The sequence below is a fragment of the Streptomyces sp. NPDC026500 genome (assembly GCF_055567635.1).
The window spans coordinates 1-115,343 of sequence record NZ_JBVHQB010000002.1 but is presented as its reverse complement, the minus strand read 5'-3'; the positions used below and the strand labels follow the sequence as shown (position 1 = coordinate 115,343).

General features: G+C 70.7%; 98 protein-coding genes and 3 pseudogenes (1 of these 101 running past the window's edge). 47 read left to right on the top strand and 54 right to left on the bottom strand.

The window, feature by feature from the left end; all coding sequences use genetic code 11:
• From ACZ4N5_RS03615 to ACZ4N5_RS03605, 3 genes are all read left to right on the top strand, one after another.
• On the top strand, positions 1-228 hold the end of the coding sequence (locus ACZ4N5_RS03615; protein WP_467755486.1) for a MarR family winged helix-turn-helix transcriptional regulator. The gene continues 279 nt to the left of window position 1, outside the view; only the last 228 of its 507 coding nucleotides appear in the window; its start codon lies beyond the left edge, outside the window; the stop codon is at positions 226-228.
• Between the two features lie 197 nt (positions 229-425).
• The gene (locus ACZ4N5_RS03610; protein ID WP_467755868.1) at positions 426-923 is read left to right on the top strand and encodes a sigma factor-like helix-turn-helix DNA-binding protein; all 498 of its coding nucleotides are present in this window, start codon (positions 426-428) and stop codon (positions 921-923) included.
• On the top strand, positions 920-1,168 hold the full coding sequence (locus tag ACZ4N5_RS03605) for a hypothetical protein (RefSeq protein ID WP_467755485.1): 249 nt from the start codon (positions 920-922) through the stop codon (positions 1,166-1,168). The genes ACZ4N5_RS03610 and ACZ4N5_RS03605 overlap by 4 nt, the downstream gene beginning before the upstream one ends.
• 248 nt (positions 1,169-1,416) lie before the next feature.
• On the opposite strand, the gene ACZ4N5_RS03600 is transcribed toward ACZ4N5_RS03605, so the two are convergent.
• Complete coding sequence (locus tag ACZ4N5_RS03600; RefSeq protein WP_467755484.1) at positions 1,417-2,571, bottom strand: cystathionine gamma-synthase; 1,155 nt, start codon at positions 2,569-2,571, stop codon at positions 1,417-1,419.
• A 131-nt stretch (positions 2,572-2,702) separates the two neighbouring features.
• On the opposite strand from ACZ4N5_RS03600, the gene ACZ4N5_RS03595 reads away from it, so the two are divergent.
• From ACZ4N5_RS03595 to ACZ4N5_RS03580, 4 genes and pseudogenes are all read left to right on the top strand, one after another.
• Positions 2,703-3,821, top strand: coding sequence for a hypothetical protein (locus ACZ4N5_RS03595; RefSeq protein ID WP_467755483.1), 1,119 nt, complete (start codon positions 2,703-2,705; stop codon positions 3,819-3,821).
• Between the two features lie 94 nt (positions 3,822-3,915).
• Positions 3,916-5,022 (top strand): serine hydrolase domain-containing protein, encoded by a 1,107-nt coding sequence (locus ACZ4N5_RS03590; protein ID WP_467755482.1) that lies wholly within the window; start codon positions 3,916-3,918, stop codon positions 5,020-5,022.
• Positions 5,023-5,148: 126 nt separating this feature from the next.
• Positions 5,149-5,295, top strand: a pseudogene (locus ACZ4N5_RS03585) (DUF4291 family protein); the annotation flags it as partial.
• A 245-nt stretch (positions 5,296-5,540) separates the two neighbouring features.
• Positions 5,541-5,825 (top strand): hypothetical protein, encoded by a 285-nt coding sequence (locus tag ACZ4N5_RS03580; RefSeq protein WP_266756748.1) that lies wholly within the window; start codon positions 5,541-5,543, stop codon positions 5,823-5,825.
• Positions 5,826-6,214: 389 nt separating this feature from the next.
• Here ACZ4N5_RS03580 and ACZ4N5_RS03575 read toward each other — a convergent pair whose 3' ends face one another.
• The 3 genes from ACZ4N5_RS03575 to ACZ4N5_RS03565 all read right to left on the bottom strand — a co-directional run bounded on the left by ACZ4N5_RS03575 (position 6,215) and on the right by ACZ4N5_RS03565 (position 9,452).
• Positions 6,215-6,610 (bottom strand): VOC family protein, encoded by a 396-nt coding sequence (locus ACZ4N5_RS03575; RefSeq protein ID WP_467755481.1) that lies wholly within the window; start codon positions 6,608-6,610, stop codon positions 6,215-6,217.
• 796 nt (positions 6,611-7,406) lie between these two features.
• Complete coding sequence (locus ACZ4N5_RS03570; RefSeq protein WP_467755480.1) at positions 7,407-8,372, bottom strand: SMP-30/gluconolactonase/LRE family protein; 966 nt, start codon at positions 8,370-8,372, stop codon at positions 7,407-7,409.
• A 180-nt stretch (positions 8,373-8,552) separates the two neighbouring features.
• Positions 8,553-9,452, bottom strand: a complete 900-nt coding sequence (locus tag ACZ4N5_RS03565) for a helix-turn-helix domain-containing protein (protein WP_467755479.1) — start codon at positions 9,450-9,452, stop codon at positions 8,553-8,555.
• Positions 9,453-9,594: 142 nt separating this feature from the next.
• Between ACZ4N5_RS03565 and ACZ4N5_RS03560 the strand changes: the two genes are divergently transcribed.
• The gene (locus ACZ4N5_RS03560) at positions 9,595-10,095 is read left to right on the top strand and encodes an SRPBCC family protein (protein WP_467755478.1); all 501 of its coding nucleotides are present in this window, start codon (positions 9,595-9,597) and stop codon (positions 10,093-10,095) included.
• Positions 10,096-10,240: 145 nt separating this feature from the next.
• Positions 10,241-10,558 (top strand): hypothetical protein, encoded by a 318-nt coding sequence (locus ACZ4N5_RS03555; protein WP_467755477.1) that lies wholly within the window; start codon positions 10,241-10,243, stop codon positions 10,556-10,558.
• Between the two features lie 240 nt (positions 10,559-10,798).
• Here the strand turns inward: ACZ4N5_RS03555 and ACZ4N5_RS03550 are convergent, their stop codons facing one another.
• The gene (locus ACZ4N5_RS03550) at positions 10,799-11,755 is read right to left on the bottom strand and encodes an MvdC/MvdD family ATP grasp protein (RefSeq protein ID WP_467755476.1); all 957 of its coding nucleotides are present in this window, start codon (positions 11,753-11,755) and stop codon (positions 10,799-10,801) included.
• A 14-nt stretch (positions 11,756-11,769) separates the two neighbouring features.
• Positions 11,770-11,961 carry a putative ATP-grasp-modified RiPP gene (gene tgmA, locus ACZ4N5_RS03545; RefSeq protein ID WP_467755475.1) on the bottom strand — a complete coding sequence of 64 codons (192 nt, stop codon included), beginning with the start codon at positions 11,959-11,961 and terminating at the stop codon, positions 11,770-11,772.
• 494 nt (positions 11,962-12,455) lie between these two features.
• Here tgmA and ACZ4N5_RS03540 point away from each other — a divergent pair, with 494 nt between their 5' ends.
• Complete coding sequence (locus ACZ4N5_RS03540) at positions 12,456-14,066, top strand: M48 family metallopeptidase (protein WP_467755474.1); 1,611 nt, start codon at positions 12,456-12,458, stop codon at positions 14,064-14,066.
• Between the two features lie 176 nt (positions 14,067-14,242).
• Here ACZ4N5_RS03540 and ACZ4N5_RS03535 read toward each other — a convergent pair whose 3' ends face one another.
• Together ACZ4N5_RS03535 and ACZ4N5_RS03530 are read right to left on the bottom strand one after the other, a co-directional pair.
• A complete protein-coding gene (locus ACZ4N5_RS03535; RefSeq protein ID WP_467755473.1) occupies positions 14,243-14,836 on the bottom strand; it encodes a DUF4291 domain-containing protein in 594 nt (197 codons plus the stop codon).
• Between the two features lie 408 nt (positions 14,837-15,244).
• Positions 15,245-16,231, bottom strand: coding sequence for a phosphotransferase (locus ACZ4N5_RS03530; RefSeq protein WP_467755472.1), 987 nt, complete (start codon positions 16,229-16,231; stop codon positions 15,245-15,247).
• Between the two features lie 206 nt (positions 16,232-16,437).
• Between ACZ4N5_RS03530 and ACZ4N5_RS03525 the strand changes: the two genes are divergently transcribed.
• The 5 genes from ACZ4N5_RS03525 to ACZ4N5_RS03505 all read left to right on the top strand — a co-directional run bounded on the left by ACZ4N5_RS03525 (position 16,438) and on the right by ACZ4N5_RS03505 (position 21,942).
• Positions 16,438-16,803 (top strand): hypothetical protein, encoded by a 366-nt coding sequence (locus ACZ4N5_RS03525; protein ID WP_467755471.1) that lies wholly within the window; start codon positions 16,438-16,440, stop codon positions 16,801-16,803.
• Between the two features lie 289 nt (positions 16,804-17,092).
• Positions 17,093-17,590, top strand: coding sequence for a hypothetical protein (locus ACZ4N5_RS03520; RefSeq protein WP_467755470.1), 498 nt, complete (start codon positions 17,093-17,095; stop codon positions 17,588-17,590).
• A 385-nt stretch (positions 17,591-17,975) separates the two neighbouring features.
• Positions 17,976-18,125, top strand: coding sequence for a hypothetical protein (locus ACZ4N5_RS03515; protein WP_467755469.1), 150 nt, complete (start codon positions 17,976-17,978; stop codon positions 18,123-18,125).
• Positions 18,126-18,715: 590 nt separating this feature from the next.
• Entirely contained in the window at positions 18,716-21,136 is a 2,421-nt protein-coding gene (locus ACZ4N5_RS03510; RefSeq protein WP_467755468.1) for a SpoIIE family protein phosphatase, read from the top strand.
• A 41-nt stretch (positions 21,137-21,177) separates the two neighbouring features.
• The gene (locus ACZ4N5_RS03505; RefSeq protein WP_467755467.1) at positions 21,178-21,942 is read left to right on the top strand and encodes a hypothetical protein; all 765 of its coding nucleotides are present in this window, start codon (positions 21,178-21,180) and stop codon (positions 21,940-21,942) included.
• Positions 21,943-22,070: 128 nt separating this feature from the next.
• Here ACZ4N5_RS03505 and ACZ4N5_RS03500 read toward each other — a convergent pair whose 3' ends face one another.
• Positions 22,071-22,535 carry a hypothetical protein gene (locus ACZ4N5_RS03500; protein WP_467755466.1) on the bottom strand — a complete coding sequence of 155 codons (465 nt, stop codon included), beginning with the start codon at positions 22,533-22,535 and terminating at the stop codon, positions 22,071-22,073.
• Between the two features lie 434 nt (positions 22,536-22,969).
• Here ACZ4N5_RS03500 and ACZ4N5_RS03495 point away from each other — a divergent pair, with 434 nt between their 5' ends.
• Complete coding sequence (locus ACZ4N5_RS03495) at positions 22,970-24,199, top strand: serine hydrolase domain-containing protein (protein ID WP_467755465.1); 1,230 nt, start codon at positions 22,970-22,972, stop codon at positions 24,197-24,199.
• A 91-nt stretch (positions 24,200-24,290) separates the two neighbouring features.
• Here the strand turns inward: ACZ4N5_RS03495 and ACZ4N5_RS03490 are convergent, their stop codons facing one another.
• Together ACZ4N5_RS03490 and ACZ4N5_RS03485 are read right to left on the bottom strand one after the other, a co-directional pair.
• Positions 24,291-26,450: a restriction endonuclease gene (locus tag ACZ4N5_RS03490; protein ID WP_467755464.1), complete on the bottom strand. Its 2,160-nt coding sequence runs from the start codon at positions 26,448-26,450 to the stop codon at positions 24,291-24,293.
• 256 nt (positions 26,451-26,706) lie between these two features.
• Positions 26,707-27,747: an NAD(P)-dependent alcohol dehydrogenase gene (locus tag ACZ4N5_RS03485; RefSeq protein WP_467755463.1), complete on the bottom strand. Its 1,041-nt coding sequence runs from the start codon at positions 27,745-27,747 to the stop codon at positions 26,707-26,709.
• Between the two features lie 174 nt (positions 27,748-27,921).
• On the opposite strand from ACZ4N5_RS03485, the gene ACZ4N5_RS03480 reads away from it, so the two are divergent.
• Positions 27,922-28,836 carry a helix-turn-helix domain-containing protein gene (locus ACZ4N5_RS03480; RefSeq protein WP_467755462.1) on the top strand — a complete coding sequence of 305 codons (915 nt, stop codon included), beginning with the start codon at positions 27,922-27,924 and terminating at the stop codon, positions 28,834-28,836.
• 53 nt (positions 28,837-28,889) lie between these two features.
• Here ACZ4N5_RS03480 and ACZ4N5_RS03475 read toward each other — a convergent pair whose 3' ends face one another.
• From ACZ4N5_RS03475 to ACZ4N5_RS03455, 5 genes are all read right to left on the bottom strand, one after another.
• On the bottom strand, positions 28,890-29,660 hold the full coding sequence (locus ACZ4N5_RS03475; protein ID WP_467755461.1) for a globin domain-containing protein: 771 nt from the start codon (positions 29,658-29,660) through the stop codon (positions 28,890-28,892).
• 153 nt (positions 29,661-29,813) lie between these two features.
• On the bottom strand, positions 29,814-30,497 hold the full coding sequence (locus ACZ4N5_RS03470) for an ABC transporter ATP-binding protein (protein WP_467755460.1): 684 nt from the start codon (positions 30,495-30,497) through the stop codon (positions 29,814-29,816).
• 42 nt (positions 30,498-30,539) lie between these two features.
• Positions 30,540-32,030: an ABC transporter permease gene (locus ACZ4N5_RS03465; RefSeq protein ID WP_467755459.1), complete on the bottom strand. Its 1,491-nt coding sequence runs from the start codon at positions 32,028-32,030 to the stop codon at positions 30,540-30,542.
• Between the two features lie 156 nt (positions 32,031-32,186).
• The gene (locus ACZ4N5_RS03460; protein WP_467755458.1) at positions 32,187-33,440 is read right to left on the bottom strand and encodes a L,D-transpeptidase; all 1,254 of its coding nucleotides are present in this window, start codon (positions 33,438-33,440) and stop codon (positions 32,187-32,189) included.
• A 253-nt stretch (positions 33,441-33,693) separates the two neighbouring features.
• The gene (locus ACZ4N5_RS03455; RefSeq protein ID WP_467755457.1) at positions 33,694-34,038 is read right to left on the bottom strand and encodes a hypothetical protein; all 345 of its coding nucleotides are present in this window, start codon (positions 34,036-34,038) and stop codon (positions 33,694-33,696) included.
• Positions 34,039-34,148: 110 nt separating this feature from the next.
• On the opposite strand from ACZ4N5_RS03455, the gene ACZ4N5_RS03450 reads away from it, so the two are divergent.
• Positions 34,149-34,481 carry a hypothetical protein gene (locus ACZ4N5_RS03450; RefSeq protein WP_467755456.1) on the top strand — a complete coding sequence of 111 codons (333 nt, stop codon included), beginning with the start codon at positions 34,149-34,151 and terminating at the stop codon, positions 34,479-34,481.
• 38 nt (positions 34,482-34,519) lie between these two features.
• The gene (locus tag ACZ4N5_RS03445; protein ID WP_467755455.1) at positions 34,520-35,272 is read left to right on the top strand and encodes a DUF2625 family protein; all 753 of its coding nucleotides are present in this window, start codon (positions 34,520-34,522) and stop codon (positions 35,270-35,272) included.
• Between the two features lie 214 nt (positions 35,273-35,486).
• Here ACZ4N5_RS03445 and ACZ4N5_RS03440 read toward each other — a convergent pair whose 3' ends face one another.
• The 5 genes from ACZ4N5_RS03440 to ACZ4N5_RS03420 form a co-directional block, all read right to left on the bottom strand.
• Positions 35,487-37,238, bottom strand: coding sequence for a DEAD/DEAH box helicase (locus tag ACZ4N5_RS03440; protein ID WP_467755454.1), 1,752 nt, complete (start codon positions 37,236-37,238; stop codon positions 35,487-35,489).
• Between the two features lie 135 nt (positions 37,239-37,373).
• Positions 37,374-37,577, bottom strand: coding sequence for a cold-shock protein (locus ACZ4N5_RS03435; protein ID WP_261702157.1), 204 nt, complete (start codon positions 37,575-37,577; stop codon positions 37,374-37,376).
• Positions 37,578-37,823: 246 nt separating this feature from the next.
• A complete protein-coding gene (hutH, locus tag ACZ4N5_RS03430; protein ID WP_467755867.1) occupies positions 37,824-39,362 on the bottom strand; it encodes a histidine ammonia-lyase in 1,539 nt (512 codons plus the stop codon).
• A gap of 170 nt (positions 39,363-39,532) precedes the next feature.
• Positions 39,533-40,690, bottom strand: a complete 1,158-nt coding sequence (locus ACZ4N5_RS03425) for a GGDEF domain-containing protein (protein WP_467755453.1) — start codon at positions 40,688-40,690, stop codon at positions 39,533-39,535.
• 183 nt (positions 40,691-40,873) lie between these two features.
• Positions 40,874-41,701: an enoyl-CoA hydratase/isomerase family protein gene (locus ACZ4N5_RS03420; protein ID WP_467755452.1), complete on the bottom strand. Its 828-nt coding sequence runs from the start codon at positions 41,699-41,701 to the stop codon at positions 40,874-40,876.
• A gap of 1,369 nt (positions 41,702-43,070) precedes the next feature.
• On the opposite strand from ACZ4N5_RS03420, the gene ACZ4N5_RS03415 reads away from it, so the two are divergent.
• Positions 43,071-43,616, top strand: a complete 546-nt coding sequence (locus tag ACZ4N5_RS03415) for a hypothetical protein (protein ID WP_467755451.1) — start codon at positions 43,071-43,073, stop codon at positions 43,614-43,616.
• 202 nt (positions 43,617-43,818) lie between these two features.
• Here ACZ4N5_RS03415 and ACZ4N5_RS03410 read toward each other — a convergent pair whose 3' ends face one another.
• Together ACZ4N5_RS03410 and ACZ4N5_RS03405 are read right to left on the bottom strand one after the other, a co-directional pair.
• Positions 43,819-44,901, bottom strand: coding sequence for an adenylate/guanylate cyclase domain-containing protein (locus ACZ4N5_RS03410; RefSeq protein WP_467755866.1), 1,083 nt, complete (start codon positions 44,899-44,901; stop codon positions 43,819-43,821).
• Positions 44,902-45,474: 573 nt separating this feature from the next.
• Positions 45,475-46,341: a biotin--[acetyl-CoA-carboxylase] ligase gene (locus ACZ4N5_RS03405; RefSeq protein WP_467755450.1), complete on the bottom strand. Its 867-nt coding sequence runs from the start codon at positions 46,339-46,341 to the stop codon at positions 45,475-45,477.
• Positions 46,342-46,493: 152 nt separating this feature from the next.
• Here ACZ4N5_RS03405 and ACZ4N5_RS03400 point away from each other — a divergent pair, with 152 nt between their 5' ends.
• The 4 genes from ACZ4N5_RS03400 (at position 46,494) to ACZ4N5_RS03385 (ending at position 49,437) form a co-directional block, all read left to right on the top strand.
• Positions 46,494-48,086: an acyl-CoA carboxylase subunit beta gene (locus ACZ4N5_RS03400; RefSeq protein WP_467755449.1), complete on the top strand. Its 1,593-nt coding sequence runs from the start codon at positions 46,494-46,496 to the stop codon at positions 48,084-48,086.
• 31 nt (positions 48,087-48,117) lie between these two features.
• A complete protein-coding gene (locus tag ACZ4N5_RS03395; protein WP_467755448.1) occupies positions 48,118-48,327 on the top strand; it encodes an acyl-CoA carboxylase epsilon subunit in 210 nt (69 codons plus the stop codon).
• A gap of 241 nt (positions 48,328-48,568) precedes the next feature.
• Complete coding sequence (gene mmpB / locus ACZ4N5_RS03390) at positions 48,569-48,697, top strand: morphogenic membrane protein MmpB (RefSeq protein WP_261710116.1); 129 nt, start codon at positions 48,569-48,571, stop codon at positions 48,695-48,697.
• Between the two features lie 119 nt (positions 48,698-48,816).
• Positions 48,817-49,437, top strand: a complete 621-nt coding sequence (locus tag ACZ4N5_RS03385; RefSeq protein ID WP_467755447.1) for a Maf family protein — start codon at positions 48,817-48,819, stop codon at positions 49,435-49,437.
• A gap of 477 nt (positions 49,438-49,914) precedes the next feature.
• On the opposite strand, the gene ACZ4N5_RS03380 is transcribed toward ACZ4N5_RS03385, so the two are convergent.
• Positions 49,915-50,502, bottom strand: coding sequence for a hypothetical protein (locus ACZ4N5_RS03380; protein WP_467755446.1), 588 nt, complete (start codon positions 50,500-50,502; stop codon positions 49,915-49,917).
• 355 nt (positions 50,503-50,857) lie between these two features.
• Here ACZ4N5_RS03380 and ACZ4N5_RS03375 point away from each other — a divergent pair, with 355 nt between their 5' ends.
• On the top strand, positions 50,858-52,630 hold the full coding sequence (locus ACZ4N5_RS03375) for an acetyl/propionyl/methylcrotonyl-CoA carboxylase subunit alpha (RefSeq protein WP_467755445.1): 1,773 nt from the start codon (positions 50,858-50,860) through the stop codon (positions 52,628-52,630).
• 474 nt (positions 52,631-53,104) lie between these two features.
• Positions 53,105-53,650, top strand: coding sequence for a TetR/AcrR family transcriptional regulator (locus ACZ4N5_RS03370; protein WP_467755444.1), 546 nt, complete (start codon positions 53,105-53,107; stop codon positions 53,648-53,650).
• 124 nt (positions 53,651-53,774) lie between these two features.
• On the opposite strand, the gene ACZ4N5_RS03365 is transcribed toward ACZ4N5_RS03370, so the two are convergent.
• Both ACZ4N5_RS03365 and ACZ4N5_RS03360 read right to left on the bottom strand, forming a co-directional pair.
• A complete protein-coding gene (locus ACZ4N5_RS03365; RefSeq protein WP_467755443.1) occupies positions 53,775-54,707 on the bottom strand; it encodes a DeoR/GlpR family DNA-binding transcription regulator in 933 nt (310 codons plus the stop codon).
• 203 nt (positions 54,708-54,910) lie between these two features.
• Positions 54,911-56,359 (bottom strand): NAD(P)H-quinone dehydrogenase, encoded by a 1,449-nt coding sequence (locus ACZ4N5_RS03360; RefSeq protein WP_467755442.1) that lies wholly within the window; start codon positions 56,357-56,359, stop codon positions 54,911-54,913.
• Between the two features lie 106 nt (positions 56,360-56,465).
• Between ACZ4N5_RS03360 and ACZ4N5_RS03355 the strand changes: the two genes are divergently transcribed.
• The 4 genes from ACZ4N5_RS03355 to ACZ4N5_RS03340 all read left to right on the top strand — a co-directional run bounded on the left by ACZ4N5_RS03355 (position 56,466) and on the right by ACZ4N5_RS03340 (position 61,125).
• Positions 56,466-56,903 carry a gamma-glutamylcyclotransferase family protein gene (locus tag ACZ4N5_RS03355; protein ID WP_328553784.1) on the top strand — a complete coding sequence of 146 codons (438 nt, stop codon included), beginning with the start codon at positions 56,466-56,468 and terminating at the stop codon, positions 56,901-56,903.
• Positions 56,904-57,189: 286 nt separating this feature from the next.
• A complete protein-coding gene (locus ACZ4N5_RS03350) occupies positions 57,190-58,014 on the top strand; it encodes a purine-nucleoside phosphorylase (protein WP_355851850.1) in 825 nt (274 codons plus the stop codon).
• Between the two features lie 84 nt (positions 58,015-58,098).
• Complete coding sequence (locus ACZ4N5_RS03345; protein WP_467755441.1) at positions 58,099-59,730, top strand: phospho-sugar mutase; 1,632 nt, start codon at positions 58,099-58,101, stop codon at positions 59,728-59,730.
• A 174-nt stretch (positions 59,731-59,904) separates the two neighbouring features.
• Positions 59,905-61,125 (top strand): hypothetical protein, encoded by a 1,221-nt coding sequence (locus tag ACZ4N5_RS03340; protein WP_467755440.1) that lies wholly within the window; start codon positions 59,905-59,907, stop codon positions 61,123-61,125.
• A gap of 419 nt (positions 61,126-61,544) precedes the next feature.
• Here ACZ4N5_RS03340 and ACZ4N5_RS03335 read toward each other — a convergent pair whose 3' ends face one another.
• The 3 genes from ACZ4N5_RS03335 to ACZ4N5_RS03325 form a co-directional block, all read right to left on the bottom strand.
• Complete coding sequence (locus tag ACZ4N5_RS03335; RefSeq protein ID WP_467755439.1) at positions 61,545-62,216, bottom strand: PH domain-containing protein; 672 nt, start codon at positions 62,214-62,216, stop codon at positions 61,545-61,547.
• A 52-nt stretch (positions 62,217-62,268) separates the two neighbouring features.
• Positions 62,269-62,577, bottom strand: coding sequence for a MerR family DNA-binding protein (locus ACZ4N5_RS03330; RefSeq protein ID WP_467755438.1), 309 nt, complete (start codon positions 62,575-62,577; stop codon positions 62,269-62,271).
• 101 nt (positions 62,578-62,678) lie between these two features.
• Entirely contained in the window at positions 62,679-63,959 is a 1,281-nt protein-coding gene (locus ACZ4N5_RS03325; RefSeq protein WP_467755437.1) for an RNA-guided endonuclease InsQ/TnpB family protein, read from the bottom strand.
• Between the two features lie 23 nt (positions 63,960-63,982).
• On the opposite strand from ACZ4N5_RS03325, the pseudogene tnpA reads away from it, so the two are divergent.
• The 5 genes and pseudogenes from tnpA (at position 63,983) to ACZ4N5_RS03300 (ending at position 69,537) form a co-directional block, all read left to right on the top strand.
• Positions 63,983-64,411, top strand: a pseudogene (gene tnpA, locus ACZ4N5_RS03320) (IS200/IS605 family transposase).
• 244 nt (positions 64,412-64,655) lie between these two features.
• On the top strand, positions 64,656-65,573 hold the full coding sequence (locus ACZ4N5_RS03315) for a class I SAM-dependent methyltransferase (RefSeq protein WP_467755436.1): 918 nt from the start codon (positions 64,656-64,658) through the stop codon (positions 65,571-65,573).
• Between the two features lie 598 nt (positions 65,574-66,171).
• Positions 66,172-67,167, top strand: a complete 996-nt coding sequence (gene deoC / locus ACZ4N5_RS03310) for a deoxyribose-phosphate aldolase (RefSeq protein WP_467755865.1) — start codon at positions 66,172-66,174, stop codon at positions 67,165-67,167.
• A 6-nt stretch (positions 67,168-67,173) separates the two neighbouring features.
• A complete protein-coding gene (locus ACZ4N5_RS03305; protein WP_467755435.1) occupies positions 67,174-68,631 on the top strand; it encodes an aldehyde dehydrogenase family protein in 1,458 nt (485 codons plus the stop codon).
• Complete coding sequence (locus ACZ4N5_RS03300) at positions 68,632-69,537, top strand: aldehyde dehydrogenase family protein (protein ID WP_467755434.1); 906 nt, start codon at positions 68,632-68,634, stop codon at positions 69,535-69,537. It begins immediately after the preceding gene.
• Positions 69,538-69,673: 136 nt separating this feature from the next.
• Here the strand turns inward: ACZ4N5_RS03300 and ACZ4N5_RS03295 are convergent, their stop codons facing one another.
• Positions 69,674-70,081 (bottom strand): hypothetical protein, encoded by a 408-nt coding sequence (locus ACZ4N5_RS03295; protein WP_467755433.1) that lies wholly within the window; start codon positions 70,079-70,081, stop codon positions 69,674-69,676.
• Positions 70,082-70,308: 227 nt separating this feature from the next.
• Here ACZ4N5_RS03295 and ACZ4N5_RS03290 point away from each other — a divergent pair, with 227 nt between their 5' ends.
• On the top strand, positions 70,309-70,947 hold the full coding sequence (locus ACZ4N5_RS03290; RefSeq protein WP_467755432.1) for a uridine kinase family protein: 639 nt from the start codon (positions 70,309-70,311) through the stop codon (positions 70,945-70,947).
• A gap of 329 nt (positions 70,948-71,276) precedes the next feature.
• Here ACZ4N5_RS03290 and ACZ4N5_RS03285 read toward each other — a convergent pair whose 3' ends face one another.
• Positions 71,277-72,071, bottom strand: coding sequence for a SigE family RNA polymerase sigma factor (locus ACZ4N5_RS03285; RefSeq protein ID WP_467755431.1), 795 nt, complete (start codon positions 72,069-72,071; stop codon positions 71,277-71,279).
• Positions 72,072-72,367: 296 nt separating this feature from the next.
• On the opposite strand from ACZ4N5_RS03285, the gene afsQ1 reads away from it, so the two are divergent.
• From afsQ1 to ACZ4N5_RS03260, 5 genes are all read left to right on the top strand, one after another.
• Positions 72,368-73,045 (top strand): two-component system response regulator AfsQ1, encoded by a 678-nt coding sequence (gene afsQ1, locus ACZ4N5_RS03280; protein ID WP_355851816.1) that lies wholly within the window; start codon positions 72,368-72,370, stop codon positions 73,043-73,045.
• The gene (locus ACZ4N5_RS03275; RefSeq protein ID WP_467755430.1) at positions 73,042-74,625 is read left to right on the top strand and encodes an ATP-binding protein; all 1,584 of its coding nucleotides are present in this window, start codon (positions 73,042-73,044) and stop codon (positions 74,623-74,625) included. Before afsQ1 ends, ACZ4N5_RS03275 begins: the two co-directional genes overlap by 4 nt.
• A gap of 437 nt (positions 74,626-75,062) precedes the next feature.
• The gene (locus ACZ4N5_RS03270) at positions 75,063-75,668 is read left to right on the top strand and encodes a hypothetical protein (protein WP_467755864.1); all 606 of its coding nucleotides are present in this window, start codon (positions 75,063-75,065) and stop codon (positions 75,666-75,668) included.
• Positions 75,669-75,731: 63 nt separating this feature from the next.
• Positions 75,732-76,283 (top strand): VanZ family protein, encoded by a 552-nt coding sequence (locus ACZ4N5_RS03265; RefSeq protein WP_467755429.1) that lies wholly within the window; start codon positions 75,732-75,734, stop codon positions 76,281-76,283.
• Positions 76,284-76,396: 113 nt separating this feature from the next.
• Entirely contained in the window at positions 76,397-76,600 is a 204-nt protein-coding gene (locus ACZ4N5_RS03260) for a PspC domain-containing protein (RefSeq protein WP_467755428.1), read from the top strand.
• 182 nt (positions 76,601-76,782) lie between these two features.
• Here ACZ4N5_RS03260 and ACZ4N5_RS03255 read toward each other — a convergent pair whose 3' ends face one another.
• Positions 76,783-77,136, bottom strand: a complete 354-nt coding sequence (locus tag ACZ4N5_RS03255; RefSeq protein WP_467755427.1) for an ATP-binding protein — start codon at positions 77,134-77,136, stop codon at positions 76,783-76,785.
• 143 nt (positions 77,137-77,279) lie between these two features.
• Positions 77,280-78,434 (bottom strand): adenosine deaminase, encoded by a 1,155-nt coding sequence (locus ACZ4N5_RS03250; RefSeq protein ID WP_467755426.1) that lies wholly within the window; start codon positions 78,432-78,434, stop codon positions 77,280-77,282.
• Positions 78,435-78,547: 113 nt separating this feature from the next.
• Between ACZ4N5_RS03250 and ACZ4N5_RS03245 the strand changes: the two genes are divergently transcribed.
• A complete protein-coding gene (locus tag ACZ4N5_RS03245; RefSeq protein WP_467755425.1) occupies positions 78,548-79,309 on the top strand; it encodes an alpha/beta hydrolase in 762 nt (253 codons plus the stop codon).
• Between the two features lie 214 nt (positions 79,310-79,523).
• Here ACZ4N5_RS03245 and ACZ4N5_RS03240 read toward each other — a convergent pair whose 3' ends face one another.
• Entirely contained in the window at positions 79,524-80,486 is a 963-nt protein-coding gene (locus ACZ4N5_RS03240; RefSeq protein ID WP_467755424.1) for a LysR family transcriptional regulator, read from the bottom strand.
• A 62-nt stretch (positions 80,487-80,548) separates the two neighbouring features.
• On the opposite strand from ACZ4N5_RS03240, the gene ACZ4N5_RS03235 reads away from it, so the two are divergent.
• Both ACZ4N5_RS03235 and ACZ4N5_RS03230 read left to right on the top strand, forming a co-directional pair.
• Entirely contained in the window at positions 80,549-81,874 is a 1,326-nt protein-coding gene (locus tag ACZ4N5_RS03235) for an MFS transporter (protein WP_467755423.1), read from the top strand.
• Positions 81,875-82,017: 143 nt separating this feature from the next.
• Positions 82,018-83,094: a sigma-70 family RNA polymerase sigma factor gene (locus tag ACZ4N5_RS03230; RefSeq protein WP_467755422.1), complete on the top strand. Its 1,077-nt coding sequence runs from the start codon at positions 82,018-82,020 to the stop codon at positions 83,092-83,094.
• Between the two features lie 39 nt (positions 83,095-83,133).
• Here the strand turns inward: ACZ4N5_RS03230 and ACZ4N5_RS03225 are convergent.
• A pseudogene (locus ACZ4N5_RS03225) lies at positions 83,134-83,373 on the bottom strand (STAS domain-containing protein); the annotation flags it as partial.
• A gap of 122 nt (positions 83,374-83,495) precedes the next feature.
• On the opposite strand from ACZ4N5_RS03225, the gene ACZ4N5_RS03220 reads away from it, so the two are divergent.
• Positions 83,496-84,416: an AEC family transporter gene (locus ACZ4N5_RS03220; RefSeq protein ID WP_355851789.1), complete on the top strand. Its 921-nt coding sequence runs from the start codon at positions 83,496-83,498 to the stop codon at positions 84,414-84,416.
• 53 nt (positions 84,417-84,469) lie between these two features.
• Here ACZ4N5_RS03220 and ACZ4N5_RS03215 read toward each other — a convergent pair whose 3' ends face one another.
• From ACZ4N5_RS03215 to ACZ4N5_RS03125, 19 genes are all read right to left on the bottom strand, one after another.
• Entirely contained in the window at positions 84,470-85,753 is a 1,284-nt protein-coding gene (locus tag ACZ4N5_RS03215; protein WP_467755421.1) for a thymidine phosphorylase, read from the bottom strand.
• 67 nt (positions 85,754-85,820) lie between these two features.
• Positions 85,821-86,234: a cytidine deaminase gene (locus ACZ4N5_RS03210; protein ID WP_467755420.1), complete on the bottom strand. Its 414-nt coding sequence runs from the start codon at positions 86,232-86,234 to the stop codon at positions 85,821-85,823.
• The gene (locus tag ACZ4N5_RS03205) at positions 86,231-87,496 is read right to left on the bottom strand and encodes an ABC transporter permease (protein WP_467755419.1); all 1,266 of its coding nucleotides are present in this window, start codon (positions 87,494-87,496) and stop codon (positions 86,231-86,233) included. Before ACZ4N5_RS03205 ends, ACZ4N5_RS03210 begins: the two co-directional genes overlap by 4 nt.
• Positions 87,493-88,617 (bottom strand): ABC transporter permease, encoded by a 1,125-nt coding sequence (locus ACZ4N5_RS03200; RefSeq protein ID WP_467755418.1) that lies wholly within the window; start codon positions 88,615-88,617, stop codon positions 87,493-87,495. Before ACZ4N5_RS03200 ends, ACZ4N5_RS03205 begins: the two co-directional genes overlap by 4 nt.
• Positions 88,617-90,308 carry an ABC transporter ATP-binding protein gene (locus ACZ4N5_RS03195; RefSeq protein WP_467755863.1) on the bottom strand — a complete coding sequence of 564 codons (1,692 nt, stop codon included), beginning with the start codon at positions 90,306-90,308 and terminating at the stop codon, positions 88,617-88,619. The genes ACZ4N5_RS03200 and ACZ4N5_RS03195 overlap by 1 nt, the downstream gene beginning before the upstream one ends.
• A 243-nt stretch (positions 90,309-90,551) precedes the next feature.
• Entirely contained in the window at positions 90,552-91,604 is a 1,053-nt protein-coding gene (locus tag ACZ4N5_RS03190; protein ID WP_467755417.1) for a BMP family lipoprotein, read from the bottom strand.
• A 314-nt stretch (positions 91,605-91,918) separates the two neighbouring features.
• Positions 91,919-92,974, bottom strand: coding sequence for a BMP family lipoprotein (locus tag ACZ4N5_RS03185; protein ID WP_467755416.1), 1,056 nt, complete (start codon positions 92,972-92,974; stop codon positions 91,919-91,921).
• Between the two features lie 364 nt (positions 92,975-93,338).
• Entirely contained in the window at positions 93,339-94,559 is a 1,221-nt protein-coding gene (locus ACZ4N5_RS03180; RefSeq protein WP_467755862.1) for a M20 family metallopeptidase, read from the bottom strand.
• Between the two features lie 1,171 nt (positions 94,560-95,730).
• On the bottom strand, positions 95,731-96,534 hold the full coding sequence (pstB, locus tag ACZ4N5_RS03175; RefSeq protein ID WP_467755861.1) for a phosphate ABC transporter ATP-binding protein PstB: 804 nt from the start codon (positions 96,532-96,534) through the stop codon (positions 95,731-95,733).
• A gap of 529 nt (positions 96,535-97,063) precedes the next feature.
• On the bottom strand, positions 97,064-97,972 hold the full coding sequence (locus ACZ4N5_RS03170) for a sortase (protein WP_467755415.1): 909 nt from the start codon (positions 97,970-97,972) through the stop codon (positions 97,064-97,066).
• A 120-nt stretch (positions 97,973-98,092) separates the two neighbouring features.
• The gene (locus tag ACZ4N5_RS03165; RefSeq protein ID WP_467755414.1) at positions 98,093-100,087 is read right to left on the bottom strand and encodes an Ig-like domain repeat protein; all 1,995 of its coding nucleotides are present in this window, start codon (positions 100,085-100,087) and stop codon (positions 98,093-98,095) included.
• Between the two features lie 138 nt (positions 100,088-100,225).
• Positions 100,226-102,913 (bottom strand): hypothetical protein, encoded by a 2,688-nt coding sequence (locus tag ACZ4N5_RS03160; protein WP_467755413.1) that lies wholly within the window; start codon positions 102,911-102,913, stop codon positions 100,226-100,228.
• Positions 102,914-102,981: 68 nt separating this feature from the next.
• Positions 102,982-104,757: a substrate-binding domain-containing protein gene (locus ACZ4N5_RS03155; RefSeq protein WP_467755412.1), complete on the bottom strand. Its 1,776-nt coding sequence runs from the start codon at positions 104,755-104,757 to the stop codon at positions 102,982-102,984.
• The gene (gene pstA, locus ACZ4N5_RS03150; protein WP_467755411.1) at positions 104,757-106,067 is read right to left on the bottom strand and encodes a phosphate ABC transporter permease PstA; all 1,311 of its coding nucleotides are present in this window, start codon (positions 106,065-106,067) and stop codon (positions 104,757-104,759) included. Before pstA ends, ACZ4N5_RS03155 begins: the two co-directional genes overlap by 1 nt.
• A gap of 1 nt (position 106,068) precedes the next feature.
• Positions 106,069-107,196, bottom strand: a complete 1,128-nt coding sequence (gene pstC, locus ACZ4N5_RS03145; RefSeq protein ID WP_467755410.1) for a phosphate ABC transporter permease subunit PstC — start codon at positions 107,194-107,196, stop codon at positions 106,069-106,071.
• 332 nt (positions 107,197-107,528) lie between these two features.
• Complete coding sequence (locus tag ACZ4N5_RS03140; RefSeq protein ID WP_467755409.1) at positions 107,529-108,608, bottom strand: hypothetical protein; 1,080 nt, start codon at positions 108,606-108,608, stop codon at positions 107,529-107,531.
• Positions 108,609-108,646: 38 nt separating this feature from the next.
• The gene (locus ACZ4N5_RS03135; protein WP_467755408.1) at positions 108,647-109,582 is read right to left on the bottom strand and encodes an N-acetylneuraminate synthase family protein; all 936 of its coding nucleotides are present in this window, start codon (positions 109,580-109,582) and stop codon (positions 108,647-108,649) included.
• A gap of 13 nt (positions 109,583-109,595) precedes the next feature.
• The gene (locus tag ACZ4N5_RS03130; RefSeq protein WP_467755407.1) at positions 109,596-110,903 is read right to left on the bottom strand and encodes a cytidylyltransferase domain-containing protein; all 1,308 of its coding nucleotides are present in this window, start codon (positions 110,901-110,903) and stop codon (positions 109,596-109,598) included.
• 77 nt (positions 110,904-110,980) lie between these two features.
• Positions 110,981-112,297: a DUF6716 putative glycosyltransferase gene (locus ACZ4N5_RS03125; protein WP_467755406.1), complete on the bottom strand. Its 1,317-nt coding sequence runs from the start codon at positions 112,295-112,297 to the stop codon at positions 110,981-110,983.
• Positions 112,298-112,495: 198 nt separating this feature from the next.
• Here ACZ4N5_RS03125 and ACZ4N5_RS03120 point away from each other — a divergent pair, with 198 nt between their 5' ends.
• On the top strand, positions 112,496-113,476 hold the full coding sequence (locus tag ACZ4N5_RS03120; RefSeq protein WP_467755405.1) for a glycosyltransferase family 2 protein: 981 nt from the start codon (positions 112,496-112,498) through the stop codon (positions 113,474-113,476).
• Positions 113,473-114,807: a polysialyltransferase family glycosyltransferase gene (locus ACZ4N5_RS03115; protein ID WP_467755404.1), complete on the top strand. Its 1,335-nt coding sequence runs from the start codon at positions 113,473-113,475 to the stop codon at positions 114,805-114,807. The genes ACZ4N5_RS03120 and ACZ4N5_RS03115 overlap by 4 nt, the downstream gene beginning before the upstream one ends.
• Positions 114,808-115,343 lie beyond the last annotated feature (536 nt).

The window sequence follows — 115,343 nt, the reverse complement described above, 5'->3', positions numbered from 1 at the left end:
CACCCCGAGGACGGACGCGCCGTGGTGCTCCAGTTGTCCCCGCGCGGCCAGTCCAGGCTCGACGAAGTACGCACTTCCCGGCGTCAGTTGATGGCCGAGCTGACACACGAATGGGCGCCGGAGGAGCGCGAGGTGTTCTGCGCGCTCCTCACACGCTTCAACAGCGCGCTCTCCGCCCGCCAGGCGGCCCAGGGCATGCCGGTGTCGGAGTCCGAGCCGACCTCTTGAACTGCGCGGAGACGGTGCTGCGTGCCCGGTGTCCCGGGGCCTTCGCACCCCTCCACGCGCGCGTGCATGTGGGCCGAACTCTTGACCGGAAGGCGGCACCTGGCCTCATATGAGACCGGGTCCTCGTCGCACACGGTGCGGCGGGTCGCACGCGACCGCGGGCCCTTCCTCAGGGTCGCCCTCAGGCGGGAGGCATGGTGCGAGAACGGCGTGCGTCCCAAGGCGACCGTCGGGCACGGGAGTTCGAGGCGTTCGTGGCGGGCGCGGCAGGGCGGCTGCTGCACACCGCCACGCTGCTCACCGCGGAGCCCCGGGACGCCAACCCCCGCGCGCGGCGGCTGCTGACGCTTGCCCTCGCCCATACGTACGCCTCCTGGGACCGGCTGCACGGCGAGGACCCCTACGACAGCGCCCGCCGGGAACTGGCCGCACGTTTCCAGCGCACCGCCTGGCACCAGTACGGGAGCTTCGGGCGGCACCGCCCCTCCGCGGACAACGTCCTGGCCCGGCTCACGCCCCAGGAACGGCTGATCCTCGTCCTCAGGCTGTACGAGGGGGTCGCCGAGGAGCAGGCGGCGGCCCTGCTCGGGCTCCCCACAGAACGTGTACGGGCGATCTGCGCCCGCGCCATGGCGACCCTGCTGCACCCGCCCCGCGGCCCGGCGCCGACCAGGGTGGAGGTGGCCCCGTCATGAATCTGCCGGAGCGCGAGGCGGCCGTACGACGGATGATGGAGCAGTCACCGCCCCCGGTGCCACCCGACCTGTACGGCGAGGTCGTACGCCGCGGAGGGCGCATGCTGCGCCGCAGGACGGCGGCCAGGCGACTGCTGTGGCTGGTGCTGCTCACCGCGGCCGTCGTCTTCGTCGTCTGGGCGACGATGGCCCGGCCGTGGGTGGAGCCGCCATCGGAGACGACCCCACCACTGACAGGCTGGTGACCGGCCCCCACCACTGACGGGCTGGGTGACCAGCCCCCATCGCTGACAGGCTGGTGACCGGTCTCCGCCACTGACGGGCTGGTGACCGGCCTCCACCACCGACGGGCGGTGACCGCCGGCCGGCCGGAGGCTTCCGCTTGACCGCCGGCCTGCGAAACCGTGTCCAACCGTGGTCCTCCGGAGGGACGACCGCTCCCGCTCGGACCGGCGAGCGCCGGCCGTGCCCTCCGGCCCGGACGACGCTCTCCCTAGCCCAGGGCCTGCTGAAGGTCCTCGAGCAGGTCGTCGATGTTCTCGATGCCCACGGAGATGCGGACGAGGTCGGCGGGGACCTCCAGCGCCGAACCGGCGGCCGAGGCGTGCGTCATGCGTCCCGGGTGCTCGATCAGGGACTCCACCCCGCCCAGTGACTCACCGAGCGTGAACACCTTCGCGCGGTTGCAGACCTCGACGGCCGCCTCCTCGCCGCCTTCGACCTGGAAGGAGACCATGCCGCCGAACGCCCTCATCTGCTTGGCGGCGATCTCGTGACCGGGGTGCTCCGGAAGGCCCGGGTACAGAACGCGCGTCACGCGCGCGTGCCGGGTGAGCATCTCGGCGACCCGGCCCGCGTTCTCACTGTGCCGGTCCATGCGCACGGAGAGTGTCTTGGTGCCGCGCAGGACCAGCCAGGAGTCGAAGGGCCCGGCGACCGCGCCCATCGCGTTCTGGTGGTACGCGAGCTCCTCGCCGAGTTCCTGGTCACCGGTGATCAGGGCGCCGCCCACGACGTCCGAGTGGCCGCCCATGTACTTGGTCAGGGAGTGCACGACGACGTCCGCGCCGAGCGCGAGCGGCTGCTGGAGGTAGGGCGTCGCGAAGGTGTTGTCGACGACGAGCCGGGCACCCGCCTCGCGCGCGATCTGCGCGACCACGGCGATGTCCGTGATGCCGAGGAGGGGGTTGGAGGGCGTCTCGACCCAGATCGCCTTGGTCTTCGGGGTGAGGGCGGCGCGTACCGAGCCGGGGTCGCTGGTGTCGGCCACCGACCACTCGACGCCCCACCGGGAGACGACCTTCGCGAAGAGCCGGAAGGTGCCCCCGTACGCGTCGTTGGGGATCACCACGTGGTCGCCGGGGCTCAGCAGCGTACGCAACAGGCAGTCCTCGGCCGCCAGTCCCGACGCGAACGCGAGGCCGCGGCGACCGCCCTCCAGGGCGGCGAGGTTCTCCTCCAGGGCGGTCCTGGTGGGGTTGGCGCTGCGGCTGTACTCGTAACCGCCGCGCAGGCCGCCGACGCCGTCCTGTTTGTAGGTCGAGACCTGGTAGATCGGCGGGACGACCGCTCCGGTGAGGGGATCGGCCGTGTTGCCCGCGTGGATCGCGAGCGTCTCGAAATGCTGACTGATGTGCCTGTCGCTCATGAGTCCCGAGCGTAGTGCTCCCCCGGCGTTCATGACGGCGTACGCCCCCGCGGGGACTGCAGGGACCGGAGACGGAACCCGTGAGGGGACCGGGTTGGCCAATTGTCGGACCCGTCTGGTTCGCTTGAGGCATGGAGATTCTGTGGGTCCTGATGGCGCTGGCCATGTTCAGCCTGGTGCTGCTGCCGGTGCTGCGGCGCAGGCGCACCGGTGTGCAGCTGGTCTCGCCCGGCGACCCGGACGCCGCCGACCCGGCGAACTACGGGTTCCTGCGGCAGGAGGAGCTGGACATCCGCATGCCGGGCCCGGACGCGGATCTGCTGAACGTCCTGGACGTGGTGCAGCGGACCCAGGACTACCGCGCGGCCTCGCAGCTGCTGTCCGGCACGGAGACCGAGGGCGAGACCCGCTGGCAGCGGGTGCAGGCCTTCGCTGGCGCCGCGTCGCTGGAGCTTCAGCAGCGCCCCGGCGGGGTCAGCGAGACACCCGGCGGGCAGTGGCTGCGGGTGTGGCGCGCCGAGGCCCCCAAGGACGCGGGCGGCGCGGCGGTGCACGCCGAGTTCCTGGTGCAGCAGGCATGGCGGACGTCGACGCCGGGGACCGACGACTTCCGGATCATCATGGAGGAGGCTCGGTCCGCGTGCGGCGATGCGGCGCTGCTGTCCCCCGGTGACCCGGTCCCGTACATCATCGAGCTGTCGGTGGCCCGTGGACTCGCCTACTCCCAGCCGGAGTTCGAGAAGCTCTGGATGAAGATCCTGGACCGCGCGCCCTCCCACATGGGCGCGCATCTGGCGGCCCTGCACTACTGGTGCGAGAAGTGGCACGGCTCGCGGGAGACGGCGTACTCCTTCGCGGAGGCCGCGGCGGCACGCGCGCCGCAGGGCTCCCTCCTCGCGGCGATGCCGCTCTTCGCGGTCTTCGAGCACCTCCCCGAGGTGAACCTGGTCCGTAGCTTCTACCAGAGCGAGGTCGTGACCAAGGCCGTCCACGGCGCGCTGTACGCGGTCCACGCGGCCCGCCCCGACGACCCGATGCTCGCCCACGTCCGCCATCTGCTGATCCTCTTCCTGGTCCGCGGCGAGCGCTGGTCCGAGGCCATGGACCAACTGGTGCACGTCGACGGCCACGTCGGTGCCCTGCCCTGGACCCTGACTCCCGACCCAGCCGCGGACTACGCGATATACCGCGCCCTGGCGGTGGCGGGATACGAGGCGAACGGCGGAAGCCCGGCGACGCTGTCGCACTGACGGCGGCGCGCGAGGCGAGGGCGACACGACGCCGGGCTTCCTAGCCAAAAAAACTCGGTTGCCCAGCCCCGCCCTTGCGGGCTAAATACCACGCATGGCCGACATCCAGGGCTCGTACGACGACCTCTTCACTGCCGTGCCCAACGCGCTGTCCGCGTTGCTGGACGAGGGGGACGCCGGTGCCTCGGTGGCCGTCTTCGTGGACGGCGAACCGGTGGTGGACGTGTGGGGTGGGTTCGCCGACGCGGACCGCGCGATCCCGTGGCAGCGGGACACCATCACCAGCGTCTGGTCCGTCACCAAGACGATGACGGCGCTGTGCGCGCTGATCCTGGCCGACCGTGGCGAGCTCGACCTTGACGCGCCGGTCGGCCACTACTGGCCCGGGTTCGCCAGGGCGGGCAAGGAAAAGGTGCTGGTGCGGCACCTGCTCGCGCACACCGCGGGCCTGCCCGACTGGGACGGGCCGATCGAGGACCTCTACGACTGGCCGTCCGCCACGGCACGTCTGGAGGCACAGACTCCGCAATGGGAGCCGGGGAGCGCGGCCGGGTACCACTCGCTCACCCAGGGGTTCCTCGTGGGCGAGGTCGTACGCCGGATCACCGGCCGCAGCCTGGGTGAGTTCTTCGCGGAGGAGGTGGCCGGACCGCTGGGTGCCGACTTCCACATCGGGCTGCCCGCCGAGCACGACCGACGGGTGGCACTCGCGATCCCGCCGTCCTCCCAGGACGAGGACTATGCCGCGAGCGCGCCCAGCAGCAAGGCGCCTCCCACCGCCGCCACCCGCATACGGGTCCGCGACGGCAACAGCGTGGCCTGGCGCCGTGCGGAGATCCCCGCGGCGAACGGATTCGGCAACGCCCGCTCGGTCGGTCTCGTGCAGTCGGTGATGGCCTGCGGAGGAGCGGTACGCGCGACACGGCTGCTGTCGCAGGCGGGCTGCGACCGAGCAAGGGAGGAGCAGTTCAGCGGCGAGGACCGCCTCCTGGGCATGCCCATCCGTTGGGGCCTGGGCTACGGGCTGTTCGGCAACACCTACGGGTGGGGCGGCTGGGGCGGTTCCTTGGTCGTGATCGATCCCGAAATCCGCATGACGGTGGCCTACGTGACGAACCAGATGCGCGAGCCCGCGGACGACAACCGGGGACTGGAGATGGTGATGGCCGCCTACGACGGACTCCAGGGTCTGCGGGCCTGATCCAAGGGATGCACCAGAACAACGGCGCCGACCGGCCCGTCGGTTGCACAGTCACGACCGAGCAGCTCGCGGACGCCAGTCGAGATTGAATGGCCATCCTCACCGACCGCCCCCACGCGGTACGTCATGGAAGAACGGCAACGCGGGATTCGCGCGGCCCACACGGCAACCACGGTCACCGTCTATCAGGCGCACTCCCCGGAAACCGGCGAACCCGCCGTGCGAGAGGGCCGTTTCCCGACCGCGTGGAAACGCGACTGCACGACATGGATCGTCAAGCCGCGTTCACAGCCTCTTCCGTGCTGCGGACAGTCACCGCCCGAGGCTGCTCCACTCCACGTCGATGCCGTCTCGTGGCAGACATGCGCAGGGCCGTGTGTCCGGGCCGGCGTCCGCCGTTCGGATCACCCGACGCGGCCCTTCAGGTGACTGCCGGACGCCTCATGAGCCAGGCAGCCGTCGCAGGGGTACGACGTCTCAGCAGAGAACGAACCCGGAACGCCGTGAGGAGCTTGGCGATGTACGCAGCAGTCCGGCGGTACGAAGGGGTGACCGATTCGGCCGAGGCGGCACGTCTCGTGAACGAGGGGTTCGTGGCGCTCATGCGCCAGGTCTCCGGCTTCGTGGCCTACTACTGGATCGATGCCGGGGACGGAGTGATGGTCTCGACCAGCGTCTTCCAGGACCAGGCCGGTGCCGAGGAATCGATCTCGAGGGCTGCGGACTTCGTGCGGGACAACCTTGCGTCGCTGCTCCCCAACCCTCCCCAGGTCATGGCCGGCGAGGTGGTGGCTTCCGCATGACAGCGTTCGGACCGGCCAGATGAAGCCTCCAGGGCTGTACCGGCCTGCAGTGCCCACGTGGTCGCCCTTCACAGCGTGATCCCGCGAGGTGCGTCGGCCGCAAAGAGGACTGTGAACGCGGCTTGACATGGGTCATCAACCCGCGTTGACAGACCTCTGCCCGTCACCAGCGACACAGGCCACAGACGAGTGAGTGCTGATGAGTACGAGGTCGCGGCCGCCGTCCATGCTCGGCCCCTCCGGCTGAGCGTGGACCGAGCCGACATTCGTGCCCGTGACTTGGCCGGCCACGCACTTGGGCACAGCCTCTGCCAAGCAATGGGTCGGCGACTGTGGCGCGCAAGAAGTCGCAACGCGACTGTTGCGGGGTGTGGCTGCCCGTTCGCGGCCTAGTTCTGCGGTGCCAGCGTGCGTAGAACATCGAACTCGTTGCCCTCCGGGTCCGCCATGAGCACCCAGTTTCGGTCCGGGCCTTGACCCACATCCGCCTTTGTGGCGCCGAGGCCGAGCAATCTGGTCACCTCGTCCTCGGTGCTGCTGTCGATCGGGCTGACGTCAAGGTGAAGCCGGTTCTTCACGGTCTTGCCCTCGGGCACCTGGATGAACAGCAGGGTGGGCGGCATCTGGCGGGCCCGAACGCCCTCGACGGTCGGCACCCAGGAGCCAATCTCTACCTTGCCCTCGCTCCGGTCGATCACCTCGAAGTCCAGGACCTCGCACCAGAACGCCGCGAGCCTCTCCGGATCGTGGCAGTCAACGACCAACTCTGTGAACCTACTTGTCATGCCTCTCCCAGATAGTGCGGACGAGACTCAGAGTATTGACCCGTGCCGCCCGTCCGGCAGATCCAGGGCTGACGTCTCAGGGGCTGATGGACTTGAGGCCGTGCAGTTGATCGCGGAGCGGCTGACCGTCACTTCTAAGTCGCCCGCCGGCCTGACTGACGATCCAGATGTCCAAGCAGCGGCTTGCCGCTCTCGGTGCTTTGCCGAAAGAGCTGCGGGAGCGGAAGGTGCTCAGCAGCGGATTTCGTGCAGCGACCTCTCCCTGTGGACCCGCAGTACGGACGACCGTCACGCCGACGGCTGAGGCATGACCGAGTTCAGGAGGCGTGCTCGGGCAGGTCGGGGTAGAACTGGTCCGGGGGCCTGATCGGACCGTGCATCTCCTCGATGCGGGTGACAGTGACGTCGCCGAGTTTGAGCTCGCACGTGTTCTGCATGACGTGATCCTGACGTGCGGGCTTTCCGGGAGACCGGGGCGGCCGTGACGGGCTGAGCCGGAGTTGACAGAGCGGGGCGTCCCGAGGGGCCGGTGTGCCTCCCCGGGGGTGCGTTTTCGGCCGGCGCGGGGCTGGTGCCACGCCGGCCGAGGTTCGCCCCGTCGCGACGCCCGGCACGCCCTCTCGCCGCACCGGTCGAAAGCCCAAGTACGTCCAGTACGAGGACTTCCGGCCGGCACTCCCCCAGCTTTCGGCGGGGGGACCCCCAGAGCACGCTTCCCCATTCTCGGCTTCGCTCGTGCGGGGGGGGGACCCCCACGACGCCGCTCCTCGAAGGGCAAACCTCGACTGACGCGGCACTAGTCGTTCAAGTGGGCGAGGAGCAGGTCGGGATCCTTGGCGGTGACGTAGGCGGCGCTCAGCACGTAGACGGTGTCGCCGCGCAGGGCTATGGACGTGGGGTTCTGCAGGCCGTCGGCCGCGGTCAGCACGACGGAGTGGCTGCCGCCGGGCTGGACGAGCGCGACCTCACCGGGGCCGTTGAGCGCGGCCAGCAGCTGGTCGCCGTGGCCGGTGAAGGCGAAGTCGTCGATCCCCGGCAGGCCGGTGGCCTCGGTCCGGACCGAACCGGCTCGCCCGTCTTGGAGAATGGGGATGCGCAGGACGGTGCCCTTGTCGAGGTTGGTGGCCCAGACAGCACCGTTGTGGATCTTCAGGCCGTTGGCGCCGAGGAAGCCGGTGGAGGCCAGTTCGGGGGCAGTGGACCAGGCAGTGGGGGTGCCACCGGTGGTGGGCAGACTCCAGACGGTGCCCAGCACGGAGTCGGTGACGTAGAGGGTGCGGGTGCGCGGGTCCAGCGCCAGGCCGTTGGGCAGGCCGTTGGCGGGCAGCGCGGCGATCCGCTGGGGTTCGCCGCCGGGGCGCAGGCGCCACACGCCGGTGAGGTCGGGGGTGCCGGTGGCGTAGAGGAAGTACAGGGTCCCGTCGTGGGCACGGACGATGCCGACGGTCAGCGGGAAGCCCAGGACCGGGGTGTGGACACCACCGTCGGCGGGCTTGGGCAGGGTGGCCAGGATCCGGATGGCGCCCTTGGGGGAGACCTCGGCGATCTGGCGGCCCTCGGCGAAGGTGACGTACGCGGCGCCACCCGGTGCCAGGGCGACGTTCTCCGGCGTCTGGCCCTTGGCCAGGTCGAAGTGCACGGCGATCCGCGCGCTGCTCAGCGGGGCGGAGACGGCCGACGCCGCGGCCGGGCTGAGCGCTGCGGCAGCGGCCGCGACAAGGACGGCCGCCGACACGGCGGGCGTGGAGATCTTCTTGAACATGGTTCCTTCACTGGTTTTCGGGCATGCGACGGCAACACGCCGACGCACGCATGGAGACAGGTGGATTCCGCTCGGGGCCCTGCGGCCCCGGGGCTGATGCCGGCGGCTGGTCGTCAGCCGTGCCCGGGTGGGACGGGTGCTCGCACGTGCCGGCCGAGCGCCCGGTGGCGTTGCGTGAGGTCAGCCGACGTCGGCCCGTGGCGCCGGCTGCGCCGGGTCGGCCGGGACGGTGTCCTGGGTGGTGACCTGGGCGAGCAGGGCCAGCGCGGCCCGTGACGGCGAGCCCGTCTCCGTGGTGGCGACCACGATGTTGGGGCCCGGTCCATGGCTCAGGGTCTGCTGAACGACGGTCAGCGGGCCGACCAGCGGGTGCCGCATCTCATAGGTGGCGACGGCACACGCCTTGACCCGATGGTCGGCCCACATCGAGGCGAACTCACTGCTCTTTGCGCTCAGTTCACCCAGCAGCGCGTGCAACGCCGTGTCCTGCGGATGTCGGCCCGCCACCAGGCGCAGATTCCCCACCACCGCCCTGGCCTTGCTCGGCCAGTCCGCGTACAGGTCGCGGGTATGACAGTCGAGGAACACCAGTCTGGCCATGTTGGGACGCTGCGCCGACAGGTCCGGGGAGCCAGGGTCCAGGTGCCCGGCGAACAGCGCGTGGCCCAGGCGATTCCACGCCAGCACGTCGCTGCGCCGGCCGAGCACGATCGCGGGAACGTCCGCCAGCACGTCCAGCAACTGAGCCGTCGCCTCCGTCACGCGCTCCGGCGCAGGTCGCCGGCCCCGAGCGCGATGCTTGTCCACCCGGGCCAGGTCGTGCAGGTACCGCCGCTCGGACTCGTCCAGCCGCAGAGCCCCGGCGATCGCGTCCAGCACCTCAGGCGACGCGCTCAGTGACTGCCCCTGCTCAAGCCGGGTGTAGTAGGAGGCGCTCACACCCGCCAGCAACGCCAACTCCTCGCGCCGAAGACCCGGCACACGCCGACGCTCCCCATAGGTGGGCATCCCGATGTCCTCGGGACGCAGCTGGGAGCGCCGCGCCTGCAGGAAGTCCCCGAGCTGCGATTTTCCGGTCATGGATCCGAGTATGGGCCGACTCGAAACGCACAGCCTGCCCCAGCTGTGGATAGGCACCAGCCGGTCTGGCCCCCCGGCAGGACTGGTGATGACGTGGGCGTCGCCGAACCCGGCACCCTCCCCACGTACCCAGGAGGACGCCTTGAGCGCCACCGCCAGCGAACACGACCTCTTCGAGGTTCTGGACGCATCAGGCTTCGCCTTCACCAGACGCGCATGGGTGGATGCTGCACCCGCCCGGGTCTATGACCTGGTCAGTGACGTGTCCGCGATCGGCCGCTGGAGCCCCAACGCGACCGACGTCACGTTCGACCAGGGCGCCGGGCCTCGGGCCGGCGCCTGGTTCAGCGGCCGCAATCAGAAGGACGGCAGGGAATGGACCACCCGCTCCCAGGTCGTACGAGCCGACCCCGGCGAGGCCTTCACCTTCGTGGTCGGCGGCGCCGAAGACGGCATCGTGCGGTGGAACTGGACCTTCCATCCCCAGGGTCGAGGAACCGTCGTCGAGCAGTCCTGGCAACTCCTCCGCCTCGACCCCGTACTGGGCACCACCCGCGGCGACCTCGACGCCCTCCGCGACTACATGACGAACAGCGTCGAAACCACCCTGATCTCCCTCGCCCAATGGATCGCCGAAGAGTGAGGTTCCCAGGTGTGGCTTCGTCGACGGTGGCAGGCGCGAGCGCGAGCGACGCGCCGAGACCTGTCGCTGTGACCCCCGCCCACGCGGAGAAGTTGCGTGACACGGTCATGGATCAGTTTCCCCCGATGTCGAGGAGGGCTTGTTCGTGGCCACGGCGCGCAAGGCCGCCCCGTTCTCCGCCCTGGCATACGCGCAGGGTCCCTATGCGACGCTGCGGCTGCCGGGCCGGTTCGGGGACTTCCTTCTCGATGCCGAGCAAGTCCGCGCTCAACTGCCTGCGGTCGAGGAGACCCTCGTCCTGACCGGACCCCCACGTCGTGAAGCGATCGAGCGAATCCACGCGTGGATGACCGGCTTGGGTGACGACGCCGCCCACGACGCGGACGAACTTATTGACGGCCCGCTCCGCGTTCTCCGCCACGCCGCCCGTACGGGCCATCGGGCAGCCGGCCACGTCCGCTGAACCTGACGTGGCCGAACACCACACGTACCCCGACACGGTGTGCCCGCCGGAATTGGACAGACACCACGAAACCCTGCGCACAGGCTCCGCTACCTCGCGGGAAAGGTCTGTGAGCAAGGCTTGACTTGGATCATCAGGCCGCGTTCATGGCCTCTTCCATGGCTGATCCCCCCACGCGCAGCAGTGCGCTGAACGGGTGCCGTGGGCGAAGCCGGGGGCGGCACGCGCGCGGTGGTCGCCTCACCGGTCGGTCTTTGGTACACGGCGAGCCGCCTTGCGCTGTGACAGCCATAGGGCGACCGCCTCCGCGATCGGCTGACCGGTCTCCAGCTCGACGAAACCGAACTGGCCGCCTTGGTTGCACTCCAGGAACCACCACAGGCCCTCCTCGTCCTCGGCGAAGTCGAAGGCGGCGTACGCCAGTCCGGCAAGGGAGACGTACTCGTGCACCGACTTGCCGATGCGATCGGGTACCGAGACCACCTCCCAGGAGTGCTCGGTGTCGCCGTAGCGCCCGTCCACCTGGCCGGGCCCGGCAGCCTTCCGCGCGGCAAACAGCCGAGTGCCGACACAGGTCAGACGAATGTCGGCGCGCTTGGGTATGTAACGCTGCAGCAGCGCAGGGCCGGCCGCGACGGCGGAGAAGTCCGCGTCGGGTCGGATCAGGGTGGTGGGCAGGGTCAGCGCGGGATCGCCGGGCGGCGGCCCCGAGGCGGACTTCACCACCACGTCCCGGTGCTCCTCGGCGAACTGCTGTGCCAGGCGCGGGGCCGCGGTGAAGACGGTCGGCGGTACGGCGAAGCCGCTGAGGTGAGCGACCCTCAACTGCCATGGTTTCAGGCGGGCCCGGTCGGCGTTGTGCGGATGGTTCATCCATCGCGTGGAAGCGGAGAAGAGCATTCCGAACAGCGCCTGACGGGTCTCGGCGGTCAACCACGGCGAGGGGTGTGTCGCGTGCGCTGCCGGTTCGCCGGGCCTGCGCACCCATACCGAGCGCAAGCCTCCCATGCTGAGTACATGTCCGTTCACCGAAAGGTGGCCGTCGAATTCGCCGTGGGCGTAGTGAGCGGACAACACGACCTTGTCCGGCACGTCGGCGGGGTCCAGCCGCATGACGGGTGTCCCCATCTCGTGCAACTTGGCCACCACCATGTCGGCGGTCACGTCCTCTTCGGACGTGAGGATCAGCGCAGTCATTCGATTACGGGGCGTCAGTCGTCGAAGTGCGTCTGGGAACCGGCGGTGGATGCGGTCGTGCCGACAGCCAGCAGCAGGTCCGGGTCACTGACGGCCGGGCGGCCGTCGGGAAGCACGTTCAACTGACGCGACGCGTCGAAGTGGTACGGCGTCACCACAGTCGGAAGCCCTTTGGGGAAGGCGTAGTTGAGGGTGAACGGTCGCACTCGAAACCTCCACAGATGCACATAGCCTGCATGCGGTCCCTCTCGCGCCCTTGCGTAAGGAACTCTCGCTTTCTGTCACATCGCGGTGAAGGTCATCACAGGCGCGCCGCGTGATTCGCATCGTGCGCATCAACAGCACCACCGTTCTCACCTTCCCCACAAGTCACACATCGAATGGAGCATCAGAACTGTCACAGGGGTACGAACGGTGACTGCTTCCTCACTCACAGAGGGGTCTTCACGGCCCCTTTCATGCGCAAATCAGTGGTCATCCAGCAGCGAAGTGGGCTGGGGGGCGAAAAGGTCTGCGAAAACGCCTTGGCTTGAGCCATCATGCCGCGTTCACAGACCGCATCACCGGTGCTGGAGTCGTCCGTGCCCAAGCGCTGAGGTCTGGTTCGCTTCCAGACCGTAGGTGATATCTGCGGGGGTACTATCCGCGAGCGCCTTGGCCCATTCGGGCTGGTTGAACCATGTGGCTGGGGGATTTTTCGATGTCGTTTCGGCTGCGCGCAGTCCGTGCGTTCACGTTGTTGGTCGGCTTCCATCTGATGGGAGTCGTTCTGTTGTCGGCCCTCGCGGTGCTTGACTGGCTGCTGATGACACGGCTGTTCACCGCGCAGGCGGCCTGGTTCGAAGGCATGGTTCTGACCGTCACCGTCCTGTTGGCGGCGGCGATTCTGCGGGGTCTGTTCGCCTTTCTACGGGCCGGGCGTCTGGGCCCGGTGCCACACGGGGTGGCGATCACGCCACAGGAACAGCCCGAGCTGTGGAGACAGATAAACGCCGCCGCCGAAGTGACGGGGCAACGGCCGCCAAATGAGGTCTACCTGGTCGCCGAGGTCAACGCGGGGGTCGCCGAACAAAGCCGCCTCCTGGGCCTGCTGTCCGGACGACGCCGCATGCTCCTGGGCCTGCCGCTGCTCGGCGGGCTGACCGTCCCGCAGCTGCGCGCCGTCCTCGCCCACGAGTTCGGGCACTACGGCAACCTCGATACCCGGCTCGGCGCTGTCACGATGCGAGGTCGGGAAGCGCTGCTGCACACGGTGGAGGTCTTCCAGGAGGGCAGCACTCGGTTCCACCACGCGATTGGTGTCCTGTACGTCGGCTACGCCCGGATGTTCCTGCGGACCTCGCAGTCCGTGGCCCGACACCAGGAGCTTGCCGCGGACCGGACGGCCGCCCGGCATGCGGGCCGTGACGCGACGGCCGCTGCACTACGCGCCCTTCCGGTGCTCGCCGCCGCATACACCCACTACCTCGAGACGTACGCAGCGATGGGTAGGTCGCTGGGAGCGCTACCGCCTGAGGGCGAGGTGCACGGCGGATTCCGTCGACTGCTCGCCGCCCGGACCGGGGAGCGGCTCGCTCTGCTCTCCTCCGGGCAGCGTCCGCCGCGGCCGCACCAGTACGACTCACACCCACCGATAGCCGAACGGATCGCCCTGATCGAGAAGCTGCCCACCGATGGCCGGCCCGATGGGGCGGCCGACGAGCCGGCCGCGCTGACTCTGCTGCACGACCTGGACCGGGTGTTCGTCGCCTTGGAGGCACGCACGCTGTCGCAGGAGGCGGCGCGGCTACGGCGCATGAGTTGGGACGACCTCGTCATGGCCCGCGCGGTCGCCGATGCCGAGGTCTGGTCCCGGCCACTGCGGGTCGCCGTGGCCAGGGCGCTTCGCTCATCGGCGCAAGACGCGGGCAAGCCGGCGACCGTACACCGAACTGCCACGACCGAAGCAGTGACCGACAACGAGTTGCCCGCCTTGGAAGAGATACTCGACGCGTTCGACCGCGGCCTGCTGTGGATGGCGGTCGCCGACCGCATGCCCAAACCGCATCAGGCGGCGCGACTGTCTGGGCCGTCGGCCCGTAACTTCATTCGGCCCAGGGTCTTCGACGGGCTCGCGGGCTTGGTCCACCTGCGCCTTGCCGAGTCCGGATCTGCCAAACCGGACATCGCCTGGTCGGGGCAGCCTGGACTCATCCTGCCCGAGTCGTGGGAGAAGGGCATGGACGACGCCATCGACGCCGCCGTCGCCGACACGCCCGACACCGCCCCGCTGCGCGCCCTGCTCGCGAGCCCCCGCTGCGTTCCCGCATAGTCGCCGTTCGGCCTGGCGGCCGGTCACGATCGCTGGTCGACGGAACGATCCAAGTCCGCTTCAGCTCGACGAATGATCTGTGAGCGCGCCTTGACTTGGATCATCAAGCAGCCTTCACAGACCTGTGCCGCCATGTGCCCCATGGGTGATGCCGGCAGTTGTGCCCGGATTGCCGGTCAGGGACGCAGGTGGGCCAGGAGTTCTGCGTTGGCGGGGTATTCCTGCTCCTGGGGGAGCAGTCGGGTAGCTGAGTCCAGTTCGCCGTCTCTGACGAGTGCGTGGATCTCGTGGGCGAGCGGGGTCACGTCGCTGATGGACACGATCCACTCGTCCGCGTAACGCGACGATGCCTCACCCGAGAGCCCCAGTTGCAGCGAGCGGTGTGGCAGTGGACGCAGGTGCAGATCGCGTTCGGGATCCCACTGGACACGGGCCGGTGCGCGCTTGAGGTCACGCTGCCAGGTGACCCGATCGGGATGCAGCCCGCGAACGTAACTCGACAGGCAGGCATGGCGCAGGGCCCAGTCGAAGCCGTCGCGAGTGATCTCGACGGCGAGGACGGTCTCCTGACCCTCCTTCGTGCCCCAGCCGGAGCGGTACATCATCCACATGAAACTGGGTTTGATCCACGTCATGCGGCCAGGCTTCCACGCGGTGGGGAAACGCCCCTTGCGGGCGGCGGGTCCGCCGATCTCCGGGCGGTACGCCTGGTAGACGGTGATCGTGGACGCCGTGTGGAGCGCGCGGATCCTGCGGTGCGGTTCTTCCATGGCGTACAGCGTGGGCTCGGTCAGCTCAGGTGACCACCGATTTTCGACCCGTTGCTCGATCCGACGGAGCACGCCGGCCGCAGGCGGGAGGCAGTTGCCGTGCGAGCCAGGTAACGTCCGGCACATGGAGCGACATCTCGACAATGCCGTACTCGATGGACTGACGCGTCGGGCGCGGTCCTTCGTCAAGTGTCTCTCTCAGTGCGGAACTCACCGCGTTCTGGGCGCCGACGATCGAGGGGTCCTTGCTGATCCTCTTCGTTGCCACGTCCGAGTGCAGCGAAATCGCGTCTGGCTGCCGATGGGCGTCACACACCCGGTCTGGCCAAAGGGTCTGTCAGCAAGGCTTGACGTGGATCGTCAAGCTGCGTTTCACAACCCCTTTCAGAGACAGGGACGTTCTGTCTGCTACGGGAGGAGTGCCAGGGCTTCCTGCAGGTTGTGCTCGGCGATCTGGTACATGAAGGCTCGGCCAGGGTAGTCGCCGTCAAGCAGGCGCAACGGGCCGGCGACCAGGGACAGGCGCATCGCGAGCATGTAGAGAGCCAGCCGCTGCTTGTCGAGACCGGGCCTGGACAGGACGGGGTAGTGCTTTCCGAAACGGAGCTGGAGGAAGACGTGCTCCCACTCGATGTCGAAGTGCATGAGTCCCTCGATGTCGATCAGCACTGCGTGACCGTCGGCGTCGACCAAGACGTGGTCGGGGCCCAGTTCTCCGTGGATCAGCCCGTATTCGGCACGGGGGGTTACCAGCGTGGCCAAGAAGTGGAGACGGTCGCGCAAGTGACCGTCTGCTGCGGCGATCCTGCGATCTCTGCCCGAAGCCTCCTCGACATCGCGCAAGGCCCGGTCGAGAACCAGTTGCTCGCACGAGACTCCGCTTGCCGTGCCGCCCCGCTCCAGCAAATCCTCCCGGCCATAATTCGGGCCGAGGTGTCCGTGCATGAGGTCCACCATCTCGGCCAGGTCGTTCAGGGCCGTGGTCGCACGGGCCGGATCGCGTTCAAAGAGTGTTTCGAGAGTGCCGGCGGAGATGTCCTCGACCACGGCAACGTCCGCCCGGTAGCGGTGCCGACTGTCGTCCGCCAGGAGGACCCGCGGAGCCCGCACGCCCAAACTGTCCAGACTCCGCTGGGCGGCGAGGAACGGGGCCAGACCTGAGGCAGGTGCGAACGGGTCGCTGAGATCGATTCCGTCCTGGCCTGGCCAGAAATTCTCCTCTTCGGCCCAGCTGTAGACGATCACACTCGTCATCGGGGTTCCGTCAACTCGAACCCGGTACACCCCCTTCTTGCTGCCCCCGCGCAACCGGTCCACCGCGACCACACGGCGGCCCGATCCCAGCACGTCACGCACCAGCCCCGACAAGTCCTCGATCTCCGCCGGCTTTCGCATCGGCAGAACGTATCGAACAGGACGTTCGCACGTGCAGTGAAATACACCTCCAGCAGCCGACTGCCGACCACCGGTACGCCCTCGGTCCCGACTGACGACAAGGGCTTTGAACGAGGCTTGACCTGGATCACCAATCCGCGTTCACAGCCCCATCCGTGGTCGTAAGATCTCCCGCTGGTGGTCTACACAGCTTGCGGGGGGCGAACGTGGAGAGACCGGACGACCGCATCGCATCCGTCCTGCGCTTCGCCGCAGAAGTGGTCGCCTGGGTGGCCACTCCCTGGGCCTTGTCCAAGTACTCATGGCTGCTTGCCGTCTTGGCGGTGGTGGTACTGATCGGCCTCCCGACCGTCTTCTCCACTCCAGGAGACAAGGCGCAGGTGATCATCCCTGTCTCGGGTACGGTCACGATCCTGCTCGTGCTGCTCCAGCTCGCTGCTGCCGCGATCGCCGCATGGTTGGCATGGCCCATCTATGCGGCAGTCCTCGTGTCTCTCCTCGTGGCCGCCACGCTCGTCACGGAACGTCAACGCTGGCAGTGGCTGCTCTCCACCGACCGGCATACCGGGTGAGCTACGGAGGGGGGCACCAACTGGGTCGGCCCTCCGGGCAGGTTCGCCACTTCCCGGCCGCTCCCCACTCTTCGGCGAAGCAGGTGTACGGCGCCACCGAGACTCCTTCGGAGACCGCGCGTTTGTCGTCCTCGCCGGCTTCCGGGTCGAGGTCGCGCGCCCCAACGAATGCACGGACCACAAGGAGAAGCCACATACGGCAGCCGATCTAGAGGAGGCTGCCGGCCAGTGGTAAGACTGGGTGACTTTGGTTGTAGGGCCATAGCTTGTTGGTGCTGAGGAGGCGGGCATGTTCGATGAGGCCAGCGAGAACGAGCTCCTGCTCGCCGCGTTGATGCAACTCGGTGCGAAGGGCGGCTCGATAGGAGCTGCCGTTGGAGGGGCGGCCACCGGAACGCACAGTTTGGGCAGAGCAGGGGCACGGGGCGGTGCTCGTGGAGCCGCTCGAGGCTTCAAATGGACAAAGAAGGACGTCAGTACCACTCTTGTCGAGTTGTCCGGAACGGTGACGGCAGTCTCCCAGCTGGTCCACACGGCTCTGGCCGACATAGGGAATCTGCTGGGAACGGAGGTCCGAGACAACGGGGGCATCGCCGTACGCGCGATGGTCGGTGTAGGGATTGGTGGCCTGAACCCCACCGTTGTGACCGCTGTTGTGGCCGCAGGTCCCGACGGCGTAGCGGTGGTGGAGCTCCGCGCCGCAGGTCGTGAAGGGCTCATCAAACAGCACCCCGCCGAGAAGGCTCTGGCCAAGATCACCGCTCAGCTCAAAGCTGCCTCGCAGTAACGACGGCCGCACGGACCCAGCCCAGCGGGCACCCAACGTGTGCCCGGCTCTCTACGCCACGTAACGCATCTGGGTCGGCCCACCGATGGCCTGTTGCCACCCGGAGGCAGTAACAGCAGTAACACGCGGGGCAGTTCGTCCGCGTGGACGAAGCCCACTCCGTCCAGAAGGGCACCGTCGCCTGGCAAGCCCTGGGCCGGCAGCCAACGGAGGCAGAGGAGCCGATCGGTGACTGACCGCGGTCAGTCACCGATGAACCACAGATACAGGTGCAGCCCGCGCTCGACGACCTGGCACAGCTCACGGGCCCGCCCGACCCAGTCGCCATATTGATCACCGCCGAGCGTATCGGCGCCCGCCGCGACCCGCGAAGCAATGACCGACCGTGGCGTTTCCCCAGGCCCCGGCGCTGCCCGAGGAGCTCGACAAGGTGATGCGCCGGATGCGCATGCCCTACATGCGCACAGCCGCACCCGACGTTCTGGCCAATGCCCGTGCTCAGCGCTGGGCCCCTCCGAAGTCCTGCGGTTGCTGATCGCCGAGGAGGTCACCGGCCGCGACGCGGCAACGAGGCGCCTTCGTCGCCGCTCGGCGAGCCGTGGCCGTACTGCGCAATCCGGAACGAGAGCCTGCGCTGAGAGCGGCAGAGCCTCCTGATCGGTGAGTAACCGACGCCGATGCAAAGGTCTGTGAGCACGGCTCGACATGGATCACCAGGCCGCGTTCACAGTCTTCAACGGGACCCGTGCTTGCGGCCCGGTTTCCCCGAGGACCGGCTGCGACCCATGGGGCACACGGCAGCAACGGACTTGCCTGGACCCCGTCGTCATTGGGGTGGTGCCGGCGGCCGAGTCGTCCTGGCTGGTTCGGGCAAGCGGAAGGGGCGGGCCGTGAACACGCGCCATGGCGACTCCCGCCGAAGCGCCTTCGCCGGCCTCCGTGACGAAGTGGTCCCGAGCCGTGACCACCCCCTTCCCTGCAGGCGTCTGCCTGCACACGCTGAGCCCCGCCATGTCACTCCTGTCGAACCGCCGAGCCGAGAGGAACGGGAGAGTCGCGGACGGAGACCGGGAGGAGGAACATCGGAGTCACGGAGACAAAGTGGTGGTTATGGGGACGCCCTCGATGCATTTCAGTGAGAGTCCGGAGGATCCGTTCGCCCTCGGGCATGCCGCTTCGGCCGTGCTCGACGATCACGGCACAGTGGTCGGCTGGAGCGTACGTGCGCAGGAGGTGCTGGGCTACCGGGCCAAGGAAGTGATCGGACGGGCGTGGCAGGACCTCCTGGTCGACGCCCGTGACCTGCCGGTCGCGCGGTCCGTCGTCGTGGACGCCATGAGGACGGGGGGCTGGTTCGGAGTCCTGCCTGTCCGGCACCAGGACGGACGGCGTGTGGAGATGGGTTTCCGGGCCCGTGCGATCACCCGCGACGGAGATCGTCAAGAGTGGTTCCTGGTCGGTGCCCCTGCCGCGGAAATCGTTGCCTGGCAGCGGGACCGTGCGCTGCTGGACGGCCTCTACCACCGGTCCCCGATCGGTCTGGCCATCCACGGCCCGGACAGGAAGGTGATCCGGGTCAACCGTGCGATCGAAAAGGCGAGCGGCATCACAGCCGAGGCGACGGTGGGCCGCAGTTCCGGTGAGTTCCTGGTCGACGAGGACGCGGGTCCGGCCGAGGAGCGGGTACGCCACGTCCTGGAGACCGGCGAGCCGTTGATCTTCACAGAGCAGTCGGCGCGCACACGCCATGCTCCGGGTCGGGAACGGATGGTGTCCGTCTCCGCGTTCCGGATGGAAGACTCCTCGGGCCGGGTTCTCGGCGTGGCGGAGACGATCGAGGACGTGACCCAGCGCTACCGGGCCCGCCGCAGGCTCACTCTGCTGAACGAGGCGAGCGCCCGGATCGGAACCTCACTGGACGTGACACAGACAGCCCGGGAACTGGCCGAGGTGGCCGTCTCCGGCCTGGCCGACTACTGCTCGGTGGACCTCCTGAAGCCGGTGGCACTCGGTGACGAACTGCCCTCGGACATGGCAGGTGCGCTCCTGCGAGTGGCCTTTTCGCCCCCAGAACCACGGGTCCCGTTCCAGGAGGGCGACGTGGTCCCGCTCCTTCCGGAGTCTCCGCAGGCGCGGTGCCTGGCCGAGCGTCGCCCGGTTCTCGAACGGCTGCTGTCCCTCCGTCCCGAGTGGTACGCCATGGACCGGCGGCGGATCGAGGTCGCCGTGGGTCTCGGCGTTCATTCCCTGATCGCGGTGCCCCTGATGGCACGCGGCCTGGTACTGGGCGTAGTGAGTCTGTGGCGAGTGCGCCATTCGGAGCCCTTCGAGGACGACGATGCCGCAGTGGCCCATGAGTTTTCCTCGCGTGCGGCCGTCTGTATCGACAACGCGCGCCGCTTCACCCAGCAACAGAGCGCCGCTCTGACTCTGCAGCGCAGTCTGCTGCCGGGCACGGTGTCCGACCTGCCGGCCGTCGAGGTGGCCTGCCGGTATCTGCCGGCGAGCGGTGAACCGGGCATCGGTGGTGACTGGTACGACGTGATCCCGTTGTCAGGGGCCCGAGTCGCCCTCGTCGTGGGAGACGTGGTCGGCCACGGAATCCACGCCGCGGCCTCGATGGGGCGCCTGCGCGCCGCCGTGCGCACCCTGGCCAGCCTCGACCTGGAACCGGACGAGGTGGTGGCCCGGCTGGACGACCTGGTCAGTCTGCTGGCCGCCGAGGGGGAGACGAACGCCGAGGGCAACCAGTCGGCGATCGAGCAGGTGCTCGGGGCCACGTGCGTCTACGCGGTCTACGATCCAGTCTCCCGGCGATGCTCCCTGGCCCGCGCCGGCCACCCGGCACCCTTGGTGTCCACGCCGGACGGCCATGTGACCGTGCTCGACCTGCCCGCGGGGCCACCGCTCGGCCTGGGCGGACTGCCGTTCGAGATGTACCACCTGGACCTCCCTGAGGGCAGCCTGCTCACGCTCTACACCGACGGCCTCCTGGAGGGGCGCGACGGCGACATCGATGCTGCGCTGGAGAACCTGGAGGAATGTCTCGCCCACAGTGCCGACGCTCTGGAGCGCACGTGCGACGGGGTGGTCGAAGCGCTGCTGCCCACGGACCGCCGCCCCACCGACGACATCGCGCTGCTCATGGCCCGTACCCGGGTACTGCCGCCGGAGAACTTCGCCACCTGGCACCTGCCTCTGGAAGCGACCGCTCCTGCCCGCGCCAGGGAGCTGACCACGGCGAAACTGGCCGAATGGGGGCTGTCGGAAATGGCCTTCACCACCGAGCTGGTCGCCAGCGAGCTCGTCACCAACGCCTACCGGTACGCGGACGGCCCCGTCACCCTGCGCCTCATCCGTACACACTGTCTGAGCTGTGAGGTGTCCGACGCCAGCCACACGTCCCCTCACCTCCGAAGGGCCCTCAGCACGGACGAGGGCGGACGCGGGCTCTTCCTGGTCGCGCAGCTCACGGAGCGGTGGGGCACCCGCTACACCCACGACGGCAAGACAGTCTGGACGGAGCAGCCTCTGCCGCATTCCTGACCAGTGACGTCACTCCGCTCGCCCGCGAGGTCCACGGGCTCGTGAGCCGCGGCGAGTCGGACGCTGCGGCGGGGCGCTGCCCGATGAGCGTCCCTGCCGTTTTCGCAATTGGCGTCGCGAACCTGGCGAGTTCGGCGACCGGAGCGCTCAGCACTCCGGTCGAGGCGTGGGGATCCCTCTTCCTCGGACTCCTCGTCTCCGCCCTCGCCGCCTATTCGCAGATCGCGACGAAGAACGGTTCCGCCCTCCTCCTCGCCACCCGGCACACACAGCGCCCGACGGAGATCGAGCAGGTCAATGCGGGAAACATCCTCACCGTGCACAGGTTCAACGACTACCAGGAAGTTGATCGGGAGGTCGAGGAACGCTGTCGGCAGACGCTCGATCCCCGCGATCTCCAGTTCATCGGGTACTACGTCGACGGCCGTTGCCGCTTTCACGTCGATGCACTCGAAGCGCCGGTGCTGAATCCATTCTTTCGCCGAAGCAGCCGTGCCGATCGACGACAGGCGTACGAACGATCCGGTAGGCAACTCGACTGGCTGATAGAGCAACTCGACACCTACATGCAGCACCTGTCGGGAGGAATCCTCATCAGGGTTGTCTTCGATGTCGAGCAAGGCGCCCTCTATTACTGCAACATCGACGAAGGCACCTATCTCATGGGGGTGACGATGGTTCAGGACGAGGTTCTGGCGGCGGACGAGAAGATCCGCAACCTCGCCAATGAACTGGGACACCTTCCTCGGGGCGGCCTGCCCGGACTGCGCCCGATTCGCCAGGTGACCGGCGGCTCCGCAGCATGACGGCGGGCCGGCCTCTTATGGCCGACGCCCTGCGTGGGGAAGGTTCCCCGCCGGGCGGACGTCTCAGGCCAGTGATGACGTGCAGGCCGGCACCGGTGCAGGCGCGGTCGGCAGCCGCAGCCGCAACCTCAGAGCGCCTCGGCCATCGCCGCCACTCCGCCGATGAACGCGCTGAGCAGCATCACGGCGCCCAGAACGCCGAGCAGCATCAGCAGAGCGCGGGGGCTGCCGCGGGCGCCCGACCTGGCGCGTACGAGCAGGGTCCCCAGAACCAGCACCATCAGGCCGAACAGAGAGAGCGCGAACCACCCGAACGAGGCGCCGACCCCTGTCTGCTCGTATCCGGCGGAGGCTGTTCGCTGCAACGCGACCGTGCTGCCGACGGGCAGGCTGCTGTCGATCGTGGCGTCGGGGTCGACCACGGTCCCGTCGACGGAGCGGAAGATGCCGTGGCAGTGCGGATACCGGTGACCCCCGGCATGGCTCCAGGAGCAGGCCTCGACCCGGAGGTACCCGGATGTGCCCGCCACACCCGTGGCGTAGGCAAGATGAGTTACCGCGAGCCAGGTCACGATGGTGCCCGCGGCGAACAAACCGGCGATCAGAAGCAGCGGACGACCTACCCGCGTTCCTTTCCGGAGCCGATCCCAACCGTTCATCCGTCCCCCCAAACGACCGTCCCCCCAAACGATTCCGACGGGACGCTAGCCCGAATCCCGCACAACTTCGCTCACGTCACGGCAAAGAGCGCTCGCGAAGAACCCGAGTCCTGAGAAACAGCACCCCGGCGCGGTTGCCGGTCTGTCGTGCACGGGGCTGGGGCCGATCGGGCGGCGTGGGCCGTGGGCTGGTGGGGTCGGCCTCGAGGCCTGTGACGGACGGGCCGACAGGGGCTGGGCCGTGTCGCCGACGCCCGTGGCTCCGAATGAGTGGACTTGCCGGAACGCACATCGGACCTGGGCTTTTGCCGAGGGTGCGGATGGTGGTGTTGCCGTCTGCTCCCCTGACCCGGAAGAGGCGCCCCGACATGCGACGTAGCTCCTACCGCCTTCCGTTCGCCGCCGCACTGCTCGTGGCGTCCGTGCTGGCCCCGATGACAGCGACTCCCGCCGCGGCCGAACACGCGGCGGGAGTCCGCACAACAGGCGTCCGCGCAGTGGACGCCGACGGGTACGGCGAGGACGACGGCCCGCAGCACGGCCTCAGCCCCCAGCTGAGCGCCCGGCTGGACAAGGCCATCGAGGACGTCCGTACGCAGGCCCACATCCCCGGTGTGATCGTCGGACTGTGGATGCCGGGCAAGGGGAACTACGTCCGCGCGACCGGTGTCGCCGACCTCGCCACCCGCAAGCCGATGGCCGTCGACTCCTACGTCCGGATCGGCAGCGAGACCAAGACCTTCACCGTCACCGCGCTGCTCAAGCTCGTCGACGACGGCCGGGTCCGGCTGGACGACCCGATCTCCCGCTACATCCACGGCGTACCGAACGGCCGTCACATCACGCTGCGTCAGCTCGCCGAGATGCGCAGCGGCCTGTTCCCGTACACCTCCGACGCGACCTTCGAACACGACCTGCTGAGCAACCCGCAGCGCACCTTCACCCCGCGGGAACTGCTCGCGTACGGCTTCAAGCATCCGAACACCTTCGCGCCCGGCACGCAGTTCGAGTACTGCAACTCCAACCTCATCCTGCTCGGCCTGGTCGTCGAGAAGGTCAGCGGTCACAAGCTCCGCGACTTCATCGACCGGCGGGTGCTCCGCCCGGCTCATCTGCGCGACACCCTTTTCCCGAAGGGGAACGAGTTCCCGAAGCCGCACCCGCAGGGCTACACCGACCAGACGCTGAGCGGTGCCATCGCGAACGCCACCAACTGGAACCCCAGTTGGGCCTGGGCGGCCGGGGCGATGATCTCGAACCTGCACGACCTGCGCCGCTGGGCGAAGATCGTCGCCACCGGCACCCTGCTCAGCCCCGAGACCCAGGCGGAGCGCCTCGAAACGCTGCCGACCGGCTTCCCGGGAACGACCTACGGCCTCGGCATCTTCGACGCCAACGGATGGATCGGGCACAACGGCTCCCTGCCGGGATACGAGACCGTGACCGTCTACCTGCCCTCGAAGAAGGCCACCCTGGTCATCATGATCAACACGGACGCCTCCTCCCAGGGCCAGGAGCCGTCCACGCTGCTCGCCAGGGCCATCACCCAGATCGTCACTCCGAACAACGTGTACGACGGCGCGGTCGTCTCGCAGTAAGGCCCGCGCCAGAGGCGGCCCCCAGGCCTGTCACGGGACAACTCCCGCCCGGCACAGGCCTGGGGGCCGCCCGCTGTCCTGCCCCACCGCCCTACTCCACCGCGATGCCGAAGTCCCGTACGAGTTCTCCCAGACCGCCCGTGTAGCCCTTGCCGCCGAGGACGAACTTCCAGTCCCCGTCGGCCCTTCTGCGGAAGGAGCCGAGCACCAGGGCGGTCTCGCCCGGCCTGCCGTCGGAGACGTCGAGCCGGTCCAGTTCGGCGAGGTTGGGATCGCGCAGCCGGATACAGGCGTCCGTGAAACCGGAGAGATCGGCGTCCGGGTTGACCTCGGGGTCGATGGCGGCCACGAGTACGAACCTGTCGGCCTCCGCCGGCAGCCCGTCGAAGGACACGCCGATCGCGGCCTTGTCGGGCGGCGCCGCGGGCAGTGCGCGCACCGAACCGTCCGGTGTCCGCGGGTTGTTGTAGAAGACGAAGTGATCGTCGCTCAGGACGCGTCCGCCCCGGCAGACGAGTGCGCAGACGTCCAGGGCGACACGTCCGGTCCACGACATGCCCAGGATGTTGTGGTCGTCGGGCAGCCGGGTCCCCGGATCCGCCGGTGCCGACGGAGCGGCCTGTACCTGCGTGGTCGACGACGGAGACTGTGCCGGCTGCGACGGTCGTGACCGTGGCGCCGACTGCGACGGCCGTGACGGTTGCGCCGGCGCTGCCGCGGGCGAGCGGCCGCCGTCGCCCAGCCTCCCCCGCAGTCCATGGCGATGCAGCAGGTCCACGAGTTCAGGTCCCGGGATGAGCTCCAGCGGCTTGCCGTTGGCGAAGGTGTGCGAGCCGGGGCCGAACCCCGACGTCGTCACGAGCACGCCCTTGTTGGCGCCCGCGTCCTGCACGGTCCCGTACAGGTCGCGTACGGCGGTGGGCGGCACGGTGTTCCGGTAGCGCTTCACCTGCACGACGATCTTGCCGCCCCGGATCGGTGTCGGGTCCAGCGCGTCGACGTCCACGCCGCCGTCGTTCGAGCGCTGGGTCGTCACCGCCTGCATCCCCATGGCCCGGAAGAGGTCGGCCACGAGTTCCTCGAACTCGATCGGATCCATGGCGTACAGATCCGGTTCCTCGTCGCTGCCGTGGGCGACAACGCGGTTGCCGACATCCTGCGGCCGACGGCTCGGCCGTACGGGAGTGAGCTGGTCCGGCCGGGCCGAGAGCTGCCCGCGCAGTCCGTCGGCCAGACAGCTGCCCGGGTCCACCTGCGCCAGGTGCAGTTCGAGGAACGAAGAGCGGGCGGCCATGACCGTCGTGAGGAAGATGTGGCCCGGTCGGCCCGTCGTGGGGTCGTGTCCGTCCACGAAGCCGTTCAGGACCACCGATTCGAGTGCGCCCTGTTCATCGGCTCCGAAGAGCTCGTGCAGCACGAGCAGCACGCACTGCGCGAGAACCTCGCGGTACAGGCTCCGCCGCTGGGTCACCGGACGAGGGGTTTCCTTGTCCTGATCGGCCCCGGACAGGTACCGGACGGACTTCACCTCGGGGACGACGTCGTACGCGGGCAGCTCCCAGTCCAGCACCAGTTGCCCGGCCGCGGCGTCATAGGCGGCGGCGATCTGGCGCGGGAAGCCCTCCGGCCATGCCGACGAGGAGTAGAGAGCGGCGGAGAAGTACTCGATCACGGAGTCGGGATCCCTGCGGCGGACCCCGTCGGACACCTCGACGACACCGGCGTTGTGCCGGCGTACGTCCGCGAGCCGGGCATCCGCCCATTGCTGGTACTCCCGCTGGTACGAAGCCAGTTGCCGCTGCCGGTGCGCCTCGGCGGCCTGGGCCGCGTGCCAGTCCCGCTCGAAGCGAGCCTGCGCCTCGGCCTGCGCCTGCGCCCGGCGGTTCGCGGTCCAGCCGCTCTGCGCCTGGTACTGGCCGATGTCCGGCATGACCACCGGCTGCGCCAGCGGCCCCGGGGCGAAGGGCTCGATCTGTTCGGGGCGCAGGAGCGAGGCGGCCCGGAAGGCGGGGGCCCGGCAACCCGCGGCGAGAAGGCCCCGCAGCGAGGCGACCTGTGCGTCCAGTTCTTCGGTACGGCGTTGCGCCTCGGCCTGCCGGTACTCGCGGTACTCCTGGGCGGCTCGCCGCTGGTGGGCCCGGGCCTGCTGTTCTTCCTGCCGCCGCCGTCTGGCGTCGAGCTCCAGCTGGCGCTGCTGCTGCCGTTGCACCTCGGCCCAGACGCCGACGAAACCAGATGAGCGACGACTCATGCGCGGCAGGCCCTCCCCCGTTGTCGGCAGCCCAGAGGCCCCCTTGGCTGTCCCCACAACCATGTGTAAAAGGGTGACTCTATCCAGTAATCGCACTCCCGCACATCCGTCGTGCGAGCCCCGCCCGCCCGGGGTATCCGCGCAGGTCACATCCCGTCGGAAGCACGAAGGCGCCGTTCCGGTCGTACGACCGGAACGGCGCCCAGGAGCCTTGCGCGTCAGGACGGCGGGATCAACTGGATCGTGGCCGTGTCGATCAGATCGTGGCCGTGTCGATCACGAAGCGGTAGCGGACGTCGCTCGCCAGTACCCGCTCGTACGCCTCGTTGATCTCGGTCGCGTCGATCAGCTCGATCTCGGCGCCGAAGCCGTGCTCCGCACAGAAGTCCAGCATCTCCTGGGTCTCCTGGATGCCGCCGATGCCGGAGCCCGCGAGGGTCTTGCGGCCGCCGATCACCGAGAAGAGGTTGAGCCGGACCGGCTCCTCCGGCGCGCCCACGTTCACGAAGGCGCCGTCCGTCCGCAGCAGAGCGAGGTAGGCGTCCAGGTCCAGCGGGGCGGAGACGGTGGAAAGGATCAGGTCGAACGTGCCGCGCAGCTTCTTGAAGGTCTCCGGGTCGCTGGTGGCGTAGTAGTGGTCGGCGCCCAGCTTCAGGCCGTCGTCCTTCTTGCGCAGCGACTGGGAGAGGACCGTGACCTCGGCACCGAGCGCGTGGGCGATCTTGACGCCCATGTGGCCGAGACCGCCCATGCCGAGGACGGCGACCTTCTTGCCGGGACCCGCGTTCCAGTGCTTGAGCGGGGAGTACGTGGTGATGCCGGCGCAGAGCAGCGGCGCGGCCACGTCGAGGGAGATGCCGTCGGGAATGTGCAGGGTGTAGTTCTCGTCGACGACGATCTTCTCGGAGTAGCCGCCGTAGGTGGGCTTGCCGTCCTTGCCGACGGAGTTGTACGTGCCCACGCCGCCGCCGGTGCAGTACTGCTCCAGACCGGCCTTGCAGTTGTCGCACTCGCGGCAGGAGTCGACCAGGCAGCCGACGCCCACACGGTCGCCGACCTTGAATTTGGTGACGCCGGAGCCGACCTCGGAGACGATGCCGGCGATCTCGTGGCCCGGCACCATCGGGAAGGTGGCCGCTCCCCAGCCCTCGCGGGCCTGGTGGATGTCGGAGTGGCAGATGCCGGCGAACTTGATGTCGATCAGGACGTCGTGCTCTCCGACCTCGCGACGCTCGATGGTGGTGCGCTCCAGCGGAGCCTTGGCGGCGGGAGCGGCGTACGCAACGACAGTGGTCATGCCGGGGTTCTCCTCGGAAGGGGGGTGGACCGTGCCCGGCTGTCTTCCGTCGGGCACGACGTCCAGCCTGCCCGCTCCCCCAGGATTCACCCAGGTCACGGCTCTGCGTATGTCCGCTGGTCCTACCACTGGCGGGGTCAGGCTCCGCAGCGTACGACCGTGAATACTGGATGGATGGATGAACAGCCCTCTGTGGGGCCCGCCGGTGAGGCGGCCCACCCGCTCGACCGGCGCGCCGAACTCAGCGAGTTCCTGCGCAGCCGCCGCGCCCGACTGAAGCCGGAGGACGTCGGGATGCCCGACTTCGGGCGGCACCGCCGGGTGCCCGGACTGCGCCGCGAGGAGCTGGCCCAGCTGGCCGGAGTGTCCGTCGCCTATTACACGCGCCTTGAGCAGGGCAACGGGCGCAATGTGTCGGCGGAGGTGCTGGACTCCATCGCGCGGGCGCTGCGGCTGACGGATGCCGAGCACAACCACCTCACGCACCTCGCGAAGCCCAAGCAGCACAAGAAGAAGCAGGCGGCCCGGCCGCAGCAGGTGCGCGGCGCCCTGCGTCAGCTGCTCGACACGCTCGACGGCGTCCCGGCGTACATCACCGGGCGGCGCTCCGACGTGCTCGTCTGGAACCGGATGGCCGCGGCCGTCTTCGGGGACTGGTCGGAGCTGCCGCCGCAGGAGCGGAACTGGGCGCGGATGGTCTTCCTCAGGCCCGAGTACCGGGACCTGTTCGTGGAGTGGGAGCAGAAGGCGATCGACATCGTCTGCCTGCTGCGCATGGACGCGGGCTGCCATCCGGACGATCCGCGGCTGGCCGCGCTGGTCGGGGAGCTGTCCGTGAAGAGCGAGGACTTCCGGCGGCTGTGGGCGACGCACGACGTGAAGGAGAAGAGCCACGGGGTGAAGCTGTTGCGGCATCCGCTGGTGGGCGACCTCGCGTTGCAGTTCGAGTCGTTCCGGCTGGTCGGCGACGCCGAGCTGGCGCTGGTGACGTATCACGCGGAGCCGGGGTCGAGCTCGGCGGAGGCGCTGCGGTTGCTGGCCTCGTGGGGAACGGACGCGACCCGCGCGGGCACGCCCTCACCCCAGTAACCGATCACCGCCGACGGCTCACGGATCGCCGGTCAGGGCTCACGACTCACGACTCACGGCTGGTACGGCGGCGCGGCCCCCCAGGTCCACTTCGGTACCGGCTGCTCCGCCGGCGGCTTGGCGTCCGGGCCGGAATAGTAGACGGCCAGCCGCGTGCCCCACTCGGTGTACGCGAGGAAGGCGGAGCGGAACTCGGCGTCGGTGGGAAGGCCCGCGTCGTCGGCGGCGTCCTGGATCAGGTTGACCCAGCGGCGGCGCTGGACCTCCGTGATGCCCTTGCCCAGGTGTTTGGCGACCATATGGCCGTGACCGCCCTGGGTCTCGGAGTACGCCGGCGGTCCGCCGAAGACCTCGCCGAGCCAGAGGGCGACATGGACGGCGTGTTCGGGCGCAAGATCCGCGAACAGGGGCGCGAGGAGGTCGTCCTTGAGGACCTTGTCGTAGAAGGCTTCCGTGAGGCGGGAGAAGGCCTCGGCACCGCCCGCCCGGGCGTAGAGCGTGGGCACGGAGGCGCCCCGGCCGCGCACCGATGTCGGCTTGTAGTGGCGCATCTCCTCGATGCTGCCGATGTAGGGGCGGATCTCAGCGAGGAAGTCGTCGAAGAGCTCCGACTTGCGGAAGGCCTCGACGTGGTCCTCCGTCGAGGTCCAGGTGATCCTCAGGATGAAGTGCTCGAAGTCCTCCTCGCAGCGGGCGAGTTCGTAGTCGACGCACTGCGGGGCCGCGGCGAGCTGGACGGCGGCCCGGGTGTAGGCGGCCAGGAACTCGGCCGACTGCTGCTCGGGAATCCGGTAGCGGATGTATTCGACTGTCGAAACGGTCATGTCCCCACACAAACACGAACGGCCACCGGAAGCCCTGTTTCCGGTGGCCCGTTCGCTGCGGGCTCACTTCCCCCGCGGTGTATCTGGGACCGAGGTCCGCGGGCTCACTCCCCCGCGGTGTATCGGGGACCGAGGTCGTTCGGCCCGTCCCCGCTAGGCTCCCGCGTTCTCCTTGACGGTGAGCTTCCCCTTGCGGATGGTCGCGACGCGCGGGGCCTTCTTCGCGATCGAGGAGTCGTGCGTGACCATGATGAAGGTGAGCCCGTGCTCCTTCCACATGGCTTCGAGCACGTCCATGATCTCGTCGCGCATGGACTCGTCGAGGTTTCCGGTGGGCTCGTCCGCCAGCAGGACCTTGGGCTGCTTGACCAGGGCGCGGGCGATCGCCACACGCTGCTGCTGGCCGCCCGACAGTTCGGCGGGCAGGTGTCCGAGCCGCTCGGCGAGCCCCACGGACTCCAGTGCCGCGGCGGCCCGTTCGCGCCGCTCCTTCGCCTTCACGCGCAGCGGTACGAGCGCGGTCTCGACGTTCTCCTGGGCGGTGAGCGTGGGGATCAGGTTGAAGCTCTGGAAGACGAAGCCGACGTTCTCGCTGCGGACCTTGGTGAGTCTCGCCTCGGACAGCTTCGCCATGTCGGTGCCGTCGAGTTCGACACTGCCCGCGGTGGGACGGTCGAGCCCGCCGAGCATCTGGAGAAGGGTGGACTTGCCGCCGCCGGTGGGGCCCTGGATGACGAGCCGGTCACCGTCCGCGATCGTCAGGTCGACCCCGGCGAGCGCGTCGATCGTTTCCTTGCCCCGCTTGTAGCGCTTGGTGACGCCTCTGAGTTCGTACATGGTGCAACTCCTGGGATACGTAAGTACGTAAGGGGGCGGGGCTTATTCGACGCGGCGCAGGGCGTCCGCGGGACGCAGCCGGGAGGCGCGCCAGCCGCCGAAGGCGCCGGCGATCAGACCGCCGGCGACGGCCAGGACGACCGCGACGACGATGGTGTCGACACTGACGGGCGCGGTGAGCACGACGTCGAGGGCCTTGGAGGCGGTCTGCCGTCCGGGCCCGCCGAAGCCGCCTCCGCCGAAGCCGCCACCACCGAAGCCGCCACCACCGCCGGGGCCGCCGCCCTGGCCGCCGCCCGTGTTCCCCAGCTGTGCCTGGAGGTTGGGGCTGATCTCGGTGACGAGGTAGGCGCCCGCGAGGCCGAGGGCGATACCGAGGGCGCCGCCGACCAGGCCGTTGACGATGGCCTCGCCGACCACCTGGCGGGTCACCCGGCTCGACTTCCAGCCGAGTGCCTTGAGGGTGCCGAACTCGCGCACCCGGCGGGAGACGGCGGAGGAGGTGAGCAGACCGGCGACCAGGAACGCGGCCACGAGCACCGCGATCGACAGCCACTTGCCCACGTTCGAGGCGAGGTTGGAGGCGGTGGACAGGGAGCCGGAGACGGTCTTCGCGAGGTCCGCGGAGGTGGTGACCGTCGTGCCCGAGATGTTCTTCTGGATGGTGCTCTTGACGCCGGAGATCTGCTGCGAGTCGGACGCCTTGACGTAGATCGTGGTGACCTTGTTCTTGGAGTCGCTGAGCGTCTGCGCCTGCTGCAGCGGGATGTAGAGGTTGGCCGCCGCGTCACCGCTGTCGGGTGTCGCGATGCCGACGATCTTGTACTTGACGCTCTTGATGGTGACGGTGCCACCGAGCTTGAGCTTCTTCTCCTTGGCGTACGACGTGTCCGCGACGACGACCTTGGCGTTCGTCTCGGAGGTCTTGAACGTACGACCGCTGGTGATCTTCGACGAAGTCAGCGGGCCCAGGGCGGGCTTGGTGACGTCGGTGCCGAACACCGAGTAGTTGTTGACGTCGAAGTTGGCGCCGCCGCCCTTGACGGTGCCCTGCGGCGAAGGCTGGGCACCACCCCGACCGCGCTGCCCGCTACCGCTGTTGGGGTTCTGCTGGAACTGACCACGGGTGAACTGGCCGTTGATCCGGATGACTCGGAGGCTCAGTCCGCCGACGGCGTCCGCGACGCCCTTCTGGGAGTCGACCTTGGCGACGGTCGAAGAGGCCAGGGTCTGGAAGCCCTGCACCATCACGCGGTCGCTGCTCTGCTCCTTGTCCGAACCGCTGTCGTTCGCGTCGAAGTTGAAGCGCGGCCCCTGGCTGGTGCCGGTGGCCGGCGCGGCGGCCTTCGTGACCGTCATGTCGGTCCCCAGTCCGTACAGCGACTGGAGGACCTTGCCCTGGGCCTTCTCCATGCCCGAGGACACGGAACTGACCACGATGACCAGGGCTATGCCCAGGGCGAGCCCGGAGGCGACGACGAGGGCCGCCTTTCTGCGGCGGCGCAGTTCGCGCCTCAGGTAGGTGAAGAACATGGCCGCAAGCTAGGTACGGCGCGTGATGAAGGCATAAGGCCGGAATAAGAGAACGATGAGAAGGCTGTGGCCGGGCCCAGGAATCTTTGGGAAACGCCGATGCGGCGGCGGCCCGTGGGGGCCGCCGCCGCATCGGCGTCGGGTGGTGCTTCGGTATCAGACGGCCGAACCGGCCTTCCAGGCCGCCCAGTCCAGGTTCCAGCCGTTGAGGCCGTTGTCCGGGGCGATGGCCTTGTCGCCGGTGTTCTTGACGACCACGACGTCACCGATCAGCGAGTTGTTGAAGAACCACGCGGCGGGCGTGTTGGGGTCGCCCGCGCCCTTGGTGTCGGACAGACCGACACAGCCGTGGCTGGTGTTGACGGAGCCGAAGACGGACTTCGCGCCCCAGTAGTTGCCGTGGATGAAGGTGCCGGAGTTCGACAGACGCATGGCGTGCGGCACGTCCTTGATGTCGTACTCGCCCTTGCCGTCGTTCTTCTTGAAGCCGACCGTCGAGCCGTCCATCCGGGTCTCCTTGAACTTCTCGGAGATCACCATCTGACCCTGGTACGTCGTGTGGTCCGGAGCACCCGCGGAGATCGGGATGGTCTTGATGACCTTGCCGTCCTGGGTGACCTGCATCGTCTTGGTCTGGGCGTCGACGATGGAGACCTGGTTGCGGCCGATCTTGAAGGTGACCGTCTTCTGCTGCACACCGTAGACACCGCTCGCGCCCTGGACACCGTCCAGGTTCAGCTTGAGGGTGACGGTGGAGCCGCCGGTCCAGTAGTTCTCGGGGCGGAAGTCCAGGCGGTTGGCGTTGAACCAGTGCCCGACGACCTCCTGGCCGCTGCTGGAGGAGACGGTGATCCCCTTCTGCACCGCGGCCTTGTTGGTGATCGCCTTGTTGAAGTTGATCGAGACCGGCATGCCGACGCCGACGGTGGAGCCGTCCTCCGGCGTGAAGTTGCCGATGAAGCTGTTGGCCGGGGAGACCGTGGTGAACGACGCGTTCTCGTTGGCCGTGCGGCCCGCGGAGTCGGCGGCCACAGCGGCGATCTTGTACGTGGTGGCGCGGTCCAGCCGGTTGAGGGGCTTCCAGCTCTTCTTGTCCGCAGATATCTGACCGGCGACGGCCGTGCCGGACGCGGTCGTCATCGTGACGGACGTGAGCGAGCCCTTGCTGACCGTGACCGCGGTGCCGTTGTTGATCGAGGCGTTGTCGGAGCCGTCCGCGGGCGTGATCTTGATCAGAGCCTCGGAGGTCTTCTTGGCTGCCGCCTCGTCGACCTTGGCCTGCGACGTGGGGTCGCCGCCGTCCGACGCGCCGGCCTTGCTTCCGCCTCCGCTGCACGCAGAGAGCACCAGCACCCCGCCGAGCAGTGCGGACGCGGTCATCAGACCCTTGCGCCGCTTACTGTCCGTCATCACACGCTTCTCCATCGTTGCCGAATCACGAAAGGACCACGGGATCCCCATAACCAATGTCAACGCCGCAACCGGTTCGCCCCGTTCCACTTCCCGTGGAAGTGTGGTCCACGCCACGTTCACCGAGTTCGGACACGCGGACCGACGTGGTGCGGGGGTGGGCGGTGCGTCACCGGACACGGCAGTGCGTCACCGGACACGAGGAACCCCGGACGGCGGTTGCCGACCGGGGTCACACAAATCCCGAACCGCGTCAGCCGTGCACGTCTTCCTCGTCGTCCTCGTCGGCATCATCCTCGTCGATGTCCCAATCCGGCGAATCGGGATCGTAGTCAATGGGCTCACTGCTCCAGGACGCCTGGGCGAGTTCGATCCCGGGCACCTCACTGACCAGGTCGAACGGGTCAACGAGATACGCCAGGGCCTCGGCCGTGTCTTCCGTCACTGCGCCCTCGGCGTGCGACCGTTCATCGGCCGGCATGTCGGCGTCGTCGCCGATCCGGCGCAGCGCGGCCTTGGTGACGGCGTCGGCGTCATCGATTTCCAGCACAAGTTCGACACGAAGCCGGACAAAGCGTGATGTCTCAGAGGTACTCATGGGAGGGAGCGTACGGCCCATGGGATGCGCGACTTTCCCGCGACCCGCGCCTTTCATTAGCATCGCCCCACACGGCCAATTCGCAAGCGCCACAAGGGGATCGATATTTCGTGTCCGCCGCACGTCGATCGTTGCTGACCGCCACCGCAGCGGGGACCCTCCTGGGTGCCCTGTGGTTCGTCCCGTCCGCCAACGCGACCCAGGACGTACCCACTCCGAGCGCGACGGCGCCGGCGTCCGCACCGACCGTCACCGCCACGGCACGGATCCCCACGGAGTCGGTCTCCGGGGCGTACACGCTGTCCGGCGGTGACGGGACCAGGCTCGCCGACACCGGCGCCGTGGACACGACGCCGTATCTCGTCGGGGGCACGCTCTTCCTTTGCCTCGGCGCCGGATTCGTGACGTATTCCGTGCGCCGTGAGCGCATGATTGCCTACTGAGCGCATCGACCGAGCTCCGGACAACCCACAGGGAAGCCATGCGAGACCTGAGCGAGCTGACCGACGTCGAGGAACCGGCCTGGCCGCTGCTGTCCAAGGCGCTCGCCGCCAGCGGGGTGTCCATGGAAGTACCTCCGGTGGACCCCGAACTGGGCCGCGCGAGCCTGCACCAACTACAGATCACCGCGCGGTCCTGGCTGGGCGGGATGGTGCTCAACTGCGGCGGCGTGGTGCTGGACAGCGGCTGGCTGCGGATCTACGGCAGTCCGGCCGAGGATCCGCCGACGGGGCTGCCGGGCGGCTCGACGGACCTTCCCTCGCTGGCCGAGGTCAACGGATTCCCCGAGCGGTTCGATCCGCACTGGCGCCCACGGGACGGCGGACTCGTCGTCGGCCACGACGTACTGGGCGGGGTGTTCGTCCTCAACGGCGCCGACCCGGAGTCCGTGGGGCGTCCCGGGCACCCCGGCGAGGTCGTGTACTTCGCGCCGGACTCACTGAAGTGGGAGGCGCTCGAAGTCGGCCACGGGGCATGGCTCCAGTGGCTCCTCGGCGAGGGCACGGACCACTTCTACGACACGCTGCGCTGGCCCGGCTGGCGCGCCGAGTCCGGCGCCCTGACGGGCACGCAGGGGCTGTCCGTGATGCCGTTCCTGTGGTCGGCGGAGGCGCGACGCGACCTCATGTCGACGAGCCGCCGCGCGGTGCCGCTTGCCGAAATCCTCAGCCTGCACCGGGACTTCGCCCTCAAGCTCGACGGCGTCGATCCCGGGTTCCTCGGCGACGTCTGAACCCCCGCAGCACGCAGCCCGGTTCCCGAGCGTCGTACGAACCGCGAACCGCGTTCCGTAGTCGATCGGTTGCGGTCGGTCACGACCGGGCGCCAAGGGGCCGGAGGCCGGGCATGCGGCGGAGGCCGGGCATGCAGCCGAGGCAGGACATGCCGCGGCCCCGCGCCCCGGAGGGGGCACGGGGCCGCGGCGAAGCCGAACGGATCCGATCCGGTCAGGCGGCCCTGCGGCCGCCACCGCTCTGGCCGCCGCTCTGACCACCGCGCTGCGGAGCACGCCCGCGACCGCCGGAGCGACCGGCACCCGCGCCGCCACCGGTCTCCGTACGACGACCGGCGCTACCACCGGCCTCCGTACGACGGCCCGCGCCGCCACCGGATTCCGTACGACGGCCGGCGGCCGCTCCGCCAGTGCCGTTGCGGCGCCCGGTGGCCGTGCCACCCGTCGCGCCGCCGGTGTCCGGACGTCCGCCGCGCTGCTGGCGGCCCTGGCCGTCCGACCCGGCGCCCGTACGCCCGGCGGTGCCGCCGGCGACCGAGGGCCGCCTGGCCCCGCCCCCGGTGGCACGCCGCGCCTTGGGCCGCTGCTTCGGCTGCTCGGCCTGCTGCGGGACCTCGATGACGACCGGGACGCCGGAGGGCTCGCGGGCGCCGGTGAGGCGGGCGAGTTCCTCGTCGCTGGACTTGACGCGGGCGGTGCGCGGCGTGATGCCGGCGTCCGCCATCAGCCGGGTCATCTCACGCTTCTGCTCGGGGAGCACCAGCGTGACGACGCTGCCGGACTCTCCCGCGCGGGCCGTGCGGCCGCCGCGGTGGAGGTAGTCCTTGTGGTCGGTCGGCGGGTCGACGTTGACCACGAGGTCGAGGTCGTCGATGTGGATGCCGCGGGCCGCCACGTTGGTGGCGACGAGCGCGGTGACCTGGCCGTTCTTGAACTGGTCGAGGGTGCGGTTGCGCTGCGGCTGGCTGCGCCCGCCGTGCAGGGCGGAGGCCCGGACACCGCTGGCGAGCAGCCGCTTGGTGAAGCGGTCGGCGCCGCGCTTGGTGTCGACGAAGAGGATCACCCGGCCGTCGCGGGCGGCGATCCGCGTCGCGACCGCCTTCTTGTCGGTCTCGTCGGCGACGTGCAGCACGTGGTGCTCCATGGTCGTCACCGCGCCCGCGGACGGGTCGACGGAGTGCACCACGGGGTCGGTGAGGAACATCTTGACGAGCCGGTCGATGTTCTTGTCGAGCGTGGCCGAGAAGAGCAGTCGCTGACCGCCCGGCTCGACCTGCTTGAGCAGCGCGGTGACCTGCGGCATGAAGCCCATGTCGGCCATCTGGTCGGCCTCGTCCAGCACGGTGATCGCGACCTGGCCGAGGGCGCAGTCGCCCCGCTCGATGAGGTCCTTCAGCCGCCCGGGGGTGGCCACGAGGACCTCGACACCGCGGCGCAGCGTGCCGGCCTGGCGGCCGATCGACATCCCGCCGACGGCCGTGGCCACACGCAGGTTGACGGCGGTGGCGTACGGCGTGATCGCGTCGTCGACCTGCTGGGCGAGTTCGCGCGTGGGGACCAGGACGAGCGCGAGCGGGTTCTTCGGCTCGGCACGGCGGCCGGCGGTGCGGGCGAGGAGCGCGAGCCCGAAGGCGAGCGTCTTGCCGGAGCCGGTGCGTCCCCGGCCGAGCACATCGCGCCCGGCGAGGGAGTTGGGCAGCGTGGCGCCCTGGATCGGGAAGGGATCGGTGACACCCTGGGCCGCGAGGGTCTTCGTCAGGGCGGCCGGCATGTCCAGCGCGTCGAAGGACTCGACGGCGGGCAGCGCCGGTGTGACGGTCTCGGGCAGGGAGAACTCCTGCGGCGGCGCGACCTTGCGGGCGCCACCGCGGGCGGCGCCCCGGCCTGCGCTCTTCGCGGAGCCGCCGGTCTGTGCGGCGCGTGCGTTTGCCGGCCGCTTACGGACGGGACGTTCGGATCGAGTCATGCTGGATCTGGATTTCCTTCCTGGGCCCCACGGACTGCACACACAGCGCTCACCGACTGCATGAGCTGTCACAGCGCTGAGCCGGGACCCGCACCCGAAGGGGCGGGACCCGGCTCTGGAAAAGCGCGCCTCGAACTAGGCGGGGAGGATGTTCTCCGCCTGCAGGCCCTTCTGGCCCTGCGTGACCTCGAAGGAGACCTTCTGGCCCTCGACGAGCTCACGGAAGCCGGAGCTGGCGATGTTCGAGTAGTGGGCGAAGACGTCGGGGCCGCCGCCGTCCTGCTCGATGAAGCCGAAGCCCTTTTCCGAGTTGAACCACTTCACGGTGCCAGTAGCCATGTTGTTCTCCTGAACAGGTAGTGGGCCCCCATCCGGAGATGCACCGGGTAATGCCGGAGATGCCGGTAAAACAAAACGCGCCTGCGGAGGATTCCGATCAGGCGCACAAAGTAAATGGGTACCAAAAACGTATCAATGAGACAGTAGCACACGCTGAGGCGAGGGTGCGAGGCGAGGTACGTGGGCCGGGCACGTGGGCCGGGGAGTGCCCGGCCCACGTACGACGGAACGCCGTCGGTGCAGGTCCTAGGCGAGCGGGCCGGTCACGGGTTCCACCGCGGCCACCACGCCGCCCGCGCGTACGAACGCGTCCGCCGCCGCCAGGTCGGGGGCGAGGAAGCGGTCCGGGCCGGGGCCCTGGACGCCGGCCGCGCGGACGGCGTCGATGACCGCCCTTGACGCCGGGGCCGGGGCCAGGCCCTCGCGCAGTTCGATGGCACGCGTGGCGGCGTACAGCTCGATCGCCACGATGCGGGTCAGGTTGTCCACGGAGGTACGCAGCTTGCGCGCGGCCGACCAGCCCATGGAGACGTGGTCCTCCTGCATGGCGGAGGAGGGGATGGAGTCGGCGGACGCCGGTACGGCCAGCCGCTTCATCTCGCTGACCAGCGCGGCCTGCGTGTACTGGGCGATCATCAGGCCCGAGTCGACGCCGGCGTCGTCCGCGAGGAACGGCGGCAGGCCGTGCGAACGGTTCTTGTCGAGCAGCCGGTCGGTACGGCGCTCGGCGATGGAGCCGAGGTCGGCCGCCGCGATGGCGAGGAAGTCCAGGACGTAGGCGACCGGGGCACCGTGGAAGTTGCCGTTCGACTCCACACGGCCGTCGGGCAGCACGACCGGGTTGTCGACGGCGGAGGCCAGCTCGCGCTCGGCGACCGTACGGGCGTGCGCGAGGGTGTCCCGGCCGGCGCCGGCGACCTGCGGGGCGCACCGCACGGAGTAGGCGTCCTGGACGCGCGGGGCGTCGTCCTGGTGGTGGCCGGTGAGCTCCGAACCCTTCAGCACGGCCAGCATGTTGGCGGCGCTGGCGCCCTGGCCGGGGTGCGGGCGGATGGCGTGCAGCTCGGGGGCGAGGACCTTGTCCGTACCGAGCAGCGCTTCGAGGGAGAGCGCGGCGGCGACGTCGGACGACTTGTACAGCATCTCCAGGTCGGCGAGGGCCATGACCAGCATGCCGAGCATGCCGTCGGTGCCGTTGAGGAGGGCGAGGCCCTCCTTCTCGCGCAGTTCGACGGGGGCGATCCCGGCCTCGGCGAGCAGTTCGCCCGCGGGCCGCACGACTCCGTCGGGACCCTCGGCGTCCCCCTCGCCCATCAGGGTCAGGGCGCAGTGGGACAGCGGCGCCAGGTCGCCGGAGCAGCCGAGCGAGCCGTACTCGTGGACGACCGGGGTGATGCCCGCGTTCAGGATGTCCGCCATGGTCTGCGCGACCTCGGGCCGCACACCGGTGTGCCCGGAGCAGACGGTCTTGAGCCGCAGGAACATCAGCGCGCGGACGACCTCGCGCTCGACGCGCGGGCCCATGCCGGCGGCGTGCGAGCGGACGATGTTGCGCTGCAGCTGGGCGCGCAGTTCCGGGCTGATGTGCCGGCTCGCCAGGGCGCCGAAGCCGGTGGAGACGCCGTAGACGGGCTCCGGCTTCGCGGCCAGCGCGTCCACGATCTCGCGGGCCGCGGCGAGGGCCGCCACCGCCTCACCGGAGAGCTCGATCCGGGCGCCGTCGCGCGCCACGGCGAGAACGTCGGACGCGGTCATTCCGGACGTCCCCACCACCACAGTGTGCATATCCATATTCAGGAGCGTACGCAGTGAATGCCGTGATGTCACTAGTGGGTGGCCGGTTGGCCCCTTACCCCGTCGCACGTCACAGCGGACGCCCGCGCCGCCTCACGGACGGGGCCCGATCACCGGCGAGCCCACCCATATCGTCATGGCGTACGGGGCCGGTCGCATCGTCATGGCGCCTGAGGCCGGTCGTGCCGGCCGCGGAACCTGCGGCGTTCACCCACCGTGGGCGACGGCGCGTCCGCCAGGCGTACGACGGGATCGTCGGGACCCTCGCGCCCGGCGACCACGGGCTTCGCGGCCCGGACGGCCTTCGCGCGGTACTGGGCCGCGTCCGCCAGCCGGAACAGCCGGCGCGCCGACCGTACGGGGCCGATCGGGTCCTCGGTCGAGGCGACCCCGCACGCCACGCCCTCCCCCAGCTCCAACTCGGACGCGCGGCGGCAGAGTTCGTCGGCGATACGGACCACTTCGTCCGCCGGCGGGCCCACCGCCAGCAGACAGAACTCGTCGCCGCCCAGCCGCGCGGCGAGGGTGCCCGGGAGCATGGCCCCGCACAGCGAGAGCACCGACCCGAACCGTTCGAGGAGCCGGTCGCCGACGGCGTGCCCCCGGGTGTCGTTGACGCGCTTGAGCCCGTTGAGGTCGCAGACGACGAGACTGACCACGGCGCCGTCCTCCTTGTGCCGCTCGACGGCCTCGTCGAGACGTACGTCCACGGCGCGGCGGTTGGCCAGTCCGGTCAGGGCGTCGGTGTAGGCGAGGCGCCGGGCCTCCTCCAGGCGCTCGGTCTGGGCGATCCCTGCGGCGACCACGGAGGCGAGGACGGTCGCGAAGTCGGCGTCGGCCCGGCCGAAGACGGGGGCGCCGACCGGACGGGCCACGTAGAGCTCGCCCCAGGCCCGTCCGTGCAGCACGATCGGCGCGACGACACAGCAGCCGCGCCCGCGCCTGCGCAGCGCGGCGACACGCTGGTGGCAGTATCCGGCGGGACCGGCCGCCGGGCCGTCGGCGGTCTCGACCCAGGCGTTGGGTCCGCCGCCGCCCGCCCATCGCTCGTGCAGGAACTCGGTGATCTCCGGGAACTGGTGCACCGGGTACGCCTCCCCGTCGGGGAACTCGTCCTCGTCCGGGGCGCGGTCGCCCACGTTGGCGAGCACCCGCAGCCGGCCGAGTTCGCGCTCCCACAAGGAGAGCGCGGCGAAGCTCCCGGCCAGCGCGTGACATGCGCCGAGCGCCGCGGCCCGCCACGACTCCCGCGGGGTGCGCGCCGCCGCCATTCCCTGCGCCAGCGTCACCACGGCCCTCAGCCGATCGTCCTCACCCATCACCCCAGGCTAGGGATATTTGCTCACATTTGGGACATTGGTAGGGCGAACAGGGGTCCGAGCCGCGTGACCCGAACCGGGGAACGGACCGTGGACCGGGCTACGGACCGGACCGAGGACCGGGCTGCGGACCAGACCGTGGGCTGAACCGGAATCAGGCCGGGAAACGGCGGATCGCAGGGGTCACTGCCCCGGCCACTCCGGCTTGCGCTTCTCGTTGAACGCGGCGACCCCCTCCGCCCGGTCCCCGGAGAAGGCGACGGACCGCCAGGCCGCGTCCTCGACCTCCAGACCGGCGCGCAGGTCGAGTCCGTGACCGAGCCGCAGGGCACGCTTGGCGGCGCGCAGCCCGACCGGGGAATTCGCGGCGACACGGGCCGCCATCGCGAGCGCTTCCGCCCTGTCCTGCCCCGCCTCCACCAGCTCGTCCACCAGCCCCAACTCCCGCGCCTCGGCCGCCTCCAGACGCCGGGCCGAGAAGATGAGCTCGGCCGCGCGCGCGGCGCCGACCCGGCGCGGCAGCAGCTGCGTACCGCCGCCTCCGGGGATCACGCCGACGGACACCTCGGGCAGTCCGACGACCGCCGTACGGTCGGCCACGATCAGGTCGCAGGACAGCGCCAGCTCGAACCCGCCGCCCAGCGCGAAACCGTGCACAGCGGCGACGGTCGGCATCGGCAGCTCCAGGACACCGGTGTACGCGGCTCGCGCGACCGGCCGCTGGCGCACCAGCTCGGCATCGGTGAAGGAGTTGCGCTCCTTCAGGTCGGCGCCGACGCAGAAGGCACGCTCGTGGGTGGAGGTGAGCACGACCACGCGTACGTCCCGGTCGGCCGCGAGGGCGTCGCAGGCACCGGCGATTGAACGCGCCATGTCCGTGGACACGGCGTTCATGGCCTTCGGCCGGTCGAGGACGAGCTCGGCGACGTGCCCGTGGCGCCGTACGGCGACGAACTCCCCGAACCTCCGCTCGTCCGACTCCGTCCCCTGGTCCGCCCGTTGCTGCGCCATGACATCCTCCCGGTTAACGCGGGTTAACTATCGACGCCCCGATCATCGCAGCCGAGGCCGTCCGGCGAAACCCGCCCCTCGTGCCGTACCTCCTCGTTCGAGTGACATACCGCCCAACTCCGTTTCTCCGCCCCCAGACCGCGCATAACCTGCGCACCGCCGAAGCGCATTCGGGACACCGGCACACCGGGGAGGGACGACCATGACGAACCGCGAAACACCGCAGGCCACCAGCACCCGGCCGGGCCCGCGACGCACACTCAAGCGACCGCCGGCCCCCAGGGCGTCCGAGGCCACCGCGCCCGACACCCTGACGGGCTGCCCGCCACCGACCGGCACAGCGGCACCGTCGAACTCGGCGGCGTCCCGCTCCACGGCAGTCGGCCCCCAGCGGTGCCACTCCACGACGGCCGGGTCCTCATCGGCCGGGGCCGCGACGGCCGAAGCCCCACCGGCGGATACCCAGTGGATCCGCGTCACGCCGCTCAGCACGGCGATGTCCGCCCCCAAGCCGCTCAGCGCCACCGCGTTCGGCGCCCTGAACGCGACCACCGTGCGAACGACCACCGTGCGGACGGGCACCGCCGGGGCCCCCACCACGAAGAACGACGTGACGGCAGCGGGGGCCACGACGGGTGACGCCGACGCAGGGGGCACGGCGACCGGCGCCGCGCGGGCGGGCAGCGCGAGGGCCATGGAGACCGGCGCCGCAACGACCGGAAGCGGGAACACCGGGGTCGGGGCGGCCGGGTCCTCCCCGGCTGGAGCCACGAAAGCCGACGCCACGGCCACCCGACCCTTGACGGTCGGCACGACGACGCCGGGCGCCATCGACGCCCGGGCCACGGCGACCCGCACCGCACCGGCGGCCGACGCCGGGCAGGCCGGGGCCGCGGACGTCAGGTCCGCTGAGGCCGGTGGCCCGGACACACGGACTGCGGCAACAGGAGCCACGAAGCCCGGCTCCGGAGCAGCCGGCGCCGGGAGGGCCGGGGCCACGCCGGCCAGGGCCGCAAAGATCTGGGCCACCGCACCCAGAGGGCTGACGGCCGGCGCCGTGGCGGCCACGCGAGCACGCGGAGCTGGAACGGCGCCAGGCGCTCAGGGGCCGGAATCCGGGACCGCGACAGGCACCCAGAGGGTGGAGGCCGGGACCCCGGCAGGCGCTCAGAGGGTGGAGGCCGGCGCCACGACAGGCACCCAGAGGGTGGAGGTCGGGGCGGATCGCGCTGGTCGGGGGCGAGGGATCGTTCCGGCGCCGCGGTCGTCCGGCGTCCGCGGGCCCGCCGACGCACCCGGCGACAACGACCCCGCACCCGTCCGGCTCCATGCCGTCCGGGGCCGGCACCGCCGACCCCGGCCGCGCCGGGTGCTCTTCGCCGTAGGGGGACTCGCGCTCGCCGCGGGAGTGCTGAGCCTGACCCGGATGACACCGGACGCGGTGACCGGGGGCGGAGGGAACGCGGAGGCGGAGCCGGTCGCGACGGCCACGGACACCGACGCGGCGGACGACGCCGTGCCCACCGTCGAGGCCATGCCCACGCCCACGCACCCCGGGGCCGCACCGGCGAGCGCCGCGATGGGCGGGACGAGCCCGGCGCCCACCTCGGACACCGGCCGGATCCCGGCCTCGATCCCGACGTCGATCCCGACGACCCCCGCCGTGATCCCGGCGGCCCGCGGCGAGGCCCCCGCCACCACCGCACCGGGCAGCACCGGCATCCCCACGGCCCCCATGACGACACCACCGCCCCGGCCGTCGACACCGGCCCCCACCGCTACGACCCCGCGGCACACGCCGCCCCCGTCCCCGACCACCCCCGCGCCGGCGCCGCCGCACCAGCCGCCGAACGTGTGCGTACCGATCGTAGGAATCTGCGTGAACGGGTTGCTGTCACCCGGCCACGGCGAATGACCCGGGGCGAGGCGTCCGGCGGGCGACCGGCCGACGTACGTACCTGCCGTGCGCCCCCGGCGGGCGTACCGGCGCACCGACCGGGCTCACGAACCAGCACGGACCGGCGGAGCTCGACGCGGCCGGACACGCGCCACAGCCGTGCCCGGCGAAGGCCCTGTTCGCAAGGCCTTGCTCGGCTCGGCTCGGTTGAGGGGAAGTGCTACGACTCGTCGGCGCGGCGGGCCAGCAGCCACGGTTCGATGACGCCGAGTCCACGAACGGGCCGCTGCCACATCGGCTGGAGCGCGAAGCGGTACGAGGGGGGTTCCTCGCCCTCCTTCTCCGCCGTGGCCGCGGCCTCGGCGGCCTCCGCCTCGGAGGCGGGAGCGTCACCGGTGCGGGTCAGCTCCTCCGCGAAGGCTCCGTCGACGAGGACGGCGTCCCGCGGCGCTATCGACGTGAGGCGGCTCGCCAGGTTCACGGTCGTACCGAACACGTCGCCCATCCGGGTGGTCACCGTGCCGAAGGCGATGCCGACGCGCAGCTCCGGCATCGTCTCGTCGTTCGCCATCGTCTCGATGAGCCGCAACGCGATCTCGGCGGCGACACCGGCGTCGTCCGCGGAGTAGAGCACCTCGTCGCCCAGTGTCTTGATGAGCCGACCCCCGTGGGCCGCCACCAGGTCCGCCGCGGTGGTCTCGAAGGCCTCGACGAGTTCGCCGAGCTCCTCTTCCTCCATGCGGCGCGTCAGCCGGGTGAAGCCGACCAGGTCCGCGAAGCCGACGGCGAGACGGCGGTCGACCATCTCCTCGTCGTCCGCCGCCTGCACGACCCGGCCGGTGGCGGCGGCGAGCTGGCGGCGCCAGACGTAGACGAGGAACTCCTCCAGCTCGGGCAGAAGCAGTTCGATCAGGGGGTACGTCACCTCGGTGCGCGTCATCCCCGGTTCCGGGGGCTCGGTCAGACCCTCCAGAAAGGAATCGATCTGCCATTCGGCCAGACGGGCGGTGGTCTGCCCGGTGGACCGGGCGACCTGGACGGCCATGGCCTCGCTCAGCAGGCCCGCCTCGACGAGACCGGCGAGGCGGCGCAGAGCCAGTACGTCCGCCTCGGTCAGCGCCTTGGCCTGGCCGATGTCGGCGAAGCCCATCGCCCGCCAGAAGCGGGAGGCCAGCTCCATGGACACGCCCGCGCTGCGGGCCGCCTGGAACGGGGTGTAGCGCCGCTCGGCGCCGAGGATGAGCCCCTCCAGGCGCAGCGCGAGCGGGTCCTCCCCGGAGTCCGGCTCGGCCTGGGGGTCCACCCGGCCGTTCGCCTCGTGCCGCGCGTCGCGCCGGACGTCCGGCCGTGCGTCGGCCCCCTCGTCCCTGCGGTCGTCCCTGCGGATGTCGCTCCCCACGTCGAAGTGGTCGTCCCTGTGGATGCCGGTTTCCGCGTCCGAGCGGTCTTCCGGGCGGTGGTTCAAGCGGTCCTCCGGGCGGGTGCCGGTCCCGGCGTCGGGACGGGCGTCCGGCCGGGCGTCGCCGTCCGCGGCGGCCCGTGCGGGTGTCGCGTCCGTGACCGGCCCGGCGGTACGGCCCGGCTCGCCGTCGGGGGCGGGGTGGGCACCCGTGCCGGAGCCGGTGTCGTCGACGGTCACTCCTGCTGCCCTTCCGATCTGCCGTGGTCAGGTATCGACCGCGCTCAACTCTACGGCAGGTGTGCGCTGGCTCACTCCCGATGGCGCGACCGAGGTCGGAGACGGTGCCGAGGGCTCACACCGCCCACCGCCCCGTGCCGTCACACCACCCCCGGGCCGTCCCTTCACACCGCTCGCGGACCGATCCCGCACACCGCTCGCGGACCGATCTCTCGAACCTCTCGAAGACCCATCCCCTCACACCGCTCGCAGATGCACCACGTCCCCGGCCCCCACCGGCTCCTGTACGCCGTCCGCCGTCGCGATGACGAGCCGCCCGTCCCCGTCCACGGCCACCGCCTCCCCGACGAGCGACCGGCCTCCGGGCAGCTCGGCCCGGACCGTGCGCCCGAGCGTCGCACACCCGGCCGCGTAGGTGGCCTGGAGGCCGGAGGCTGCGGGATCGCCTGCCGCGTCGCGCCAGCGCCCGTACCACTGCTCGAGGGAGCGCAGCACGGCCCGCAGCACGGTGTCACGGTCCGTGGTCGTCGCACCCGCCAGCCCCAGGGATCCGGCGCCCGGCACGGGCAGCTCGTCGGCGCGCAACGAGACATTGATGCCGATGCCGACCACGACCGCGTCGGTGCCCGCGCGCTCGGCGAGGATGCCGCCGGCCTTGCGTTCCTCGCCGTCCACGGTGACCAGCAGGTCGTTGGGCCACTTGAGTGACGTGTCGACCCCGGCGGAGCGCGAGAGCGCCGTCGCGACGGCGACACCGGTGAGCAGCGGCAGCCAGCCCCAGCGCGTGACGGGAACGCCGACGGGCTTCAGTACTACGGAGAAGAAGAGGCCCGAGCGGGCCGGTGCCGTCCACTGGCGGTCCAAGCGGCCGCGCCCGGCGTTCTGTTCCTCGGCCACGAGGACCGCGCCTTCTTCGGCGTTCTCCTTGGTGACGAGGCCGACCAGGTCCGAGTTGGTCGACCCGGTGCGCTCCACCACCTCCACGTCGCACCAGAGGCCGTCGTCACGGACCAGCGCCCGGCGCAGGGCGGCCCCGTTGAGCGGCGGACGGTCCAGGTCGGACCACCGGTTTTCGTTCGCGTCTGCTGCATCTCGCGGCGTCATGCAACCCAGCCTAGGTGTGGTAAACGCCGCACTGCCGATCGATAGGCACGCCACTACGCTACGGATGAGTAGCAAGCCCCCCTTCTGAGCACCGCATTTTCTGAGCACGTCACCCTCACGTCCCCTTAGAGCAGGCAGGGAGCCGCATCCCGATGTCCGAGCCGGAAGAGCTGCACCACCCCGACATCCACACCACCGCGGGCAAGCTCGCGGATCTGCAGCGCCGCATTCAAGAAGCGACGCACGCCGGCTCGGAGCGCGCCGTCGAAAAGCAGCACGCCAAGGGCAAGTTGACGGCTCGTGAGCGCATCGAACTGCTGATGGACGACGGTTCCTTCGTCGAGTTCGACGAGTTCGCGCGGCACCGGTCGACCGACTTCGGGCTGGAGAACAACCGCCCTTACGGCGACGGTGTGGTCACCGGCTACGGCACGGTCGACGGACGCCCGATCGCCGTGTTCTCCCAGGACTTCACGGTTTTCGGCGGTGCCCTCGGCGAGGTCTTCGGCCAGAAGATCATGAAGGCGATGGACTTCGCGCTGAAGACCGGCTGCCCGGTCATCGGCATCAACGACTCGGGTGGCGCGCGGATCCAGGAGGGCGTCAGCGCGCTCGGCATGTACGGCGAGATCTTCCGCCGCAACACGCACGCGTCCGGTGTCATCCCGCAGATCAGCCTGGTCGTCGGCCCGTGCGCGGGCGGCGCGGTGTACTCCCCCGCCATCACCGACTTCACGGTGATGGTCGACCAGACCTCGCACATGTTCATCACCGGTCCGGACGTCATCAAGACGGTCACGGGCGAGGACGTCGGCTTCGAGGAGCTGGGCGGCGCCCGCACGCACAACGCCGTCTCCGGCGTGGCCCATCACATGGCGGGCGACGAGAAGGACGCCATCGAGTACGTCAAGCAGCTGCTGTCGTACCTGCCGTCCAACAACCTCAGCGAGCCCCCGGTGTTCCCGGAGGAGGCGGACCTCACCCTCACGGACGAGGACCGCGAGCTGGACACCATCGTGCCGGACAGCGCGAACCAGCCGTACGACATGCACACGGTGATCGAACACGTCCTGGACGACGCCGAGTTCTTCGAGACGCAGGCGCTGTTCGCGCCGAACATCCTCACCGGCTTCGGCCGGGTCGAGGGCCACCCGGTGGGCATCGTCGCCAACCAGCCGATGCAGTTCGCCGGCTGTCTGGACATCGACGCGAGCGAGAAGGCCGCCCGCTTCGTGCGCACCTGCGACGCCTTCAACGTGCCCGTCCTGACCTTCGTGGACGTGCCCGGCTTCCTCCCGGGCGTCGACCAGGAGCACACCGGCATCATCCGCCGCGGCGCCAAGCTGATCTACGCGTACGCCGAGGCGACCGTCCCGCTGATCACCATCATCACCCGCAAGGCCTTCGGCGGCGCCTACGACGTCATGGGCTCCAAGCACCTGGGCGCCGACCTCAACCTCGCCTGGCCCACCGCGCAGATCGCGGTCATGGGCGCGCAGGGCGCGGTGAACATCCTGCACCGCCGCACCATCGCGGCCGCTGAGGACCAGGAAGCCACCCGGGCCCGGCTGATCCAGGAGTACGAGGACACGCTGCTGAACCCGTACACGGCGGCCGAGCGCGGTTACATCGACGGCGTGATCATGCCGTCGCAGACCCGCTCCCACGTCGTACGCGGCCTGCGTCAGCTGCGCACGAAGCGGGCATCACTGCCCCCGAAGAAGCACGGCAACATCCCTCTCTAGAACCCCGCAGACCCGGATCCTGGGAGCAGACATGACGATAAAGGTCGTACGGGGCAATCCGACCCCGGAGGAGCTGGCCGCCGCACTGGCGGTGGTTCGGGCACGCGCCGCGGCGGTGGCATCCGCCCCGTCCGGCGCGTCCGGGCCGCGTGACTCCTGGGCCGACCCCGCCCGTATCGCCGCGCACCGGCTCCCCCGGCCGGGCCCGACGACGTGGGGCCGCAGCTACTGGCCGGGCTAGGAACCGCCCCGTCCCGGCCGGCCAGGAACCGCCCTGGCCCGGCCGGGACGGCGCAGCGTGCTGCGCTGGAAGGCGCTCCACGACCGCACCTCACTCCCTCAACGCCGGGTCGCTGACCACGCCGGGGCCCTGCCGACCACGCTGGGCACTAAAGAAACCTCAGACCCGTTTACACAGGATGTACGCAAGTTGAGTACGCGTACTCAGGCGCCCGGCAGCCCTCCGTCGCACGATCGGGGGCATGCTGTGGTCCGACCCGGAGAACGAACCCCCCAAGGATCTCCGCGACATGCAGGACATGTTGCGACGCCTGGGCGTTCTCCTGGCACTGGCCATGGTGGTCGCGATGACCCTGCTGGGAATCCGCTGACCCGGCCGGCTCCCCATGCCCCCCGATCCGGTCCGCAGGCACCACCACCGTCCCGCTCCGCCCGCGTCGAGCGAATGCCGACCGAGGCAGGGGCCGATCGGCGCCGATACCCTGATCGCATGACCGATCAGCCGCGCCGCCGTCTCGTGCTCGCCTCACAGTCCCCCGCCCGGCTCAACCTGCTGCGGCAGGCCGGACTCGCCCCCGAGGTGATCGTGAGCGGGGTCGACGAGGACGCCGTCACCGCACCCACCCCCGCTGAACTCGCCCTCGCGCTGGCCGAGGCGAAGGCCTCCGTCGTGGCGGCCCGGCCCGAGGTCCAGGGCGCGCTGGTGATCGGCTGCGACTCGGTGCTGGATCTGGACGGCGAGGCCCTCGGCAAGCCCGCGGACGCCGAGGAGGCCACCGCTCGCTGGAAGGCGATGCGCGGCCGGGCGGGCACCCTCCAGACGGGGCACTGCGTCTGGGACACGACGCAGAAGCGGTGGGAGTCCGGCACCGCCTCGACCGTGGTCCGCTTCGGCGAGCCGACCGACGCGGAGATCGCTGCATACGTCGCCTCGGGCGAACCCCTGCATGTGGCGGGCGCGTTCACCCTCGACGGCCGCTCGGCCCCCTTCATCGAGGGCATCGACGGCGACCACGGCAACGTCATCGGCATCTCGCTCCCGCTGGTGCGCAGGCTGCTCGCCGAACTGGGCGTCGGCATCACGGAGTTGTGGACACCCGGCGAGCAGTGAGGACCGCGGCCCGGGGCGGTCGGCCAGGGCTGCCCCGCCCGACCGCAACGGCAACGGCCGTACAGCCGAGGGAAGTTGCCGTCCGGACGCCTGAACACCTGAACGCCCGGACACCGTGAACGGAACTGGCCGGGCACCTGAACGCCTGAACGCCCGGACACCGCGAACGGAACTGGCCGGACACCTGAACGCCCAAACACCCGGACACCCGGTACAGGAACGACCGGACAGCCGGACAGCCGGGCAGCCGGGCAGCCGGGCAGCCGGAACGGAAACGGCCAGACGCCCGGAACGGGACCAGCCGGACAGCCGGGCGGATGGCCTGCCGTTCCGTCAGCCAGTCAGGCAGTCAGGCAGTCAGGCAGTCGGCCGGAAGGTTCCGGCCGGCCGGAAGGGCGTCGGCCCACGCGAAAGCCCTGACCGCGCCCGGAGGGCGGCCAGGTGGCCGAGCGAACGCCGAGGCGGCCGAGGGAGCCGTCAGGAGGCCGACGGCGCCGGAGGCGGCGTCACCGCGGCATCCGCTTCGGCGGCGCCCTGCGCGTCGGCGCCCTTCCCCAGGTCGACGCTCCCGGCGGGAACAGGTTCCCCCGGGCCGGAGCTCCCCGCTTCGGCGCCCTCCCCCTCGCCGTCGCCGTTCCCGCCGATCTCCGGCGCGGCGTCGACAGGGCCCGTCTCCCGACGGTCGTACGCCAGGAGGGTGAACACGATCAGCGCGAGCACCACCATCATGAAGACGAAGGCACCCCAGCCCACCAGGCCCACCGTGAAGGCGCCGAGCAGCCCGTGCACCACGGCGGCGCTGATCAGCAGGACACGCCCGAGAAGCCCCGGAGGACGTTCGCGGAGCGCGACCAGCAGGGCCGACACGGCGCATGCCACGAAGTAGAGGCCGAAGAGCAGTCCGCCGACCTTCGACGACAGCGACATCATGTCGGAGTCGAGTCCCGCCAGGGACATGTCCTGGCGATCGACGACCACGCCGAGGAACCAGTTGAGGAGTGCGATACCTATCGCCTCCACGAAGAGCACGATCGCCGCCACCCACACCACCGGTCTGCGCACCACCGGCCCCACCCACTTCCGCGTGCTGTTACCCCAAGTACGTTCGAGACATCCCGAACGCTACTAACGGGTAAACCCCGGGACAAGGGTTCTGCCGAGGGCAAAGAATCGTTGGGCCATTCGTAGGGACTCCACAAAGAATCGTTGTGGGCCGCAGCACGGAGTCACAGAGACCTTGGCCACACCTGCGGGCTAGGGTTCAGTGAAGGATTCCGGCGTGCCTTGGCACGACAAGGGATTTCGCGGGTAGGGCGAGCCTCGTATCACGCTCCGTGTGGGCAAGCTCACCACTGGGGACAGGTCGAAACGTCGTGTTGGCTGTCCCTAAACTCGGCTTGTTTTCAAGGAGGGAGCCATCGTGCGCAAGGTGCTCATCGCCAACCGTGGCGAAATCGCTGTCCGCGTGGCCCGAGCGTGTCGGGATGCCGGGATCGCGAGCGTTGCCGTGTATGCGGAACCGGACCGGGACGCTCTGCATGTCCGTGCGGCGGACGAGGCGTTCGCGCTGGGCGGTGACACCCCGGCCACCAGTTACCTGGACTTCGCCAAGGTGCTGCAGGCCGCCAAGGACTCCGGCGCGGATGCCGTCCATCCGGGTTACGGCTTTCTTTCGGAGAACGCGGACTTCGCCCAGGCCGTTCTCGACGCGGGGCTGATCTGGATCGGTCCGCCGCCGCAGGCGATCCGCGACCTGGGTGACAAGGTCGCCGCCCGGCACATCGCGCAGCGCGCGGGTGCGCCGCTGGTGGCCGGCACCCCGGACCCGGTCTCGGGTGCCGACGAGGTCGTCGCGTTCGCCGAGCAGCACGGCCTGCCGATCGCGATCAAGGCCGCCTTCGGCGGTGGCGGGCGCGGTCTGAAGGTGGCCCGCACGCTGGAGGAGGTGCCGGAGCTGTACGAGTCGGCGGTGCGCGAGGCGGTCGCGGCCTTCGGGCGCGGCGAGTGCTTCGTGGAGCGCTACCTCGACAAGCCCCGGCACGTGGAGACCCAGTGCCTGGCCGACCGCCACGGCAACGTGGTCGTCGTCTCCACCCGTGACTGCTCGCTGCAGCGCCGCCACCAGAAGCTGGTCGAGGAGGCTCCGGCCCCGTTCCTCTCGGACGCGCAGGTGGCGGAGCTGTACTCGTCCTCCAAGGCGATCCTGAAGGAGGCCGGCTACGTCGGCGCCGGGACCGTGGAGTTCCTGGTCGGCACGGACGGCACGATCTCCTTCCTGGAGGTCAACACCCGTCTGCAGGTCGAGCACCCGGTCACCGAGGAGGTCGCCGGCATCGACCTGGTCCGTGAGATGTTCCGCATCGCCGACGGCGAGGAGCTCGGCTACGGCGATCCCGAACTGCGCGGGCACTCCATCGAGTTCCGTATCAACGGCGAGGACCCGGGCCGGGGCTTCCTGCCCGCCCCCGGCACCGTCACCACCTTCTCGGCACCGACCGGCCCCGGCGTCCGCCTGGACGCCGGCGTCGAGTCCGGCAGCGTCATCGGCCCGGCCTGGGACTCCCTGCTCGCCAAGCTGATCGTCACCGGCGCCACCCGCCAGCAGGCCCTGCAGCGGGCCGCCCGCGCCCTGGCCGAGTTCCAGGTCGAGGGCATGGCGACCGCGATCCCCTTCCACCGCGCGGTGGTCACCGATCCGGCGTTCGCCCCCGAGCTGACCGGCTCCAGCGAGCCGTTCACGGTCCACACCCGCTGGATCGAGACCGAGTTCGTCAACGAGATCAAGCCGTTCGCCGCCCCGGCCGACGCCGAGACCGACGACGAGCCCGGCCGCGAGACGGTGGTCGTCGAGGTCGGCGGCAAGCGCCTGGAGGTCTCGCTGCCCGTCTCGCTGGGCATGTCGCTGGCCCGCACCGGCCTGGCCGCCGGCGCCAAGCCCAAGCGCCGCGCCGCCAAGAAGTCCGGCCCGGTCGCCTCCGGCGACACCCTCGCCTCCCCGATGCAGGGCACCATCGTCAAGGTGGCCGTCGAGGAGGGCCAGGAGGTCAAGGAAGGCGATCTCATCGTCGTCCTGGAGGCCATGAAGATGGAACAGCCCCTGAACGCGCACCGCTCCGGCACCATCAAGGGCCTCAGCGCGGAGGTCGGCGCCTCCGTCACCTCCGGCGCCCCCATCTGCGAAATCAAGGACTGAGCAACACGGCCGGGTGACTCGCCCGCCTCATCTCACCCGAAGCGCCCGGCGAACCGCATCTGCGGCCCGCCGGGCGCTTCGCCGTGCGGACGTCGGCCTACGAACCTGACGACAACCCACGACCCTGACGACGCCGTACGACCCTGACGACGGCAGAACCCGACGACACCGCACGACTCCGTCCCCGCCCCGACGACGCCGTACGACTCTGCCCCCGCCCCGACGACGCCGTACGAGTCTGTTCCCCGCCCCGACGACGGCGCTCGGCCCCCCGTCCTCGCAACCGGGAATGATGCTTCGAGCCGTCCACCGCGCAATCCGTGGGCGTCCGTCCGGAAGCTGCCGGTGGCATCCTGGAGCGCAGCCGGGCGGGAGAGGGCAGGTGGAGGGCAGGTGGAAGCCATGTCGGGCGCGACCACGGGGGAGCGGGCCGGGACGTCCGGGCCCGCTCCGGGTCCAGGAGCGCCGCGCGTCATGCGCGCGGACGCCCGGCGCAACTACGGGCGGCTGCTCACCGAGGCGCGCTCCGCCTTCGCCGAGCACGGCACGGACGCGTCCCTGGAGGACGTGGCCCGGCGCGCGGGTGTCGGAATCGGCACGCTGTACCGCCACTTCCCGAATCGGCACGCCCTGATGAGCGCGGTCTTCGAGGAGGCCGTGAGCGATCTGCTGGCCCGCTCGCGTGAGCTGCTCGACGCCCCGCAGCCGTGCACCGCCCTGGTGGAGTGGCTGCGCGAGATCATCACGCACGCGAGTGAGTACCGAGGGCTCGCACGCGCCCTCCTGTCGGCCTCACAGGACGACGGTTCACACCTCGCCCGGTGCAGCGGCCCGATGCGTGAGGCGGGCAGCGCCCTGCTGCTCCGCGCCCAGGAGTCGGGGGCCGTACGTCCCGACGTCTCGATCGGTGATCTCCTCCAGCTGACCAACGCGATCGCACTGGCGGCGGAGGAAACCGCGGACGACCCCGCGCTGGCCGACCGTCTGCTGAACCTGACACTGCGCGGCCTGAAGCCGTGAGCCGACCTGACCGACCAGTCCCGTCCTGACCCGACCGGACCTGACCGGACCTGATCGACCCGACCTGACCCGACCCGACCCGACGAGGAAACACGCCGCAGGCCGCACGGCCCGCCGACACCGCTCAGCGGCGTCGAAGGTCGGCCACCCGTGCCCTTTCGGCCGGGGGCTGGTCCCCCATCACCGTCGCGCTCCGTAGTTGCGGTCCCGAGCCCGGGACCACCTGGCCGCGGCGCGGGCCCGGGAGCGGTACGTCCCGGCGCGGCTGGCGCCCCGCCGGGAGCGGATCTCCTCCCGCGCCGCCCGATGCCGATGACCCGGCCACCGCGATCTGTACGCCCTGATCGGCCAGGGCCTGCAGTTCGGTGGCCGCGCGGTCGTCGTGGGCGGGCGGCTCGTCCGTGACCAGGCGCGTGATGAGGTCGGTCGGCACGGTCTGGAACATGGTGTCCGTCCCGAGCTTGGTGTGGTCGGCGAGGACCACGACCTCCGCGGCCGCGTGGACGAGGGCGCGGTCCACGGACGCCGAGAGCATGTTGGACGTGGAGAGTCCGCGTTCGGCGGTCAGACCGCTCCCGGAGAGGAACGCCCGGGAGACACGCAGCCCCTGGAGGGACTGCTCCGCACCCGAGCCGACCAGGGCATAGTTGGAACCGCGCAGGGTGCCGCCGGTCATCACGACCTCCACACGGTTGGCGTGGGCCAACGCCTGGGCCACCAACAGGGAGTTGGTGACGACGGTCAGGCCGGGCACCCGCGCGAGCCGGCGAGCCAGCTCCTGCGTGGTGGTACCCGCCCCCACCACGATGGCCTCGCCTTCTTCGACGAGACTCGCGGCGAGATCGGCGATGGCCGTCTTCTCGGCGGTCGCGAGATGCGATTTCTGCGGAAAGCCGGACTCCCGCGTAAACCCGCCCGGCAATACCGCACCGCCGTGCCGGCGGTCGAGGAGTCCTTCTGCCTCCAGTGCGCGCACGTCCCGCCGTACGGTCACTTCGGAGGTCTGGACGACGCGGGCGAGCTCACGGAGCGACACGGCCCCATTCGCTCGCACCATTTCGAGGATCAATTGGCGACGTTCTGCAGCGAACACGAAACTGACAGTAACCCCAACGACCGTCTGCTTTCAGCAGTTTGCGCCGAATAACAGAAGTTGTTCGCATGGCAGGGAGCTGAGTGGTATACGTGCCTACTCGCGCCGCCTATGCCGTACGCACGGTCACCAACTCCCCGTGACCAGCGGAGAGTCGCCCGGGGCCGTCAGCCCTCGCTCGTGGTCTTCCTGGTGTGCAACTGCCGTGCCACCTCGGCGATCGAGCCGGACAGGGACGGGTAGACGGTGAACGCGTTCGCGATCTGTTCGACCGTCAGATTGTTGTCGACCGCGATCGAGATGGGGTGGATCAGCTCCGAGGCGTGCGGGGAGACGACCACACCGCCGACCACGATGCCGGTGCCGGGACGGCAGAAGATCTTGACGAAGCCGTCGCGGATGCCCTGCATCTTGGCGCGCGGGTTGCGCAGCAGCGGCAGCTTCACGACCCGGGCGTCGATCTTGCCCGCGTCGACGTCCGCCTGCGAGTAGCCGACGGTGGCGATCTCGGGGTCGGTGAAGACGTTCGAGGAGACCGTCTTCAGGTTCAGCGGGGCCACCGCGTCGCCGAGGAAGTGGTACATGGCGATACGGCCCTGCATGGCGGCGACGGACGCGAGGGCGAAGACGCCGGTCACGTCACCGGCCGCGTACACGCCCGGAGCGGTCGTGCGGGAGACCCTGTCCGTCCAGATGTGTCCTGAGTCGCGGACCCTGACGCCGGCCTCCTCCAGGCCCATCCCGGTGCTGTTCGGGATGGCGCCGACGGCCATCAGGCAGTGCGTACCGCTGATGACCCGGCCGTCGGAGAGCGTGACCTCGACCCGGTCGCCGACCCGCTTGGCGGACTCGGCGCGGGAGCGGGCCATGACGTTCATGCCGCGGCGGCGGAAGACGTCCTCCAGGACGGCGGCGGCGTCGGGGTCCTCGCCCGGCAGCACCCGGTCGCGGCTGGAGACGAGGGTGACGCGGGAGCCGAGCGCCTGGTAGGCGCCGGCGAACTCGGCACCGGTGACACCGGAACCGACCACGATGAGTTCCTCGGGCAGCTCGTCGAGGTCGTAGACCTGGGTCCAGTTCAGGATGCGCTCACCGTCGGGCTGCGCGTCGGGCAGCTCGCGCGGGTGCCCGCCGGTGGCGAGGAGCACGGCGTCGGCGGCGAGGGTCTCCTCGGTGCCGTCCGCGGCGCTCACGACGACCTTGCGGGAGCCGTCCAGGGACTGCATGCCCTCCAGCCGGCCGCGTCCGCGCAGGACGCGGGCGCCGGCGCGGGTCACCGAGGCCGTGATGTCGTGCGACTGGGCGAGCGCGAGGCGCTTCACGCGGCGGTTGACCTTGCCGAGGTCGACCCCGACCACGCGAGCGGCCTGCTCCAGGGGAGGGGTGTCGTCGGCGACGATGATCCCCAGCTCCTCGTAGGAGGAGTCGAAGGTCGTCATCACCTCGGCCGTGGCGATAAGAGTCTTCGACGGCACGCAGTCGGTGAGCACCGACGCCCCGCCCAGACCGTCGCAGTCGACGACGGTCACCTCCGCGCCGAGCTGCGCGGCTACCAGCGCCGCTTCATATCCGCCGGGTCCGCCACCGATGATCACGATCCGAGTCACGTACTCCATTGTCCCGCACGCTTCAAGGTGCTTCCGCCCAGGGGCCCCGAGTCCGGGGGATCCGAGCCACTTTGTTACGCGAGAGGCGTACGTGTCGCTGCCGTACCCTCGACCCATGTCGCTCTACGCCGCGTACGCCGGCAATCTCGACCCGCGGCTCATGACGCGCCGCGCCCCGCATTCGCCGCTGCGCGCCACGGGCTGGCTGAACGGCTGGCGGCTGACCTTCGGTGGCGAGCACATGGGCTGGGAGGGCGCGCTCGCGACGATCGTCGAGGCGCCGCGGTCCCAGGTCTTCGTGGCGCTGTACGACATCGCGCCGCTGGACGAGGACTCCATGGACCGCTGGGAGGGCGTCGGCCTCGACGTCTACCGTCGGATGCGTGTACGGGTGCACACGCTGGAGGGTGAGGAAGCCGCGTGGCTCTACGTACTGAACGGGTACGAGGGGGGACTGCCCTCGGCGCGTTACCTGGGCGAGCTCGCGGACGCCGCCGAGTCGGCGGGAGCCCCGCACGACTACGTCATGGAGCTCCGCAAGCGACCCTGCTGAGGTCCGCCTCCGTCGGCGCGCTCCGCCGCTCCGCGGCCGTTGCCGCGCAGCTCCGCGGTGTCTTCCCGCACACCTGCCCGACTCGACCCGTTCCGCCGGGCGCCTCTCCGCGCACCTCCTCGGGCGCCGCTGCGGGGTGGCGTTTTCCAGCCGTTCGTCCGGCGCGGCACTCCGTCCGGACACCCTCTCCCCGACACCTCTTTGTCGGAAACGACAAGACAACGATCGCAAGACCGTGAGCTCCGTCATCTACGCGCGTAGGCCCAGACCGGCTACCCTCTTGCGCGTGAACGCATCTCTTCTTCCGGACGACATCCAGGGCGACCCCCATGCCGCCGCTGACGCCGCCGCCACGCGCCTGCGCGAGCTCACGGGCGCCGAGACCCATGACGTCGCCCTCGTGATGGGCTCCGGCTGGGCTCCCGCCGTGGACGCCCTCGGCACCCCCGAGGCCGAGTTCCCGGTCACCGAGCTGCCCGGCTTCCCGCCGCCGGCGGTCGAGGGCCACGGCGGCACGATCCGCTCGTACCGGATCGGCGACAAGCGCGCCCTGGTCTTCCTCGGCCGCACCCACTACTACGAGGGCCGCGGGGTCGCCGCCGTCGCGCACGGCGTACGCACCGCCGTCGCCGCCGGCTGCAAGACCATCGTCCTCACCAACGGCTGCGGCGGTCTGCGCGAGGGCATGCGCCCCGGCCAGCCCGTGCTGATCAGCGACCACATCAACCTGACGGCCACCTCGCCGATCATCGGCGCGAACTTCGTCGACCTCACCGACCTGTACTCGCCGCGGCTGCGCGCGTTGTGCAAGGAGGTCGACCCCTCCCTGGAGGAGGGCGTCTACGCGCAGTTCCCCGGCCCGCACTACGAGACGCCGGCCGAGATCCGCATGGCCCGGGTCATCGGGGCCGACCTGGTGGGCATGTCGACCACGCTCGAGGCCATCGCCGCGCGCGAGGCGGGGGCCGAGGTGCTCGGCATCTCCCTCGTCACCAACCTCGCCGCCGGTATGACGGGCGAGCCCCTCAATCACGAGGAAGTCCTCCAGGCGGGCCGCGACTCGGCCTCGCGCATGGGGGAACTTCTGACCCAGGTACTGGATCGTCTGTAGGCGACGGGATGTTCGCTCCCGGCGCCGGGGGCGGAACGACCCGGGGTACACGGAACCGTACGACCGAAGAGAGGTGCACCCGAGGTGCAGGACGAACTCATCGCGCGGGCCAAGGCGTGGCTGGCCGAGGACCCCGACGCGGAGACCCGTGACGAACTCGCCAAGCTCGTCGACGCCGAGGACGTCACCGAGCTGGCCGCCCGCTTCAGCGGCACACTCCAGTTCGGCACCGCGGGCCTGCGCGGTGAACTCGGCGCCGGACCGATGCGGATGAACCGCTCCGTGGTCATCAGGGCCGCGGCCGGACTCGCCGCGTATCTGAAGGCCAAGGGAGAGACCGGCGGACTCGTCGTGATCGGCTACGACGCCCGTCACAAGTCCGTGGACTTCGCCCGGGACACCGCGGCCGTGATGACGGGCGCGGGCCTGCGCGCCGCCGTCCTGCCCCGGCCGCTGCCCACCCCCGTCCTCGCCTACGCCATACGGCACCTCGGCGCGGTCGCGGGCGTGGAGGTCACCGCCAGCCACAACCCGCCCCGCGACAACGGGTACAAGGTCTACCTCGGCGACGGTTCCCAGATCGTCCCGCCGGCCGACGCGGAGATCGCCGCCGAGATCGACGCGGTCCGCGCGCTCGCCGACGCGCCCCGCCCCGACTCCGGCTGGGAGACCCTCGACGAGGGCGTCCTGGACGCCTACCTGGCCCGTACGGACGCCGTCCTCGCCGAGGGCTCGCCGCGCACCGCCCGCACCGTCTACACGGCCATGCACGGCGTCGGCAAGGACGTCCTGCTCGCGGCCTTCGCCCGGGCCGGCTTCCCGGAGCCGGTACTCGTCGCCGAACAGGCCGAGCCCGACCCGGACTTCCCGACCGTCGCCTTCCCCAACCCGGAGGAGCCCGGCGCGATGGACCTCGCCTTCGCGGCGGCCCGCGCGGCGGAACCCGACCTGATCATCGCGAACGACCCGGACGCCGACCGGTGCGCCGTGGCCGTGAAGTCCGGCGCCGACTGGCGGATGCTGCGCGGCGACGAGGTCGGCGCGCTGCTCGCCGAGCACCTGGTGCGCCGGGGTGTACGCGGCACCTTCGCCGAGTCGATCGTCTCCTCCTCCCTGCTCGGCCGGATCGCCGAGGGCGCGGGCCTGCCGTACGAGGAGACGCTCACCGGCTTCAAGTGGATCGCCCGCGTGGAGGGGCTGCGGTACGGGTACGAGGAGGCGCTCGGCTACTGCGTCGACCCCGACGGCGTACGGGACAAGGACGGCATCACCGCCGCCCTCCTCATCACCGAGCTGGCCTCCGAGCTCAAGGAGCGGGGCCGGACCCTGCTCGATCTGCTCGACGACATCGCCGTCGCGTACGGGCTGCACGCCACCGACCAGCTCTCGGTCCGGGTGGAGGACCTGTCGGTCATCGGGAACGCCATGCGCCGGCTGCGCGAGCGGCCGCCCACGGAGCTCGCGGGTCTGGCCGTCACCAAGGCCGAGGACCTGACCCGGGGGACGGACCGGCTGCCGCCCACGGACGGTCTGCGCTACACGCTGGACGGCGCCCGGGTCATCGTCCGCCCGAGCGGCACCGAGCCCAAGCTGAAGTGCTACCTGGAGGTCGTGGTGCCCGTCGGCGGCCACGCCGACCTCCCGGCGGCCCACGCGAAGGCCGGCGAGCTGCTGACGGCGATCAAGCGGGACCTGTCGGCCGCGGCCGGTATCTGAGCCGCCAACCCGGCGGGAGGCGGCCCGTCCGCCGCCTCCCGCCGGGTCCTGACACGCACGTCCACCCTCTTACGGGTGATTTCCGCAGGGCAGTTGACGCAGCGCTCCCGTGCGCCACCGGACGACCGAGGAACGGTTACCGGTAGCGCACCATCGAGTCCCAGGAGCTGCCGCGTGCCCTCGACCGATTCCCGGCCGACGTCCGCCCCGCCCCACAGCGCCCCGGGCGGGAGCGCCCCCGGCGTTCCGACCGCCCGGCGCGCGCCGGGCGCGGCCGGACTCCTCACCGTGCTCCGCGCCTCTCTGCGGCACGCGGCCCCCGCTCTCCTCGGCTACGCGGCCGTCCGCCTCACCGGCCTGATCGCGCTCGCGCTCTGGGCCCACCGCAGGCACCACGGCGTCTGGCCGGTCCTGGCGGCGCAGTGGGACGCGAAGTGGTACCTCGGCATCGCCGACCACGGCTACGAGCATCACCTGGGCCACGCGTTCGACGCGAACAACCTGGCCTTCTTCCCGCTCTACCCGGTCCTGGTCAAGGCGGTCGCGGCCCTGACACCCGGCTCGCGCGCGACGACCGGACTGGCGATCGGGATCGGGTGCTCGTTCCTCGCCGCGTGGGGCGTCCACGCGGTGGGCAGTCATCTGCACGGCCGCCGCGTGGGGGTGCTGCTGACCGTGCTGTGGGCCGCCCTGCCGGTGGGTCTGGTCGAGTGGATGGGCTACACGGAGTCGCTGTTCACGGCGTTCGCCGCGTGGGCGCTGTACGCGGTGCTCACCGGCCGGCTGCTGTGGGCCGCCTCGCTGGCGGCGCTGGCGGGGCTGACCCGGCCCACCGGTGTCGCGGTGGCTGGCGCCGTCGCCGTGACCGCGCTGCTGTCGCTGCGCCGGGGCTTCTCGGTCCGGGCGCTCGCGGCGGCCGCCCTGGCCCCGGCCGGCTGGCTCGCGTACGTCGGCTGGGTGGGCCTGCGGGTGGGCCGCTGGGACGGCTACTTCGCCGTACAGCGGCTGTGGCACAACGAGTGGGACGGCGGTGCGGAGACCGTGCGCCGGATGCGGGAGGTGCTGGCGCAGAACTCCTCGCCCGAGCTGTTCCTGGTGATGGTGACCGTGACCCTGGTGGCGGCGGTGGTGCTGTACGTGCTCTCCGCGGCGGACCGTCAGCCGCTCCCGCTGCTGGTCTTCACCGGGATCCTGCTGCTGATCGTCCTAGGCAGCGGCGGCGTCTACTTCCCGCGGGCCCGCTTCCTGCTCCCCGGCTTCCCGCTGCTGCTCCCCCCGGCCCTGCACCTGGCCCGCGCCTCGCGCCGCTTCCGGTCCCTGTTCCTCACGGCCGCGGTGCTCGGTTCGGCGTACTGCGGCGCGTACATGCTGCTGGTGTGGCCGAGCGCGCCCTGACCGGGCCCATGTCGACCTCGACCGTCTCCGGGTCGGTCCAGCCGGACCGACAAACCAGATCGCCCAGCATCCCGGACGTGGCGGACCCCTCCCCGAACGCCATGCACGTCGCCGAACCGGTCAGCGCCTCACCGGAGGCTCTCGGCCGGAACAGACGGGCCAGGCGCCCCGGCGAGAAAGCCGGGGCGCCTGGCCGTGCCCCATCGGGACTGACCGATCCGATTCGGACGGTCCCGCATGTGGACTTCAGAGTTCGATCTCGACTCCGGACTTCAGAGTTTGATCTCGGCGCGATTCAGATCCAGAAGATCCGGATCCTGCCGAACCAGTTCCGCCTCAACCGCGAGGTGGGAGTGGCTCGGCGGCGCGCCAAGGGTGGGCCGACTGCCTCCCGACCGCCGAGGTGGGCGCGGCTCGGCTCAGCCCACGGCCAGCAGGATTGCCAGCACGATGGCGCCGGCGAGCGCGGGGCCGATCACCTCGTACGCCCAGCGCACCGTGACCTCGCCCTGCGCGCTGTCCGCGGTGGCCCTGGCCTCGGCCAGCTCGCGCAGTTCGTCCATGATCCGGTCGGTCTCGGGGCGGGTCGGCGCGTCGTTGACGGCTCCCCGGCCGAAGGCGGACGGACGGCCCAGCGACGACAGACGGCCCTCACGGCCGGCCGCACCCGGCACCGGCTGCCTGGCCGCCTTCTTGCGTGCGCGCAGCGACACGGGCACCGCCCACAGCTGGTACTTCGTGCCGGAGGCGTCGACCACCTCGTTCGAGTAGTGCGAGCGCAGCGAGGCGACCTGGCCCCAGGGGAGCACGATCACGCGGAGCGGGTTGCGGACGCGCAGCCGGTCCTCGTTCGCGTAGACCGCGGGGCGCAGCGTGAAGGCGGCCACCGCAGGGACGGCAAGGATCAGCCCGGCGAGCGCCAGCCAAGGGGTGCGGCCGTGTCCGGAGATCAGCGCGTCGACGCCGAGCCAGCCCACGATGAACAGGAGAAGGACGCCGCCCGCGATACCGGCTGGTGACCGGTAGATCCGGTCCCTGGCCTCGGGTCGCGAGGCGTCCGGAAGGGGTGACTGGTGGTCGGGGGTGGTCATGGTCCCGATTGTGCACGACGTGTGCGACGGACTTGAGCTCGGTCGGGTCTCGCTATGGTCGCGAAGGCCCTCGCGAAGCCCGCTTCTCCGGGACCGCGACCGCGCCGGACACGATGGCCCCCAGGATCCGGCGGAAGGTGGGGCATTCCAGGTGGCTCGGCGCCGGACAGGCGGCGGTGTGCCGGAGGGAGTCGCGCAGCACTCCGAGTTCTCGGATCGTCCGGTCCAGTTCGTCGGCCTTGTCGGCGAGGACCTGACGGTCGATGCGCGGGCGCCCGTCCGGCGCGAACATGCGGGCGATCTCGTCCAGCGAGAAGCCGGCGGAGCGCCCGAGCGCGATCAGCGCCAGCCGCTCCAGCACGCCGGGGTCGAACTGCCGCCGCGGACCGCGTCGGCCGGTCGGGGCGATCAGCCCCTTCTCCTCTTGAAGTGCTCTCCCGGCTGGAGCCGGAAGATTCCTGCTTACCTTGCGGCAGCGGGCTTGACGCGCTTCGCGCGCCTGACGACTGCCCTCCCGGCAGCCGGGACGAGCGCGAGGCCCGTCCGGTACAGGTGCAGGATGTTCCGGGCCGCGTTGTGGTCGGCGTTCCCCGACCAGCCGCAGTCCGGGTTCTTGCATACGAACACGGCCTGGCTCTCCCGGCTGCCAGGCGTGGTGAAGCCGCACATGGAACAGCGCCGGGAGGTGTTCGGGGCCGGGACCTTGTGCAGGGTGCCGCCGTACCGGGCGGCCTTGTACGCCAGCATGGTGACCGTACGGCCCCACGCCTCGCCGGTGATGGAGCGGTTCAACCCTGCCTTCTGGGCGACGTTCTTCCCCGGTTTCTCGATGGTGCCCTTGGCGGACTTGACCATGTTCGTGATGGTGAGTGCTTCAACCACGACGGTGCCGTACTGCTTGGTGATGGCGGTGGTCGTGTGGTGCTGCCAGTCCAGGGCACGGCGCTTGGCTTTCGCGCGGAGTCCCGCGATCCGATCGTATGTGTGGTGCAGGCGGCGGCTGGTGCGCTCGCCGGGCCTGCGGTGCCGCTTGCGCTGCGCCGCGCGCTGCTCCAGTCGTAGGAGTTTGAACTGTTCGTGCCCGGTCAGCCACTCACCGTGGGTCTTGGTGATGCCGTCCGACAGGGCGATGGGGACGGTAACGCCCACGTCGATGCCGACCTCCGGCCCTCGGTGAGGCTCGGGCTTGGCTTCGAGGACCAGGACGCGGAAGGCGATGTGCCAGCCGAGCGCATCCTTGACCAGCCGCGCACCGGTGACGCGGTTCTCGTTGTCGGAGTGTTTGCCCAGGGGGAGGTCTTTGGTCCAGCGGAACCGGACACGCCCCACCTTGGGAATGTTGACCAGGCCCCAACGCCGGTGCACACGGGTGATGTTGAGGTCCCGGCCCTGCGGGATGTCCACGGACAGCAGCGACCGGATCCGGCCCTTGAAGGTCGGGGCATCCGCCCGGCCGTCCCAGCAGTTCTTCCACGCCTGGAAGTACGTCTTCAACACGGCCTGCGCAGCCTGGGCGGGCAGGACTGCGAGGAAGTCGATGTCCTTGCGGGCCTGGCGGATCGCAGCGTCCGCACTCGCCAGGGTCCGCTTTTCCTTCGGCATCAACTGCCACCACGCGTGGAGGAGATTCCACATCGTGCGGGCGGCGTGCGCCTGGTCATCCACCGTACGGACGTCGGCAGGAGACAGTGAGAGCCGGGCGCTGTGCCCGAACTGCCGCTTGACCAGGGGGGCTTGACTCACGGCCGAGAGCATAACGTTGGTTTATGTCACCGCGCTGAAACCCTCACCCTGATGTACGCACCGGACGTCATGTTGTCCACAACCTGCACGTTCACTTGGTTTTTGTCACGAAGTACCGGCGGAAGGCGATCACCGACGCCATGCTGACTCGCACCGAAGAGATCATGCGGGAGGTCTGCGCCGACTTCGAGGCCGAGCTGAAGCAGTTCGACGGCGGGCAGGACCATGTGCGCCTACTCGTGCACTACCCGCCCAAGGTCCAGCTCTCCAAGCTGGTCAACAGCCTCAAGGGTGTCAACTCGCGCAGACTCCGCCGGGAGTACGACGCGCATGTCCGCCGATACCTGTGGGGCGGACACTTCTGGTCCGGCTCTTACTTCGCCGGATCATGCGGCGGCGCACCGCTCACCGTCGTCCGCCAGTACATCGAGAACCAGCAGCGACCCAACTGACCGTCACCACCCAGGCGCAGAGAACTCCGGCGCTTCGCGCCTCCGTACCAAGGATGCACCTCACCCCCGCCCTAAACGACGGAGCACTGCACAAGATCAGAGGCAGAAGCGCAGGGTCGAAGCGGGCACTTTGGCGCGCCGTGCCACTTCGGCGATGTCCAGATCCGGCATCCTCTTGACCTCAAGTCGGCTTGAAGTAGGACGGTGTCATCTCCACGTCATGAGGGCAAGCACGGGAGGCGTCATGGAACCCATCCGCAAGGCGGACGACAAGGCGGACCGCAGGGCGGGCGGCAAGGCGGACAACGAGCAGGCGGTGCGCTGGAACGGCCCGTCCGGGAACGCCTGGGTCGAGGCCCAGGACGTGGTGGACGCATTGTTCGCGCCGCTGGAGCAGCTGCTCGTCGAAGCGGTTCCGGCGGGGCACGGGGGCCGGGTGCTCGATGTCGGGTGCGGCACGGGCGGCACGACGGTGGCCGTCGCGCGGCGGCTCGGCGCCAAGGGCCGGTGTGTCGGCGTCGACATCTCCGGGCCGATGGTCGAGGCCGCCCGAGCCCGTGCGGCGCGGGAGGGGGCGCGAGCCTCCTTCGTCCGCGCCGACGCGCAGGATCATGTCTTCGAACCCGCGGTCTTCGACGCGGTCGTCTCGCGCTTCGGCGTCATGTTCTTCGATGATCCGGTACGGGCCTTCACCAACCTGCGGCGGGCCGCGAAGGAGGACGCCCGACTCCGGTTCATCGTCTGGCGCGACATCGCGGAGAACCCGTTCATGACGACGGCCGAACGCGCCGCGGCACCGCTCCTGCCGGACCTGCCGGAGCGCCGGCCGGACGCACCGGGTCAGTTCGCCCTGTCGGACGCGGACAGGGTGCGCCGGCTGCTGGAGGAGAGCGGCTGGGCCGGGATCGACATCCGGCCCGTCGACGCCCCCTGTGTCCTGCCCGAGACGGAGCTGGCCCCGTACTTCAGCCGGTTCGGCCCGGTCGGCATCGCCCTGCGCGAGACGGACGAACCGACCCGGGCGCGGGTCGGCGAAACGGTCCGCGCCGCCTTCGACCCGTTCGTACACGGCACAGAGGTCCGCTTCACGGCGGCCTGCTGGCAGATCGACGCCCGCTCCCCCCACCCGGCACCGGCCGACCACCCCACACCGGCCGGGTAGAGGCCCACCCCCGACCCACCCCACGCCCACCGGACAAAGCGGCCCCCTACCCACCACCCCACCCCCGACCGCCCCGCCGCAAGGTCCCCCACCCCTTGGGGCCACCCCCGACCCCTGCCCTGGACCCCGTCACCGTCCCGCCGTGCGGTGCGGCCGCCCCGCCGTACGGCGACGGCAACGGCAACGGCAACGGCGACCTGTGAGCCTCGGGCGAGCCCCCCGTGACACCGTCCCCCGCCCCCGCCCCCGTACGGCCGCCCGCCAGGCCGCCAGCACGTCCGGTCGTGCGGCGCCGCACAGCGACCGAGCGAGTGCCCGCCGTGCACGGGGCGGACGCCCGCGCGCCTCCGCCCGTGCGACTGCCGGCACCCGGCGGCTCGCTCCGTGCGACAGGGCGGGCCCCCGGCCGGCCGTGCGACAGCCGAGGAACGAGACCCCGGCGACAAGCCCGCCCCGTCACCCACAGCCCCCCACCCGTTCCCCCACGTGAGCACGGTCGCCCCGCCACCCGGGCGCGGACCCCGGCGGGCAAAAAATCCCTTGGTCATACCCGGGGCTGTACAGCCGCTACGCGCGTAGATATGCTCGTCTGGTGACCATGCCCACCTCTGCACCTTCCCCCAAGCTCTCGACTCCGCTCGAGCAGGGTGGTGCCCCCACCCACGCGCTCGGCGACGTCGCCACGTCCGACAGCACGCTGCGCCGCTTCCTTCACGGGCTGCCCGGCGTCGACGCGGTCGGCCTGGAGGCGCGCGCCGCCTCGCTCGGCACCCGTTCCATCAAGACCACCGCGAAGGCGTACGCCATCGACCTCGCCATCTCGATGGTCGACCTGACGACGCTGGAAGGCGCGGACACCCCGGGCAAGGTCCGGGCGCTCGGCGCCAAGGCGGTGCTCCCGGACCCGACCGACCGCACGGCGCCCAGCACGGCGGCGGTCTGTGTCTATCCCGACATGGTGGCCGTCGCGAAGGAGGCCGTCGCCGGTTCCGGGGTGAAGGTCGCCTCCGTCGCGACCGCCTTCCCCGCGGGCCGCGCCGCCCTCGGCGTGAAGCTGGCCGACGTGCGCGACGCGGTCGCCGCGGGCGCCGACGAGATCGACATGGTCATCGACCGCGGGGCGTTCCTCGCGGGCAAGTACATGAAGGTGTACGACGAGATCGTCGCCGTGAAGGAGGCCTCGGGTGCCGCCCGCCTGAAGGTCATCTTCGAGACCGGCGAGCTGTCGACCTACGACAACATCCGGCGGGCGAGCTGGCTCGGCATGCTGGCCGGGGCCGACTTCATCAAGACCTCCACCGGCAAGGTGGCCGTGAACGCGACGCCCTCGAACACGCTGCTGATGCTGGAGGCCGTCCGCGACTTCCGTGCCCAGACCGGGGTGCAGGTCGGCGTGAAGCCGGCCGGCGGCATCCGCACCACCAAGGACGCCATCAAGTTCCTGGTCGTGGTGAACGAGACGGCGGGCGAGGACTGGCTGGACAACCACTGGTTCCGCTTCGGCGCGTCCTCGCTCCTGAACGACCTGCTGATGCAGCGTCAGAAGCTGGCCACCGGCCGCTACTCCGGCCCCGACTATGTGACGGTGGACTGATCCATCATGGCTTCCGCATTCGAATACGCACCGGCGCCCGAGTCCCGCTCCGTCGTCGACATCGCGCCCTCCTACGGCCTGTTCATCGACGGTGAGTTCACCGAGGCCGCCGACGGCAAGGTCTTCAAGACCGTCTCCCCCTCCACCGAAGAGGTCCTCTCCGAGATCGCCCAGGCGGGCGAGGCGGACGTCGACCGCGCGGTGAAGGCCGCCCGCAAGGCCTTCGCGAAGTGGTCCGCGCTGCCGGGCTCCGAGCGCGCCAAGTACCTGTTCCGCATCGCGCGGATCATCCAGGAGCGCAGCCGCGAGCTGGCCGTCCTGGAGACGCTGGACAACGGCAAGCCGATCAAGGAGACCCGGGACGCTGATCTCCCCCTGGTCGCCGCGCACTTCTTCTACTACGCGGGCTGGGCCGACAAGCTGGACCACGCGGGCTTCGGCGCGAACCCGCGCCCGCTGGGCGTCGCGGGCCAGGTCATCCCGTGGAACTTCCCGCTGCTGATGCTGGCGTGGAAGATCGCCCCGGCCCTCGCGACCGGCAACACGGTCGTCCTGAAGCCCGCCGAGACCACGCCGCTGTCGGCGCTGTTCTTCGCGGACATCTGCCGCCAGGCGGGCCTGCCCAGGGGCGTCGTCAACATCCTTCCCGGGTACGGCGACGCGGGCGCGGCCCTCGTCGAGCACCCGGATGTGGACAAGGTGGCCTTCACCGGCTCCACCGCCGTCGGCAAGTCGATCGCCCGGCAGATCGCGGGCTCGCACAAGAAGGTCACGCTCGAACTGGGCGGCAAGGGCGCGAACATCGTCTTCGACGACGCCCCGATCGACCAGGCCGTCGAGGGCATCGTCAGCGGCATCTTCTTCAACCAGGGCCAGGTCTGCTGCGCGGGCTCGCGTCTGCTGGTCCAGGAGTCGATCCACGACGAGCTGCTCGACTCGCTCAAGCGCCGTCTGTCGACCCTGCGCCTCGGCGACCCGCTCGACAAGAACACGGACATCGGCGCGATCAACTCCGCCGAGCAGCTCTCCCGCATCACCACGCTCGTCGACCAGGGCGAGGCCGAGGGTGCCGAGCGCTGGTCCCCGGCCTGTGAACTCCCGTCCTCCGGCTACTGGTTCGCCCCGACGCTCTTCACGAACGTCACGCAGGCGCACACCATCGCCCGTGACGAGATCTTCGGTCCGGTGCTGTCCGTCCTCACGTTCCGCACCCCGGACGAGGCGGTCGCGAAGGCCAACAACTCCCCGTACGGCCTCTCCGCGGGTATCTGGACCGAGAAGGGCTCCCGCATCCTCGCCGTCGCGAGCAAGCTCCGCGCGGGTGTCATCTGGTCCAACACGTTCAACAAGTTCGACCCGACCTCGCCGTTCGGCGGGTACAAGGAGTCGGGCTTCGGCCGCGAGGGCGGTCGTCACGGCCTGGAGGCGTACCTCGCCCCGTCGAGCCAGGAGGGCGAGCGATAAATGAGTGCAGCCGAGAAGTCCGAGCAGCAGCGTCTGAGCGTCTTCAAGACCTACAAGCTGTACGTGGGCGGCAAGTTCCCGCGTTCCGAGAGCGGCCGGGTGTACGAGGTGACCGACTCAAAGGGCAAGTGGCTGGCGAACGCTCCGCAGTCGAGCCGCAAGGACGCCCGTGACGCGGTCGTCGCCGCGCGCAAGGCGTTCGGCGGCTGGTCCGGCGCCACGGCGTACAACCGCGGCCAGGTCCTGTACCGCGTCGCCGAGATGCTGGAGGGCCGCAAGGAGCAGTTCGTCCGCGAAGTGGCCGACGCGGAGGGCCTGTCGAAGGCGAAGGCGGCGGCCGTCGTCGACGCGGCGATCGACCGCTGGGTCTGGTACGCGGGCTGGACCGACAAGATCGCCCAGGTCGTGGGCGGCGGCAACCCGGTCGCGGGCCCGTACTTCAACCTGTCCTCCCCGGAGCCGACCGGTGTCGTCACCGTGCTCGCTCCGCAGGAGTCGTCGTTCCTGGGCCTGGTCTCGGTGATCGCCCCGGTGATCGCCACCGGCAACACGGTGATCGTGATCGCCAGTGAGAAGTCCCCGCTCCCGGCCCTGTCGCTGGGCGAGGTGCTGGCCACCTCCGACGTGCCGGGCGGCGTGGTCAACATCCTGTCGGGACGGACCGCGGAGATCGCGGCCCCGCTGGCCGCGCACCAGGACGTCAACGCGATCGACCTGGCCGGCGCGGACGAGGTCCTGGCGAAGGAGCTGGAGATCGCGGCGGCCGACAACCTGAAGCGCGTTCTTCGTCCACAGCCTGTGGATTACGCGCGGACTCCCGGTACCGAGCGCCTCACGGCCTTCCTGGAGACCAAGACGGTCTGGCACCCGACGGGCTCCCTGGGCGCCTCGGGCTCGTCCTACTGAGCCGTACCCGCCCGCCCCGCGGCGCGCTGACGCGCCGAGATGTCGGGGCCCCGATCCGTGTCCCCGGGGCCCCGCGCACACGAGAGCCGCGCTTCCCCTCCGTCCAGGGGGAGCGCGGCTCTCTCGTGTCCGCAGTTCAATGCAGGAGTCCGGTCACCTGCCCCAGCACCGGAATGCCGCCGATCGACTCCGCCTCCGCAACCGGCCCCGTAAGGGCCTGCGATGTCAGCGGTTTGAAGTCGGCGAGCTGGGTGCCCACGCCGTTGTCGAGCGGGTCCACGCCGGTGCCGGCCAGCGGGTTGGGCTTGAGGGCCGCGACCGGGCCCGTGACATACCCCACGGTGCCGGTCAGGGCCTGGAGGCCTGCCTGCGGGTCGACGTTGCCGAGCGAGGCGGGCCGGGTGCGCAGGGCGTCCACGACGGGGGCCGTGTCCGCGAAGGCCGGGGAGGCCGCGGCCGCACCGGCAGCGGCCACGCCGACCGCCACGGCGATCCGCGCGGTCGTACGGGCCAGGGTGTTCTGCTGGGCTGCGTGTCGCGCCATCAGGTTTTCCTCTTTGACATAGCGGAGGGCGGGAGCTGAGAGCAAGTGGAGCGACACGCAGAGTAGTTGACGGGGGTCGCGGGCGGGGCGGTCCTGGCGACGGATTCGCCCCTGCGGGTCAACAGACATATCAGCGCCAGTCGGCCCGGGCGCCGGAGCCGGGGATAATGGCCGGGAGCCGCGCCGACGTGCGGCGCCGCCGGACCCGTCACAGAAGGTACAGACCATTGGGTTCCCCTCCCCCGATACCCGCCCGCGTGGTGCTGCTCTGCGGCCCCTCCGGCTCCGGGAAGTCCCTTCTCGCCGCCGACTCCGGGCTTCCCGTGCTCCGCCTCGACGACTTCTACAAGGAGGGCACGGACCCCACGCTGCCCCAGGTCGAGGGCAGCGAGGACATCGACTGGGACCACCCGCTGTCCTGGGACGCGGACACCGCCGTCGCCGCGATCGAGGAACTGTGCCGTACGGGACGTACGACCATCCCCGTCTACGACATCTCGCTGAGCGCCCGCACCGGGACCGAGGCCCTGAGCATGGAGCCGACACCGCTGTTCATCGCGGAGGGGATCTTCGCCGCCGAGATCGTCGAGCGCTGCCGTGAACTCGGCGTGCTCGCCGACGCGCTGTGCCTGTCCCGGGGCGCGGTCACCACGTTCCGGCGGCGCTTCGTGCGGGATCTGAAGGAGGGCCGCAAGTCGGTGCCCTTCCTGCTGCGCCGCGGCTGGCGGCTGATGCGGGCCGAGCGCTCCATCGTGGCCCGCCAGGCGGCTCTGGGCGCCCACCCCTGCGACCGGGACGAGGCACTCGGCCGGCTGACGGCCGCCGCGACCGGACGACGGGCGTCCGACCGCACGACAGCCGCGTAGCAAAAGCCCCGCGCCGAGCGGGCACAGCCCGGTGGACGAGTCCACGGACCCTGCTCCCGGGTGGGGCCGCGCCCGTGGGCTCCCGGGCAACGAAAAGAGGTCCAGGCGAACCCCCGTCCGCCTGGACCTTCTTCCGTTTCCCCCGTGGTCCCCCGTGACACGGTTGACTCCCGTGACCCGTTCCCCCGTGACCCCGTTGTGCGTCGGCTCCCCCCGGAACCGACTCCCCCGTCACCGGCTCCCCCCGGAACCGACTCCCCCGTCACCGGCTCCCCCCGGAGCCGGCTCCCCCGTCCTACCTGTTACTCGTTACCGCTCCCCCCAGACCTTCAGGCGACAAGCTCCCCGAAGGACTCCTCCTCGTCACGGCCGAAGCTGAGGACCTCGTCCTCGCGCATCCGGCGGAGCGACCGCCAGATGCTGGACTTCACCGTGCCGACACTGATGTCGAGGATCTCCGCGATCTCCGGGTCGGTGCGGCCCTCGTAATAACGGAGGACCAGCATCGTGCGCTGGAGTTCGGGCAGCCGGGCCAGCGCCTGCCACAGGACCGCGCGCAGCTCGGTGCCGCGCATCGCGTCCGTGTCACCGGGCGTCTCCGGCAGTTCCTCGGTCGGGTACTCGTTCAGCTTGCGGCGGCGCCACGCGCTGATGTGCAGATTGGTCATGGTGCGGCGGAGGTAGCCCCCGACCGCGGCCTTGTCACTGATCCGGTCCCACGCCCGGTACGTCGAGAACAGCGCGCTCTGCAGCAGGTCCTCGGCCTCGAAGCGGTCGCCGGTCAGGTGGTAGGCGGTTGCGTACAGGGAGGCGCGGCGCTCCTGGACGTAGGCGGTGAACGCCGCTTCGGCATCCCCTACCCCCGCCTCGGAGTGACGCTCCCCCGTGACCTCCCCGTACACGGCTCCCCCGTGAGCCTTCCCCCCGGCCGTGCTCACAGCGGCTGTCGCCGCCGTGTTGTCCCCCGTGAAGGCGTCAACCACCGTCATGTACGTGGTGTGCTGACGCCCGGCGCCGCGATCGCACCCCCGCCCGATCACGGCGCCGGACTTCTCCGTGGCCCGGTTGACGTCATGGAGCCGCGTGACAACTGCGCCAGTGTTGGTGCTGTGCAGCGTGTTCATCTCGCGCCCCCCGTCGTGGAGTCCCGGTTCTTCGGTTCGTTCCGTCGTGCGTCCTGCCTTGTGTCGAAAAGCTTGCCGGGCCCACTTCATGGCCGTGTCCGCCGACTGTCACAGACCTGTCACAGGGGCCGTTCCCAGGCGCGGCACAGCGCGATCACAGAGAAGAGCGGTACGACTACCCAGATGACCACTTGGGCCCCGGCCGTCGCCCGCGAGGGCCTTCGTTGTGCGCGAGAGACGAGTGGGAGCGCTCCAACGGTCGATACCCGAGCATGACATGGGCCAGAATGACGTCCGTGCCTTCCCTGTTGCTGATCGAGGACGACGACGCCATCCGTACGGCCCTGGAGCTCTCTTTGACGCGCCAGGGACACCGTGTGGCCACCGCTGCCACCGGCGAGGACGGTCTGAAGCTGTTGCGCGAGCAGCGGCCGGACCTGATCGTGCTGGATGTGATGCTGCCCGGCATCGACGGATTCGAGGTGTGCCGGCGCATCCGGCGCACCGACCAGCTGCCCATCATTCTGCTGACCGCGCGCAGCGACGACATCGACGTCGTGGTCGGACTGGAGTCCGGCGCCGACGACTATGTCGTCAAGCCGGTGCAAGGCCGGGTGCTCGACGCCCGGATCCGTGCCGTGCTGCGCCGCGGCGAGCGGGAGGCGAACGACTCGGCGGCGTTCGGCTCGCTGGTCATCGACCGTGCCGCGATGACGGTCACCAAGAACGGCGAGGATCTGCAACTGACGCCCACCGAGCTGCGGTTGCTCCTGGAGCTGAGCCGCCGGCCCGGACAGGCCCTGTCCCGCCAGCAGTTGCTGCGTCTGGTGTGGGAGCACGACTACCTGGGCGACTCGCGCCTGGTCGACGCCTGTGTGCAGCGGCTGCGCGCCAAGGTGGAGGACGTCCCGTCCTCGCCCACCCTGATCCGTACCGTGCGCGGCGTCGGCTATCGGCTGGACAACCCTCAGTGACCAAACCGCAGGACAAGCTCCGCGGCTGGGCCGCGGCGCGCAAGGCGTTGCTGTCCGGTCTGCGCTTCACCAGCCTGCGGCTGCGCCTGGTCGTGGTGTTCGGACTCGTCGCACTCACCGCCGCCGTGTCCGCTTCGGGCATCGCGTACTGGCTCAACCGCGAGGCCGTGCTGACGCGCACCCAGGACGCGGTGCTGCGCGACTTCCAGCAGGAGATGCGCAACCACGCGAGCATGCTGCCGGTGCACCCCGCGCAGGACGAACTCCAGCGCACGGCCGGGCAGATGGCGAACAGCAGCCAGCGCTTCAGTGTGCTGCTGACCGCCGAGGACGCGGGCGGCAGGACGATCACCGGCAACTCCGAGCTGGACACCTTCACGCTGGAGGACGTACCCAAGTCCCTCCAGAAGGCGGTGAACAAGCAGCAGCCGCTGTCCTCGACCAACAAGTCCGCGTACCACCTGTACTGGCAGCGGATCACCGAACACGACAAGCCGTATCTCGTGGGCGGCGCGCGGGTGATCGACGGCAGCACGACCGGTTACATGCTCAAGTCCCTGGAGCCGGAGGCCAAGGATCTCAACTCCCTCGCCTGGTCACTGGGGATCGCGACGGGGCTTGCGCTGATCGGCTCGGCGCTGCTCGCCCAGGCCGCCGCGACCACGGTCCTCAAGCCGGTCCACCGACTGGGCACCGCGGCCCGCCGGCTCGGCGAGGGCAAGCTGGACACCCGGCTGCGGGTCTCCGGCACGGACGAACTCGCCGATCTGTCACGGACGTTCAACCGGACTGCGGAGGCCCTGGAGAAGCGGGTCGCGGACATGAGCGCGCGGGACGAGGCGTCCCGCCGCTTCGTCGCCGACATGTCCCACGAACTCCGTACGCCGCTCACCGCGATCACCGCCGTCACCGAGATCCTCGAAGAGGAACTGGACGCGGAGACCGGCAGCGTCGACCCGATGATCGAGCCGGCCGTACGGCTGGTCGTCAGCGAGACCCGGCGTCTTGGCGACCTCGTCGAGAACCTGATGGAGGTGACCCGCTTCGACGCGGGCACCGCCCGGCTCATCCTCGACGACGTGGACATCGCCGACCAGATCACCGCGTGCATCGACGCGCGCGCCTGGCTGGACGCCGTCGACCTGGACGCCGAGCGCGGCATGACGGCCCGGCTCGACCCGCGGCGTCTCGACGTGATCCTCGCGAACCTGATCGGCAACGCGCTCAAGCACGGCGGTTCGCCGGTGCGGGTGTCGGTGCGGCTGGAGGGCGAGGAACTGGTCATCGAGGTGCAGGACCACGGCCCCGGTATCCCCGAGGACGTCCTGCCGCATGTCTTCGACCGTTTCTACAAGGCCAGCGCGTCCCGCCCGCGTTCCGAGGGCAGCGGCCTCGGCCTCTCCATCGCCCTGGAGAACGCTCACATCCACGGTGGCGAGATCATCGCGGCGAACGCGCCCAAGGGCGGGGCGGTCTTCACGCTGCGCCTGCCCCAGGACGCGTCGGAGCTGCTCGCCGACGACCCGCAGGGCCGTGACGGCTCCGCGCACGGGAACGGCACGGAAGGCACCGCCGGATGACCACCGCACGCTCCACCGACTCACGGCCCACCCGCCCGTCGCGGGCCACCGGCTCCCCGCAGACAGCCCCGACGCGCGCCACCGCCCTCCCGAAAACCGCCCGCCCGCAGGGCACCGGCTCCACGGAGGCCACCCGCGCGCAGGCCGCCGACACCCCGGGGACCAACCGCCCGTCGGCACCCCACTCCGCACAGGCCACCTCCACGCACACCACTGGCTCCACGGAGGCCATCCACGCGCAAGCCGCCGACACCCCGGGGACCAGCCGCCCCTCGGCACCCCACTCCACGCAGGTCACCGGCTCCCCGCAGGCCATCCGCCAGGAGGCCGCCGGTTCGCCGGGGACCAGCCGCCCTCGGGCCGTCGGTTCTCCGCGGGCCGCGCGCCCCCGGGTGACGGACTCCGCGGGACCCGGACGCCGGTCCAGACGCTCGCGGCTGCGGAGGGTGCGGCCCTGGCTGGCCCTTCCGTTGCTCGCCGCGCTGGTCACGGGGTGCGGTATCCGTTCCACGCAGGTGCCGACCGACTTCGGTCCGGCTCCCTCGCGAGTGCCCTGCGCCCTCTCCGGCGCCGACATCTCCAGCCAGTCCGCGCACGGGGTACCGGTCCAGGTCTTCCTGCTCTGCTCGGCGCAGCTGGTGACCGTCGACCGGTCGGTGCGCATCCCGGACGGCACGGCGGAGGCGGCGCGCCGGGTCCTGGTGGCCCAGGCATTGCTGGACGAACTCGCGGAGGCACCGTCGACGCCCGAGGAGCAGGCCGGGTACACGACGGACGTGCGTGGGGGCATGACGGTCAGCGGGCCCCACGACGGTGACCCGGAGGACACACTCCGGCTGAGCACCTCGCCTGAGGACCTCACCTCGACGGCCCTCGCCCAGATCGTCTGCACCTTCTCGGACTCGGCCGCCGCGCGGGACGACGGCAGCGTCGTCCTGGGCGGTCCCGCCCCCGCTCCCCTGCGCAGTTACGAGTGCACCCCAGAGGTCCGTGCCGCCCCGGGCGACGAGTCCCCGGCGTCGACGGCGGTCCAGGGCTCGTGACGTGACGGGGGCGAAAACCCCCGCCACGGAACCGATCGTGCCGGACCCCGCGTCTTGGGGGGCGTGCAGCGTCAAGGTTCAGACGGCGGCAGCGCCGTCACCCGCGTCCGTGTGGCAGGAGGTGTCCTCCTTGTCGCACACCTGGCGCTCGTCGCCTGGATCACGCTGCGCCCGCTGGACGTCCCCTGGGTGAGCGCCGCCAACCTGCGGCCCTTCGCGGGTATCAGAGGCGACCTCGCACTGGGCCCCGAGGTGGCGGCCCGCCGGATCGCCGCGGGCCTCGGCCTGCTCGCCCCGCTGGGCGTCCTGCTCCCGATGGCGGGGGGCAGGCTCGCCGTCTCCCCCCTCGGCTCCCTCCTGCGGACGACCGCCGCCGGCGCGCTGCTGTCGCTGGGCATAGAGCTGCTCCAGACCGGTGTCCCCGGCCAGGTCGTGGACATCGACTCGATCATGCTGAACACCGTCGGCGTGGCCCTCGCGCACCTCGCGATCGTGCCCGCCGCCCGGGCCCGGTTCCGTCGCCGGGCGGAGACCCGGCGCCGCGCGGCCGTCCTTCGGGAGGAGCCCGCTCAGGGTCGGACCCCGACGATTCCCAGGGTCGGGATCGCTCCGTAGAGCGAGGCTTCGCCCGCTTCGTCCCCGTAGCGTTGAAGACATCGGTGAAGACATCGATGAGGACGACGAAGCCGGTCCGCCGGCACTCGACGACGGTTCGCGAAGGAGCCACCATGACCGCCCTTGCCCGCCCCACGAACGGCCGCATGATCGGCGGAGTCTGTGCTGCGCTGGCACGGCGCTTCGGCACCTCCGCGACGACGATGCGTGTCATCTTCGTCCTGTCCTGCCTGCTCCCCGGCCCGCAGTTCCTGCTCTACATAGCGCTGTGGATCCTCTTCCCCTCCGAGGACAAGGCCTCCCGCACCGCCTGGTGACCCGTGTGGGCACCCTGCGGACCCACGGCGAGCCGGTGGGGCGCACCCTCGTAGGGTGCGCCCCACCGGCGTTCGTACAGGCGGAGTGCGTGCAGCGGGCAGGCGTACCGCCGGCGTTCGTTCCGTACGGCCGAAGGGACCCGAGCTCGGACAGGCAGGGGACCTTCGTCCGAAGGAGAACGTCAGCCCAGCGGAATCCCGTTCACCGGCAGACCGTGCGTGGGCAGCCCCTGCAGCGGCAGTCCCCCGAGCAGTCCGGCCACGGGCGCGGCCGGTCCGTCGGCGAGCAGACGCCCGGCGGCGGGCTTCGCGGCGGCCAGGCCCGTGCCGAGGGCGCTCTGGCCCTGGGCGAGTGCCTGACCGGCACCGGGCAGCGCCGAGGCGACGTTCTCGGCGGGCAGCGTCCTGGTGACGGTGTCCAGGGCCGAGGAGGCGTCCGGCACGGCCGGGGCGGCGTTCGCGGCTCCCGCGCCGACAGCGGCGAAAGCGGCGCCGAGAGCGGCGACACCGAGGGTCTTGGCAGCAGACTGCTTCATCGTGAGTGCGTCCTTGGGATGGGTGAGACGGGGATGTGAGCGGTCCAAAACCGTAAACACGCAAACCCGCCCTCCGCAAACATCGAAAAGCGGCCGAGTCATGGAGAAGAGGTGAAGACCCGGCCAATTTCCGCCCGCCCCGATCAGGCCTGATCTGCTACAGAACCGCTGGTGGAGACTGTCTGCTGGAACAGCCATTCGGACTTCAGTTCTGCATATCCGGGCTTGATCACGTCATTGATCATGGCCAGTCGTTCATCGAAAGGAATGAATGCTGACTTCATAGCATTGACCGAGAACCACTGCATGTCGTCGAGCGAATAACCGAACGCTTCGACAAGGTGCTCGAATTCCTGGCTCATGCTCGTACCCGACATGAGGCGATTATCGGTATTGACCGTGGCGCGGAAATGCAGGCGGCGCAGCAGCCCGATGGGGTGGGCCGCGTACGAGTCGGCGGCGCCGGTCTGGAGATTGGAACTGGGGCACAGCTCCAGCGGGATGCGCTTGTCGCGGACGTACGACGCGAGCCGCCCGAGCTGCACCGAGCCGTCCTCGCGCACCTGGATGTCGTCGATGATGCGGACGCCGTGCCCGAGCCGGTCGGCGCCGCACCACTGGAGAGCCTGCCAGATGGACGGCAGACCGAACGCCTCACCGGCGTGGATCGTGAAGTGGTTGTTCTCGCGCTTCAGGTACTCGAAGGCGTCGAGGTGCCGGGTGGGCGGGAAGCCTGCCTCGGCGCCCGCGATGTCGAAGCCGACGACACCCAAGTCGCGGTAGCGGTTCGCGAGTTCGGCGATCTCCAGGGCGCGGGCCGCGTGCCGCATCGCGGTCAGCAGGGCGCCGACCCGGATGCGGTGGCCGTTCTCGCGGGCCAGCCGTTCCCCTTCCCGGAAGCCCTCGTTGACCGCCTCGACGACCTCTTCGAGGCTGAGCCCGCCCTCCAGGTGCTGCTCGGGCGCGTACCGCACCTCGGCGTAGACGACGCCGTCCTCGGCGAGGTCCTCGGCGCACTCGGCGGCGACCCTCACCAGCGCCTCGCGGGTCTGCATGACGGCGCAGGTGTGGGCGAAGGTCTCCAGGTACCGCTCCAGCGAACCGGAGTCGGCGGCCTCGCGGAACCAGAGCCCGAGCTTGCCGGGATCGGTCTCGGGGAGGTTGGAGTAGCCCGTTTCCCGGGCGAGTTCGACGATCGTGCCGGGGCGCAGTCCCCCGTCGAGGTGATCGTGCAGCAGGACCTTGGGCGCCCGGCGGATCTGCTCCGAGCTCGGGGTGTTCCGGATCTGGCTCGTCATTTTCGCACTCTAGCCCCTACGCGCGTAGATCTCCTGTTGTACGAATCCGTCGATACGTAACGGTGACCGTGCGGACGGGTGGCGTACACCCTTGCTTCTGACACTGTTCTGTCATGGCACAGCAAGCGACGCCGGTTCGCAGGGCCCGGCTGGGGAGGGCGCTCGGCCCTGAGCCGACGGCGGTCAGCGGAGTTGTTCTGCTGCTGCCGGGCGGCGAGGAGACCTCGGCCCGAAGACCCTCCCCCATGATGGCGACCGCCTCCGTACGCGCGTTGGGGCGCCGGCTGACCCGGGCCGGACGGGCGGAAGGCCTGGTCACCCACGTGGTGCACTACCGGGTCCGCGGCTGGAACGGCAGCGAGGCCCATCTCGCGGCCGACGCGTCCTGGGCCGCGGACGAGGTCGTCCGCCGCTACGGCGATGTCCCCGTGTGTCTGGCCGGCATCGACATGGGCGGCCGGGCGGCGCTGCGCGCGGGCGGGCACTCGGCCGTCAACTCCGTGCTGGCGCTGGCGCCCTGGCTGCCCGAGGACGATGTCGCCGCGCCACCCGAACCGGTGAAACAGCTGGCCGGCCGGCGCGTGCTGATCGTGCACGGCACCAACGACGAGCGCACCGACCCGGAGTTGTCCTTCCGGCTCGCGGCGCGCGCGAAGAAGGCCAACCGCGGCATCTGCCGCTTCGAGGTCCACTCGGACGGGCACGCGCTGCACCAGCACCGGCACGAAGTCCTCGCCCTCGCGGAGGACTTCGTACTGGGGACGCTGTTCGGACACGCCTTCTCCCGTCCGGTCGAGGACGCCTTCGCGGCGCCACCGCCACTGGGCCTTCGGATGCCGCTGGCGGCGGGCTTCGGGCAGTCGTTGCGGCGGTAGATCCACCGTGCGGCGGACTCCCAGACGGGTGGCGATTCCGCCGGGTCAGCCGACGGGCCGCGGCAGGCCAACGGACGGGCCGCGGCAGGCGGACGGGGCGGCGCGGCAAGGCAGGCGGCGAACGGGGCGGGGCAGGCAGCGGACGGGGTGGGCGGCGGGCGGCAGCCACCCGGGCAAGGCGCGGCGGCGGGCCCGAGGAGGGCCGCCCGACGGCTCAGTCGGGCAGCAGGTGGCCGCGGCGGGACAACAGGAACTTTTTGAAGGCGGCCACCGGCGGGGTGTCCGGGTGGCCGTCCAGCCAGGCGACGCCGATCTCGCGCACGGCGCGCGGGGCGGTGACCGTGAGTTCGACAACTCCCGGGCGCGCGACGGCCGGTGGCGGCAGCAGGGCGACCCCGAGTCCGGCGGCGACGAGTCCCCGGAGCGTCTCCGCCTCCTCCCCCTCGAAGGCGATACGCGGCCGGAACCCCGCCTCCTGGCAGAGGTCGTCGGTGATACGGCGCATCCCGTAGCCGGGTTCCAGGGTCACGAAGGTCTCGTCGGCCGCCTCGGCGAGGCGGACGCGCCTGCGGGCGGCGAGGCGGTGGTCGGCGGGCACGACCAGGCGGAGCTTCTGCTCGTCGAGCCGGCGGCCGACCAGATCGGGCGCGTCCGGCACCGGCGAGGTGAGACACAGGTCCAGCTCGCCCGAGCGCAGCCGCTCCAGCATCGCCTCCCCGTAGTTCTGCACGAGGCTGAAGCGGACGCGCGGGTGGTCGGCGCGAAACGCGCGGATCAGCCCCGGCACCGTCTCCGATCCCATCGTGTGCAGAAAGCCGAACGCGACCTTGCCGGTGGCCGGGTCGGCGTCCGCGCGCACCTCGTCGGCGGCGCGCTCGATCTCGGCGAGGGCGCGCTCCACGGAGGAGAGGAAGGTGCGGCCCGCGGGGGTCAGCGACACCGTCCGGCCGCGCCGCGCGAACAGGTCGACGCCCAGGTCCTGTTCGAGCCGGACCATGGCCCTGGACAGCGTCGACTGCGGTACCCGCATCTGCTCCGCGGCCCGGGTGACGTGCTCGGTGCGGGCGACACCGGCGAAGTAGGCGAGGCGCGGGGCGAGCAGTCTCGAAAAGTACGCACTGTCTTCTGTGTCACTGAACGGTGACAGGTGAGCCTCTGACCTCTGCTGATGCGCCATGGGAACGATTATGGCGATTCCATGCATTGGACGGATGAACGACGGGTCCCTACGTTCGAGGCATGCCTTCCGCCAGTACCGGGGCGTCCACCATCGTGGGCGCCGCCGCCTCCGTCCCTGCCGCCGACTCCGCCATCTCCTCGGTCCCCGTCACCGTCACCGTCGACGACTCCCGTATGGCCCCCGGCGGGCCCGGCTACCGCCGGATGAGCTTCGCGCTCTTCCTCGCGGGCGTCGCGACCTTCGCGCTCCTCTACTCGACGCAGGCCCTGCTCCCGCTGGTCTCCGCGGACTTCGGGGTGAGTGCGAGCGAGGCGAGCTGGACGGTGTCGGCCGCGACGGGCGGGCTGGCACTGTTCGTCCTCCCGATGAGCGCGCTGTCGGAGCGTTTCGGACGGCGTACGTTGATGACGGCGTCCCTGGCGGTGGCGGTCACCGTCGGTCTCCTGGTCCCCTTCGCGCCGTCGATCGGCGCGCTGGTGGCGCTGCGGGCGGTGCAGGGCGCGGCGCTCGCGGGGCTCCCTGCGTCGGCGACGGCGTATCTGGCGGAGGAGGTCCGCCCCAAGGCGCTGATCACCGCGATCGGTCTGTTCGTCGCGGGCAACAGCGTGGGCGGGATGAGCGGACGGGTCATCACCGGCTGGGTCGCTCAGGAGTGGGGCTGGCGGGTGGCTGTCGGCACGATCGGGCTGATCGCCGTGGTCTGCGCGGTGGCCTTCCGGCTGCTGCTTCCGGCGCCGCGGCACTTCGCGCGGGGTTCGCTGCGGCCCCGGGTGCTGGCCCGCACGGTGCGCGACCATCTCGCGAACCCGCTGCTGTGCCGGCTGTACGCGATCGGCGCGCTGTTCATGATGGTGTTCGGCGGGGTCTACACGGTCATCGGCTACCGCCTCAGCGAGGCGCCCTTCTCGCTCCCGCAGGGCATCGTCGGCTCGATCTTCCTGGTCTATCTGGTCGGCACGGTGTCGGCGTCGACGGCGGGCCGTCTGGCCGGCCGCCTCGGGCGCCGCGGCTCCCTCTACCTGGCGGGCGGCACCACGACCGCCGGTCTGCTCCTCTCCCTCGGCGACTCCGTGGCGCTGGTCCTGCTCGGCCTGGTCCTGATCACGGCGGGCTTCTTCGCGGGCCACGCGGTGGCGTCGTCTTCGGTGAGCCACACCGCGAAGAAGGGGCGGGCGCAGGCGTCGGCCCTCTACCAGTCCGCGTACTACATCGGCTCCAGCGCCGGCAGCACGCTCGGCGCGGTCGCCTTCCACGCGGGGGGCTGGGCGGGCACGGTGGCCATGGGGCTGTTCGCGGTGCTGGGCGTCGTCTCCATCACCGCGTTCGGCTCCCACGCGGCCCGCACCGCCTCCCGCCGCGGGCCGGTGCCGGCACCGGCCCGCTGAGCGGCCCGGAACACTCTCCGGCACACCCTCTGTGACCTGCTGCTTTCCCAGCTCCGCACGCCATTGTCAGTGGGCTGCGGTAGCTTCCGAAGTGCCGGCGCAATGACGCGCTGCACGGAAACAGCCACAGGGGTGGGTGGGCCATGAGCGAAGGTACGGCGACGACCGCGGACCTGGACGTCCGGCTGGAGAAGCACCGGGTCGAGCTGACCGGGTACTGCTACCGGATGCTCGGCTCGTCCTTCGAGGCCGAGGACGCGGTGCAGGACACGATGGTCCGGGCCTGGCGCAGCTACGACAAGTTCGAGGGCCGCTCCTCGATGCGGTCCTGGCTGTACCGGATCGCGACGAATGTATGCCTGGACATGCTCAACGCGGGCAACCGAAGGGCTCGTCCGATGGATCTCACGGCTCCCTCACCGCTCGCCCAGGCGGCGCTCACCCCGCGCCCGGACAACACCTGGCTGGAGCCGGTGCCGGACGCCCGCGTGCTGCCGGCGGCCGGTGATCCGGCGGAGGCGGCGGTCGCCAAGGAGTCGGTGCGCCTCGCCTTCATGGCGGCTCTCCAGCACCTGCCGCCCAAGCAGCGCGCGGTCCTCATCCTGCGCGAGGTCCTCGCGTGGAAGGCGAGCGAGGTCGCCGAGCTGCTCGGCACCACGGTCGCGTCGGTCAACAGCGCGCTCCAGCGGGCCCGCGCCACCCTCGCCGAGAACGACGGGGCGGGCGCGGACGCCGCCACCTCAGACCCGCTCGACGAGGAGCAGCAGAAGCTCCTGGAGCGCTATGTGGCGGCGTTCGAGGGGTACGACATGACGGCTCTGACGGCGCTCCTCCACGAGGACGCGATCATGACGATGCCGCCGTTCGACCTGTGGCTGCGCGGCACCGAGGACATCACCGGGTTCATGACGACGCTGGGCGCGGCCTGTGCCGGCTCGCGTCTGATCCCGGTCGAGGTCAACGGCCTGCCGGGCTTCGCGCATTACAAGCCGGACGAGGAAGCGGGCGGTTACACGCCCTGGGCGGTGCAGGCGCTGGAGATCTCAAAGGGCCGCATCACCGGGTTCCACTGCTTCCTGGACACGGCCCGCTGGTTCCCGCTCTTCGGACTTCCCCTCCACCTCGACGGGCCCGAGGGGGCCGAGGCTCACAGGGCCCGGAGAGACGGTGGACCCGGAGCTGTCCAAGATCTCGAAGCGGAGGCCGACCAGATCGAGTAGGGCGCGCAGCGCGGGGTCCGCGTTGCGCAGGCGTATCCGGCCTCCGGCCCGGCGGGCCGCCAGCTCCATGCGCGCCAGCGCGTCGACGGCGGCGAGGCCGGGCGGCCCGAGGCCCGCGACATCGCAGACCACGACCCCGCCGCCGGTCACCCCGAGGTGCGCTCGGACAGCGTCACAGAGCCTGGGCACCTCGTCCCGGGTGACGAGTCCTGGCAGCACGAGTACGGCTGGTGTCGCGGAATCCACAGTCAGTAGACCGTCCGGCGGTACGGAACTCATCGCGGGCGGCGCGGAAGATCACATTGACCCGCGTCGGCTCCTGCCCGTTGAGTTGGATGCATGCCCCATGAATCGGTTCCGCCCGCGATACCCGACGGCCTTCTCCCCGCCAAGGGGGCGCCGTGCAAGGGGTGTTGACGGGCTTCGCGGTCATCGCGGTCGTCATCGGCGTCGGGTACGTCATCGGACGGCGCGGCTACCTCGGGGACAACGGGCGGGAGGTACTGACGAAGCTCGCCTTCCATGTGGCCTCGCCCGCGCTGCTGTTCACGACGCTCGCGCAGGCCGACCTGTCGGTCATCTTCTCCAGCCGGCTGCTGGTCACGGCGATGAGCACGGCCGCGGCGGCCGGGGTGTTCGTCGCGGTGGGGGCCGTACGCCGCTGGGGCCTGGGCAGGACGACGATCGGCGCCCTCTGCTCCAGTTACGTCAACTCCGGCAACCTCGGCATCCCGATCGCCGTGTACGTGCTGGGCGATGCCTCGCTGGTGGCGCCGGTGCTGCTGTTCCAGCAGATCATGGTCACGCCGATCGCCCTGACCGTCCTCGACCTGTCCGGGGCGGGCGAGAAGGGTCCGCTGTGGCAGCGGCTGATCACACCGCTGCGCAATCCGATCGCGGTCGGTTCGCTGAGCGGGGTCGCGGTGTCGGCGACCGGTCTGACCGTGCCGGGCCCGATCCTGGATCCGCTCCGGCTGATCGGCGGTATGTCGGTGCCCGCGGTGCTGCTGGCGTTCGGGATCTCGCTGTGCGGCAGCAGTCTGCCCGGCCGCGGCGCGGACCGGGGTCCGGTGCTGCTGTCCGTCGCGCTGAAGGCGGTGGGCCAGCCGCTGGCCGCCTGGGCACTGGCCGTCGGCGTGTTCGGCCTCGGCGGCGCGCCGCTGCTCGACGTGGTGGTCACCTCGGCGCTGCCCGCCGCGCAGAACCTGTTCACGTACGCCTCGCGCTACCGGGTCGGCGAGTCCCTGGCCCGCGAGTCGATCCTGCTCTCGACGATCCTGGCCGTGCCGGTGCTCGTGGTGATCGCGGCCGTGCTCGGGTGAGACGCCAACGGGGACCGGCGCGAGCGCGCCGGTCCCCGTCATGGACGTGACGATCAGGCGATCCCGTCCAGCACGATCGGCGTGGCCTTGAAGTCGGTGCCCGCCGGCGCGATGTCGTACGAGCCCTCGACGCCCTGGAGCGCGTAGTCGAAGCGGTCCGGGGTGTCCGTGTGGAGGGTCATGAGGGGCTGGCCCGCCGTGACCGTGTCGCCCGGCTTGGCGTGCAGCTCGACACCCGCGCCGGCCTGCACCGGGTCCTCCTTGCGGGCGCGTCCGGCACCGAGGCGCCAGGCGGCGATCCCGATGTCGTACGCGTCGAGACGGGTCAGCACACCGGAGGCCGGGGCGGTGACGACGTGCGTCTCGCGCGCGGTGGGCAGCTCGGCGTCCGGGTCGCCGCCCTGCGCGGCGATCATGCGGCGCCACACGTCCATCGCGGAGCCGTCGGCGAGCGCCTTCGCCGGGTCGGCGTCCTTCACTCCGGCCGCGTCGAGCATCTCGCGCGCCAGGGCGATCGTGAGCTCCACGACGTCGGCGGGGCCGCCGCCGGCGAGGACCTCGACCGACTCGCGGACTTCCAGCGCGTTGCCCGCGGTCAGGCCGAGCGGCGTCGACATGTCGGTCAGGAGCGCGACCGTCTTCACACCGTGGTCCGTGCCGAGGCCCACCATCGTGGAGGCCAGCTCGCGGGCGTCCTCGATGGTCTTCATGAAGGCGCCCGAGCCGACCTTCACGTCCAGGACCAGCGAGCCCGTGCCCTCGGCGATCTTCTTGGACATGATGGAGGAGGCGATGAGCGGGATCGCCTCGACCGTGCCGGTGACGTCGCGGAGCGCGTAGAGCTTCTTGTCGGCCGGGGCGAGGCCGTCCCCGGCCGCGCAGATGACCGCGCCCGTGGTGTCGAGGACGTGCAGCATCTCCTCGTTGGACAGCAGCGCGCGCCAGCCCGGGATCGACTCCAGCTTGTCCAGGGTGCCGCCGGTGTGGCCGAGGCCGCGCCCGGACAGCTGCGGCACCGCGGCACCGCAGGCGGCGACCAGCGGGGCCAGCGGGAGGGTGATCTTGTCGCCCACGCCGCCGGTGGAGTGCTTGTCGGCGGTCGGGCGGGACAGGGACGAGAACTCCATGCGCTCGCCCGAGGCGATCATCGCGGCCGTCCAGCGGGCGATCTCACGGCGGTTCATGCCGTTGAGCAGGATCGCCATGTTGAGGGCGGCCATCTGGTAGTCGGCGACCTCGCCGCGGGTGTACGCGTCGATGACCCAGTCGATCTGCGCATCGCTGAGTTCGGCACGGTCCCGCTTGGTGCGGATGACGGAGACGGCGTCCATGGCCATGGCGTTCCTTCCGAAAAGATGAGCGGCCCCTCCCTGGGATCGGTCGATCAGGAGGGGCCGCGGGGCATTACTTGGTGAGATGGCTCGGCCCGAAGGCCTGCGGCAGCATCTCGGAGAGGGGCACGAGCCCGTCCGGCGTCTCCAGGATCAGTTCGCCCCCGCCGAACTCGAACAGCAGCTGCCGGCAGCGTCCGCACGGGACGAGGATCTCGCCCCGCCCGTCGACGCACGTGAAGTGCGTCAGCCGGCCGCCGCCGGTGGTGTGCAGCTCGGAGACGAGACCGCACTCGGCGCACAGGCTGAGGCCGTAGGAGGCGTTCTCGACGTTGCAGCCGGAGATGATCCGGCCGTCGTCGACGCGGGCGGCGGCGCCGACCGGATAGTCCGAGTAGGGGGCGTACGCGCGGGACATCGCCGTGCGGGCCACCTCCCGCAGCTCCTTCCAGTCGACGTCCGCGGACTCCGCGCCGGCGGCTGTCACTTGCCCTGTCCCTTCCGGTACGGCAGGCCGTCCGCCTTCGGCATGCGCAGGCGCTGGGCCGACAGCGAGAGGACGAGCAGGGTGATGACGTACGGCGTGGCGGAGACGATCTGGCTGGGCACCTCGTTGGTCGTGGCGTACCAGAGGAATACGAGGACGCCGACGACCAGGGTGATGACGGCGGACACGTACTTCTTCTTGACCACGAGCCAGATCGCGCCGATGGCGAGCAGGATGGCGCCGAGCAGCAGCAGGGCGTGGACGTTCTCCGAGCCGCCGCGCAGGTTGAGGCTGTCGGTGTAGCCGAACAGGACCGCGCCCAGGGCGAGACCGCCGGGCATCCAGTTGCCGAAGATCATCGCCGCGAGACCGATGTAGCCTCGGCCGGCGGTCTGGCCCTCCAGGTAGAAGGGGTTGGCGACGATGGAGAGGAAGACACCGCCGAGGCCGGCCAGACCGCCGGAGACGATCACGGCGATGTACTTGTACTTGTAGACGTTCACGCCGAGCGACTCGGACGCGATCGGGTTCTCACCGCAGGACCGCAGACGCAGACCGAACGAGGTGCGCCAAAGGATCCACCAGGTCGCGGGGATCAGCGCGATGGCGATCAGGGTCAGCCAGGAGACGTTGGTGACCAGGCCGCCGAGCAGACCCGCGATGTCCGAGACGAAGAACCAGCCCTTGGAGTTCAGGGTGGTGAGCCAGTCGGAGAGCCCCGGCACGGTGAACTGGCCGAGCGACTCGACCGGCGGGGACTGCTTGGCCGAGCCGCCCGGGACGCCCACGAAGGCGAGCGGGGAGAGGTAGCGCGTGACACCGAGCGCCAGGATGTTGATGGCCACACCGGAGACGATGTGGTTGACGTTGAAGGTGACCGTGATGATGGCGTGCAGCAGACCGCCGACGGCGCCGCCGATGACGCCGACCAGGACGCCGGTCCACGGGCCCCACTGGTAGCCGGCCCAGGCGCCGAACCAGGTGCCGAGGATCATCATGCCTTCGAGGCCGATGTTGACGACGCCCGAGCGCTCGGCCCACAGACCGCCGAGACCGGCCAGGCCGATCGGGACGGCGAGCTGGAGCGCGGTCGACATCTGGCTGACGTTGGTGATGCCGTCGGCGCCGGTGATGATGCGGACGATCGAGGTCAGCGCCAGGCCGCCCGCGATCACCAGCAGGAGGACGGGAAGCGACATCCGGCGGCCGCCGGGGGCCGCGGGCTGCAGCGTGGGCTGGTTGACGTCGGTTGCGGTGGTCACTGGCCAGCCACCTCCTTCTGGGTGTTGTCGGTGGCGCCGAGGACGTTGCCCGCGGCGATTTCCGCGCCGACGCGGCGCTGCTGGCGGCGCAGACCCCACTCGCGGACGGCCTCGTACGAGACCACGACCGCGATCACGATCAGGCCCTGCATGATGACCGCGATTTCCTTGTCGTACCCGTGGAAGTCGAGCTCGGGCGAGGCCTTGTCGAGCCAGGCCCACAGCAGGGACGCGAACGCGATGCCGACGGGGCTGTTGCGGCCCAGCAGCGCGATACCGATGCCGAGGAAGCCGATGCCGACCGGGAAGTTCAGGCTGTACGTGTGGGTGTCGCCGAGCAGGATCGGCAGACCCGCGAGACCGGCGATGCCGCCGGAGAGCAGCATCGCGGTGAGCACCATGCGCTTGGGGTCGACACCGCTGGCCGCGGCGGCGGACTCGGAGGCGCCGGAGGCGCGCAGGTCGAAGCCGAAGCGGGTGCGGTTGAGGACGATCCAGTAGCCGATGCCGAGGACCACGGCGAGGATGATCAGGCCGTAGATCTCGCCCGCGTCGCCCATGTTGAAGCCGGGGATCCAGCCGGACTTGTGCATCTCGCCGGTGGTGTTGTTGTTGCCGAGCTTGACGCCGAAGACGTCGGGCAGCCACAGATAGGCGATGACGGAGGTCGCGATCGCGTTGAGCATGATCGTCGCGACGACCTCGCTGACCCCGCGGGTGACCTTGAGGACACCGGCGATGCCGGCCCAGAACGCGCCGGTGCAGATGGCGGTCACCATCAGCAGCGGGACCTGGAGCGCGGCCGGCAGCGCGACGTGCGCGCCGACGATCGCGGCCATCATGGCGGCCAGCTGGTACTGGCCGTCCACACCGATGTTGAACAGGTTCATCCGGAAGCCGATGGCCACCGCCAGCGCCGCGATGTAGTACAGCGAGGCCTGGTTGATGATCAGGACCTGGATGTCGGAGTACGTCGCCTGCTGGAACATGATCGTGTACGGCTCGATCGGGCTCTTGCCCGAGGCGAGCAGCACGATCGAGGTCAGCGCCACGGCGACGACGAGCGCGATGACCGGTCCGGCCACCCCGAGGAGCAGGCGCTCCTTGTCGAACTTCTTCATCAGCGGGCCTCGTCTTCCGGGGCGTCTGCCGGGGTCTCGGTGGGCTCTTCGAGCTCGGCCTGTTCGGCGAGCTCCTCGTTCTCCAGATGTCCGGAGGTGGCGCCGGTCATGGCCGAGCCGAGTTCCTCCGGGGTGATGGTGGCCGGGTCGGCGTCCGCGACCAGCTTGCCGTTGTAGATCACCCGGAGCGTGTCGGACAGGCCGATCAGCTCGTCCAGGTCCGCGGAGATCAGCAGGACGGCGAGTCCTTCGCGGCGCGCCTCGCGGATCTGGTCCCAGATCTGCGCCTGCGCGCCGACGTCCACACCGCGGGTGGGGTGGGCGGCGATCAGGAACTTCGGCTTGTGGCTCATCTCGCGGCCGACGATCAGCTTCTGCTGGTTGCCGCCGGACAGGGAGGCCGCGGTGACGTCGATGCCGGGGGTGCGCACGTCGTACTCCTCGACGATGCGGCGGGTGTCCTGCTGGGCGCCCTTGATGTCGATCCAGAAACCCTTGGCGTTGGGCTTCTCGGTGACATGGCCGAGGATGCGGTTCTCCCAGAGGGGGGCTTCCAGGAGGAGGCCGTGGCGGTGGCGGTCCTCGGGGATGTAGCCGATGCCGTTCTCGCGGCGCTTGCGCGTGGACAGGCCGGTGATGTCGTCGCCCGCGAAGCGGATGACACCGGAGTCGGCGCCCTTGAGGCCGATCAGCGCGTCGATGAGTTCGGTCTGGCCGTTGCCCTCGACACCGGCGATACCCATCACCTCGCCGGCGTGGATGGTGAAGGAGACATGGTCGAGCACGAGCCGCACGGCACCGCGCTCCACCTCGTCCATGAGCAGGGCCGCCGAGCCCTTGCCCATCGACACCGAGCCCTTGGCGAAGACGGTCAGGTCCTCGACCTCGATCACGGCCTGGTCGGTGACCGTCGACTCGGACGTCTCCGGCGTCGGCAGTTCGCTGCCGACCATCAGCTCGGCGAGCTGACGCGGGGTCGTCTCGGACGGCACGGCGGTGCCGACCGTCGTACCGCGCCGGATGACCGTGATGTCGTCGGCGACCGAGAGGACCTCGCCCAGCTTGTGCGAGATGAAGATGACCGACAGGCCCTCGGCCTTGAGTTCGCGCAGGTTGTCGAAGAGAGCCTCGACCTCCTGCGGCACCAGGACGGCGGTGGGCTCGTCCAGGATCAGGATGCGGGCGCCGCGGTAGAGGACCTTGAGGATCTCCACGCGCTGCCGGTCGGCGACGCCGAGCTCCTCGACCAGGACGTCGGGGCGGACGCCCAGGCCGTAGCGCTCGGAGAGCTCCACGATCTTGCGGCGGGCCTTGGCGCCGATCCCGTACAGCTTCTCGCTGCCGAGGGCGACGTTCTCCAGGACGGTGAGGTTGTCGGCCAGCATGAAGTGCTGGTGGACCATGCCGATGCCGCGGGAGATCGCGTCCGCCGGCGACGAGAAGGTGACCTGCTCGCCGTCGACGGTGATGGTGCCCTCGTCCGGCTTCTGCATGCCGTAGAGAATCTTCATCAGCGTCGACTTGCCGGCGCCGTTCTCGCCGACGAGGGCGTGCACGGTGCCCTTGCGGACGCTGAGGTGGATGTCGTGGTTGGCCACGACGCCAGGGAATCGCTTGGTGATCCCGGCGAGTTCGACAGCGGTCGCCTGACCGTTGACCGCGCCGGCCGGAGGGCTGCTTGACGCGTTGATGGCGCACTCTCCTGAGGGAAAGGGGGTCGTCTACGCGCGTAGCGCCCCTACGGCAACGAAAGGGGCCACGCGCCGCGAGAACGGGATACGGGGAGCAAGACTCCTCGTATCCCGTTGAGCGGACGTAACCCCGCGGTTACCAAGCGACTCCGGGGCAGAACAGGCGCCTCCCCGTGCCGGACGGCACAGAGACGCACCCGAACTTCCCCGGGACCGCATTGGCTGCTCCTGAGGTACTGCTCGTCAGCTGGTCTTGACCTTGATCGCACCGCTGATGATCTTCTCCTGGGCGGCCTTGACGGCGTCCTGGATCGCGGTGTTGCTCTTGAAGGCCGGGTTGGAATCGGCCAGGCCGACCTCACCGGACTTCAGATCGCCCCGAACGATACCGCTCTCGGGCTTGCCGTCCTCGACCGACTTCGCCAGGTTGTACACCGCCTTGGCGACGTCCTTCGTGGCGGAGGTCAGGATCGAGTCCTTGTACTGGGCCAGCGCCTGCTGCAGGTACTGGTCGGAGTCGACACCGATCGCCAGGACCTTCTTGGCGGAGGCGGCCTCGATGACACCCTGACCGGACAGACCGGCCGCGGCGTAGACGACGTCGGCCTTCTTCTCGATCTGGCCCTCGGCGGCCGTCTTGCCCTTGTCGGGGCTGGCGAAGCCACCCTCCTGGGCGGTCTGCGTCAGGTACTGCGAGAGGACCTTGACGCCGGGCTTGGTGTCCTTGACACCCTGCTCGAAGCCCGCCTCGAACTTGTGGATCAGCGGAACGTCCACGCCGCCCACGAAGCCGACGGTGTCGGTCTTGGTGGACAGGGCGGCGGTGACGCCGGCGAGGTAGGAGGCCTCCTGCTCGGAGAAGACCAGGTCCGCGACGTTCTTCGCCGTGACGGTGGAGTCGTCGACGATGCCGAAGGTGGTGTTCGGGAGCTTCGCCGCGGCGGCCTTGACGGCCGGGCCGTAGGAGTAACCGATACCGATGACCGGGTTGTAGCCCTGCTTGGCCAGCGAGATCAGGCGCTGCGTCTTGTCCGCGTCCGTCTCGCCGTCGGTGGGCTCGACGTCGGCGGTGTCGTACTTGAACTCGCTCTTCGCCTTCTTCAGACCCTCGAACGCGGCGTCGTTGAAGGACTGGTCGCCCTTGCCGCCGACGTCGTACGCGATGGCGAGGCCCTTGTGACCCTTGGAGTCCGTCGAGGACGAGCCGGAGGTCGAGGTGCCGCCACAGGCGGACAGAGCGAGGGCGAGAGAGGCGGTCGCAGTACCTGCGAGCGCGATGCGGGTAACCCGGCGCATTAGTTGTGCTCCTGTCGTTCAGCGCCTGACGGTTCAGCTTCGGCGCTGGCTTCGCCGCAGATTAACGCGCGTAGACCAACTAGAAAACCCCTTCTGTCCACCTTGTTATCCGGCTGTGCCCGACGCCACTTGCCCGCGGGTCGGGGACTTGCCGATCGCAAAGGGAATGTGGCGGTGGGTGAAACCGGAAACGGACAGCGGAACGGGCGGGCACCTGGGGTGCCCGCCCGTTCCGCTGTGCTTCGACCGCGTTCGCCCGTACGGCGGGGAGGTGGCGGGGCCGGCCCGCCGCGATCACCCGCCGCTCGCGGCGACTAGCTGGTCTTGACCTTGATGCTGCCGTCGACGATGGCCGCCTTGGCCTTGGCCACGGCGTCGGTGAGACCGGCGATCTCACCCATCTTCGGGTTGCTGTCGGCGAGACCGACACCGTTGACCTTGAGGTCGAAGGTCTGGGTACCGGTCAGCGGCTTGCCGTCGTGGACCGACTTGGACAGCGTGTAGACCGCGCCGCCGACGTCCTTGAGCGCGGAGGTCAGGATGTGGTCCTTGTACTGGGCCAGCGCCTGCTGCTTGTACTGGTCGGAGTCGACGCCGATCGCCCACACGTTCGCCTTGGCGGCGGCCTCGATGACACCCTGGCCGGACAGACCGGCCGCGGCGTAGAGGACGTCGGCGCCCTTCTCGATCTGGCCCTCGGCGGCGGCCTTGCCCTTGTCGGGGCTGGAGAAGCCGCCCTCCGCCGCGGTCTGCGTCAGGTACTGCGAGAGGACCTTCACGCCGGGCTTGGTGTCCTTGACGCCCTGCGTGTAGCCGGCCTCGAACTTGTGGATCAGCGGAACGTCCACACCGCCGATGAAGCCGACCGTGTTGCTCTTGGTGGCCTTGGCGGCCGCGACACCGGCGAGGTAGGAGGACTCCTGCTCGGCGAAGACCAGGGAGGCCACGTTCTTGCCCGGCACGACCGAGTCCACGATGCCGAAGCTGGTCTTCGGGAACTTCGCGGCGGCCTTCTCCAGCGCGGGGCCGTAGGCGAAGCCGATGCCGATGACCGGGTTGTAGCCCTGCTTGGCCAGCGACTCCAGACGCTGCTGCTTGTCAGCGTCCGTCTCGTTGTCGGTGGGCTCGATGTCGGCCGTCTGGTAGCCGAACTCCTTCTTCGCCTTCTCCAGACCGGCGAACGCGGCGTCGTTGAAGGACTGGTCGCCCTTGCCGCCGACGTCGTACGCGATGGCGAGGCCCTTGGCGCCACCGCTCGAGCTGCTGCTGCTGCTGTTGTTGTCGCTGCTGGTGCCGCCGCACGCCGTGGCGGCGAGTGCGAGCGACGCGACCCCCACCGCGACGCGGGTCAGGCTGGCTATCCGACGCATCTGAAGCTCCCCATTCTCCAAAGCCCCGCAGTGGGTGCTGAGTTCGGCGCACATTAACGCGCGTAGACCGTCCAGGGAACGGGGTTCCGCCTGGCCGTTATCCATTCGTGCCGATGGCCGGTTACGTCCTTGTGAACCACCGGACCGAAAGGCGCGTTTGGGGATGCAGCACCCTCCACGACCGTCACGCGGTATGTCCGGGAAACGGAGCCCGTGTGACGGAGCGGGTGGTTCCTGCTCCACAGAGTGACTGGTGACGATGACTGGGACCACGCTACTGCGGGGGGTCTGAGGGCGCGACCGGAGTCACCGGCCGCGCCCGTGTCCGCCGGACCGCCCTGGGCGGGTCCTGGTCCAGGAGGCGTCAGTCCTGCTCGTCCAGGAGGGCCGCGGCGGTGAACATCTCGACGCCTACCGTGATCGCGTGCTCGTCCGCGTCGAAGTCGCCCCGGTGCAGATCGCGGGTGGTGCGGTCGCCCGGCGGGCGCACACCGAGCCGGGCCATCGCGCCGGGCACGTGCTCCAGGTACCAGGAGAAGTCCTCGCCGCCGAGGCTCTGCTCGGTGTCCTCGACGGAGTGTGCGCCGCGCCGGGCGGTCATCGCGTCGCGGAGCAGGTCGGTGACGGCGGGGTCGTTGACCACCGGCGGGACGCCCCGGATGTAGTTGATCTCGGACTTGGCGCGGTAGAGGTTCGCGATCTCGTCGATGGCCGCGTGGACGAGGTCGGGCGCGGCCCGCCAGGCGTCGAGGTCCAGGCACCGGATCGTCCCGGACAGCTCGGCGTGCTGCGGGATCACATTGCAGGCGTGACCCGACTCGATGCGCCCCCAGGTCACCGCGAGCCCGCTGCGGGCGTCCACGCGCCGGGCGACGAGCGCCGGAACGTCGGTCACGACCCGCGCGGCGGCGGTGACGAGGTCGGTGGTGAGGTGGGGGCGCGCGGTGTGGCCGCCCGCGCCGTCGAGGGATACCTCCAGCCGGTCGCACGCCGAGGTGATGGCGCCGTGCCGCAGTCCGATGCGCCCCGCGTCCACCCTCGGGTCGCAGTGCACACCGACGATCCGCCCGACTCCTTCGAGCACGCCCGACTCGATCGCGTCCGGGGCGCCGCCGGGCAGCACCTCCTCCGCGGGCTGGAAGATCAGCCGGACGCGCCGGGGCAGCAGCCCCTGTGCGTGCAGGTCCGCGAGGACGAGACCGGCGCCGAGCACGACCGTCGTATGGACGTCGTGGCCGCATGCGTGGGCGCGGTCGGGCACGGTCGAGCGGTACGCGCAGTCACTCTTCGTGTCCGGGATGGGCAGCGCGTCGATGTCGGCGCGCAGCGCCAGCATGGGGCGTACGTCGTCGGCGTCCCCGATGTCACAGATGAGGCCGGTCCCGATGGCGAGGATGCGCGGCTTCAGGCCCGCCTGCTCCAGGCGCGCCTTGATCGCCGCGGTGGTGCGGAACTCCTGGTTGCCGAGCTCCGGGTGCATGTGCAAGTCGCGACGGAACGCCACGAGTTCGGCGCGCAGTGCCTCGGGCAGCGCGCCGGGGAGCAGCGGCTCCCCGGGGAGATCGGCCTCGGACTCTCGGGACATCAGTTGGTTCACCCTTTGAAGGGTAGGACGATCGGGCGGCCAACTAACCCACGATCAACAAAAGTTCAGCCCGTTAGGGGAAGAAAATCTGACCGCGCGGCGCATGGTCGGCGACGAGGATGGGTAAACTCGCCCGGCTCTTCGGGCGTTTGGATCTTGAACGGGCCCCGGTGACCGGCTGTGATCCGAATCGGCGGGGGTCGCCCGCCGATGTGCACGAGGGAACGCCCGGCTTACCCGAGCGCATTCCCGTATCCGGCCTCCACAGTCTCACAACACCGCAACCGGATTCCGAAACCGTCACCGCCACGCGACAGCCGCGTCACGTTCCGTGAATCGTGGGGTACGCGGGGCGCGGCGGGGGCCCGGTGCCGCCGGGCGGGGGTGGGCCCTGTGCCACCGGGCCCAGCGAGGCGGGCCCGCGAGGGTGGGTCCGGCGTGGGTGGCCTGGCGCGGGTGGCCGGGTGGCCGGGTACGGGCGGGTACGGCCGGGTGGCCGGGTACGGGTGGTCCCGTGTCCTGGTGACCGGACATGGGCGGGCCTGGCGCGGCGATCCCGGCGCGGGCCCGGCGCGGGCAGCGGGGCGAACTTGGGCGCGGCACGGACGGGCCCCGTGGGGATGGCCGGGCATTGGCAGGCCCCGCACGGGCCGACCGGGCCTGGGCCCCGCAGGGGCAGTCTCGGCGGGGCCGGGCCGGGCGAGCGGGCAAGGCGGCCCGGCGCCGGCGGCGGGGCAGGGGCGGGCCGGTACTGACAGTCCGGTACCGAGAGAGCGGCGCGGACGCCCGGGCACGGGTGTCCAACACCGACAGGCCGGCGTGGGCAGGCCCGGCGCGGACGCCCGGGCACGGGTGGGCCGGCGCGGGCTGGCCCCGCGAGTCCGGCGCGGGCTGGCCCCGCGAGTCCGGCGCGGGCTGGCCCCGCGAGTCCGGCGCGGGCTGGCCCCGCGATGGTGCCTGGGCTCGGGTGTCCGGCACCGTCAGGTCGGCGCGGACGGACCCAGCGCTGGTGCCCGGGTGTCCGGCACCGACAGGCCAGCCCGGGCAGGCCCGGCGTGGGCGGGCCCGGCGCCGGTGGCCGGGCACAAAGACCGGCACCCACAGGCCGGCGCGGGTGGGACGGCACCGGACGGCTGGTGTGGGTGGGGTCGGCGTTGGTGGTGGGTGGGGGTCAGCCGAAGCGGCCCGCGACGTAGTCCGCTGTGCGGGCGTCCTTGGGGGTGCCGAAGATGTCGCCGGTCGGGCCGTGCTCGACGATGCCGCCCGGGGTGCCCTGCTCGGCGAGGAAGAAGGCGCACTGCTGGGAGACGCGGGCCGCCTGCTGCATGTTGTGGGTGACGATCACGACGGTCACCTCGCCGGCGAGTTCGTGGATGGTCTCCTCGACCCGGCGGGTGGACGTGGGGTCGAGCGCCGAGCACGGTTCGTCCATCAGCAGCACCCGGGGACGTACGGCCAGGGCGCGGGCGATGCACAGACGCTGCTGCTGGCCGCCGGAGAGCGCGCCGCCGGGCTGGCGGAGTCGGTCCCGTACCTCCTTCCACAGACCGGCCCGGGTCAGGCTCTCCTCGACCAGCTCGTCCTTCTCCCGGCGGCCCGTGCGCGTGCCGGTCAGGCGCAGGCCCGCGACCACGTTGTCGTAGATCGACATCGCCGGGAACGGGTTCGGCTTCTGGAAGACCATGCCGATCCGGCGCCGGGCCTCGGTCAGCCGCCGCTCGGGTGCGTAGATGTCCTCACCGTCGAAGAGCACCTCGCCGGCCATCGCGGCGGAGGGGATCAGCTCGTGCATCCGGTTGAGGGTGCGCAGGAAGGTCGACTTGCCGCAGCCGGAGGGGCCGATCAGGGCGGTGACCTGTCCGGCGGGCATGGTGAGGGAGACGCGCTCCAGCACCAGGTGGCTGCCGAACCAGGCCGATACCTCGCGCGCGTCGAGCTCCGCGGGGGCGGCCGTCGGCCGGGCCGGGAAGGGCACGTCCGACGGGGCGGGCGGCAGCGCGACGGCGCCGGCCACGGCGGTCCCCGGGACGGGGGGCAGCGCGACGGTGTCGTCCACGGCGGTCCCCGGGACGGGGGGCAGCGCGACGGTGTCGTCCACGGCGGTCCCCGGGTCGATGACGGCGGTGGCGGCGGGGGCGCGGCCGGTCCCGGCGGTGGCGGCCGGCACGCTGTCGGTCGGGGCGGTCTCGGTCGCGGCGCTGTCACGCGCGGCGGTCGCATCGGTCACGTCGGGCACCTCATGGCGGGATCGGGTCGGGCTCGGCTGGGTCACGGGAGTGGGGCGCGGTCAGGGGCGGGGCGGGGCAGGCTCGGCACGGGGTCGGGGCCGGGTCCGGTACGGGGTCGGCACGGGGTCGGGGCCAGCTCAGTACGGGGTCGATACGAGGTCGGGTCGGGCTCGGCACGCGGTCGGGGCGGGCTCGGGGCGGCGTCGGGCGGGCTCGGCTGTGTCACGGGGCGGGGCAGGTTCGGCTGGGTCACGGGGGTGGGGACGGTCGGTGGTGTCACATCAGGTTCGGCAGCAGTTCGGTGGCGCGGGTCGCGACCTGGAGGCCGAGAACGGCGACGACCGGCGCGAACACGATCCAGGTCTGGTGACGGCCCCAGCGGTGCCAGGCCCACACCGCGGCGACCGCCACGGCCACCAGCGCCTGGAGCCACATCACCAGCGGCCACGGCATTCCGCCGGGCCGGGCCAGCGGCTGTTCGGCCTCGGGAAGCGTGCCGGAGCGGATGACCGCGGCCGGGGTCTGCGCGGGGGCGGAGACCAGCTCGGCGTCGACGCGCAGCACTCCGCCGGGCATGAAGTCCGGTCCGGTGGCCGTGAGGAGGACCATGCGGCCCTTGCCCGCGTCGAGCGGGGCGGGCGCCGGGTCACCGGCGCGCCGGATGCCGAAGACCCGGTACTTCGCCTTGCCCTGGCCGGTGGTCACGCTGAACGTGTCGCCGGTGGCGAGGTCGCCGAGGTGCTCGAAGGGACCGCCGTACGCGGCGGCGCGGCCCATCAGCACGCTGGTGCCGACCTGCCCCGGCATCGGGGTGTCCCGGCGGTGGCCGGGGCCGTCGGTCATGACGCCGGAGTCGGTGCCCTCGAGGACCACCTGGTGGACGTGGAGGGCGGGGATGTCGATGAGCGCGACCGGGGTGCCGGGGGCGAGCAGCGCGCCCTGCTGGTCGGTCTGGGCCACCGGGGCGGTGCCCAGGGCCAGTTGGGCACGCAGGGAGTCGTACGCGGCGTGCTGCGCCGCTCGTTCCTGGAAGCCGCTGAGGAACAGCAGCTGCGCGGTGAGGCCGAGCAGCAGGGCCGCGAGGGTGAGCAGGCCGCCGCGGGCGAGATGCCGGACGGCGGTGACGCTCCGAACACCCGGCCGCGGCGCGGGCGTTGCGAGCGTGGTCTGTACGGCGACCGTCACGGCGGCACGTCTCCTTCACTCAACTCATGGAACGGGTGGGGCGGAAGGCGGAAGGGGGCCCCGCCGGGGAGCGCCCTGCTGGGCGCCCCCCGGCGAGCGGGTGGTTCAACAGACCTCGGATCAGGTGGACTTGATCTTGAACGTGGCGCCGTTCTTCGAGTTCACCGTGCTGGAACCCACGTACCAGGCGTGCAGGGTGTGGGTGCCGCGGGACAGCTTCGGCAGCTTGATGGTCACCTTGCCGCCGCTCAGGGTGCCGGTGGCGATGACGCGCGAGCCCTCGTAGATGCGGACCGTGCCGGTCGGCGTGGTGCCGGTGGCGGAGACCTTGACGGTGACCTTGGCCTGCGAGAGGTGGCTGATCGAGGTCGGCGCCGTGGTGCTGACGCTCGGGGTCGCCTTCGAGACGGTCAGCGAGGCGGTCCCGCTGGACGCCAGGAGCTTGCTGTTGCCCGCGTAGGACACCGTGAGGCTGTGCTTGGCGACCTTCAGGTGGCTGGACAGGCTGACGAAGACCCTGCCGGTGCTGTCCAGGGTGCCCGTGCCGAGGGTGGTGGTGCCCTCCTTCACGGTGACCGTGCCGGTCGGGACGACGCCGTGCGTGTCGGTGACGGTGACGCCGATCTTCGGGGTCCTGCCGTACGCGGTCGTCACGGCGGTCGCCTTGGTGGTGGTCGTGTACTTGATGTCGCCGGTCCAGGAGGCGACGGCACCGCTGCCGTTGAGGTTGGCGGCTGAGACCGTGGCCGCGTAGTGGCCGAGGGCCAGACCGCTGAAGGTGTACGACGTGGTGGTGGCCGGAACGTCCTTGACGGCCACGACGGCGCCGTCCGAACCGGTCAGGGTCACGCGGTAGTCGGTGAGCGGGAGGCCGGTGGCGGACGGAGCCGTCCAGTTCAGCTTGACGCTCGCGTCGCCGCGGGTGCCGCTCAGGGCCGGCGCGGCCGGCGTCGAGGCGTCGACGCCGGACTCCTCCAGGCCGCCGAGCTTGGCGTGCTTGGCCGGGTTGACCGAGCCGTTGTAGGACTCGTTCACGAAGCCGAACTTGGCGATGACGCCCTCGGCGGCGTCGGAGGCGAGGGCCGCCTCGTGGGTGCCGCTCGTGACGAAGACGTCGTAGAGGTCCTTGTCGAAGAAGATGCCGGTCGGGTCGATCGCCCGGGTCGGGACGACGTTGTAGACGTCGCGGCCGAAGGTGGCGTTCTCGTAGTAGGCGCCGACCGGGGCGAGCTTGCCGTTCACGGTGGCGACCGGGGTGGTGGCGCCGGTGTCGCCGGGCAGCTGTACGGCGGCCAGGTGGGCGCCGGCGGCGGCCGCGGTGGTGCTGAAGTCCGGGGAGATGCCGTTGTTCTGGGCGATCCAGCTGCCCACCGAGAACGGGACGAGCGCGCCGTCCGCGTCGAGGGCGCCGTCGGCCTGGTTCTCCTGGACGGTCGCGACGTTCGGGGAGAGCGTGGCGTCGGTGAGGCCGATGGCACCGAGGAAGAACTTGCGGGTGCCGGAGCCGCTCTGCGGGATCTTCGGGTGCACGGTCTGGCCGTTCACCTCGGTCAGCGAGCCCGAGTAGATGTCGTGCAGCTGGTCGACGGTCAGCGTGTTCAGGGCCGAACCGCGGACCGCCACGCCGACCGCGTCCCGCGCGAACGGGATGTAGGTGAAGGCGGTTCCGGAGGAGCTCGGGCCGCTGGAGGAGCGGGCGAAGTCGACCTGGCCCTTGATGGCGACACCCGAGCTGTCGGGGAACTTGTCGCCGGTCAGCGACATGCTGAGGGCGAGGCGGCCCTTGCCGGAGCCGTTGGGGCGCAGGAAGGACGGGCCGCCCGTGCGGGTCTGGATGTTCGAGGTGGTGGAGCCGGTACCGGGCTCGATCGCGTCGTAGGAGGCGACACCCGCACCGCTCGCCGCCTTCACGGCGGTGGCCGTGTAGGCGTTGCCGTTGACCGTGTCGCCGGCGAGGGCGTTGAGCACGTCCTGGGTGGTGTCCGAACCCACGCCGACCAGGTCGCGGAAGGTTCCGGCGGGGGTGGGGTCGGCGGACGCCGGGCTCGCCAGAGCCAGCGTGCCGGACACCACGGCGGCGGCGACCATGGCCGCCGAAAGGCGCGTCGTGCGCATTGAGAGTCTCCAGAAGGTGTGCGACGTGACGTCGGGAGGATCTGGCAGGGTGGTACGGGCCGTCCGCCCCGACTGCCTTTCGGGGCGGGCGGCCGTCTGTGGGGAGCGCGGGCCCGGGCGGGCCCGCGCTCCGCGAACTCAGCCCCGGCCGGAGGGCAGCAGCTTGCGCAGCCACTCGGGCAGGGTGAACGCGGGGATGGTCACTCCACGGCCGCCGGGCAGCGGGACGCGCAGCGGGAGCCGGAGCCTGCCGCCGCCTGCGAACGGCGCCCCGATACCTGCGAAGGCGCCGAGCGCGGCACCGACCGGGACGGCGTACCGCAGGGAGTTGGCCGGGTCGTCGGGTGTGGTGCCCAGCGCGGTGGTCTGTACGGCCTTGCCGCCGTCGTAGGACGGTGCGGTGCTCGGCTTCGCGCTCGTGCTCGCGCCGGCACTCGGCGTGCCGCCGTTGCCGCCGCTGCCGCTGTCGCCGCCGGTGGAGCCGCCGGAGACCGTGCCGCCCGATCCTCCGCCGGAGCCGAGGGAGTCGCTGCCGCCCGTGGATCCGCCGCTCGTGGAGCCGCCGCTCGATCCGCCGGCGGAACCCGAGCCGCCGGAGGGCGTCGAGCTGGGTCCGGTGTAGTGGACGAGGGCGTCGGCGGCCGTGGTCGCCCTGGTGCGCAGGGCGGCGGAGAGCGGGGCGTAGCCGGCCGGAAGCAGGCCCGGGTCGGCGCCGCTGGTCTGCCCGTCACCCGCGGCGTACCGCAGCAGGGCCGCGTAGTCCTTGCGGGCGGCCGCGTCGACCTTGGCCGGGCGGACGGCCGCGTAGACCAGCTGGGCGAGCGGGTAGGCGCCCGCCGCGTCGGCCGTGGCGGGGGTGATCTCGGGGGCTCCGGTGCCGGTGGCACCGGCGGCCGCCGCGGTCAGGGACGCCGCGGCGGGGCCCACGAACTTGCCGGCTGTGTTGCGCAGCCGGGCGGTCTGGAGGCCGTAGCGCGCGGCGGAGGCCGCGTCGGTGACCGTGATCACGAAGCGGGAGCCGACCGTCTGGGGTCCCGGGCTCTTGAAGGAAGGCGGGTTGGCGAGCGCGTCCCAGCTGGACTTCCAGAGGGTGTCGGCGCGCCGGGTGTGCAGGGCGCCGGAGTGCATGTCCTCCACGTAGGGGTGGAAGTCGGTCATGCACTGCTTGATGGTGGCGTCGGTGCCCGGCGGGATCGCGCACCACGGGTCGCTCTTGGGGTAGTCGTCGGCGCTCGCGGGATCGAAGGCGATACCGGTCGGGTTCAGGTCCGCGCTGGTGCTGTAGTACGGGTTGACCCGGGTGCCCCAGCCGTCGGCGGCACCGGCCAGGAAGCCGCGGGCGTCCTTGTCGGAGAGGATCCACTGCCACAGCGCGCGGGCGGAGTCGCTGTGCCCGAGCGAGGTGATCAGGTCGGTGTCGGTGGACGGGGTCTCGGAGACCGACAGGTCCGCGAACTCGGGGTTGAGGGAGATGAATTCGGGGTCACTGGCCAGGCCCGCGGGGTTGGTCTTCGCCCAGGCGTAGCCGGTGGCCGCCGAGTCGCCGAGCACGGCTCCCCAGGGCGAGTTGCGGTACGACTCGGTGAGCAGTTTGGCGACCAGGCGCGGGGTGAGGTCGACGGACTCGACCTTGGTTCCCGCGAGTTTGCGGACGGAGTCCGGTGCGCCCGCCCTGGGTCTGCGTTCGACGGTGAAGCCGATCACGGTTCCGGAGAGCGCGACGGGCGCGTACACGGTCGGGTCGGAGGGTGCCGTGGTCCCCGCGTCGGCTCCGAGGGCGCGGGTGGTGAAGGCGAGTCCGGAGGAGCCGTCGTTCGTCAGGCGGGCGCGGGTGTCCGGCTCGCCCAGCTCGGTGTAGCCGTACACCGTGCCGGTCGGGCACAGGGCCGCCTGCCAGCTGGTCATCGCGTCGGCGGCGAGCTCGCTGCCGGTGGTGGCGCGTTCCTTCGCGCCGAGCGCGCAGTTGGTGCCGACCGGGTTGAAGCCGAGCGGGATCGCGACGCGGTTCTTCCAGTTGGTGGAGGAGACCGGGGAGCCGGCGTTGACCTGGCTGTGGTCGGCGTACGGCTTGCCGTCCAGGTCGAGGTGGCCCTGCGGGACGATGACGAGCCAGCAGGAGCGGGGCCTGGTACCGCCATTGACGGTGACCGGCAGACCGCAGCCCAGGTGCGGGGCCTCGTTCGCGGTCTGGACCTCGAAGTACTCCTTGCCGCTGCCGTCGGCGCCGGTGCGGGCGAAGTCGACCTCGTTCGTGGTGTTGCGGTTGAAGAAGGCGTTGTTCTGGGTGCCGGAGGTGATCACCGTGCCGTCGACGGACTTGAAGGGCACCTCGCCCGGGGCGTTGGGGTTGGCGGCCCCGTACCGGTTGTCCTGGCCGTAGTTGGTGGGGTCGGCGCTGTAGAACACCTTGCGGGTGTCGTCGTAGTCGTTGCCCGGCCAGCTGCCCCGGTCGGTGGTCGGGGAGGCGCCGTACTGGCACTGGGTGCGCGCGGGGCCCGGATTGGACGGCACCGTGCCGTCGTCGTCGCCCCAGCACTGCATGATCTGAACGAAGTCGGTGTTGAACGACGTGCCGGCGAAGGTGGTCGGGGTGCCGTCGGACCAGGAGACCGTGACCGCCTGGCTGGTCAGGTGGCTGGTCTGGTCGACGGTGAACTTCATGTCCTTGAACTCGCCGCGGCCGGAGACCGTGACGGCCGAGGAGGTGGTGGCCGCGGTGCCCGCCGCGGACGCGGGGGCGGCCGCCTGGGCCACGCCGAGGCCGGCGAGTGCGCCCACGGCTGCTCCGGCGACGACGCGCAGGAGCAGCCGTCGTACGCGGAGCACCGCTCTCCCGCGCGTTCGCGGGCTCGTGGCCGCGGGTCTCGCGGCACGGGGTCCTCTGCTGCGGAAGCTCATCGCTTCTGCCCCTCTCCGGCGTCCTTGCCGGTGCCGCGCCCGGCCATCGCCCGGGACACCACGGAGGGCAGCAGGACGAGCCCGAGGACCAGGAAGGCCGCGATCAGCATCAGCGTCTGGGTGCTGGTCCAGCCCTGGGTGCCGGCCACGGAGACCGGCTGCGCGAGCGCGATGGTGTCGTTCACCGCGCCGGTGCCGCCGCCGGCTCCGCCGCTGCCGCTGCCACCCGAGGAACCGGTCCCCGAGCCGCCGCCGGTGCCGGGCGAGAGCGTCTGGCCGGTGTCCGGGTCGACGACCGGTGCCGAGCCGCCGCCGGTACCGCCCCCCGCGGCCGTGCCGCCACCGCCCGAACTCCCGCCTGTGGTACCGCCGTTGGCGCCTCCGCCGGTGGAGCCGCCCGAGGTCGAACCGCCGCTCGTGCCGCCCGTGGAGCCCGAACCGCCGGAGCTGCCGCCCGCCTTGGCGCCACCGCTGCCGGTGGTGCAGGGCAGGGCGCCCTTCTTGTCGCAGGCGGCCGGGTAGGGAGCGGTGTCGGCGAGCTTGTTGTGCCCGTCGCTGGAGAAGGTCGGGTTGTTGCAGCCCTTGAGGTTGATGCTCTGGGCCCGCACACCCGGGATGCGGCGGATCTGGTCGAAGCCCGCCTTCACCAGGTTGATCGGCAGGGGCGAGTAGCCGAGCGAGGGCGCCTGCTGCTGGCCCTGGCACATGAAGTAGTACGAGAACGCGCCGAGCGTCTTGCCCTTGGCCTTGGTGAAGGTGCCCTGCACCTTCAGGGGCAGGATCATGTACGAGTAGCTGGACAGCGGGTAGTTGCGCCGGTCGGAGTCGTTGTAGACCCCGTCGAGCTTCTGGGTGAGGTAGTCCGCGGAGCTCTTGTCGGTGTTGATCTGCGCCTTGAGCAGCGAGACCGCGACGTTCTGCGGGGTCGGCTCGGTGTAGTAGCCCGCGTGGTTGAGGACCTTGGCGACCGGATAGTGCGCGTTCAGGGCGTACGAGTAGTTGACGTACCCGATCGCGCCCTCGCCGTAGTTCTGGGCGACGTAGCCCGCGACTCCGAGGTCGCCGGACTGGGCGATCATGCCCGAGACGGTCGGGTAGTACGAGGTCTGCCCGCAGGCTCCGGAACGGCCGACCTTGCGGCAGTAGGACTGCCACAGCGACTTGTGCTGGTTGGCCATCCACATCGTGAACTGGGCGGTGGAGCCGGAGCCGTCGGAGCGTACGACGGGGACGATGGTGCGGTGCGGGAGCTGGAGCCCCGGGTTGTCGGCCTTGATGACCGGGTCGTCCCAGGTCTTGATGACTCCGGTGAAGATCTTGGTGACCACGTCGCCGGACAGGCGCAGGTTGGTGACCCGCTTGCCGTTGACGGTCAGGTGGTACATGAACACCGTACCGCCGGCCACGATCGGCATGTAGGCGTACGACCCGGACGCGGGCCGTTCGGCGGCCGAGCCGTCGGTCGGGTGGGTCTGGAACGGGATGTCGGAGACGGCGAAGTCGACGGTGCCGCTGAGGAACTGACGGCGGCCGTCGGAGGAGCCGGTGCCGGCGTAGCTGATCCGCATGCCGTACTGGTTGACGGCGCGCCGCCATTCGTCGACGGCGTTCTCGGCCCAGGTCGAGCCGGCGCCGGATATCGGCGTGTAGCTCTCGGCGGCGGCGGGGGCCGCCAGCGGACCGGCCAGCAGCGCGGCGATCACGCCGAGCAGCGCGCCGAGCGTCCCGAGTGCCCGAAGGCGCTCGAGGGCGGTGTGGAGGTGGCTGCGCATCAGTCGGTCTCTCCGGTGGCGGGGGCGGACAGGGCGGTTCCCGTGGGGTGCGATCCCTCGGGGCTCTCGAACAAGGACAGTCCGGGCGCGTGCAGGTCCTCGAAGCGCCGTACGTCCTGCCGTGAGGCGCGTGCGGTACGGCGGGCCTGGCGCTTGGTCTGGTGGCCGGGACCGCGCCCGCCGATCACCCGGGCGATCACGAACAGCACCAGGACGAGGGCCATCAGGACGGCGGCGGCGCCGAAGCCGCGGGCGATCATCGTGGGCTCGGGCGACTTGACGAAGTTGAAGACCGCGAGCGGCAGCGACACCATCGGGCCGCTCGTCGGGTCCGCGTTGAGCGCGGCCGTGAAGCCGGCGGTGAGCAGGACGGGCGAGGTCTCGCCGATCCCGCGCGCGGTGCCGAGGATGACGGCGGTGGCGAGGCCGGAGCGGGCGGTGGGCAGCACGACGTGCCACACCGTGCGCCAGCGCGGCGCGCCGAGCGCCTCGGCCGCCTCGGTGAGGTTGCCCGGCACCAGCCGCAGCACCACGTCGGAGGCCCGGATCACGATCGGCAGCATCATCACGCTGATCGCGAAGCCGGCCGCGAGGCCCGACTTCTGCATACCGAGGCCGAGGATCCAGGTGGCGTACACCATCAGACCGGCGACGATCGAGGGCAGCGCGGTCATCGCCTCGACGATCGTCCGGACGAACCGGGAGAGTCGGCCCTGGATCTGGTTCAGATAGACGGCGCAGGCGAGGCCCAGCGGCACGGTGATCGCGAGCGCGATGGCGATCATGGTGAGCGTGCCGAGCATCGCGTGGGCGATGCCGCCGTGGGTGAGCGGGTCGAGCGGGCCCGCCGCCTGCATGTCCTGGGTGAAGAAGTTGCCGTGCGGCAGCGCCTCCCGGCCGCGCCAGCCCGTGAAGCCGACGACCATGAAGAGGCCGGAGAACAGCAGCGTGGCCGCCGTCCACAGGACGACCGTCATCACCCGGTCGCGGACGGCCTGGCCGTCCTCGTCGAGCCCGGTCAGCACCGCGTAGATCGCCAGGAAGACGAGGTAGGCGGTGATCGTGAAGCCCAACGCGCCAGAGAACGGGGCGAGTTGACCGAAGAGCAGGACGGTGACGCAGAGTCCGGAGGCGGCGGCGCCGCACAGGGACAGCACCCCGGTGCGACTGACACCGCCGATGCGGCGCGGCCGGAGGGGCTGCGGCGCGTGCTCCACCGCGACATCCGCGGGCGCGGGTACAGGCACGGGCGCCGGCGCGGGCTCAGCGTCGCGCACGCCGGACAGGGACGTTTCTTCGATGACGGTCATCTCATGCCTCGCTCTGCGCGCCGGAGCGGCTGCGGGCCACCACGGAGGAGGCGGTGAAGTTGACCGCCAGGGTGAGCAGGAACAGCGCCAGGCCCGCCGCCATCAGCGCCGACATGCCGAACTCGGAGGCGTCTCCGTAGTGCAGAGCGATCAGCGAGGAGACGGAGTTCGAACCTGTCTGCAGGATGTGCAGCTGGATGGAGAAGACGGGCGAGATGATCATGTAGACCGCGATGGTCTCGCCGAGGGCCCGGCCGAGCCCCAGCATCGTGCCGCCGATGATGCCGCCCTTGCCGTACGGCAGGACGACGCTGCGGATCATGCCCCAGCGGGTCGCGCCGAGCGCGTAGGCGCCCTCGCGCTCACCGGCCGGAGCCTGCGAGAAGACCTCGCGCATCACCGAGCACTGGATCGGCGCGACCATCAGGGCGACGACGAGCCCGGCGATGAAGGTGGAGGCCGTGTACACGCTCTCGGTGGCCAGCGGCTCGCCCGGCTGGGCGCCGTCCACCGTGAACAGGGGGATCCAGTCGAACCAGGTGGACAGCCAGCGCGACAGGCCGATCACGTGCTGCTGGAAGAAGAACAGCCCCCACAGCCCGTACACCACCGAGGGGACGGCCGCCATCAGGTCGACCATCGACACGAGGGTGCGGCGCAGTTTGGGCGGAGCCACGTCGGTGATGAACAGGGCGGTTCCGACGGCGAGCGGCACCGAGATCGTCACCGCTACCAGGGCGATCAGTATCGTGCCGGTCATGACGGCCGCGATGCCGAACTTGTGGACGTCCGGCTGCCATTCGGGCGTGGTGAGGAACGCGAAGCCGCGGGCGCGCAGCGCCTGACCGGCCCTCAGGAGGAGGAAGAGGCCGACTCCCGCCATGACGGCGAGGACGGCGATGCCGGTGGCCGTGAGCTGGTACCGGAAGACGCGGTCACCCAGGCCGCGGGCCGCGTTGAGCCGCCGGGGAGTGAGCTCCCGGGTCTCAGGCAGGCCGGAGACGGCCTTGCCGGTCCCCGGCCCCTCGGTCCCCGCCCTGACGGGCTCCGCCCTGCCCGGCTCCGGTCTGTCGGACTCCGGTCTGTCGGACTCCGGTCTGTCGGACTCCGATATCTCGGTCTCCGGCACGCCGGATGCCGATTCTCCGGACTCGGATCTTCCGGACTCCGGTCTGTCGGACTCCTCTTGCGCGGACGCCACGTGCTTGTCCCCCCATTCCGGAAACGGAATCCCCGCGCGGCCGACAGTCGGTACCGCGCGCTGCGATTCAATGGCCGGATCGTGTCGGTCCAACGCGCACATCCTGGAGAACTGGTGAACAGCGCACGACCGTTCGGTGCGCTCATCGTGGAGGATGCGCGCAGAGGGCCCGGATGATGCGCGTAGATCATTGGGCGGGTGAACGAGCAGAGCCCGGCGCGGTGCGCCGGGCTCTGAACGTCGAGACGATGTGGCCTGTTTCAGACGGTGGAGACCGCCGAGAGACGGTGGACGTCCCGGGCCGTACCCGTGACGCCCGAGAGGAAGCCCTGGGCGCGGGGCGAGGCGTTCTCGGTCAGCCAGCTCGGGTCGATGTCGCAGACCGCGACGCGCACATCGGTGCCGACCAGGGCGAGCGGCAGCGTGTGCACGACCGTCGACGGGAAGCTCAGGATCGTGCGGCCGATGGGGCCGCGCCGGGCGATCAGTTCGAGCGGCAGGTCGGGACGGACGATTTCCAGACCCGTCTCGGCGGCCAGCCGGTGCAGCTTGTCGGCGCTCTCGCGGCGGTGCGCGAAGTAGCGGGTCGCGCCGTGCGTCCTGGCGAGCGCGCGGACCGCCTCCAGATAGCGTCCCGGATCGACCACGCCCGTCTCGACGAGCGAGGTGCCGACCATGTCCGCGCTCTTGGTGATGCGCGGCGGGCCGAACCGGGCCCGGGTCCAGGAGAAGTCGTTGGCGGTGATCCGGACGCCGTCCGGTGCCGATTCGATCGGCATCGAGGAGAAGACCTCGACCGTACGGCGGTCACTGGGCGTCAGCCGGCGGCGGGCAGCGGCGGACACGGGAGCGAAGAGCACGTCCCGCGGGCCGGGGCGGCCACCGCGCCGGTGCCAGCGCACCAGGCGTTCACCGCGGGCGAGTTGGGCGACGAACTCCATCGTCGCCGTGCCGTCGTCGACCACGACCAGGTCCTGCGCCTTGGTGATGGTCAGCAGCAGCTGCACATAGCGGGAGAACGGGTCCCCCATGACGATCCGCCGGGCCCGGCGGAGCAGCGGGGTCAGTCCCCCGATGGTGTGGAAGGGGGCCGTGGTGCCGCCGCGCGCCTCCTCCCAGCGCACCGCGTGGCCCTCATCGCGGGCCAGTTCCGCCATCCGGCGGAGCTGGCCGCGGGTCATCGGGTCGTTGGGAGACAGGACGACGAGGGTGAGCCCCGCGCCGGGCGCCGCACCGTTGTGGGCATGTGCGTGCGCCCATTCCAGGACGTTCAGGAGCTGTACCGGACTCTCGACGAAGGCGAGAGTGTGGGAGCCGGCGGAACCGGCGCGGGGGCTCATCGACGTACGACCGTCCCGTCGTAAGGAATTCAGGGCGTTCAGACCGAGACGGGCTCGCCCGCGGCCGCGGCGATCTCGGCCTCGGCGACGACGCCCGTGACGCGGCGCAGCTTCTTCATCGGGCCGAGCTCGGAGTCGTAGACCTTCTTGACACCGTCACCGAGGGAGGCCTCGATGGTGCGGATGTCGCGGACGAGGCGGGTCAGGCCCTGCGGCTCGACGGAGGCGGCCTGGTCGGAGCCCCACATCGCGCGGTCCAGGGTGATGTGACGCTCGACGAAGGTGGCGCCGAGGGCGACCGCGGCGAGCGTGGTCTGCAGACCCGTCTCGTGGCCCGAGTAGCCGATCGGAACGTTCGGGTACTCGGCCTGGAGGGTGTTGATGACGCGGAGGTTGAGCTCCTCGGCCTGCGCCGGGTAGGTCGACGTGGCGTGGCACATCAGGATGTTGTCGCTGCCGAGGACCTCGACCGCGTGGCGGATCTGCTTCGGCGTCGACATGCCGGTGGAGAGGATGACCGTGCGGCCCGTGGCGCGCAGCGAGCGGAGCAGCTCGTCGTCGGTCAGCGACGCGGAGGCGACCTTGTGGGCCGGGACGTCGAACTTCTCCAGGAAGGCGACGGCCTCGGTGTCCCACGGGGAGGCGAACCAGTCGATGTTCTTGCTCTTGGCGTACTCGTCGATCTGGCGGTACTCGTCCTCACCGAACTCCACGCGGTGGCGGTAGTCGATGTAGGTCATGCGGCCCCAGGGGGTGTCGCGCTCGATGTCCCACTGGTCGCGCGGGGTGCAGATCTCCGGGGTGCGCTTCTGGAACTTGACGGCGTCGCAGCCGGCCTCGGCGGCGGCGTCGATCAGCTTGAAGGCGTTCTCCAGCTCACCGTTGTGGTTGATGCCGATCTCGCCGACGACGTAGACGGGGTGACCCGGGCCGGCGGTCTTCGAACCGAAGGTGCGCAGACGGGAGTTGTTCATGGTGAAACGTTCCTTACTTGTCGAGGGAGTCGAGAGAAGGGCCGAGGATCCAGCTGGCGATCTCTCGGATCGCGCCGTCGCCACCGGGCACGGTGGTGACCGCGCGTGCGGCGCCGCGCACGACGTCGTGGGCGCTCGCGACCGCCACCGGCCAGCCCACGAGGGCGAAGCACGGGAGGTCGTTGACGTCGTTGCCGACGTAGAGCACGCGCTCAGGCGCGATGCCCTGCTCCTCGCACCACTGCTTCAGTGCGAGGTCTTTCCGGTCGATGCCGTGCAGGACCGGAATCTTGAGCTTCCGGGCCCGGGCGGCGACGACCGGGTTCTGTTCCGTGGACAGGATCAGCATCGTCAGCCCGCTCTTGCGCAGGGCCGCGATACCGAGGCCGTCTCCGCGGTGCACGGAGACGAACTCCCGTCCGTCGGAGTCGATCAGCACCCTGTCGTCGGTCTGGGTGCCGTCGAAGTCGAGGACGACCGCGTCGATGTCATCGGCGGTCGGCAGCGAACCGGGCCGGTTCGCGTCGAAGAGGGGGGCCAGCGCGCGGGCGCGGGCGAGGTCGTGCGGATCGTCGATCTCCAGCACCCGGGCCGGGTCGGTGCGCACGAGTTCGGTGCGGCCGAAGAAGCGGTGCTTCGCCTCACGGAAGCCCGCGGCCTCCATGGCGTAGACGGCACCGGTCTCCAGGAGGTCCTGGGGGCGGTCCTGGCGGCGCGGGCGGAAGGACTTGTCGTGGTTGACGCCGTAGCCGCCGCTGGTGGCGGTGTCCGTGACCAGGGTGTCGGTGCCGCCGTCGACGGCGGCGCGCTCGGTCTCGACGGCCACCGCGACGGTGGCCTCGTCGTCGCCGTCGCGCCATACGAAGCCGTGGAAGGGGGCCACGGTCAGCGCCGTGTCCGCGCCGTTCGCGACGATCGCGTTCACGACGCCGTCCACGTCCTCCCGGATGATGAACGGGCTGGTGCACTGAACGAGCAGCACCACGTCGACCGGGGAGCCGTGCAGCGCCTCATGGGTGTCCATGGCGTGCAGGACGGCGGCCTCGGAGGTGGCGGTGTCCCCCGCGATGGCGGCGGGGCGCAGCACGACCTCGGCGCCTGCCTGGCGGGCGGCCGCCGCGATGGCCTGGTCGTCGGTGGAGACGACCACGTCCGTCACGAGGCGGGCGGCGCGGCACTCGCGCACGGCACGGGCCACCAGCGGCACACCGCCGACGGGGAGGAGGTTCTTCGCGGGCACGCCCTTGGAGCCGCCGCGCGCGGGAATCACCGCGAGTACGCGGCGCACCGGCGCGGCTTGGCCCGCTTCCGAGTTGGTCATGCGCTGTTCTCCTTGACGAGGGAGGCGAGGAAGGCGTGAGGGGGAGGAGGACCGCGGACTGCCCGCTGTCGGGGCGCTCACAGGTCGCCCATCCGCCGGATCACCGGTGCCACGCGCTGGACGCCGTGGCGGTAGGCGCCGCGTGCGGCCCGGCGCACGATCTGCCGTACGGGGCTGGGTTCCCGGTCCGCCGCGGGGGCACCGGGCAGCGGGCTGCCGTCCGGGCCGAGGTGGTGGCGGGCGAGGATGCCGGGCAGATAACCGGGCGCGGTGACGGGGGTGTAGTAGGGAGCGAGCGGCGGCAGCCTGTCCGCCGCCAGCAGCTCGGTGATGCGCTGCCGCGCCGCGTCGAAGGCCGTCTCGTACGAGCCTCCCTCGGCGGCGATGCCCTGTCGGGCCACCCACGCGGCGTCCGGCACCGGCCGGTGACCGGCGTCGAGTTGGTCCCAGGAGGCCAGGCAGCCGGAGCCCACGAAGTGGTGGTTGCCGAGCGCCTCGCGCACCCCGAGGTCGCTGAGGACGACGGTGGGGATACGGCGGTGCAGGGACTCCAGGGCGGCGGTGGAGCTGATGGTGACCAGGAGGTCGGTGCGGTCGAGGACCTCGCCCATGTGCCCGTACACCAGGCGGAAGTTGGCCGGCGGGTCCGCCTTCTGCACCAGCTTCTGGTACGGCAACTCCTCGATGTGCGTGGTGTGTTCGCCCGGCTTGGAGCGCAGCTTGAGCAGGACCTCGCGGTCCGGGTGCAGCCGCGCGTGGCGGATCAGCCGGTCCAGCAGGTACGTACGGTCCTTGCGGCTCTCCGGTACGGAGGGCTGGGCGGCGAAGACGACCGTGTACGGGTCGTTCTCCTTGTACGCCGCCCCGCCTAGGAAGGGCAGCGCGACCTCGGTCACCGACCCGGCGTCGGCACCGACCCCCTCGTACACGGCCCGGAAACGGTCCGCGTCCTGAAGGGAGTTGGCGAGGACGAGGTCCGCGCCGTGCCGCAGGAGCAGCCCGTCGGCGAGCTTCTCGTAGACGACACCGACATAGCCGGTGACGACCAGGGGACGCTCGGTCCGCCCGTCCCAGGCGCGGGCCAGGCCGTGCAGCACCGCCTGGACGGCACCGCCGACCAGGGCGAGGACGACCACGTCGTAGGCACAGTCCTCCTTGCCCAGCTCGCGCAGGAACTCGACGGCCGTGACCTCGCGGAGGGAGTCCGCGCGGACGCCGACCTCTTCGAGCTGGCGGGCGGTCGGGGTGGCACGGCCACGCAGGAGGAACCCGTCGAGGCGGATGTCCGATTCGGCCGGGGAAATACGGTTCGCGGTGAGCGAGCCCCATTTCCACCTGGTGTCGGAATCCGCGAGGACGGCCACTCGCAGGGACTTCGTGGTACTTGCTGGCACGCCCTAGACGCTAGGAACCCATTCCGAGGAGCGGCCCAACCCGAATACAACAAACGGTTAACAGCACATCGACGAATGGGGAATCAGCCAGGTATCGGCTGAGAAAACGATGTGGTTCACGGTTCCGCCACGCGTCGTTCACCTTGTATCTCACCAACGGTCAAGACGAATGCCGGGCCGCCCCCTAACGTCACAGGGGTGGTCAAGCTCTCCGTCATCGTGCCGTTCTACAACGTGCAGCAATATGCGCCCGACACCCTGAAGAGCCTGCGTGCGAACGCACGGCAGGACTTCGAATTCATTCTCGTCGACGACTGCTCGCGCGACGAGACACCGGACATCCTCGCGCGCGCGGAGCGCGAGCTCCCGGGTGCGGTGTATGTCAGACACGAGAAGAACGGAGGACTGGCCACCGCGCGCAACACCGGGATCGACAAAGCGCGTGGCGAGTACCTCACGTTCCTCGACGGGGACGACTGGCTCGCCCCCGGATACTACGAACAACTCGTCTCCTCCATCGAGGGTCTGGGCTGCGACTTCGTCCGTACGGACCATGTCCAGTGCACAGCGCGGGCCCGCACCGTCCACCATGTACCGCACGGCCGCCGCGGAGTCGTCCTCGATCCCCGCGACGCCATTCTGCCCGCCGACCGGTCCACCTCCGTCGACTACGCCTACGCCTGGGCGGGCATCTACCACCGCCGGCTGGTCGACCGCGGGCTGCTCCACTTCACCGACGGGCTGCGCACGGCCGAGGACCGGCCGTGGATCTGGAAGTTGCACCGGGAGGCGGAATCCTTCGCCACGGTGGGGCTGCTGGGCGTGTTCTACCGGCGTGGCGTCGCCTCCTCCCTCACCCAGATCGGAGACGTCCGTCAGCTCGATTTCATTCGCGCGTTCGACCAGGTCGTAGCGGAAACCGCCGAGGACCGGGACGCGGAAAAACTCCTGCCCAAAGCCGTGCGCACATATTGCGCGATTATTTCCCATCACCTGGGATCCATCGAAAGGTTCGAGCCGGCGGTGGCACGGAAACTGAAATCCATGAGTGCGGTCGCGCTGCGCCGCATGCCGCAGGACGTGCTCGACGACGCCCTCGACTCGATGGACGTCCAGCGCGCCACCCGGCTGCGCCGGCTGCGCCGACGGCCCGCGCCCGCCGCGGGGGTGGCGGCGTGACCACCCAGATCTTCATGGCGTCCACGCTGTACGGCACGGCCACGCTCGCCGCGGCCCTCGACACCGACAGCTTCGGACCGGCCGACCGGCGCATCCTGCTCGTCTCGAACAACACGGCGACGCCCGAGACGACGCCCGGCGTGGACGAGATGCCCGGCTTCGAGCAACTGAGCGGCCGCTTCGACGACGTCATCTCGTGGAACGAGACCATCTCCCCGTTCCACCCGGGCGGTTGGACCCCGCGGCCGGACGACGTACCCCTGTGGGAGCGTCATCTGCGGCTCGCCTGGAGCCTCGGCGACGACGACATCGAACTGGCCGTGGAGTCGATCCAGGTCAACCCGGCGCTCGGCGTCTCCCAGATCTTCATGGGCGCGCCCGTCACGGTGTACGCCGACGGCCTGATGAGCTACGGCCCCACCCGCAACAAGATCGACCCGCTGGTCGGCACCCGGGTGACCCGGCTGCTCCACCTGGACCTGGTCCCCGGCCTCAAGCCGCTGCTACTCACCGAGTTCGGCGTCGAGCCGGAGATCGTGCCCACGGACGCGTTCGTGAAGGTCCTCGCCGAACTCGTCGACACCGGGAACGAGTTGCCGTCCGTCGACGAGCCGGCGCTGCTGCTCGGCCAGTACCTCTCCGCCCTGGAGATCCTCACCGCCGAAGAGGAGGAGGAGCTCCACGTACGGATGCTGAAGGGCGCCCTCGCGCTCGGTCACACCCGCGTGGTGTTCAAGCCGCACCCCTCGGCTCCGGCGCGCTGGTCGCGGTCGCTGGAGAAGGAGGCCGAGAAGCTGGGCGCGGACCTCACCGTCCTCGACACCCCGGTCCTCGCCGAGGTGCTCTACCAGCGGATGCGTCCCGCGCTGGTCGTCGGCTGCTTCTCCACGGCGCTGCTCACGGCGTCCGCGCTGTACGGCCTGCCGGTCGCCCGGGTCGGGACCGGGTCGCTGCTGGACCGTCTCACCCCGTACGAGAACAGCAACCGCGTCCCGGTGACCATCGTCGACGCGCTGCTGCCCGACCTGTCGGACCGTTCGGCGGTCACCGAACAGCGCCCCGGCATGGACGTGGCGGACCTGACGAAGCTCCTGAGAGCCGTCGGCTTCGCGATGCAGCCGAAGATCTGTCCGGACCTGCGCCCGGCGGCCGAGAGCTATCTGACGCACCAGCTGACCCAGCACACCTGGCGCTACTTCAAGCGCAAGCGCCTCACCTCGCTGGCCCTGCCCGGAGCGGTCCCGGCCCAGCTCGCGTTCATCCCGCGCAACGCGACGGTACGGCGGGTCGCCCGGAGGGCGCGCTCCCTGAAGCGGGCGGTGGGCCGCTGAGCCGGCGACAAGCGCCGCGGGCCTCGCCCCGCTGACCCGGGGCACGCGCCGCGGGGCTTGCCCCACTGAGCCGGCGACACGCGCCGCGGACCTGCCCCGCTGAGGCGGCGGTCCGGCCGGGCGCGTCCCCGTTCCCCGAGGGCGGGCCGCTCCGGCGGCGAAGGACCAGGGAGCGGGACCGGGTCGAACACGACCGGGCCCCGCCCCTTTGGGCTGCCCGGCTTCCGGGACCCTTGGACCACCTGGGTTTCCCGGGATTCCGGGGTACCGGGCCACGCGGGGCTTCCAGGCCAACGAGGTTCTCGGGCCGCCGGGTTCTGGGCGAACGAGGTTGCGCCAGTCGGATTCCCGGGCCACCAGGGTTCTCGGACCGCGCGGGATCCCCGGGCTCCGGGGTTCTCGGACCGCGCGGGATCCCCGGGCTCCGGGGTTCCCGGGCCACGCGGGATCCCCGGGCTCCGGGGTTCCCGGGCCACGCGGGATCCCCGGGCTCCGGGGTTCCCGGGCCACGCGGGATCCCCGGGCTCCGGGGTTCC

Bases quoted from the DNA above. Each gene is read 5' to 3' on its own strand.
- ACZ4N5_RS03605 (WP_467755485.1), top strand. From the start codon at position 920: ATGAATCTGCCGGAGCGCGAGGCGGCCGTACGACGGATGATGGAGCAG.
- ACZ4N5_RS03255 (WP_467755427.1), bottom strand. From the start codon at position 77,136: ATGAAGCAGTCTGCTGCCAAGACCCTCGGTGTCGCCGCTCTCGGCGCC.
- ACZ4N5_RS03185 (WP_467755416.1), bottom strand. From the start codon at position 92,974: ATGCGTCGGATAGCCAGCCTGACCCGCGTCGCGGTGGGGGTCGCGTCG.
- ACZ4N5_RS03365 (WP_467755443.1), bottom strand. From the start codon at position 54,707: ATGGTGCGAGCGAATGGGGCCGTGTCGCTCCGTGAGCTCGCCCGCGTC.
- ACZ4N5_RS03335 (WP_467755439.1), bottom strand. From the start codon at position 62,216: ATGACCACCCCCGACCACCAGTCACCCCTTCCGGACGCCTCGCGACCC.
- ACZ4N5_RS03405 (WP_467755450.1), bottom strand. From the start codon at position 46,341: ATGACGCCGCGAGATGCAGCAGACGCGAACGAAAACCGGTGGTCCGAC.
- ACZ4N5_RS03565 (WP_467755479.1), bottom strand. From the start codon at position 9,452: ATGACCGGAAAATCGCAGCTCGGGGACTTCCTGCAGGCGCGGCGCTCC.
- ACZ4N5_RS03240 (WP_467755424.1), bottom strand. From the start codon at position 80,486: ATGGCGCATCAGCAGAGGTCAGAGGCTCACCTGTCACCGTTCAGTGAC.
- ACZ4N5_RS03570 (WP_467755480.1), bottom strand. From the start codon at position 8,372: ATGTTCAAGAAGATCTCCACGCCCGCCGTGTCGGCGGCCGTCCTTGTC.
- ACZ4N5_RS03370 (WP_467755444.1), top strand. From the start codon at position 53,105: ATGCGCGCGGACGCCCGGCGCAACTACGGGCGGCTGCTCACCGAGGCG.
- ACZ4N5_RS03190 (WP_467755417.1), bottom strand. From the start codon at position 91,604: ATGCGCCGGGTTACCCGCATCGCGCTCGCAGGTACTGCGACCGCCTCT.
- deoC (WP_467755865.1), top strand. From the start codon at position 66,172: ATGCCCACCTCTGCACCTTCCCCCAAGCTCTCGACTCCGCTCGAGCAG.
- pstA (WP_467755411.1), bottom strand. From the start codon at position 106,067: ATGACCGTCATCGAAGAAACGTCCCTGTCCGGCGTGCGCGACGCTGAG.
- ACZ4N5_RS03250 (WP_467755426.1), bottom strand. From the start codon at position 78,434: ATGACGAGCCAGATCCGGAACACCCCGAGCTCGGAGCAGATCCGCCGG.
- ACZ4N5_RS03445 (WP_467755455.1), top strand. From the start codon at position 34,520: ATGCGAGACCTGAGCGAGCTGACCGACGTCGAGGAACCGGCCTGGCCG.
- ACZ4N5_RS03235 (WP_467755423.1), top strand. From the start codon at position 80,549: ATGCCTTCCGCCAGTACCGGGGCGTCCACCATCGTGGGCGCCGCCGCC.
- ACZ4N5_RS03425 (WP_467755453.1), bottom strand. From the start codon at position 40,690: ATGGGTGAGGACGATCGGCTGAGGGCCGTGGTGACGCTGGCGCAGGGA.
- ACZ4N5_RS03135 (WP_467755408.1), bottom strand. From the start codon at position 109,582: ATGAACAACTCCCGTCTGCGCACCTTCGGTTCGAAGACCGCCGGCCCG.
- ACZ4N5_RS03485 (WP_467755463.1), bottom strand. From the start codon at position 27,747: ATGACCACTGTCGTTGCGTACGCCGCTCCCGCCGCCAAGGCTCCGCTG.
- ACZ4N5_RS03200 (WP_467755418.1), bottom strand. From the start codon at position 88,617: ATGAAGAAGTTCGACAAGGAGCGCCTGCTCCTCGGGGTGGCCGGACCG.
- hutH (WP_467755867.1), bottom strand. From the start codon at position 39,362: ATGCACACTGTGGTGGTGGGGACGTCCGGAATGACCGCGTCCGACGTT.
- ACZ4N5_RS03360 (WP_467755442.1), bottom strand. From the start codon at position 56,359: ATGGAGTACGTGACTCGGATCGTGATCATCGGTGGCGGACCCGGCGGA.
- ACZ4N5_RS03155 (WP_467755412.1), bottom strand. From the start codon at position 104,757: ATGCGCAGCCACCTCCACACCGCCCTCGAGCGCCTTCGGGCACTCGGG.
- ACZ4N5_RS03420 (WP_467755452.1), bottom strand. From the start codon at position 41,701: ATGGCGCAGCAACGGGCGGACCAGGGGACGGAGTCGGACGAGCGGAGG.
- ACZ4N5_RS03600 (WP_467755484.1), bottom strand. From the start codon at position 2,571: ATGAGCGACAGGCACATCAGTCAGCATTTCGAGACGCTCGCGATCCAC.
- ACZ4N5_RS03315 (WP_467755436.1), top strand. From the start codon at position 64,656: ATGGAACCCATCCGCAAGGCGGACGACAAGGCGGACCGCAGGGCGGGC.
- ACZ4N5_RS03475 (WP_467755461.1), bottom strand. From the start codon at position 29,660: ATGACCGTTTCGACAGTCGAATACATCCGCTACCGGATTCCCGAGCAG.
- ACZ4N5_RS03230 (WP_467755422.1), top strand. From the start codon at position 82,018: ATGAGCGAAGGTACGGCGACGACCGCGGACCTGGACGTCCGGCTGGAG.
- ACZ4N5_RS03180 (WP_467755862.1), bottom strand. From the start codon at position 94,559: ATGTCCCGAGAGTCCGAGGCCGATCTCCCCGGGGAGCCGCTGCTCCCC.
- ACZ4N5_RS03215 (WP_467755421.1), bottom strand. From the start codon at position 85,753: ATGGCCATGGACGCCGTCTCCGTCATCCGCACCAAGCGGGACCGTGCC.
- ACZ4N5_RS03575 (WP_467755481.1), bottom strand. From the start codon at position 6,610: ATGACAAGTAGGTTCACAGAGTTGGTCGTTGACTGCCACGATCCGGAG.
- mmpB (WP_261710116.1), top strand. From the start codon at position 48,569: ATGCTGTGGTCCGACCCGGAGAACGAACCCCCCAAGGATCTCCGCGAC.
- ACZ4N5_RS03550 (WP_467755476.1), bottom strand. From the start codon at position 11,755: ATGACTGCGCTGATCCTCACGTCCGAAGAGGACGTGACCGCCGACATG.
- ACZ4N5_RS03300 (WP_467755434.1), top strand. From the start codon at position 68,632: ATGAGTGCAGCCGAGAAGTCCGAGCAGCAGCGTCTGAGCGTCTTCAAG.
- ACZ4N5_RS03435 (WP_261702157.1), bottom strand. From the start codon at position 37,577: ATGGCTACTGGCACCGTGAAGTGGTTCAACTCGGAAAAGGGCTTCGGC.
- ACZ4N5_RS03245 (WP_467755425.1), top strand. From the start codon at position 78,548: ATGGCACAGCAAGCGACGCCGGTTCGCAGGGCCCGGCTGGGGAGGGCG.
- ACZ4N5_RS03465 (WP_467755459.1), bottom strand. From the start codon at position 32,030: ATGTTCTTCACCTACCTGAGGCGCGAACTGCGCCGCCGCAGAAAGGCG.
- ACZ4N5_RS03355 (WP_328553784.1), top strand. From the start codon at position 56,466: ATGTCGCTCTACGCCGCGTACGCCGGCAATCTCGACCCGCGGCTCATG.
- ACZ4N5_RS03470 (WP_467755460.1), bottom strand. From the start codon at position 30,497: ATGTACGAACTCAGAGGCGTCACCAAGCGCTACAAGCGGGGCAAGGAA.
- ACZ4N5_RS03440 (WP_467755454.1), bottom strand. From the start codon at position 37,238: ATGACTCGATCCGAACGTCCCGTCCGTAAGCGGCCGGCAAACGCACGC.
- ACZ4N5_RS03385 (WP_467755447.1), top strand. From the start codon at position 48,817: ATGACCGATCAGCCGCGCCGCCGTCTCGTGCTCGCCTCACAGTCCCCC.
- ACZ4N5_RS03165 (WP_467755414.1), bottom strand. From the start codon at position 100,087: ATGCGCACGACGCGCCTTTCGGCGGCCATGGTCGCCGCCGCCGTGGTG.
- ACZ4N5_RS03540 (WP_467755474.1), top strand. From the start codon at position 12,456: ATGTCGTTTCGGCTGCGCGCAGTCCGTGCGTTCACGTTGTTGGTCGGC.
- ACZ4N5_RS03455 (WP_467755457.1), bottom strand. From the start codon at position 34,038: ATGAGTACCTCTGAGACATCACGCTTTGTCCGGCTTCGTGTCGAACTT.
- ACZ4N5_RS03495 (WP_467755465.1), top strand. From the start codon at position 22,970: ATGCGACGTAGCTCCTACCGCCTTCCGTTCGCCGCCGCACTGCTCGTG.
- ACZ4N5_RS03535 (WP_467755473.1), bottom strand. From the start codon at position 14,836: ATGGAAGAACCGCACCGCAGGATCCGCGCGCTCCACACGGCGTCCACG.
- ACZ4N5_RS03530 (WP_467755472.1), bottom strand. From the start codon at position 16,231: ATGCGAAAGCCGGCGGAGATCGAGGACTTGTCGGGGCTGGTGCGTGAC.
- ACZ4N5_RS03480 (WP_467755462.1), top strand. From the start codon at position 27,922: ATGGATGAACAGCCCTCTGTGGGGCCCGCCGGTGAGGCGGCCCACCCG.
- ACZ4N5_RS03490 (WP_467755464.1), bottom strand. From the start codon at position 26,450: ATGAGTCGTCGCTCATCTGGTTTCGTCGGCGTCTGGGCCGAGGTGCAA.
- ACZ4N5_RS03520 (WP_467755470.1), top strand. From the start codon at position 17,093: ATGTTCGATGAGGCCAGCGAGAACGAGCTCCTGCTCGCCGCGTTGATG.
- ACZ4N5_RS03285 (WP_467755431.1), bottom strand. From the start codon at position 72,071: ATGAACACGCTGCACAGCACCAACACTGGCGCAGTTGTCACGCGGCTC.
- ACZ4N5_RS03260 (WP_467755428.1), top strand. From the start codon at position 76,397: ATGACCGCCCTTGCCCGCCCCACGAACGGCCGCATGATCGGCGGAGTC.
- ACZ4N5_RS03395 (WP_467755448.1), top strand. From the start codon at position 48,118: ATGACGATAAAGGTCGTACGGGGCAATCCGACCCCGGAGGAGCTGGCC.
- ACZ4N5_RS03580 (WP_266756748.1), top strand. From the start codon at position 5,541: ATGTACGCAGCAGTCCGGCGGTACGAAGGGGTGACCGATTCGGCCGAG.
- ACZ4N5_RS03140 (WP_467755409.1), bottom strand. From the start codon at position 108,608: ATGAGCCCCCGCGCCGGTTCCGCCGGCTCCCACACTCTCGCCTTCGTC.
- ACZ4N5_RS03295 (WP_467755433.1), bottom strand. From the start codon at position 70,081: ATGGCGCGACACGCAGCCCAGCAGAACACCCTGGCCCGTACGACCGCG.
- ACZ4N5_RS03590 (WP_467755482.1), top strand. From the start codon at position 3,916: ATGGCCGACATCCAGGGCTCGTACGACGACCTCTTCACTGCCGTGCCC.
- ACZ4N5_RS03510 (WP_467755468.1), top strand. From the start codon at position 18,716: ATGCATTTCAGTGAGAGTCCGGAGGATCCGTTCGCCCTCGGGCATGCC.
- ACZ4N5_RS03460 (WP_467755458.1), bottom strand. From the start codon at position 33,440: ATGACGGACAGTAAGCGGCGCAAGGGTCTGATGACCGCGTCCGCACTG.
- ACZ4N5_RS03305 (WP_467755435.1), top strand. From the start codon at position 67,174: ATGGCTTCCGCATTCGAATACGCACCGGCGCCCGAGTCCCGCTCCGTC.
- ACZ4N5_RS03400 (WP_467755449.1), top strand. From the start codon at position 46,494: ATGTCCGAGCCGGAAGAGCTGCACCACCCCGACATCCACACCACCGCG.
- ACZ4N5_RS03595 (WP_467755483.1), top strand. From the start codon at position 2,703: ATGGAGATTCTGTGGGTCCTGATGGCGCTGGCCATGTTCAGCCTGGTG.
- ACZ4N5_RS03130 (WP_467755407.1), bottom strand. From the start codon at position 110,903: ATGACCAACTCGGAAGCGGGCCAAGCCGCGCCGGTGCGCCGCGTACTC.